This window comes from Streptomyces sp. NPDC016309 (assembly GCF_043077235.1).
Taxonomy (GTDB): domain Bacteria; phylum Actinomycetota; class Actinomycetes; order Streptomycetales; family Streptomycetaceae; genus Streptomyces.
The window spans coordinates 1-114,295 of the sequence record NZ_JBIBSG010000005.1 but is presented as its reverse complement, the minus strand read 5'-3'; the positions used below and the strand labels follow the sequence as shown (position 1 = coordinate 114,295).

The window sequence follows — 114,295 nt, the reverse complement described above, 5'->3', positions numbered from 1 at the left end:
GGGCGGGAGCTGCCGCTGCCGTCCTCCGGCAGCAAGCAGGTGATCAGCAGGGAGGCCGCCGACACGACCACGGCCATGCTGCGCAGCGTCATCGACGGCGGCACCGGCACCGCCGCGCAGGCGGCCGGGCGGCCGGCCGCGGGCAAGACCGGGACGGCGGAGGACGACAAGGCCGCCTGGTTCGCCGGCTACACCCCGGACCTGGCGACGGTGGTCACCGTGATGGGCCAGGACCCGGACACCGGGGCGCAGAAGCCGCTGTACGGGGCGCTGGGGCTGGAACGGATGAACGGGGGCGGGGCGCCCGCGGAGATCTGGGGCCAGTACACGCGGGCGGCACTGGAGGGCAGTCCGGTACGGGACTTCGACCTGGTCCTGGCCAAGGGCGCGGACGAGGAACCGGAGGAGGAGCCCTGGTCCTCGGAGCCGGGCGACCCCGAGGAGGTACGGGACGCGAACGGCCGGGAGGCGGGCCGGGGCCGGGAGGAGGAGGACGGGTACGACGGGTACGAGGGGTACGAGGGCCCCGGCGCGCCGGGCGGCGACCGGGGCGCGGCGCGGGGCACCGGCGGGCCGGGCCCCGCGCGGAGCGGCGCGGCGGTGAGCACCGGCCCGGCACCCGGCACGAACGCCGCCGCCGTGGACCCGGCCCCCGCCCCGGTCACCCCCGCCGGTCCCCCGGGCGGTCCGGGCGCCGCACCCCCCGCCCGCTGAGCCCCCGGGCCCGGCGGGCACCGGGGCACCGGTTCCGCGCCGGCCCGGGACGGCCATGCGCCCGGGGCCGCCCGGGAAGGGCTTGCGGACATGACCTAGTGCCCCGACGTCGCCTTCAGGCCCACGACGGCGACGAGCAGCAGGCAGACGAAGAAGATCCGCGCGGCGGTGACCGGCTCGCCCAGCACCACCATGCCGACGACCGCCGCGCCGGCCGCGCCGATGCCGACCCAGACGCCGTAGGCGGTGCCGATCGGCAGCGTTCTGGCGGCCTGGGACAGCAGGGCCATGCTGGCCACGATGGCGGCGCCGGTGAGCAGGCTGGGCCACAGCCGGGTGAATCCGTCGGTGAACTTCATTCCGATCGACCAGCCCACCTCGAGCAGGCCGGCGACGATCAGCAGGACCCATGCCATGACGGCACCTCCGGGACGCGAAGACGTACGGACAACGGGGTGCGTCGTCCTTGCGTGACCCGGTACGGCGCGTCTCGTCGGGGGTCCCTCCATGCTGGCACAGCGCATGCACAAAGGCCTGGTGACGTCCGCCACCAGGCCTTTTCCGCACGCGCGTGTCGAACGCCGCCCTACAGGTACAGGCCGGTCGAGTCCTCCGAGCCCCCGAAACGGTCCGCCGCGACCGCGTGCAGGTCGCGTTCCCTCATCAGTACGTACGCCACGCCCCGCACCTCGACCTCGGCACGGTCCTCGGGGTCGTACAGCACCCGGTCGCCGGTCTCCACGGTCCGTACGTTCTGTCCGACCGCGACGACCTCGGCCCAGGCGAGCCGGCGGCCGACGGCGGCGGTCGCGGGGATCAGGATGCCGCCGCCCGAACGCCTCTCGCCCTCGGGCGTGTCGGTGCGGACCAGCACCCGGTCGTGCAGCATCCGGATGGGCAGCTTGTCGTGGGTGTTCTCGCTCACGCCACGAACCTACCTGCCCGGCCCCGTCCCGCACGCCGGTGGGTCACGACTCGCGTCAGCCCTTGCGCCTGCGGGCGGACAGGGCGAGCAGCCCGACCACACCGACGGCGAGCAGCGCCACCGGTACGACCCGTTCCAGCCGGGGCGCGCCGTCCTCCGAGACGAACCGTCCCTTCACATCGGTGACGACGCGGTTGACGGTGACGAAGGCGCGTCCGGCGGTCTGGTCGACCGTCGACGCCACCCTGGCCTTCGCGTCCCCGATGATCGTCTTCGGGTGCATGCGCACGCCGATCTCGTCGAGAGTGACGGCGAGCTGCTCGCGTCGGCGGACGATGTCCGCCTCGATCTGCGCAGGGGTCCTGGCTTCCGACACCGCGCTGCCTCCGTAGGTCCGGCCGAATCCGTGGTGGACAGTCTGTCAGCTCGGGACCCGGATGACTGTCGCAGACCCCCATTAGGCTCTGAACGCGTACGAGCATCCCCTCTCCCGAGGAGCCAGAAGCCATGAGCGAGCGACTCCAGCCCGGCGACACCGCCCCCGCCTTCACCCTGCCCGACGCGGACGGCAAGGACGTGTCGCTCGCGGACTACCGCGGCCGCAAGGTCATCGTCTACTTCTACCCGGCCGCGCTGACGCCCGGCTGCACCAAGCAGGCGTGCGACTTCACCGACAACCTCGACGTGCTCGCGGCCGCGGGCTACGACGTGATCGGCGTCTCGCCGGACAAGCCGGAGAAGCTGGCGAAGTTCCGGGAGAAGGAGGACCTGCGGGTCACGCTGGTCGGCGACCCGTCGAAGGAGACGCTGGCCGCGTACGGCGCCTTCGGCGAGAAGAAGCTGTACGGCAAGACGGTCACGGGCGTCATCCGCTCGACGGTCGTCGTCGCCGAGGACGGCACGGTGGAGCGCGCGCTGTACAACGTGAAGGCGACCGGCCATGTCGCCAAGATCATCAAGGACCTGGGCATCTGATCGGGCGCCCGGTCCGCCCTTTGGGCCCGCCCGTCGTCGTGTGACCGAAGTCCCATTCCCGTCCCCCGGGACTTCGGTTTGCGAACGCTATGCCCGAGCAGGTGTCCCCCTTGGATTCTCCCCACCCGAAGTCCAGGAAAGGACCCCTGCCCATGGCGGCCACGGCCGATCCAGCGGCGGTCAGGCGCCACCGCACCCTGTTCCGCACGATCCAGCAGCGGAAGAACCCGAAGCTCCGTCGGTGCGACATCACCGTCACCGACCAGGCGGCGGTGAAGCGGGCCGTGAAGGCGGCCTCACTGGGCAACGCCATGGAGTGGTTCGACTTCGGCATCTACAGCTATCTGGCCGTCACCATCGGCCATGTCTTCTTCCCGCCCGGGAACGGCACGGCGCAGTTGCTGTCGTCCTTCGCGACCTTCGCCGTCGCCTTCCTGATCCGGCCGCTGGGCGGCATGGTGTTCGGTCCCATGGGCGACCGGATCGGCCGCAAGAGGGTCCTCGCGCTGACGATGATCCTGATGGCGGTCGGTACGTTCGCGATCGGCCTGATCCCCTCGTACGCGTCGATCGGCTTCTGGGCGCCGGTGCTGCTGATCCTGTTCCGGCTGGTCCAGGGGTTCTCCACGGGCGGTGAGTACGGCGGTGCCTCGACCTTCATCGCCGAGTACGCCCCGGACAAGCGGCGCGGTTTCTTCGGCAGCTTCCTGGAGTTCGGCACGCTGGCCGGGTACGTCGGGGCGGCGGGTCTGGTCACGGTGCTGACGGCGGTCCTGGGCGACGCGTCCATGGAGGCCTGGGGCTGGCGGATCCCGTTCCTGGTGGCCGGCCCGCTCGGGCTGGTGGGGCTGTACCTGCGGCTGAGGCTGGACGAGACCCCGGCCTTCCAGAAGCTGGAGTCGGAGAGCGCCTCGGCGTCCGAGGCGGCCGATCCGGTGGAGACCTCGGTGAAGGGCGACCTCGCCACGATCTTCCGCGACCACTGGCCGACGCTGATCCTGTGCGTGGCACTGGTGGGCGCGTACAACGTCACCGACTACATGCTGCTGTCGTACATGCCGACGTACCTCTCCGACGAGCTCGGCTACGGCGCGACGCACGGTCTGCTGATCCTGCTGGCCGTGATGGCGTTCCTGATGCTGATCATCACCCAGGTGGGCCGCCTCAGTGACCGCTTCGGGCGCAAGCCGCTGCTGATGGCGGGCATGCTGGGCTTCCTGCTGCTGTCGGCCCCGGCCTTCCTGCTGATCGGCCTCGGCGGCGTCGTCGCCATCACGGCGGGGATGCTGATGCTCGGTCTGTCGCTGGTCTGCCTGCTGGGCACCATGTCGGCGGCGCTCCCGGCGCTGTTCCCCACCCAGGTGCGCTACGGCTCCCTGTCGGTGGGCTACAACCTGTCCGCCTCCCTGTTCGGCGGCACCACCCCGCTGGTCATCACGGCCCTCATCAGCCTCACCGGCAGCACCCTGATGCCGGCGTACTACGCGATGGCGGCGGCCCTGGTCGGTGTCGTGGCGGTGGCCTGCATGAAGGAGACGGCCCGTCAGCCCCTCGCCGGTTCCCCGCCGTCGGTCTGCACCAAGGAGGAGGCGGCCGCACTCGTCCAGTCCCGCGCCCCGGAGCCGCGGTTCTGACGGTGGCGCCGAGCGGCGGCGGGCCGCCCACTACGATGGTGGCGCGCACGCGGCCGTGGTGGAACTGGCAGTCACGCTGGGTTTAGGTCCCAGTGGGGTAACACCCGTGAGGGTTCGAGTCCCTCCGGCCGCACGTACGGCGAAGGGCCGCCTCCCGGTGGGGGGGCGGCCCTTCGGTGCGTCCGCGGGCCGCGGGCCCGGCCGGCGCGGGCTGCTCAGCCGACGAGTTCGCGGATCACCGGGACCAGGGCGCGGAAGGCCTGTCCGCGGTGGCTGATGGCGTTCTTCTCCTCGGCGGTCAGCTCGGCGCACGTACGGCTGTCGCCGTCGGGCTGGAGGACCGGGTCGTAGCCGAAGCCGCCGGTGCCGGCCGGAGCGCGGCGGAGGGTGCCGCCGAGGCGGCCCTCGACGACGCGCTGGGTGCCGTCGGGGAGGGCCAGGGCGGCGGCGCAGGCGAAGTGGGCGCCGCGGTGGGCGTCGTCGATGTCCGAGAGCTGGGCCAGCAGGAGCCGGAGGTTGGCCTCGTCGTCGCCATGCCGGCCCGACCAGCGGGCCGAGAAGATGCCGGGGGCGCCGCCGAGGACGTCGACGCACAGGCCGGAGTCGTCGGCGATGGCGGGCAGGCCGGTGGCGCGGGCGAGGGTGTGGGCCTTGAGGAGGGCGTTCTCGGCGAAGGTGACGCCGGTTTCCTTGACGTCGGGGACCTCCGGGTAGGCGTCCGCGCCGACGAGTTCGTGGTGCAGTCCTGCGTCGGCGAGGATCGCGTGCAGTTCGGTGATCTTCCCGGCGTTGCGGGTGGCGAGGATCAGGCGGGTCATGTCCCCAGTATCTACGGGGTGCAGATCTTGCCGATCTCGGTGGCGGCGTCGGTGACGGGGGTGATGTCGGGGGTGGCGTCGCCGTTGTTGACGGCGGTGCGGACGCTGTCGACGCCCCTGCCGAGGTCGTCGACGGCCTTGGAGAGGTCGGCGTTGTCGGTCTTGTCCTTGAGGCCGTCGAGTTCCTTGTCGATCTTGTCGAGGGACTCGTTGAGCCGGGTGGGGTCGTCGGCGGCGGACGAGACGGCACGGCCCAGTTCGTCGACGCTGGTGGCGATGGAGTCGGCGGCCTGGACGCAGTCCATGGCCTTGTCCAGCGCGCCGCAGCCGGCCGCTCCGGTGACGGCGAGGAGCGCGGTGGCGGCGGCGAGAGCGGCGGTACGGCGACGTCGCATGGAACGGGTCCTCCCCAGGGGCTGCGGACGGGCGTACGGTTCGGCCCGTACGCCCGTACCGGTAGGGACGCCGGCGGGGCGTCCGCGGTTGCTACAGGGTGATGCCGAGGGCGTCGCGCTGGAGGGCGGCGAGGTCGGCGCAGCCTCCGGTGGCGAGGTCGAGGAGCGCGTTGAGCTCCTTGCGGTCGAAGGGCTCGGCCTCGGCGGTGCCCTGGACCTCGACGAAGCGGCCGTCACCGGTGCAGACGACGTTCATGTCGGTCTCGGCGCGGACGTCCTCCTCGTAGCGGAGGTCCAGCAGGGGGGTGCCGTCGACGATGCCGACGGAGATGGCGGCGACGGTGCCGGTGAGGGGCTTGCGGCCGGCCTTGACGAGCTTCTTGCCCTGCGCCCAGGCGACGGCGTCGGCGAGGGCGACGTACGCGCCGGTGATGGCGGCGGTGCGGGTGCCGCCGTCGGCCTGGAGGACGTCGCAGTCGAGGACGATGGTGTTCTCGCCGAGGGCCTTGTAGTCGATGACGGCCCGCAGGGAGCGGCCGATGAGCCGGCTGATCTCGTGCGTGCGGCCGCCGATCCTGCCGCGCACGGACTCGCGGTCGCCGCGGGTGTTGGTGGAGCGCGGGAGCATCGAGTACTCGGCGGTGACCCATCCTTCGCCGCTGCCCTTGCGCCAGCGGGGGACGCCCTCGGTGACCGAGGCGGTGCAGAAGACCTTGGTGTCGCCGAAGGAGATGAGGACGGAGCCCTCGGCGTGCTTGCTCCATCCGCGTTCGATGGTGACCGGGCGGAGCTGTTCGGGGGTGCGGCCGTCGATTCGAGACATGGGGTCGAGCCTAGCCGCCGACGTGCGAGGGGCCCGTTCCGGTACCGGAACGGGCCCCTCACGGGTGAGCGGTCGGCTCACATCATGTCTTCGATCTCGGCGGCGATCGGGTCGGCGTCGGTGCCGATGACGACCTGGATCGCGGAGCCCATCTTGACGACGCCGTGGGCGCCGGCGGCCTTCAGCGCGGCCTCGTCGACCAGGGCGGGGTCGGCGACCTCGGTGCGCAGGCGGGTGATGCAGCCCTCGACCTCTTCGATGTTGTCGATGCCACCGAGCCCGGCGACGATCTTCTCAGCCTTGCTGGCCATGTCTTTCTCCCTGCGTCCAAGAGCCGTTTCGGAGCACTGAGCGCTGCTCGGCCCACCTAGGTCTTTCGTCACGGTAACGCACGGTTGGCCCATCTTCGCGGGCGCATTACCCGGTTGTACCGAAGGATGACGATCACCAGCGCCTACGATATCGCAACTGGTCTACACCAGTCTTCAGGAGGACGCCGATGAGCGCCGAGAGCGCGGCCGGATCGCGGTCCGCACCGAAGCCGAAACGGTGGGCCGGTGCCTTCCAGGGGCTCCAGAAGATGGGCCGCAGCCTCCAGCTCCCCATCGCCGTGCTGCCCGCGGCCGGCATCCTCAACCGGCTCGGCCAGCCGGACGTGTTCGGCGCGGACGGGCTCGGCTGGAACGACGTCGCCAGGGTGATGGCCGGCGCGGGCGGGGCCCTTCTCGACGCCGACCTGGGTCTTCCGCTGCTCTTCTGCGTGGGCGTCGCGATCGGGATGGCCAAGAAGGCGGACGGCTCCACCGCGCTCGCCGCCGTCACCGGCTTCCTGGTCTACCGGGGCGTGCTGCGCGCCTTTCCCAAGGACTGCCCGGCGGACACCACGGACGTCAACGGCGGCTGCCTGGCCTCGGACGACACCTTCGTGGCGTACACGTACCAGAACCCGGGCGTCTTCGGCGGCATCGTCATGGGCCTGCTCACGGCGTACGTCTGGCAGCGGTACCACCGGACGAAGCTGGTCGACTGGCTGGGCTTCTTCAACGGCCGCCGGCTCGTGCCGATCCTCATGTCGTTCCTCGCGATCGCGTTCGCGGTGGTGTGCCTCTTCGTGTGGCCGCCGGTCGGTGACGCCCTGGAGAGCTTCAGCGACTGGCTGGTGGGGCTGAGCTCCTGGGGCGCCGGCATCTTCGGCGTGGCCAACCGCGCGCTGCTGGTCATCGGACTGCACCAGTTCCTGAACGTGCCCGTGTGGTTCCAGTTCGGCTCGTACACCAAGCCGGACGGAACGGTGGTGCACGGCGACATCAGCATGTTCCTGGCGGGCGACCCCGACGCGGGCCAGTTCACCACCGGCTTCTTCCCGATCATGATGTTCGCGCTGCCGGCCGCCGCGCTGGCCATCACCCACTGCGCCAAGCCGCACCGGCGCAAGGAGGTCGGCGGCCTGATGCTCTCGGTGGCCCTCACCTCGTTCGTCACGGGCATCACCGAGCCGATCGAGTACTCCTTCCTCTTCATCGCCCCGCTGCTGTATGTGGTCCACGCCCTGCTGACGGGTGTGTCGATGGCCGTGACCTGGGCCTTCGGCGTGAAGGACGGCTTCAGTTTCTCGGCGGGCCTGATCGACTACGTGATCAACTGGGGGCTGGCGACCAAACCGTGGCTGATCATTCCCATCGGTCTCGCTTTCGCCGTCGTCTATTACGCGATCTTCCGTTTCGCGATCACCACGTTCGACCTGAAGACCCCGGGCCGGGAGCCCGAGGACGCGGAGACGGACGTCACCAAGCCGTAGCCACCGGACGCGCGAAGGGCCCCGGACCAGCTCTGGTCCGGGGCCCTTTCGGCGTTATCAAATCGCAAGTTCCTTATCTAACCCTCACCGTGCTACAACAGGTCTACACCAGTTAATGGTGTAGACCACGCGGCGTCGCGCCGCGTTTTCCGAGACGCCGCCGTCCCCCGTGAACCATGTCCCCGGGCGGCGCCTTGCCCACCTGGAGGAACTTGATGTCCACCGCCACCGCCCCCGCGGCGGAGAAGAAGAAGGGCGCCGGCGTGATGGCCGTCATGCAGCGCATCGGCCGCAGCCTCATGCTGCCGGTCGCCGTGCTGCCGGCCGCCGCGCTCCTGGTGCGATTCGGTCAGCCCGACATGCTGGGCCGGGAGTCCTTCCCGACCTTCATCACCAAGATCGCAGGCTACATGGCCGCCGGTGGCGGGGCCCTGCTCGACAACATGGCGCTGCTCTTCGCCGTCGGCATCGCGATCGGCTTCGCGAAGAAGTCGGACGGCTCCACCGCGCTGGCCGCGGTGGTCGGTTACCTCGTCTTCAAGAGCGTGCTGGGCACCTTCACGGACAGCAGCCTGCCGAAGAAGCAGGCCATCGTCGACGGCAAGATCGTCATGGTCGAACAGGCGGTCGACGCCAAGGTGCTCGGCGGTGTGGTCATGGGCATCATCGTGGCGCTGCTCTACCAGCGCTTCTACCGCACCAAGCTGCCGGACTGGGCGGGCTTCTTCGGCGGCCGCCGTCTCGTCCCGATCCTGTCCGCCTTCGCGGGTCTGCTCGCCGGCATCGTGTTCGGCCTGATCTGGCCGTGGCTCGGCGCGGGTCTGCACTGGTTCGGCGAGAGCCTGGTCGGCTCCGGCGCCGTCGGTGCGGGTGTCTTCGGTGTCGCCAACCGCGCCCTGATCCCGGTCGGCATGCACCACCTGCTGAACTCCTTCCCGTGGCTCCAGGCCGGTGAGTACAACGGCAAGACCGGCGACATCGCCCGCTTCCTCGCCGGCGACCCGACCGCCGGACAGTTCATGACCGGCTTCTTCCCGATCATGATGTTCGCCCTCCCCGCGGCCTGCCTCGCGATCGTGCACTGCGCCCGCCCCGAGCGCCGCAAGGTCGTCGGCGGCATGATGTTCTCGCTCGCGCTGACCTCCTTCGTCACCGGTGTCACCGAGCCGATCGAGTTCACCTTCATGTTCATCGCCCCGGTGCTGTACGCCCTCCACGCGGTGCTGACCGGTGTCTCCATGGCACTGACCTGGGCGCTCGGCATGAAGGACGGCTTCGGCTTCTCCGCCGGCGCGATCGACTTCTTCCTCAACCTGGGCATCGCGTCCAACCCGTGGGGCCTGGCCTTGGTGGGCCTGTGCTTCGCGGCGGTCTACTACGTGGTCTTCCGCTTCGCGATCACCAGGTTCAACCTCCCGACGCCGGGCCGTGAGTCCGACGAGGAGCTCGCCGAGCTCCAGAAGGCCGAGGCCAAGTAAGCACGCCGAAGGCCCCCGGAACCACTCGGTTCCGGGGGCCTTCCGCATGCCGTCACACCTCGTAGACCGCGCCCGCGTACGCCAGCTCCGACGGGCCGTCGTAGACCGCCCGCGCGTCCGCCAGGTTGCGCTCGCCGTCCGTCCACGGCGGGATGTGCGTGAGGACCAGCCGGCCCGCCCCGGCCCGGGCGGCGTGCGCCCCCGCCTCCCTGCCGTTCAGGTGCAGTCCGGGGATGTCCTCCTTGCCGTACGTGAACGACGCCTCGCACAGGAACAGGTCGGCCCCCGCGGCGAGCGTGTCCAGCTCCTCGCAGACACCCGTGTCGCCCGAGTACACGAGGGACTTCCCGCCGTGCTCCACCCGGATCCCGTAGGCCTCCACGGGGTGGCACACCTTCTCCGTCCGCACCCGGAACGGGCCGAGGTCGAACGAGCCGGTCTTCAGCGTGTGGAAGTCGAACACCTCGCTCATCGACGTGTCGGACGGGGTGTCCGCGTACGCCGTCGTCAGGCGCTGCTCCGCGCCGTCCGGCGCGTACACGGGGATGGCGGGGCAGCGGCCGCCCTCATGGCGGTAGTAGCGCGCGACGAAGTACCCGCACATGTCGATGCAGTGATCGGCGTGCAGGTGGCTGAGGAAGATCGCGTCGAGGTCGTACAGACCGATGTGGCGCTGCAACTCGCCCAGGGCGCCGTTGCCCATGTCGAGGAGCAGCCGGAAGCCGTCGGCCTCTACGAGGTAGCTCGAACAGGCCGATTCCGCGGACGGGAACGACCCCGAGCAGCCGACGACGGTGAGCTTCATGGAGCGTGAACCTCCGAGGACGGGAGCCGGGCAGGCGCTGACAGGGGAGGTCGTGCGGTTTACCGAGCGTAAGGCGCGGCGCGCCGGGTCGCTCCTCCGCAGTGGCCCCTTGTGGTCGAACTCACCCGCGCTGTCACCGGTTCGGGCGGGTAGCGTCCGTTCCATGGACACGTCCTGGTGGCTGGCGCTCGGCGCCGTCGTGGTGCTCGCGCTGGTGGCGGCGGTGTCCGACGCGACCGGTCGGCGGCGCCGGCGTCGCCGTCCGGGAGGCCGTACCCGCCCGCCGGGCCGGCCCGGCGCGCGCGGGGCGCGGCCCCGGCCGGGCGAGATCTGGTGGGCGGACGTCCCCTACGAGGACGGCCCCGGCTCCAAGGACCGCCCCTGTCTGGTGCTGACGGTACGCGGCGGTACGGCGCTGGTCGCGAAGATCACCAGCCGCTACCGGGACGACCGGCCGGGCGTGATCGCGCTGCGGCCGGGCGCGGTGGGCGACGCGCGGGGGCGGCCGAGCTTCCTGGAGACGGACGAGCTGCGGGACGTGCCGCTGGCGGGGTTCCGGCGGCGCGCGAGTGACGTGGACCCGCTGGTGTGGGACCGCGTGCGGCACCTGGCCACCTGACGGTCCGCAACCCCGTGCCCCCACCGGGGCCGCCCCCGCGGCGGCGCCGCCCCGGTTCCGCGGCGCCCGGGGGGTCAGGCCCAGAGCTGGCCGTGGAGGGTCTCGATGGCCGCTTCCGTGGTCGGGGCCGTGTAGACGCCCGTCGACAGGTACTTCCAGCCCCCGTCCGCGACGACGAACACGATGTCCGCGCTCTCGCCCGCCTTGACCGCCTTCTTCCCGACCCCGATCGCCGCGTGCAGCGCCGCACCCGTCGAGACGCCCGCGAAGATGCCCTCCTGCTGGAGGAGTTCCCGGGTGCGGGTGACCGCGTCGGCCGAGCCGACCGAGAAGCGGGTGGTGAGCACGGAGGCGTCGTACAGCTCGGGGACGAAGCCCTCGTCGAGGTTGCGCAGCCCGTACACGAGGTCGTCGTACCGCGGCTCGGCGGCGACGATCTTCACGTCCGGCTTGTGCTCCCGGAGGAAGCGGCCGACGCCCATCAGGGTGCCGGTGGTGCCGAGGCCCGCCACGAAGTGCGTGACGGACGGCAGGTCGGCCAGGATCTCGGGGCCCGTGGTGGCGTAGTGGGCGCCCGCGTTGTCGGGGTTGCCGTACTGGTAGAGCATCACCCAGTCGGGGTGCTCGGCGGCGAGTTCCTTCGCCACCCGTACCGCCGTGTTGGAGCCGCCCGCCGCGGGGGACGAGATGATCTCGGCGCCCCACATGGCGAGCAGGTCACGCCGCTCCTGGGAGGTGTTCTCGGGCATCACGCACACGATGCGGTAGCCCTTGAGGCGGGCCGCCATCGCGAGCGAGATGCCCGTGTTGCCGCTGGTCGGTTCGAGGATGGTGCAGCCGGGCGTGAGCCGGCCGTCCTTCTCCGCCTGCTCGATCATGTGCAGGGCGGGGCGGTCCTTGACCGAGCCGGTCGGGTTGCGGTCCTCCAGCTTGGCCCAGATGCGCACGTCCTCCGAGGGGGACAGGCGCGGCAGGCGGACGAGCGGGGTGTTGCCGACCGCGGCGAGGGGCGAGTCGTAGCGCATCAGCGCATGCCGCCGGCCACGGCCGGGAGGATCGTGACGTTGTCGCCGTCCGACAGCTTGGTGTTGATGCCCTCGAGGAAGCGGACGTCCTCGTCGTTCAGGTAGACGTTCACGAAGCGGCGCAGCTCGCCGCCCTCGACGATGCGCTCCTGGATGCCGGCGTACCGGCTCTCGAGGTCGGCGAAGAGGTCGGCGAGGGTGTCCCCGCTGCCCTCGACGGCCTTGGCGCCACCGGTGTGGGTACGGAGGATGGTCGGGATGCGGACCTCGATGGCCATGGCGTGGGCTCCTGTCGAATGGCGTCGGATGGCGTCGGACGGCTGGTCGGGCTCTGAAGTCTGGGCGACGGCCCGGTCGGCCGGGAGGCTGGTGCGGGACGTGCTGCGTGCGCGCACGGGGACGGCCGCGCGGTGGTGCGGGTGGTGCCGGTACAGCCGGGTGGTGCGCGCTCCGCGCGGCGCCGTACGGCTCAGACGGCGGGGGCGCGGCGCGGACAGATGGCGCTGGCGAGACGGCACAGATCGACGTGCAGCCGCGCCACGAGCAGCACGGTGCCCGGCGTCTGTTCGCTCACGTCGAGGGAAACCATGCGGTCATCGTATCGATTCCCGGTCCGGCATTCGGAGTGTGATATCGCATGGTGGACGTTTTGCGACCATCATGCGAGACCGGAGGTCAGTAGGCCTCGACGACCTGGACCTCTTCCTCCGTGATCTCGCCGTCCACGATGCGGTACGACCGGAACTGGAACGGTCCGGCGCCGTCCGCGTCGGCGGTCGAGACGAGCACGTAGTGGGCCTCGGGCTCGTTGGCGTAGGACACGTCCGTGCGGGACGGGTAGGCCTCGGTCGCGGTGTGCGAGTGGTAGATGACCACCGGCTCCTCGTCGCGGTCGTCCATCTCGCGGTACAGCTTGAGCAGGTCACCCGAGTCGAACTCGTAGAACGTGGGCGAGCGGGCGGCGTTGAGCATCGGGACGAAGCGCTCCGGGCGTCCGGAGCCGGCCGGGCCCGCGACGACGCCGCACGCCTCGTCCGGGTGGTCCTCGCGCGCGTGCGCGACGATCTGGTCGTACAGGGCCCGTGTGATGGTCAGCATGGGCATCAGGATAAGCAGAGGGAACAAGCGAACGGGCCCGTTCGTACCAACATCCGGTACGAACGGGCCCACATGCTGAGAGCGGAGCCGATCAGCGGCGCTTGAAGGCGGCGTTCTCGGGGTTCCGGTTCTTCAGGACCAGGAAGGAGACGCCCAGCAGCAGGGCCCACAGCGGGGCGCAGTACAGGGAGACCCGCGCGCCCTCGTCGATGCCCATCATCACGATGACCATGCCGATGAACAGCAGGGCGAACCAGCTCGTGAAGGGGGCGCCGGGGGCCTTGAACTCCGATTCCGGAAGCTCGCCGCGGCCGACGGCCGCCCGGTAGCGGATCTGGCAGACCAGGATCATGATCCAGGCCCACATGCCGGAGATGGTCGCGAAGGAGACGACGTACTCGAAGGCCTTGCCGGGGGCGACGTAGTTGATCCAGACGCCGACCAGCATCAGCGCCGCCGAGAAGGTGGTGCCGACCAGCGGGGTGCCGGACTTCGTCAGCTTGGTGAAGACCTTCGGGCCCTGGCCGTTGAGCGCGAGGTCACGCAGCATGCGGCCGGTGGAGTACATGCCCGAGTTGCAGGAGGACAGGGCGGCGGTGAGCACCACGAAGTTGACGATCGCGGCGCCGATGCCGAGGCCCATCTGCTCGAAGGCCGCGACGAAGGGCGAGACGCCCGGCTCGAAGTGCGTCCACGGCACGACCGACAGGATCATGATGAGCGCGCCGACGTAGAAGACGGCGATGCGCCACGGGACGGTGTTGATGGCCTTCGGCAGCGTGACCTTCGGGTCCTTGGACTCGCCGGCGGTGACGCCGACCAGCTCGACCGCGAGGAAGGCGAACATCACGATCTGGAGGGTCATCAGCGTGCCGCCGATGCCCTTGGGGAAGAAGCCGCCCTCGGACCAGAGCATGGTCACGGACGCGGTGTCGGCGGCGTCGGAGAAGCCGATGGTGAGGATGCCGGCGCAGATCAGGATCATGCCGATGATGGCGGTGACCTTGATCATCGAGAACCAGAACTCCAGCTCGCCGAAGAGCTTCACGGAGATGAGGTTCGCGCCGTACAGGATGATCGTGAAGACGAGGGCGGACACCCACTGCGGGATGTTCCACCAGTACGTCATATAGGTGGCCGCCGCGGTCACCTCGGTGATGCCGGTGACGACCCAGAAGAGCCAGTACGTCCAGCCGGTGACGAAGCCCATGAAGGGGCCGACGAACTCACGGGCGTACTCCGAGAAGGAGCCCGAGACGGGGCGGTACATGAGCAGCTCGCCCAGCGCCCGCATGATGAAGAAGATGACGAGGCCGGCGATGGCGTACGCGAGGATGAGGCTCGGTCCCGCCTTGGAGATGGCCTTGCCCGCGCCGAGGAAGAGCCCGGTGCCGATGGCTCCGCCGATCGCGATCATCTGGATCTGACGGGCTCCGAGGCCTCGCTGGTAGCCCTCGCCGGACGCGGACTCCGCGGCCTCACTGCCGTCGTGCTGCTTGTCGACCTGCACTGAGGTCATGGTTGGTGCGCCTTTCTCCACGCTGATCCGCGTCGCTCGCACTGGACTGCGCGTGACCGCGGATCAGGTCCTGATCCCCCCGGATATGGATGGAGTGCCACCGGCGGTCTGCCGGTCGAAGCGCACCCGGGAACAGGGGTGGCGTCCCCGGGCGGTCGTGAAGATTTATCACGGCCGCAACAGTGATCGACGAGCCGGATTGTGGCGCACCGCACAGGAAGAAGCGGACAAACGGAGGAAATGCCTACAAGGTGGGGCGGGCTGGTAATCCGATCGTTATGCGGATTTGAGCGTCCGCTGAGCGAACGGAGGTCACATGAGGGTCTCGACGAGCGTCTCCTGAAGGGCGCCCAGCCACAGGTACGCCATGACCATCGGCTTGCGCGGGTCGGAGTCGGGCAGCCGGTACAGCGCCTCGTTCTCGTCGTCGTCCCTGACCTCCAGCCGGGTGCCGATGGTCAGCCGCAGGTCGTTGAGCGCGCCCAGCCAGTGGCGGGCCTCCTCGCCCGTCAGCTCCAGGACCGCGCCGCCGCCGCCCGCCACGTCCAGCAGGTCCAGGCTGCGGACGACGGCGAGGGCGTCCTCCCGCTTGCGGGCGCGCAGGTCGTTCTCGGTGAAGCGGCGGAACTCGGCGGACGCGGCCCGCAGCTCCTCGTCGGCGTCCTCGTAGGCGTTCGGGAAGAGCCGGGCCAGCGCGGGGTCGGCCGGCGGCTCGGTGGGGCCGTCGCGGAACAGCTCGGCCAGCGGGTCCTCGCCCATGGGCGGCGCCTCGCCGGGGCCGATCAGCTCCAGGAGCTGGACGGCCAGGGAGCGGAGGATGGAGATCTCGACCTCGTCGAGCGGGACGGCCGCGCCGCCGCCGGGCAGCGCCTCGAAGTGGCCGCTCATCAGCCGCGGTCCTGGGAGAGGGTCGCCCACAGTCCGTAACCGTGCATCGCCTGCACGTCGCGTTCCATCTCCTCGCGGGTGCCGCTGGAGACCACGGCCCGGCCCTTGTGGTGGACGTCCAGCATCAGCTTGTGCGCCTTGTCCTTGGAGTAGCCGAAGTACGCCTGGAAGACGTAGGTGACGTAGCTCATGAGGTTGACCGGGTCGTTGTGGACGATCGTCACCCAGGGCACGTCGGGTTCGGTGACGGCGAAACCCTCTTCGGCCGCTTCGGTGCGTTCGATCTCTGCGGGAGCAACACTCACTCACCCAATGCTGCCACTCGGGGTGGGCAGCCGCACAAACGGGTCCTAGAAATCGTCAGAGTGACGAGTATTCGGGGGTAGCATCGTCCTATGAATGCTGCGGATCTTGGGCTGCCGGTGGACGTGCCGTCTACCGCGCTCTTCACCGACCAGTACGAGCTGACCATGCTCCAGGCGGCACTGCGGGGCGGCACCGCCGACCGGCGGTCGGTCTTCGAGGTGTTCACCCGCCGGCTGCCCGAGGGGCGGCGCTACGGCGTGGTGGCCGGCACCGGCCGGGTGCTGGACGCCGTGGAGAACTTCCGCTTCGACGCCGGTGTGCTCGGCTTCCTGCGGGAGCGCGGGATCGTCGACGAGCCCACCCTCGCCTGGCTCGCGGACTACCGCTTCGGCGGCGACGTCTGGGGCTACCCCGAGGGCGAGGTGTACTTCCCCGGCTCGCCGATCCTCCGCGTGGAGGGCTCCTTCGCGGAGTGCGTGCTGCTGGAGACCGTGATCCTGTCCATCCTCAACCACGACTCGGCCATCGCGGCCGCCGCCTCGCGGATGTCGGCCGCGGCCGGTGACCGGCGGCTGATCGAGATGGGCGCCCGGCGCACCCACGAGCTGTCCGCGGTCGCAGCCGCCCGCGCCGCGTACGTGGGCGGCTTCTCCTCCACCTCCGACCTGGCGGCGGGCTTCCGCTACGGCATCCCGACGGTCGGCACCTCCGCGCACGCGTTCACCCTGCTCCACGACACGGAGCGGGACGCCTTCCGCGCCCAGGTGGAGTCCCTGGGCCGCGGTACGACGCTGCTGGTCGACACCTACGACGTGGCCGAGGCGGTGCGCACCGCCGTGGAGATCGCCGGCCCCGAGCTGGGCGCGGTGCGCATCGACTCCGGGGACCTGCTGCTGGTGGCGCACCGGGTGCGCCAGCAGCTCGACGACCTGGGGGCCCACGACACCCGGATCGTGGTCACCTCCGACCTGGACGAGTACGCCATCGCGTCGCTGGCGGCGGCGCCGGTGGACGCGTACGGGGTGGGCACCCAGCTCGTGACCGGCAGCGGCCACCCGACCTGCTCCATGGTCTACAAGCTGGTCGCCCGTTCCGAGTCGGCGGACCCGAAGGCGCCGCTGCGGTCGGTGGCCAAGAAGTCGCTGGGCGGCAAGATGTCCGTCGGCGGCCGCAAATGGGCGGCGCGCCGGGTGGACGCGGACGGGGTGGCCGAGGCCGAGGTCATCGGCACCGGGCCGGTGCCGGCGGAGCTCGCGGACCGGCAGCTCCTGGTCGAGCTGGTCAAGGGCGGCGAGGTGGTGGCGCGCGAGCCGCTGGACGCGGCGCGCGAGCGGCACATGGCGGCGCTGGCGGGGCTGCCGATGTCGGCGATCCAGCTCTCCCGGGGCGAGGCCGTCATCCCCACGGAGTACCTCTGAGATCACCCGGAGCGTGCGGACGACCGGGCCCGGGCGGGTGGGACGCCCCCTCCCGCCGGACCGGAGGAGTCTCTAGGCTCGGTCCCATCCCCCGTGACCACCCGCTCGAACGGCCGGCCGACCGGTCCCCCACCGAAGGACTACCGTCATGCACCGCGCACTGATCGTCGTCGACGTCCAGAACGACTTCTGCGAGGGCGGCAGCCTCGCGGTGACGGGCGGCGCGGACGTCGCCGCCGCCATCACCGACCTGGTCGGCGAGGCCGCCGGAGCCGTCTATCAGCACGTGGTGGCCACCCGGGACCACCACGTCGACCCGGGGGACCACTTCTCCGACCGGCCCGACTTCGTGAACTCCTGGCCGAGGCACTGCGTGGCCGGAACGGAGGGGGTGGGCTTCCACCCGAACTTCGCGCCGGCGGTCGCGTCGGGCGCGATCGACGCGGTGTTCGACAAGGGGGCGTACGCGGCGGCGTACAGCGGCTTCGAGGGCACCGACGAGAACGACGTCCGGCTGGCCGACTGGCTGCGGGAGCGGGAGGTCACCGAGGTGGACGTGGTGGGCATCGCCACCGACCACTGCGTGCGCGCCACCGCGCTGGACGCGGCCCGGGCGGGCTTCCGCACCCAGGTGCTGCTGGACCTGACCGCCGGTGTCGCCGCGGAGACCACGGAGCGGGCCCTGAGGGACCTGCGGGCCGCGGGCGTCGAGCTGACCGGCAAGCCGGTCGTCTGAACCCCCGACGGCCCCCCGACGGCCCCGCGGCGGCCCCATGGAGGTCCTACGGCGTGCCTCCGGGCCACGAGGCGCCCGTGGGCGCGCCCCAGGCCCTCGGCCGCGGGAGCAGCGCGCGGATGGGGTGCCACAGCTCGGTGCGGGACTCCGGGACCGTGCGCCAGAGCAGGCCGTCGGGGTGGTGGAGCACCGCGGTGACCTCGTCCGGCGTGGGCGGGTGGGTGTTGCCCCGGAGGTAGACCGCGCGAAGGCCCAGGTTCCGCAGCCGGGTCAGGGCGCGGGCGCGGTTGGCCGCGTGGACCAGGACGCGGACCGTGGAGCCGTCGCCGACCGGGTTGGGCAGGCTGAGCGCGACCACGACCTTGCCGCCGGGCAACTTGGTGAAACCTCCACCGGGCATGCTGGACCACTCCCCCGTGAGATGGTGTGTCAATAAGAATGGGTCACCACGCACCTAAACAGAATCGGCCGCCGCCCGCTAGGGGGCGACGGCCGATCATGCTCTGACCTGCGACGACAGGGTTTACTTCGTCGAGGGGCCCACCTGGACCGTGATCGTCTGGCCGTTCTTCGGCTGCTTGACGATGGCGATCTTGGTGTTGGTGTCAGTTACCTTGACGCCCGCGCGCGGGTTCGAGTCGTAGTAGTAGACGCCCTTGCGGTCGTCGAACGCCGGGACACCGGCCTGCGAAGCGATCTTGGTCGCCACGCCCGCCTTGTGCAGCGTGATGCCGGTGGTCCGGTACAGGCTGAACGGCGAGTCGTAGGCCTGGATGCGGTTGCGGGTCAGCGTCCCGTCCGCCCACTTGGTGGGCGTGGCGTGGGCGTCGACCGGCAGGATCAGGCCCTGGCCGGGGTGGACGGCGGTGTTGTTGTCCTTCTGGGAGGTGTCCCACTGCCAGACCAGCAGACCGGTCTGGTACGGGTAGTGCTCCACCCAGCTGTCCATCGGCGCCGCGAAGCCGAAGTTGTACGGGCCGACCTTGAGGGTCTTGTCGTACGAGACGTACTGGCGGTTCTCGGCGATGTAGTACTGGTCGTACTCGTCGGTGAGCGAGTCACCGATCCGCGAGAAGCCCTTCGGCGTCCAGCCGTTGTCGTCGCCCTCGGCGTTGTCCGAGAACACCGGCGCGCCGTCGGCCGTCAGGGTGATGGCGTCGGCCGTAAAGCCCTTGCCGCCCGCGCCGCCGTCGGTCTGGTAGCGGAAGCGGAGGTCGAACTTCTTGCCCGCGTAGGCGTCGAGCGGGAACGCCAGCTTCTGCCAGGTGCCGGAGACACCGGTCAGCGACGGGGCGCCGCTGGCGTCGGCCGGGATGGCCTTGCCGTCGGCGGTACCGGCCAGGGCGGTCCACTGCTTGCCGCCGTCGGTGGAGACCTCGGCGTACAGGTAGTCGTAGTCCTGCTCGATGTCCCACCACCCGTCGAGCGTCAGCGCGGCCTTGGTCTTGCCGGTGAGGTCGACGGAGCGCGTGAGGGTGTTCTTGAGGTCGTCACCCATGTCGCTCCACCACTGCTTGGAGCCCTCGGCCGGCTTGACGACCGGGGTGGTGACCTTCTTCTTCGGCAGGTCGACGACGAGCGCCTGCGGGTTCTTGGTGTTGTACTCCGCGACGCCCAGCGTGTGCTTGGACTTCGTCGCCGCCTTGGCCTTCTCGTAGTTGAGCCAGCCGAGCTGGAGCTTGTCCCAGGCGGTCATGTCGCCGGGCAGGTCGCCGATCTCGTTCTTGCCGGTGCCGAGCCAGGAGCCGGAGGACATCAGGGACCAGAAGCCGGTCGAGTTCTCGGCGCCCGCCTTGCCCGAGGTGTCGTACAGGTCGGGCAGGCCCAGGTCGTGGCCGTACTCGTGGGCGAAGACACCGAGGCCGCCGTTCTCGGGCTGCATGGTGTAGTCGCCGACCCAGATGCCGGAGTCGCCGATCTGCGTGCCGCCGGCCTTGTTGTTCGCCGGGCCGGTCTTGCCGGCGTCGGTGCCGTAGGCGTACCAGCGGTGGGCCCACAGCGCGTCGGTGCCCTGTGCGCCGCCGCCCGCGGACTCGTCCTCACCGGCGTGGACGATCTGGAAGTGGTCGATGTAGCCGTCGGCCTCGTTGAAGTTGCCGTCGGCGTCGAAGTCGTAGCGGTCCCACTGGTCGTACTGGGCGAGCTGCGCCTTGATCTGGGCGTCGGTCTTGCCGGCCGCCTTCTGCTGCGCGGTCCACGCGGTCACACCGTCGCGGACGGCGTCCCACACGTTGGCGCAGTTGGTGTTGCCGCAGTAGTTCGAGCCGTAGCGGGCCTCGTTGTACTCGACCTTGACCCAGTCGGAGACCGCGCCGTCGACCGAGTAGCGGCCGGAGGAGGTCTTCTCGTAGTAGGTCTTCAGGGACTGCTTCTGCTGACCGGTCTTCTTGTCCTTGCCGGTGCCGAAGTACAGGTCCTGGAAGTGCTGCTGGTTGTAGTCCTTCTGCCAGGCCGTCGAGTTGTCCTTCGAACGGTCCGGCTCCGCTATCGCGTTGTGCAGCGGGCCGGCCGCGCCGCCGAACTTCGGCTTCAGCGTGTGGTCGTCGCCGTCGTCCGCGCGGTCGATCAGCGTCGTGTTGTCGACCTTGTCGCCGAACTCGACCAGGATCGTGAAGATCTTGTCGGTCTTCTCGCGGCCCAGCTCGACGTACTTCTTGTCGTCGAGCTTGACGACCTTGGAGGCACCCCTGCGCTCCACCTTGCGGTCGCCTGCCAGCACCTGCTCCAGCGCGGCCTCGCGCGCCTGGGCCTGCTGCTTGCTGAACGGGCCGTCGAGGTCGTGGTCGACCTTGGCGGCGTTGTCGCGCCCCGGAGCCCCGTGCGCACCCGGAGCCGGGTCATGACGCTCGATGCCCTCGGTGGGGCGGTTGTCGGCCTGGGCCGTGGTGAAGGCCGAGGCCGTAGCGGCGGTGGCGGCCAGCGCCACGATCACCGCGGACGCTCTGAACGCCCGTCGTCTGCTGGTCACTTAGATCTTGTCCTCCCCGCGCCCGCGCCCGCGGATGGGGGGTCGATGTGTTATCCGCGTGCGGTGTCGCGCCACAAGTGACGACATTCGACCGGAGAATGACGCGAAAAGACAGATCTTGACTTGCACAGGCCAAGTGCTCTATGTGAACAGCCCGACCCGCATTGCGAACAGCCGCCCCGCCGGGGCTCCGGCGGGGCGGCGGCGGGGAACCGGCCTGGTCACCCGCCCGACGGGCCCACCTCCACGGTCACCGACGAGCCGCCCGGCGACTGGCCCGCGAGGGCGATCCGGGTGCCGGTGTCCGTGGTCCGCACCCCGCCGAACCGGTTCTCGGCGTACCAGTACACCCCCTTGTGGTCATCGAAGACGGAGTTGCCCGCATGCGGGGGGATCCGCTGCGGTACGCCCTTCCTGTGCAGGGTGAAACCGGGCACCGGGTACCGGCTGAACGCCGCGTCGTACGGGGCGATCTTGTTGGACATGAGGGTGCCGTCGTCCCAGGTCATCGGCTGCGGGTGGGCGTCCACCGGCAGCAGCAGCCCCTCGCCGGGGTGGTCGGTGACGTTGTTGTCCCGCTGCGAGGTGTCCCACTGCCAGATCATCACCCCCGGCCGGTAGGCGTAGTGCTCCACCCAGTCGCCCCGCGGCTCGGGGAAGCCGAAGTGGTACGGGCCGGTCGCCAGCGTCCGGTCGTACGACACGTACTGCCGGTTCTCCACGACGTAGTACTGCGGGTAGTCGCCCGTGACCGACTCCCCCACCCGCGCGAACCCCCGCGCCGTCCAGCCCGCGGCGCCCTCCCCCTCCGCGTCGTCCGCGAACAGCGTCACGCCGTCCGCCCGCACGGTGACGTTGTCCGCCGCGAAGCCCTTGCCCGCCACCCCGCCGTCCGTCTTGTAGCGGAACCGGACGACGATCCGCTTGCCGGCGTACGCGTCCAGCGGGTACACCAGCCGGCGGTACCTCTCCGAGACGCCCGTCAGGGCCGGCTTGTCACCGCCGTCCCGGGTGATGGCCTCCCCGTCGGCCGTGCCGTCCACCGCCTTCCAGCTCTCCCCGCCGTCCGTGGAGACCTGGGTGTACAGGTGGTCGTAGTCCTTCTCGATGTCCCACCAGCCGTCGAGTTCCAGCGCGGCGGAGGAACGGCCCGTCAGGTCGACGGTCCGGGCCAGCGTGTGCGACAGGTTGTCGCCGTGGTCGCTCCACCACTGCCCCGCGCCCCCGGCCGGCCGCACCACCGGGGTGGTGACCCGCTTCGTCGGCAGCTCCACGACCAGCCCCTGCGGCAGGTCGGTGTTGTACGCCGACACGCCCAGCGTGTGCTCCGACGCGACCGCGGCCCGGGCCCGCTCGTAGTTCAGCCAGCCGAGCTGGAGCTTGTCCCAGGCGGTCATGTCCCCCGGCAGGTCGCCGATCGCCTCCTTGCCCGTGCCCAGCCACGAACCGGACGACATCAGCGACCAGAAGCCGACCGAGTTCTCCACGCCCGCCACGTTGTTGGTGTCGTACAGGTCCGGCAGGCCGAGGTCGTGCGCGTACTCGTGGGCGAAGACGCCCAGCCCGCCGTTCTCCGGCTGCATCGTGTAGTCGCCCACCCAGACACCGGTGTTCCCGATCGCCACGCCCCCCGCGCGGAACCCCGCCGGACCGGTGTCGCCGTCGTCCCGGCCGTAGGCGTACCCCCGGTGCGCCCACAGCGCGTCCGGCCCCTGGGCGCCGCCGCCCGCCGAGCCGTCCTCGCCCGCGTGCACGATCTGGAAGTGGTCGATGTAGCCGTCCGGCTCGTTGAAGTCGCCGTCGTTGTCGTGGTCCGTACGGTCCCACTCGTCGAACCGCGCCACCTGGGCCCTGATCTGCTCGTCCGTCCTGCCCCCGGCCCGCTGCCCGGCGACCCACGCGGCCACCCCGTCGTGGACCAGGTCCTCGGCGTTGGGGCAGTTGTTGCCGCCGCAGTAGTTCGAGCCGTACCGCGCCTCGTTGTACGCGACCCTCACCCAGTCCGAGACCTCGCCCTCCACCGAGTACCGGCCCGAGGAGGTCTTCTCGTAGTACGTCTTCAGCGACTCCACCCCCTCCCCCTCGCCGAAGTACAGCCGCCGGTAGTGCTCGCGGTCGTAGTCGGCGCGCCAGGCCGTGGAGTTGTCCCGCGTCCGGTCGGGCTCGGGGATCCGGTTGTGCAGCGGCCCCGGCGTGCCCCCGTACTTGATGACGGGCGGCTTCGGGCCGCCCGGCCCGTCCGGGTCGTACGTGGTGGTGTCGTCGATCTCGTCCCCGAACTCGACCAGGATGGTGAAGATCTTGTCCGTACGCTCCCGGCCCAGCTCGACGTACTTGCGGTCGGCGAGCTTGACCACCCGCGAACCGCCCCGGCGCTCCACCTCCGCCCGCCCGCTCAGCACCTGCTCCAGCGCCACCTGCCGCTGCTGCCGCTGGCGGGCGCTGAAGGGGCCGTCGATGACGTGCCCGTCGTGCTTCCCCTCGGCGGACCCGCGCGAGACGTCGTCGTCGACGGGGGCGGTGGTGGCCGGGACCGCCGCGGCCGCCGCGGCGGGCGGAGCCGCCCGGGCGTCCGGCGCGGTGGTGACGAAGGGCGCGGCCAGCGCGACGACGATGATCGACGCGGCTCCGATGTACCTCACTTACTGCGGTCCTCCCCTGCCGATCGCGACAACGGGCGCCGAATTCGGGCCATTTGGCATAGGCCGTGATTCTGTGCGCCCCCCATACACCGGTACCGTGGGTTAGGTCACGCTTACTACCGGTTCCTCTCGGGCATCCACCGTCGTAGAGTCAAAGAACAGTGCGACCGAGTTGCGTGACCCCCATCCGGTGCTCCACTGCTTCGAGGACGGAACCCGCCATGCCGCGTCCGACCGCCGCACAGCTCGCCTACGGTTCGGCCACCGTCGTCTTCGCGACCGTCGCCATGCTGCTCGTGTCCCGCACCACCACCGGACTGGGTGTCGCGCTGATCGGCGTCGCCGCCCTGGCGCTCGGCCTGCTGGTCGCGATGACCCTGCCGGCGTCCGCCGGCCGCCGCGCGGCCCCCGACGCCGCGCGACCGCCGGTCCCGGCCCGGCGCAGGGAGCACTCACTGCGTCGTTGACACGACGACGGTCTTGGCCGCCTTGTCGTGCAGGCCCTGTTTGTACGGCTTGTCGACGAGGATCAGGATCAGGAGCAACAACGGCCACAGACAGGCGCAGCAGATCAGCGCGGGCAGCCACAGCACCACCGCCCGGATCAGCGCGGCGTTCGTGTTCGGCACGCTGCCGTCGTTGAGCATCGCCACGCGCATGCCCATCAGCCGTTTGCCGATGGTCTGGCCGTGCCGCTTGCTCGTCATGAGGGTGTCGTAGGAGACGTACGCCACGATGGTGATGAGCTGGAACACCCACTGCGTGGTGTCGTTGGCCTGCCACACGTCCGCGACGTCCGCGTCGTCCCCCACCTTGGCGTAGAGGTCGAACGGGATGCCGAGGAGGGCGAGCGGTACGACGATGATCGCCCAGTCGATGAGCCGGGCCAGGACGCGCCTGCCCGAGTCGGCGAGCGGCGGCATCCCCGCCAGCGGATCCGCCCCGCCGTAGCCGTACGGACCGCCGCCGCCATAGGGGCCGCCGCCTCCGCCGTAAGGGCCACCCCCGCCGCCGTCGTACGGCCCGCCCGGACCGCCCTCGTACGGCCCGCCGCCGCCGTACGGTCCCTGCCCGCCGTACGGACCACCACCGCCCGGCGGAGGGGGCGGCGCGGGCGGCGGCTCGGCGCCCTCCTCGTGCGGCGGCCTCTTGCGGAACGGGTCGTCCTCGGGGGGCTGCTGACCGGGCGGCGGTGGTTCGTTGCTCATGGGGGCAGTGCACCCCGGCCGGCGGGGCCCCGCAAACGATCACCGGCCGTTCGGGCTACCGCCCGGCGACGAAGGTGTGGGCGGCCTTGTCGTGCCAGCACTGGCGCCAGGGGCGGTCGAACAGCGCCCACAGGACGTTGACCACCCCGACCACCAGGATCCCCAGCACCGAGTAGACCAGCCAGCGGCGCAGCGCAGCGCCGAACGCCGGGGGCTCGTGCGACTCGATGTCCCGCACGTCGAGGCCCATCAGCTTCTTGCCGAGCGTACGGCCCCACTTGGCGGTGGGCACCGCCTCGTACAGCGCGCCCAGCACCAGCAGGGCGGCCAGCGTGATGCCGAAGTACGTCGCGGTGGTGCCGTCCAGGAGCCAGACGGTGACCGTCTCACCGGACCGGCGGGCCTGCTCGATCTTGCCGTCGATGTGGTCGAGCGCCTTGGAGACGAACGGTACGGCGACGGCGCCGACGGCCGCCCCCAGCACCAGGGTGTCGATCAGCCGGGCCGCGAACCGCTTGCCCAGACCGGCCGGGCGGGCGGCCGCCTGGGCCTGCGCGGCCGCCAGGAACGGGTCGTCGACCGGGGGCTTCCAGGGCAGGACGGGCTGCTGCGACCGGGCCTCCGGCACGCCGGGCGCAGGTGCCTGGGCCTCGGCGCGGCCGGGCTGGGCGAGCTGGTGCACCTGCTGCGCCCAGGACGCGGCGCCGCCGCCGGGTCCGTGGGTGACCGGCGCGGCGGGCGCCGCGGGGGTGGCGGGCGTCGTCGGGGCCGGGGCCGGTGCCTGGGCCTGGGCAGGGGCAGGAGCGGGGGCGGCCGGCTGTGCGGGGGCCGGTCCCTGGGCGGGGGCGGCCGGCTGGGCGGGGAGCCGGGAGCCGCTCGGGGCGTCCGGCGTGAACGCCCGGATGGTCATCGTGCCGTCGGCGGGCTGCCCGGGCGCGGGCTGCGGGGCCTGCGGCTGGGGCTGGGGCTGCGGCTGGGGCTGCGGGGGCTTGACCGCCCGGATGGTGACGGTGCCCTCCGGGGCGGCCGCCTTCGCCGGCTCCGGTTCCACGTTCCGCACGCCGGGCAGGGCGCCGCCCGTCGGGTCGGGGGCCGGGCGGCGCGGGTCCTGGCCGGCCTCGGCGCCCCAGGAGACCCGGTGGTCACGGTCGCCCCCGAACCCGGTCTGGCGCGAGGCGTCCGCCTGCCACACGGACGCGGGCTCCGGCTCGGGCGGGGCGACCGGCTCCTCGTCGAAGAAGACCGGGCCGGTCTCCTCCACCGAGGACACCGAGGACACCGAGGACACCGAGGGCGTCGGTGCCGGCGCCGGGGACGGCCGGTCCGGCGGCGTGGGCAGCGCCTCGCCGTCCTGCGGGGCGGGGCGGCTCGTCCCCGGCACCCAGGCGCCACCGTTCCAGAACCGGATATATCCCGGGATGGACGGATCGGGGTAGTAGCCAGGCGTGGGGCTGCCGTCGCCGGTTGCCGGGGTTGGGGCGCTCATCACCGTGGTCCCGTATCTCCTCGAGGCCTCAATTCAAGGCACCACATCTACCAGACCGCCGAGCGGACCCGGACCGGTCCGTCCACAACGGCCACGATCAGGTCACACCTGTGTTACGGGAAACGAGGACGACCCCACCCCGGGAAGTCCCCCGCCGAAGTCGCGTAATGACGGACGGCGAAGCGCCTCTCATCCGGTACGGCCCCCTCCAGGGCCCGTACCGGAGAGAAGGGAACCGTCCCATGCGGCACACCGTCGTCGAACGCGAACTGGAGCTCACCCTCGTGCTGTCGCCCGAGCGCGGCGTCCCCGTCCCCGCCCGGCTGGCCTACCGCACGGACGACCCGTACGCCGTGCACATCACCTTCCACGTCGGCACCGACCACCCGGTGCACTGGACCTTCGCCCGCGAGCTGCTGGTCGAGGGCGTCTTCCGCCCGTGCGGCCACGGCGACGTGCGGATCCGGCCCACCACCCTGGACGGCCGGGCCGTCGTGCTGATCGCGCTGTCGTCGCCGGACGGGGACGCGCTGCTGGAGGCCCCCTCCCCGCAGGTGTCCGCCTGGCTGGAGCTGGCGCTGACGGTGGTGCCGCCCGGCTCGGAGTCGGAGCAGCTCGGCCTGGACGACGGACTGGCCGAGCTGCTCGCCTGACGGCCCGGTCAGCCGGTCACGTACGTGTGCGTGATGAATTCGATCGAGTGGCCGTCGGGGTCGTCGATGTACACACCGCGGCCCCCGTGGTGGTGGTTGATCCGCTGGGGTTCGCGGTGGTACGGGTCGGCCCAGTACGGCAGTTCGCGCTCCTGGATCCTCCCGAAGATCTGGTCGAACTCGTCCTCCGGGACGAGGAACGCGAGGTGCTGCGGGACGATCCGGGGCGCGTCGTCGTCGAGGTAGTCGAGGGTGACGCCGCCCTCCAGCGGGACGCTCGCGAACGGGCCGAAGGGCTTGGGCTCGGGCGCGTCGATCAGCTCCGTGAGGAAACGGGCGGCGGCGAACCGGTCGCGGCTGCGGACGATGGTGTAGTCAAGGCGTGCGGGCACGGCTCCTCCTTCATCGGTCCCTCCACGCTATGCGGGCGGCCGGGCCCGGACCATCGGACATCGGCCCTAGGTCCTGTCCGCGAAGTCTCGCCGGAGTCTCAGAAGACCTTGCCGGGGTTGAGGATGCCGAGCGGATCGAAGGTCGCCTTGATGCCCCTCTGCAACTCCAGTCCCACCGGGCCCAGTTCGCGGGCCAGCCACTCCTTCTTCAGTACGCCGACGCCGTGTTCGCCCGTGATGGTGCCGCCGAGCTCCAGGCCGAGGACCATGATCGCGTCGAACGACTCGCGGGCCCGGCGCGACTCGTCGGGGTCGTGGTGGTCGAAGCAGACGACGGGATGGGTGTTGCCGTCACCCGCGTGCGCGCAGACGCCGATCGTCAGGCCGTACGCGGAGGCGATGGCGGCCGTGCCGTCGAGCATCTCGGCGAGCCGGGAGCGCGGCACGCACACGTCGTCGATCATCGTCGCCGTGCTGACCGCCTCCAGCGCAGTCAGCGCCATCCGGCGGGCCTTCAGCAGCATCTCCGACTCGGCCGCGTCCTCGGCCGGGACGACCCCGGTGGCCCCGGCGGCGCTGCACAGCTCCCCCACGGCGGCGAGGTCGGCGGCCGGGTCGGGGGTGTCGAACGCGGCGAGCAGCAGCGCCTCGGTGGTCTCGGGCAGGCCCATCCGGCCGAGCCGGTTGACCGCCCGTACGGTGGTGCGGTCCATCAGCTCCAGCAACGACGGCGCGTGGCCCCGCTCCATGACCGCGCACACGGCGTCGCAGGCGGCCGCCGCCGACGGGAACTCGGCGGCCAGCACGAGCTGTCGCGGCGGCCGCGGGCGCAGCGCCAGGACGGCCCGTACGACGACGCCGAGGGTGCCCTCGGAGCCGACGAAGAGCCGGGTGAGGTCGTACCCGGCCACGCCCTTGGCCGTGCGGCGGCCGGTGGACAGCAGACGGCCGTCGGCGAGGACGACGTCCAGGCCGAGCACGTACTCCGCCGTCACCCCGTACTTGACGCAGCACAGGCCCCCGGACGCGGTGCCGATGTTCCCGCCGATGGTGCAGGTCTCCCAGCTCGACGGGTCCGGCGGGTAGTACAGCCCGTGCTCACCAACCGCGCGGGACAGCACGGCGTTGACCACGCCGGGCTCCACGACCGCGACGCGGTCGACCGGGTTGATCTCCAGGATCCGGTCCATCCTGGTCAGCGACAGCACGATGCAGCCGTCGGAGGCGTTCGCCGCGCCCGACAGGCCCGTGCGGGCGCCCTGCGGGACAACCGGCACCCGCAGCTCGGTCGCGGTGCGCATGACGTGCCGCACCTCGTCGACGGTGCCCGGCAGGGCGACCACCGCCGGGGTGCCGGCGTCGCAGAAGCTCGCCATGTCACGGGCGTAGGAGGTGGTGACGTCCGGGTCGGTGAGGACGGCCTCCGCCGGGAGGCCGGCCCGCAGGCGGGTCAGCAGCTCGTCCATGATCCCAGCCTGGCACCCGGGGCCATCGGTGTGAACCCGTCGGGGGTTCGGCGCGGGGTGCGCCGGGTGGCTCGCCGTACCGGCGGGGCGTTTGCCGCACAGTGACGGCATGACAACGGAACGGGTCCCGCGGATCGTCCTGGGTGTGGGCGCGGCCATGGTGCTGGCCGGCATGGTCGCCGTGCTCGTGCCGGTGGGCCTCGGCGGGGGTGCTCCGGCACCCGCGCCCGGCGCCGTCGCGCGGGCCGTGTCGGCGGCGCACGCCGGGGCACAGGCGTCGCTTCCCGAGCTGGCCGCGCTGATCGGCGATCGTGAGCGGTGGCTGCGCGCCCACCCGCGGGACGACGCCTCGTGGGCGGAGCTGGGCGCCGCGTACGTGGAGCGCGGGACGCGCAGCGGCGACACCGCCGCGTACGTACGGGCCGAGAGGGCGCTGGAGCGGTCCCTGGAGCTGCTGCCCGCGGCCCGGGGCAACACCGACGCGCAGCTCGGCATGGGCGCGCTCGCCAACGCCCGGGGCGACTTCCGGGCGGCGCGGAAGTGGGGCGAGGCGGTGCGCGACCGCGCCCCGAGGCGGTGGCAGGTGTACGCGGTTCTGATCGACGCGTACGGCGGGCTCGGCGACCAGGTGTCCGCGGGGCGGGCCATGGAGCGGCTGCGGGCGCTGCGGGCCGGGGCGCCGGCGCTGTCCCGGGCCTCGCTGGTGTACCGGGACAGGGGGTGGCGCGAGGACGCCGCCGCGCTGGCGCACGACGCGGTGGCGCTGGCCGCCACCCCGGCGGAGAAGGCCGCGTGCCTGGCGCGGCTGGGCGACCTGGCGTGGGAGCGGGGCGAGCCCGCCGAGGCCCTCACGTCCTACGGGCCGGCGCTGCGGCTGGTGCCCGGCCACGCCCCGTCGCTGGCCGGCCGGGCCCGGGCGCTGGCGGCGCTCGGGCGGACCGGCGAGGCGCTGCGGGACTACTCGGCCGCCCTGGAGGCGCTGCCGCTGCCGCAGTACGCCCTGGAGGCGGGCGAGTTGTACGAGTCGCTGGGGCTCGAAGGGGACGCCCGCACGCAGTACGAGGTGCTCCGGGCGCGGGCCACCGAGGCGGGCACCCACGGGGTCGACGGGACGCTGGTGCTGGCCCGGTACGAGGCCGACCACGGGGACCCGGACGCCGCCGTGGCGCGGCTGCGCGCCGCGTGGGCGAGGGGGCACCGGTCCGTGCACGTCGCCGACGCGCTCGGCTGGGCGCTGTACCGGGCGGGTGACGCCGAGGAGGCGCTGCCGTACGCCCGGCGGGCCACGGACCAGGGCCTGCGGAGCGCGCTGTTCGCGTACCACCGGGGGCGGATCGAACAGGAGCTGGGGAAGTGGGGGCCGGCGCGCCGACACATCGAGGAGGCGCTGCGGATCAACCCGTCCTTCTCGCCCCTGCTGGCGCCGAAGGCCCGCCGGGCGCTGGCCTCGCTGGGCGAACCGCCGGAGGGCGGCCCGCGGAACGTCCCCGGCGGCGCCGGCTCCCCGGCGCCCGACCGGTCGCCCGCCCGTGACCGCGCCCGCCCGTCGCCGTCGCCATCGCCGTCGCTGTCACCGTCGCCGTCGTCGTCGCGGGGCCGCTGAGGCGGGTTCGGGGCGACGAACGTGGACGCCCGCCGCGGTCGTCGGATCGACCCCGCACGGCTCCGCCCGGCCGTCCCGCGGCCGCGGGACGCGGGACGAGAAGGCCGCGGCCGGCCGCCCGGCCCCCCGTACCGGGCGGCCGGTGTTCCGGTGCGCGCGTGCGGCCCGGACGCGGACGCCCGGGCCGGGGGGTGCCGCCGGGCGCGGACCGCCCGGGCGGGGGTGTCAGAGGTTGCCGCGCTTGGCCTGCTCGCGCTCGATCGCCTCGAACAGCGCCTTGAAGTTGCCCTTGCCGAAGCCCATCGACCCGTGCCGCTCGATCATCTCGAAGAACACCGTCGGACGGTCCTGGACCGGCTTGGTGAAGATCTGCAGCAGGTAGCCGTCCTCGTCGCGGTCGACCAGGATCTTCAGCTCGCGCAGGGTCTCCACCGGCACGCGGGTCTCGCCGGCCCACTCGCCGAGGGTGTCGTAGTACGAGTCGGGGGTGTCGAGGAACTGGACGCCCGCGGCCCGCATCGTGCGGACGGTGTGCACGATGTCGTTCGTGGCGAGCGCGATGTGCTGGACGCCCGCGCCGCCGTAGAACTCGAGGTACTCGTCGATCTGCGACTTCTTCTTCGCGATCGCCGGCTCGTTGATCGGGAACTTCACCTTGAGCGTGCCGTCGGCGACGACCTTCGACATCAGCGCCGAGTACTCGGTCGCGATGTCGTCGCCCACGAACTCCTTCATGTTCGTGAAGCCCATGACCTTGTTGTAGAAGGCCACCCAGTCGTTCATCTTCCCGAGCTCGACGTTGCCCACGCAGTGGTCGATGGCCTGGAAGGTGCGCTTGGCCGGCGGCTCGACGACCGGGGACGCGGTGACGAAGCCGGGCAGGTAGGGGCCGTCGTAGCCGGAGCGGTCCACGAGGGTGTGGCGGGTCTTGCCGTACGTGGCGATCGCGGCGAGGACGACCGTGCCGTGCTCGTCCTTGATCTCGTACGGCTCGGTGAGGCCGGTGGCGCCCTGCTCGACGGCGTACGCGTACGCCTTGCGGGCGTCCGGCACCTCGATGGCGAGGTCGATGACGCCGTCGCCGTGCTCGGCGACGTGGTCGGCGAGGAAGCGGCCCCAGTCGGTGGACGCCTTGATGACGGAGGTGAACACGAAGCGCGCGGCGCCGTTCGTCAGGACGTAACTGGCGGTCTCGCGGCTGCCGTTCTCCGGTCCGGAGTAGGCGACCAGCTTCATGCCGAAGGCCGTGGAGTAGAAGTGGGCGGCCTGCTTGGCGTTGCCGACGGCGAAGACGACCGCGTCCATTCCCTTCACCGGGAAGGGGTCGGCCTGCCGGGCGGTGTCGGGCGTGTGCTGGATGGTCTCAGTCATGGCGGCAGGCTCTCTCCGTTTGGCAAGGTGCGCAATAGTTGTGATGGACGCTGGTCATTTTGACCAGCGGGTGGGCAGGATGAGCGGACGTTCTGTACAGGGTGACCATTCGGGAGCGGCTGTGGCGATCGATCATCTGGACGGCAGGCTCATCGCCCTGCTGGCGAAGGAGCCGCGGATAGGCGTGCTGGAGGCTTCGCGCAGGCTGGGCGTGGCACGCGGCACGGTGCAGGCCCGGCTGGACCGGCTCCAGTCGAACGGAGTCATCCGGGGCTTCGGCCCGGAGGTGGACCCGGCGGCGCTGGGGTACCCGGTGACCGCCTTCGCGACCCTGGAGATCAAACAGGGGCAAGGGGCCGATGTGCGGGAGCACCTGGCCGGGGTCCCCGAGGTGCTGGAGCTGCACACCACGACCGGCCACGGGGACATGCTGTGCCGGCTGGTGGCCCGGTCGAACGCGGATCTCCAGCGGGTGATCGACCGGGTCGTCGGTTTCGACGGCATCGTGCGGGCCTCGACGGCGATCGTCATGGAGAACCCCGTGCCCCTGCGGATCATCCCACTGGTGGAGCAGGCCGCGTCGGAGGAGTGAGCCGCATGCGTGCCAAGAAGTCTGTGCAAAGAAGTCCTTGCACAGACTTCTTTGCAACTCTAGGCTGAGGGCATGCCCGAGCCCGAGAAGAACGACCAAGGGGCCCGCCCGGTCCGGCAGTTGGACCCACGCTCGCTGCGCGGACTGGCCCACCCCCTGCGGATCCGGTTGCTGGCCGCCCTCCGCCACCACGGCCCCGCCACCGCCTCCCAACTGGCCGACCGGCTGGGCGAGTCGAGCGGCGCCACCAGCTACCACCTCCGCCAGCTCGCCTCCTACGGCTTCACCGAGGACGCGCCCGAGCGCGGCAAGGGGCGCGAGCGCTGGTGGCAGGCCGTGCACCAGGGCACGGCCTGGGACTCCTCGCTGTTCGACGACGAGGACCCGCAGACGCGCGGGGCGGTCAACGTCCTGCTGCACGAGATCGCCACCCTCCACGGCCAGGAACTGTCGACGTGGATCGGCACCATGCGCGACTGGCCCGCCGAGTGGGTCAGGAACGCCGACCTCAGCGACTTCACCCTGCGCCTCGGCCCCCGGCAGCTCCACGACCTCGGCGAGGAACTGCACGCGGTGATCGACCGCTACCGCGCGGCGGCACCCGACGCCGACGCCACCCAGGTCCGCGTCCACCTGCACGCCTTCCCCCAGCAGAACGACTGAAGGGACCGACCACCGCCATGCACCCCGACATACACCTGCGGATGCACGAGCTGCGCGCCGCCGCCCTGCGGGACGCCGCTCCCCCGCGCCCGGCCCGCCGGCGCCCGCTGCGGGCCCAACTGGGCTGGATGCTGGTCGAACTGGGCCTCCGCCTGGTCACCCCGCCGGCCCGCACCGCCCGTATGGCATGAGCGGCCGGAGCCGGCGTCCGCTGGCCACCGTGCTGGCCGCCAACGCCATATCCATCAGCGGCAACGCACTGACCCTCATCGGCGTCCCGTGGTTCGCGCTCCAGACCACCGGGAGCCCCGGCAAGGCGGGGCTCGTCGCCTTCTGCGCCACCCTGCCCGTCGTCGTCTCGGCCCTCGTCGGCGGACCGGTCATCGACCGGATCGGCCGCCGGCGTGTCAGCATCGCCTCGGACCTCGTCTGCGGCCTCGCGCTCGCCGCCATCCCGCTCCTGCACCGCGCCGGGCGGCTCGACTTCTGGGTGCTGTGCGCCCTGATGGCCGTCACCGGCCTGTTCCACGCGCCCGGCGAGACGGCGCGGCACGTCCTGGTCCCCGACCTCGCCGGGCGGGCCGGGACCACGCTCGCCCGGGCGGCCAGTCTCTTCGACGCGGTGTCGCGCGGCGCCCGGATGACCGGCGCCGCCCTCGCGGGCGTGCTGATCGCCCTGGTCGGGGCGGAGACGGTGCTGCTGCTGGACGCCGCGACCTTCGGGCTCTCCGCGCTGCTGGTCTCCGCCGGCCTGCGCGGGGTGGCCGCCGCGGAGCCGCGCCGGGACGCCGAGCCCGTCTCGCCGGCGCGGTACCGGGCGGAGCTGCGCGAGGGGTACGCCTTCGTGATCGGCTCCCGGCTGCTGCTGGGCATCACCCTGATGGTGATGGTCACCAACGGCCTGAGCCAGAGCTGGAGCGCGGTGCTCCTGCCGGTGCACGCCCAGCGGAACCTGGGCGGGGCGGCCGCGATCGGCCTGCTCATGGCGGTGTGGGGTGGGTGCGCGCTGCTGGGCGCCCTGCTCTACGCGATGGTGGGGCACCGCTGCCGGCGCCGGACGGTGTTCACGCTGGCGTTCCTGGTCAGCGGGGCGCCGCCGTTCCTCATGGCGGCGGCGACGGACGGCGTGTGGCCGCTGGTGGTGACCGCGGCCGCCGGCGGGCTGGGCTCCGGGACGCTCAACCCGATCCTGACGACGGTGATGTACGAGCGGGTCCCGGACGCGCTGCGCAGCCGGGTGGCCGGGGTGACGACCGCCGGGGCGCTGATGGCCATGCCGCTGGGCGCGGTCGGGGCGGGCTACCTGGTGGAGCGGGCGGGGCTGGTACCGACGCTGCTGACGGTCGGCGGGCTGTACTTCCTGACCACGCTGACCCCGGCGCTCTTCCCGAGCTGGCGGGAGATGGACGCCCCGGGGCCGGTCAGCAGCTCGGGACCTTCCCGCCCCGCTCCAGGGCGCGCAGCGACGACACCGCGTCCTTGAGCGTGGTGACGGGGACGAGCCGCAGCCCCTCGGGCTTCTCGGCCTGGGCGTCCGCGCACTCGTCCTTCGGTACGAGGAAGACGGTCGCCCCGTCGCGGTGCGCGGCCTGCGTCTTGAGGGACACCCCGCCGACGGCGCCGACCGTGCCGTCGGCGGCGACCGTGCCCGTACCGGCGATCGTGCGGCCGCCGGTGAGGTCGCCGCCCGAGCCGTCGCCCTCGATCTTGTCGACGATCCCCAGCGCGAAGAACAGCCCGGCGCTGGGGCCGCCGACGTCGGCGAGCTCCAGGTCGACCTTCACCTGCTCGGGGCTCTTGCCGAGGTAGCCGAGGGCGGCCCGGACGGCGCTGTTCTGGGACTCGCGCATCTGGCCGATGTTGCGCTTCTCGATCTCGGCGTCGGACTTGCCCGGCGGGTAGACCGAGTCGCGCGGCAGGACGGCCCGGTCGCCGCGGAACCAGCTTTCCACGACGTCCCCGAGGTCGACGTCGGCACGCGGCCCGGTGGCCACGATGGTCGTCATGCGCAGCTCGCCCGTGGTCGGGCGGACGGGCACGCCGGAGACGGTGATGACCTGCCGGCCCTTGTGCTCCCCCAGGACGTCGCTGGTCGACCCCGGCTGCGCCAGGGTGAAGGGCAGCGGCGCGGCCCCTGCGACCACGAGCAGGGCGACGACGGGCAGGGCGCACAGGGCGAGGGCGCGGGGGCGCGTGAGACTGGAGAGCACGGTGCCAATCTATCGGCCGCCCCGCGGCCGCCGGCCGGCGGCGGGCATGCGGCGGACCCGCGTCAGCGGAGGGCGTCGGCGACCTCGCGGGCGGCGTCGACCACCCGGGGGCCCACCCGCTCCGGCACGGCGTCCGCCAGCATGACCACCCCGACGCTGCCCTCGATGCCGGTCACCCCGACCAGCGGGGCCGCCGCGCCGCTGGCGCCCGCCTCCAGTTCGCCGTGCGTGAGCGTGTAGCCCGGCTCGTTCAGGGCGCCCTGCCGGGCGGCGAGTATCGCGCGGCCGGCCGCGCCCCGGTCCAGCGGGTGGCGGAACCCGGCCCGGTAGGCCACGTGGTAGTCCGTCCAGGTCGGCTCGACGACCGCGACGGCGAGCGCCTCCGCCCCGTCGACCAGCGTCAGATGGGCGGTGGCGCCGATGTCCTCGGCCAGCGATCGCAGCGCGGGCAGCGCGGCCTCGCGCACCAGCGGGTGCACCTGACGGCCCAGCCGGAGCACCCCGAGGCCCACCCGGGCGCGGCCGCCCAGGTCACGGCGTACCAGGGCGTGCTGTTCGAGCGTGGCGAGCAGGCGGTAGACGACGGTGCGGTTGACGCCGAGCTTGGTGGACAGCTCGGTGACGGTCAGCCCGTGGTCGGTGTCGGCGAGCAGCTTGAGGACGCGCAGTCCCCGGTCGAGCGTCTGGGAGGTTTCCGCGGTCACGACGCCCTCTCCTTCGGAGTGAGTGACGGCGGACACTCTCAAAGGCGGACGCGGCACCGGTCCCATCGGCGACGCACGGAGAGGCCGCCGGCAGGCCATGGCACACCGGCTGCGCTCCGCGGCGGCGCTGCCACGGGGCGTTTGCATTGCGATTGCCGGGGACAGTAGCGAGGGACTCCGCTCAGCGGAAGCCCTCGTCCAGAATCCGGGCGAAAGCGTTTTCGGTACGCAGTCTTCGCCCCGGTATGTGCCGATGGGCCGACGCCCGCCGCCCCGGGCTCAGCGCATGCGGGTGGCCCACTCCTGGACCTTCTTGATGCGCTCCCGGATCTGCCCCGCCGTCGCCTCCGCGCTCGGCGGCCCGCCGCACACCCGGCGCAGCTCGGTGTGGATGACGCCGTGCGGCTTGCCGCTCTGGTGGACGTAGGCGCCGACCATCGTGTTGAGCTGCTTGCGCAGCTCCAGCAGCTCCTTGTGCGACACCACCGGACGCCGTTCGGCCGGCAGTTCCAGCAGGTCGGCCTCATCGGCCGGCTTCTGCCGGCTGTGCGCGATCTGCCGTGCCTGCCGCTTGCGCAGCAGGAGCTGCACCTGGTCGGGCTCCAGCAGGCCGGGGATGCCGAGGTAGTCCTGCTCCTCCTCGCTGCCGGGGTGGGCCTGCATGCCGAACTCGGCGCCGTCGTAGAGGACCCGGTCGAAGACGGCGTCGGACTCCAGCGCCTCGAAGGGCAGCGTGTCCTGCTCGCCGGTGTCCTCGTCCTGCTCCTTGTTCGCCTCGTCCATCTCCTTCTCGGACTCGGCGTAGGGGTCCTCCTCGCCCTCCTTCCTGGGCTTGTCGAGGGCGTGGTCGCGCTCGACCTCCATCTCGTTGGCGAAGGTCAGGAGGTTGGGGATGGTGGGGAGGAACACCGACGCGGTCTCGCCGCGCCTGCGGGACCGTACGAAACGGCCCACGGCCTGCGCGAAGAACAGCGGCGTGGAGATGGTCGTCGCGTAGACGCCGACGGCCAGGCGCGGGACGTCGACGCCTTCCGACACCATGCGGACGGCGACCATCCAGCGGTCGTGGCTCTCACTGAACTCGTCGATCCGCTTGGACGCCCCCGCGTCGTCGGACAGCACGACGGTCGCCTTGGTGCCGGTGATCTCGCGGATCAGTTTGGCGTACGCGCGCGCCGAGTCCTGGTCGGAGGCGATGACCAGGCCGCCCGCGTCGGGGATGCCCTTCCTGACCTCGGTGAGCCGCTGGTCGGCGGCGCGCAGCACGTTGGGCATCCAGTCGCCGCGCGGGTCGAGCGCGGTGCGCCAGGCCTGCGAGATCGCGTCCTTGGTCATCGGCTCGCCGAGCTTGGCCGCGACCTCGTCACCGGCCTTGGTGCGCCAGCGCATGTTGCCGCTGTAGCTGAGGAAGATCACCGGGCGGACGACGCCGTCGCCGAGCGCGTTGCCGTATCCGTACGTGTAGTCGGCGGACGACCGCCGGATGCCGTCGTTGCCCTCCTCGTACGTGACGAACGGGATGGGGTTGGTGTCGGACCGGAAGGGCGTACCGGTGAGGGCGAGGCGCCGCGTGGCGGGCTCGAACGCCTCCAGGCACGCCTCGCCCCACGACTTGGAGTCACCGGCGTGGTGGATCTCGTCGAGGATGACCAGCGTCTTGCGCTGCTCGCTGCGGTTGCGGTGCAGCATGGGCCGGACGCCGACACCGGCGTAGGTGACCGCGACCCCGTGGTACTCCTTGCTCAGCGGCCCGGCGCTGTAGTCCGGGTCCAGCTTGATCCCTATCCGCGCGGCGGCCGCCGCCCACTGCTTCTTCAGGTGCTCGGTCGGCGCGACCACGGTGACCTGCTGCACGACGTGGTGGTGCAGCAGCCAGGACGCGAGCGTGAGCGCGAAGGTGGTCTTGCCGGCGCCGGGCGTCGCGACGGCCAGGAAGTCACGCGGCTGCTCCTGGACGTACTTCTCCATCGCGGCCTGCTGCCAGGCACGGAGCTTGTTCGCGGTACCCCAGGGGGCGCGGCCGGGGAAGGCGGGTGAGAGGTGATGGGAGGCGGTAGTGGTCACGGTCTCCGACTCGGTCTCTCGGCGGTACGTACGACAACCGGGCCACCCTACCGGTGGCCCGGCGCCGTCCCCGCCGGGACGGCGCCGTGACCTCGCCGAGTGCGACGCGGCTCACACCGCCGCGGGCCCGGCCGGCCCGGCGTCACCGCGCGGGGTGGCAGGCTTGCCGAGCCGCGTCGCCACCCACGCCCCCACCAGCGCCACCAGGGCCATCGGCAGGAACACCGCCGCGAAGGCCGCCGGGTGCGAGCCGCCGCCCGTCGTCGCGTGGCCGGCCGGGGAGCCGCCGCCCAGGGCCGCGAAGGCGGCGCCGCCCACGGTGAGCAGCACCGCGTTGGAGAGCCCGTCCGAGATCTGGAGGGCCGCCGAGTTGGCGCCCGCCTCCTCCGGCGCCGACAGCTTCAGCAGCAGCACGCTGGTCGAGGCGATGACCAGCCCCATGCCGAGGCAGCCGAACCCCCAGGCGACGCCCACGGTCCACACCGGTACGGAGGCGATCAGCACGCTCGGGGCGGTCGCGACGGCCGCCGCGACCAGCAGCATCCCCAGCACCATCAGCCGCTCGCGGTACGGCTCCGCCCGGGGCCGCGACTGGATGTACGAGCCCAGCGCCCAGGTCGCGCCGCCCACCGCCAGGGACAGCCCCGCCAGGGTGGGGCTCAGGCCCCGTTCGCTGACCAGCATCAGCGGCACGAACGATTCGGCGGAGATGAACGCCCCCGCCGCCAGCCCCCGCAGCAGCACCACCGACGGCAGGCCGCGCGCGGCCCGGTGGATGCCGCGCGGCAGCAGCCTGCGCGCGGACGGCACGAGCAGCGCGGCTCCGGCCGCCGCCGGCGCGAGCGACAGCCACCGGAGGTCCTGGCCCGCGTACTGGAGCAGTCCGGCGCCCAGGGAGATGCCGAGCGCCGACCGGACGCGCCGCCCGTCGAACGGCACCGCCGTCGCCTCCGCGCCCGCCGGTCCGGACGCCGTCCGCCGTATCGCCGGCAGGGCGAGCGCCAGCGGCAGGACGATCAGCACCGGGATGCCGGTGAACACCCACCGCCAGCCCAGCCGTTCGGTGACCGTGCCGGCGGCGAGCGGCCCGACGATCGAGGGGACGACCCACCCGGCGGCGAACGCCGCCATGATGGCCGGCCGCAGCCGTTCCTCGTACGCCCGGCTGACGACCACGTACAGCGCGACGATCACCATCCCGCCGCCCAGTCCCTGCACGGCCCGCCCGAGGATGAACAGCCACATGGCCGTGGCCGTCCCCGAGGTCAGCAGCCCGGCCGCGAAGGCGCCGATGCCGGTGGCGAGCGGCGCGAGCGGTCCCGCGCGGTCGCACCACTGCCCGGACAGCACCATGGCGAACAGGCTGGTGGTGAAGTACGCGGAGAAGGCGAACGCGTACAGCGGGACGCCGTGCAGTTCCCGTGCGGCGACCGGCATCGCCGTACCGACGGCGGTCGCCTCGAAGGCGATGAGCATCACCACCGAGACGATGCCGACGCTCAGCGCGCGGTGGTCCCGGCCGAGGACACCGCCGGGCCGGTGCCCCCCGGCGGTGGGGGTGCCTGTGCGGAGGCGTTCCGAAGCGGTCATCCCCTCACCGTAAGAGGCGTGGGACACGGTGGCGCCTGTCGGGGGCGGGGAACGTCCCGTCCGCCGGCCCTCCGTCCATGAACGGCGTGTGGCAGTCCTGTTGCGGCCGCCCCGCCGTCCTTCCCGACGGGGCGGCCGCCGCCCTACGGTCGTACCTGAGCACCTCACGACCGTGTGCCCGAGAGGCTGAGGGGCCGGACTGCAACTCCGGTGACGCGGGTTCGAATCCCGCCACGGTCTCCAGCGCCAGGGCCTGTCTTCCGGATCAGGCCGGATCAGGCCGGATCAGGGAGGAGCCACTGCGGAGCAGTGGCGACCGACGACAACGCGGCAGACGCGCGTGCCAAATCACGCGAGCCCGGCAAGATCCGGAAGACAGGCCCTGAGGGCGCGGTCCCCGTCCACCGGGGCCGCGCCCTTCGCGCGTGCGTGACCGGGCGCCCCGGTTACGGCGCGGCGACCGCCGCCTGGGGGCGGATGGGCAGGCGGTTGACGGGGCGGCCGGTGGCGGAGCGGACGGCGGAGGCCACGGCGGCGGGCGAGGTGACCACCGGCACCGCGCTGGCGGCCTTGGCGCCGAACGGGGCGACGACGTCCCGTTCCTCGACGAGCTTGACGATGCGGATGTCCGGGGCGTCCAGGGACGTCGGCAGGGCGTAGCCGGTGAGGTCGGGGTGGCGGACCAGGCCGCGGGCGGTGCGGAGGTTCTCGGTGAGGGCGGCGCCGACGCCCTGGGTGACGCCCGCCTCGATGCGGGTGGCGAGCTGGGCCGGGTTCAGCACCCGGCCCACGTCCTGGGCGACGGCCATCTCCACCACCCGGACCGAGCCGAGTTCGATGTCGACGTCCACCACCGCGCGCACGGCGCAGAAGGCGAGGCCGACGAAGGCGTCGCCCTGGCCGGCGTCGTCGAGGGGCTCGGTGGGATGGGGACGGCACTGGGCGGTGGCCCAGAGCTCCTTGCCCTCCAGCGCCTCCATGACGGTGGTCGACAGGACGCCGTCGTAGGAGGTGATCTTGCCGTCGGTGATCTGGAGCAGCTCGGTGGACATGCCGAACTTGTGGGCCAGCGGCTGGAGGAGCTGGGTGCGCACCATCTTGGCCGCCCGCTCCACCGCACCGCCCGACACCCAGGTGTGGCGGCCGTGGGTGGCGGGGCCGGCGGGGGGCTGGTCGGTGTCGACGGGGGCGACGTGGACCTCGTCGATACCGAGGGTGTCCTGCACGATCTGGCGGGCCAGGGTGGTGAAGCCCTGACCGGTCTCGACGGCCGCGCAGATGACGGTGGCGACGCCGTCGTGGACCTTGACCGTGGCGGTGGAGACCTCGTCGGTGCCCTCCGCCCCGAGCATGTGGACCATGCCCAGCGCGTAGCCGACGCCCCGGCGGACGGCTCCGGGCTCGCCGGCGCCCTCGGGGCCGCCGGGGAGGAGCCAGTCGTCCTCCGGGCCGTCCTTGGGAAGGGCGGGGAGCGGGAAGTCGCGGACGGCCTGGAGGAGTTCGGCCACCGGGGCCGGGCAGGTGACCGTCTGGCCGGTGGGGAGGATGTCGCCGGTGGCGAGCGCATTGCGCAGCCGCAGTTCGGCGGGGTCCAGGCCCAGGCGTCCGGCGAGCTTGTCCATCTGGGCCTCGTAGGCGGCGCACACCTGCATCGCGCCCTCGCCGCGCACATGGCCGGAGGGCGGGTTGTTGGTGCGTACGGCCCAGCCCTCGACGAAGGCGTGCGGAACGACGTAGGGGCCGCAGGCGAAGGCGACGGCGGCGGCCAGCGATTCGGAGGAGGACTCGGCGTAGGCGCCGGCGTCCAGCAGGATCTGCGCCTCGACCTTGACCAGGCGGCCCTCGGCGTCCGCGTGGTGGCGGTAGCGCAGCAGGGTGGGGTGGCGGTGCGGGTGGCCGAGGAAGGACTCCTCGCGGGTGGCGGCCAGTTTGACGGGGCAGCCGGTGCGGAGGGCGAGGAGGCCGAGCGGGATCTGGAAGCCGGGGTCCTCGCGGTCGCCGGTGGCGCCCGGGACACCGGTGACGACCACCTTGACCTGGTCCGGGCGGAGTCCGAAGCAGGCGGCGGCGAGGTCGCGGTCGGTGTGCGGGTCGGTGGAGGCGGTGTAGATGTCCACGCCGCCGTCCGGGCGGGGCACGGCCAGTCCGGCCTCGGCCCCGATCGGCGCGGGGTCCTGGCGGCCGATGCGGTAGAGGCCCTCCACGATGACCTCGCCCGTGGCGTCCGGGTCGCCGTAGCGCAGCGGGATGTGGCGGATCAGGTTGCCGTCGGGGTGGAGGGGCGGGGCGGCGAACGCCTTCTCGGGGTCGGTGACCGGGTCGAGGACCTCGTACTCGACGGCGATGGCGGCGGCGGCGAGGCGGGCGGTGTCCGGGTGGTCGGCGGCGACGGCGGCGATGGCCTCGCCGTGGTGGCGCACCAGGTCGGAGGCGAAGACGGGCCGGTCGGCGACGGTGCGGCCGTAGGTGGCGTCGCCGGGGACGTCGGCGTGGGTCACCACGACCCGGACGCCCGGCATCTCGGCGGCGGCCGTCGTGTCGATCGAGACCACGCGCGCGTGCGCGTGCGGGGAGCGGAGGACGGCCGCCCACAGCAGGCCCTCGGCCCACAGGTCGGAGGCGTAGGGGAAGGTGCCCTCGGTCTTGGCGCGGGCGTCGGCGGGCGGAAGGGACGCGCCCAGGCCGTGGGCCGGCGTCTCCTGCTGGGGCCCCTGGGGGGCGTCGACCGCCGGGATGGCGGTGGCCGCGTCGTTGCTCACGCCGTGCCTCCGTCGTGCGGGTGGGGGATCTGGTGCGGGATACGGGCCTGCGCGCCGCCCCCGGGTCCGTCGGCGCCCGGGGCGGGGCCGGGCGTCTCGGCCGCGGCGGCCGCGGCGGCGGTGCGTTCGTCGACGACCTGCCGTACGGCGTCGAGGACGCCCCGGTAGCCCGTGCAGCGGCAGAGGTTGCCGCAGAGCGCCTGGCGGGTCTCCAGCTCGGTCGGGGCGTGGTTGCCCTCGAGGAGGTCGTGCACGGTCATGGCCATGCCGGGGATGCAGAAGCCGCACTGGACGGCTCCGCAGCCGGCGAGGGCGCGCTGTACGTCGGAGGGCTCGCCGTCGGTGGCGAGTCCCTCGACCGTGCGGACCTCGCTGCCGGCCGCGGTGGCCGCCGGGACCAGGCAGGAGGCGACGAGCCGGCCGTCGACCTGGACGTTGCAGGCGCCGCACTCCCCCTGCGAGCAGCCGTCCTTGGCGCCCGCGAGGCCGAGCCGCTCGCGCAGCACGTAGAGCAGGGACTCGCCGATCCACGCCTCGGTGACGGGGCGGTCGCTGCCGTTGACGCGCAGCACGTACGAGACGTGCGGGTGCTCCTCGCTGCCCGTGACCTGGGTGGGGGCCGGTGCGGCGTCCCGCTGCGACTCGTGGCCGGCCGCCTCGTGGTGGGGCTCCCGGTGGACCTCGGTGCCGCTCTCCGGGTGGGCCTCCCGGGGGGCTCCGGCGTCGGCGTCCGGGTCGTGGGCCGGGGCGTGCGGGTCGGGCGCCCGGTCGTGGTGCGGGTCCGGGTGCGGCTCGTCGGCCGGGGCGTGGTGCGGGTCGTGGGCCGGGGCGTGGTGCGGGTCCGGGTGCGGCTCGTCGGCCGGGGCGTGGTGCGGGTCGTGGGCCGGGGCGTGGTGCGGGTCGTGGGCCGGAACGGGTTCGGGGTGCGCCGCGGGGTCCGCGGCGGCCGGGGCGCCGCCCTGGGCGGTCTCCGGGGCCCGCGGGGCCGGTTCCCCGGCGCCGTGCGGCTCCGGCGTCGCCCACGGGGCGGCGGCGCCGCCCGGGAGGGTGGCCGGCGGGTTGCCGCCGGTCCACTGCGAGGCGAGCGCCGAGGTGGTGAACTCGCCCGACTCGTCCGGGATGTCCCCCTGGGCGACCGGGATGGTCCACTGTCCGGTCAGCTCCGTGGGCGCGGGCGCCGGGTAGCTCCACTGGGACGTCGCGTTCGGGTCGTGCGGCGCCCAAGCCTCCGGCGGCACGTAGCCGTGGCCGGGGGCCTCCAGCGGGGCGCCGGACGCCATGTCCGGCGGGAGCTGCACGAAGGCGGTCGCGTCGCTGTCGTACTCGCCCTGGGGCGTCGGCTGCCAGCCGCCCCGCCCCTGCCGGTCGTCGTTCTCGTCGGTGGTCACGACAGCGCCCTCCCCAGTGCCCGTCGGGCCAGTGCGGCGACCGTGCGCCGCAGATGCAGTACGGCGGGCGGCAACTGCTCCTCGCCCGGCGGGTCCGGGATGCAGGCGGCCGCCACGTACTCGCCGAACGCCGTGAGGGCCTCCGGAGCGAGGCCCCGGTCGCCGTCCCAGTCGATCAGCGACGCGATCCAGCGCTCCGCCTCCAGCGGCCGCAGCGGCATCGGGGCGATCGCCCCGATCGCGCAGCGCACCCCGCGCCGCGCCGGGTCCAGGACGACCGCGACGGACGCGGTGGCGCGCCCGGGGCCGGTCCGGCCGGTGGCCTTCAGGAACACCTGGGGGGCGTGCAGGAGGGGTACGCGGACGAAACCGATCAGCTCGGCGGGGCCGAGCAGTTCCCGGCCCGCCAGCAGGTGCGTGACCGGGACCTCGCGCGTGCCGCCGGGGCCCGCGACGACCAGGTCCGCCTCCAGGGCGGCCAGGACGGGCAGCGAGTCGCCGGTGGGCGCGGCGGTGACGATGTTGCCGCCCAGGGTGCCCGCGTTGCGGATCTGGGGCGGGCCGGCCGCGCGGGCGGCGGCGGCGAGGGCGGGGATGAGGGCCGCGAAGTCCGGGCGGCCCATGCGCGCGTGGGTGAGGCCGGCGCCCAGCAGGGCGTGGCCGTCCTGGTACTGCCAGCCCCGGATCTCGTTGATGCGGCCGAGGCCGACGAGGCCGGCGGGCCGCAACTGGCCCTTGTTCACGGCGGCCATCAAGTCCGTACCGCCCGCCACGGGCACGGCGGCGGGCATGGCGCTGAGCGCCGCCACGGCCTCGCCGAGCGTGGCCGGCAGCGTCACGGACTGCGCCGCCTGCGGTGCGTGCGTGGTCAACCCAGCTGCCCCTTCCCGGTGTCCCGGCTGTCCCGGCTGTCCCGCCTGTGTTGCCGTACCGTACGTGCTCACAGCCCCGACGTGGCAACTCTGGCACATCTTCCGGGCCGCTCGACGCGAGGGTCCGCGACGCACGCATCCGCCCCGGACATCCCGTGACCTGCGAGATGGACCGGTTTGCCACGCCATTGGCGGCAGGCACGGATTGCCACTTCTCGGCGACCTTGTACGACTTTTGCCGGGCGGGCCTTACGGTCCCAGGTGCCGGACGCGGACGGGTGCGGCTTCCGGCCGCCCTCACACGTTCGGGGGCGCTCCCTCGATCGGGCGTCCGACCACCCCGGGGCGCTTCTGCCACGGCAGGGGGCCGCCGGGCGGGCGGTAGCCGACGCCGAGCGCGTCGAGGCGGCGGTAGTGGACGGTCATCCGGCGGGCGAAGTCCGCGAAGTCGCGTGCGGCGGGGTCGGCCGGGAGGCGGGTGGACCAGGCGACCTCGGCGAAGGCGGCGAGGCGCGGGAAGACCTGGTAGTCGACGCGGGCGCGGGAGTCCAGCACCTCGGACCAGACGTTGGCCTGGGTGCCGATGACGTGCGCGGCGGCTTCGGGGGACAGCCCGGGCGGTACGGGTTCGAAGCGGTAGACGTCCTCCAGGGTGCGTACGTAGCCGATGGGCACCGGCTCGTCGGGGCCCTCGTCCTGGCGGTGGTCCAGGTAGACGTGCTGTTCGGGGCACATCACGACGTCGTGGCCCGCCTCGGCGGCGGCGATCCCGCCGGCGTACCCGCGCCAGGACGACACGGCGGCGCCGGGCGCCAGGCCCAACGATGTCGTCTCGCCTCCGGCCGCTCGTACCCCCTCTCGACGTTCCTCGTCGCACGGTCGTTCGTTCCTCACTCCCTCCTCCTCGTCGCTTTCGACAGGGGCGCGCCCTTCGGCTCGACTCCCGCCCTCCAGGATCTCGTCCCACCCGATCAGGCGGCGGCCCCGGTCGGCCAGCCAGCGGTCGAAGTGGCGGACGAACCAGGCCTGGAGCCCGTCCTCGTCCGCCAGCCCGAGTTCGGCGATCCGGGCCTGTGCGGCCGGGGAGGCCCGCCACTGGTCCTTGGGGCACTCGTCCCCGCCGAGGTGGACGAAGGGCGACGGGAACAGCTCCAGGACCTCCTCCAGGACGTCCTCGTAGAAGCGGAGGGTGTGGTCGGTGGGGGCGAGGACGTTGCGGTTGACGCCCCAGGTGTCCCAGACGGGGAGGGCGGCGGGGCCGGTGACGTCGGTGTTGCCGAGCTCCGGGTAGGCGGCGATGGCGGCCTGCGAGTGGCCGGGGACGTCGATCTCGGGAACGACGCTCACGTGCCGGTCGGCGGCGTACACGACGATCTCCCGGATGTCGTCCTGGGTGTAGTGGCCGCCGTGCGGCGTGTCGTCCCAGAGCGCGGAGGCGCGGTGCCCCCGCTTCGTGCGCGCCCGCCAGGCGCCCACCTCGGTGAGGCGGGGGTACTTCCTGATCTCCAGGCGCCAGCCCTGGTCGTCGGTGAGGTGGAGGTGCAGCACGTTCAGCTTGTGGGCGGCGAGCAGGTCGACGTACCGGAGGACGTCGTCCTTGGGGAGGAAGTGGCGGGCCACGTCCAGCATGAGGCCGCGCCAGGGGAAGCGGGGCGCGTCCTCGACGACGACCGTGGGGACGGCCCATTCCCGGCCGGGCGGCCCGACAGGAGCCCGGCGGTGTGCGTCGGGGCCCAGGAGCTGGCGGTAGGTCTGGGCGCCCCGGAACACACCCGCGGCGCTGCCGCCGCTGATGCGCTGGGCGTACCCGTCGATGACGATGCGGTAGCCCTCGGGCGCCAGTTCGGGGTCGATGCTCAGCACGATGCGGTTGTCGGCGTCGTCGCCGTCCGGGAACGGCAGCCCGGTGGCGGCCCCGACAGTGGCCCGGAACCACCGTGCGACGCCTTCCGTGCCCGGCCGGGCGTCCAGCATCGTCTCGTCGTCGATGGGGTCGTACCCGGCGGGCGGCACCCACCGGAAGAGGGACGGGGCGGGGATCAGGTCCATGGGGTCCATCGGGTCGTCAGTCCTTGACCGCGCCGCCGAGCCCGGACACCAGGCGGCGCTGTACGAGTACGAAGAAGACCAGCACCGGGATGGTCATCACGGTCGACGCGGCCATGATGCCGCCCCAGTCGTTCTCGTCGGGCTTGAAGAAGACGAGCAGCGCCATGGGCAGGGTCGACCGTGAGGTGTCGCTGATGATGAACGACTTCGCGAACAGGAAGTCGTTCCAGGTGGAGATGAAGGAGAAGACGCTCGTCGCGACGAGCCCCGGGAGCACCAGCGGGAACAGGATCCGCCACAGGAACCGGGAGCGGCTCGCGCCGTCGATGTACGCGGCCTCCTCCAGGGCCTCGGGGACCGCCTTGACGAAACCGCGCAGCATCCAGATCGCGAAGGGCAGGGAGAACGCGAGGTGCGGCAGGATCAGCGAGCCGAGGGAGTTGAGCTGGCCGAGGTCCCGCATGAGGAAGAACAGCGGGATGGTCAGCGCCTCGACCGGCACCATCTGCGCGATCAGGAACATCACCAGCAGGGTGGTGCGGAAGCGGAAGCGGAAGCGCGTGACCGCCGTCGCCGCGAGGAAGGCGATGAGCGCGGAGGCGAGGACCACGGTGCCGGCGACCAGCAGGCTGTTGAGGAAGTAGCGGCCGAAGTCCTGCTGGGCGAAGACGCGGCGGAAGGAGTCCAGGGACGGTTCGAGGGTCCAGGGCCGGGGGTGCGCCGACTGGATCTCGCCCGCCGGTTTGAAGGCGGAGAGGACCATCCAGTACAGGGGGAAGGCGACCGCGGCCGCCACCAGGAGGGCGCTGGCCTCGGCGGCGAGGCGCCACGGCCGGCGCGCCGGCGTCACAGTTCCTCTCCCCCGCGTCGTACGAGACGGAGGTGGACCAGGGTGACGGCGAGCAGGATCAGCAGCATGACGACGCCGATCGCCGAGCCCAGTCCGTACTGGGAGGACGCGAAGGCCTTCTGGTACGCGTAGACGTTCAGGACGAGGTTCTGGCCGGCGATGCCGCCGCCGCCCGTCATCACGTAGATCTGGGTGAACACCTTGAAGTCCCAGATCACCGACTGGATGGTGACGACGAGGAGGATGGGCCGCAGCATCGGGGCGGTGACCGAGCGCCAGGTCCGCCACGAGGAGGCGCCGTCGAGCGCCGCGGCCTCCAGGACCTCGGCCGGGACGGCCCTGATACCGGCGTAGACGGTGACCATCACGAACGGGAACGAGCACCAGACGATCTCGCCCAGGACGAGCGCGAAGGCGCTGTAGCGGCCGTACGTCCAGGAGAAGTCGCCCAGTCCGAGCACCCTGTTGACGGGGCCGAGGTCCGGGTCGAAGAGGAACACCCAGACGGTGGACCCCGTGACGGCGGGTGTCGCCCACGCGCCGAGCGCGGCGAGCATCAGCGCGAGGCGGGGGACGGCCCGCACCCGGGTGAGGAGGACGGCCAGGGCGCACCCGACGGCCAGGGTGGCGACGACGCACACGGCGGCGAACAGCACGGTGGCGAGGAGGACCTGCCGGAACTGCGGGTCGCGGACGAGGGTGCCGTAGTTGTCCAGGCCCCGGAAACCGGTGGGCCGGCCGCCGCTGACCTGCGCCTGGGTGTACTCCAGCAGGGAGATGAGGCCGAGTTGCTGGAGCGGGAACAGCAGCAGGGCGCCCAGGACGGCGAGCGCGGGCGCGAGGTACAGCCACGGGGTCCAGGCCTCGTGGCGCCGGCCGCGGCGCGGCGCCGGTGCACCGGGCGCGCCGGGCGCACCGCCCAGGGGCGCGCGGGTGCCCGGTGCGCGGGTGCCGCGCACGGGCCGGGTGCCGGCGGCGTGGTGCGTCATGGCCGGCCCGCCGCGGCGAACGCCGCGTTCATCTTCGCGGCCGCGTCGCGGGAGGCCGCCGCCACGTCCTTGCGGCCGCTGATGACCTCCTGGAACATCGTCGGCAGGACCAGCGAGGCGTCGATCTCGCCCCAGGCGGGGGACGCGGGGACGAACCTGGTCCCGGCGGACAGTGTGTCGGTGAACGGCTTGACGAACGGCCGCTTCCTCGCCGCCTCCGCCCGCACGTCGGTGAAGGTCGGCAGGAACCCCATGGCGTCGAACAGTTCGCGCTGCGCCCGCTTGCCCGCCAGCGTCTTCACCAGGTCCACGGCGAGGGTGCGGTGCGAACTGCCGCGCAGGACGCCGAGGTTGTTGCCGCCCGCAAAGGCCGGGGCGATGGATCCGGGTGTCGCCCCGGGCAGCGGGACGACCGCGTACCGGCCCTTCACGGCGCCCGCCTCCACCGCCGCACGGCTGAAGTCGCCGCCGATCGCCATGGCCGCCTTGCCCGAGGCGAAGGCCGTGACGGTCGCGTTGCCGCCCATGGAGGCGCAGGTGGCGGCCGGGCAGTTGTCGTCGCCGAACAGGGAGGTGTAGTCGGTGATGCCCTTGCGGGCGGCCGCGCCGTCGACGGTGGCGGTGTAGCCGCCGTCGCGCTCCGTGGCGAGGTCGCCGCCGGCCGCCCAGAGGAACGGCAGCGCGCCGTAGGTGTACGCGCCGCCGACGGCGATCCCGTACAGCCCGGGTTTCTCCTGGCGTATCCGCTTCGCGGTCGCGATCAGTTCGGTCTGCGTCCTGGGCGGGGTGAGGCCCAGTTCGCCGAACACGTCGGTGCGGTAGTACAGGGCCCGTACGCCGACGAACAGCGGGGCGCCGTACACCTTGCCGTCCACCGTGACGGAGGCCCGTGCGGTGGGGTCGGTGTCCCCGGCCTCGTCCCACGCGCCGAACTCGGCGCCGATGTCGGCGAGTCCGCCGTCCCGGACGTGGCCGGCGGTGTCGGTGTTGCCGTACTCCATGACGTCCGGGGCGCTGGCCGGGTCGTTGAAGGCGGCCCTGACGCGCTGTGCGCGGGTGTCGACGGGGATGTACTCGACGCGTACGCCGACCCCGGGGTGCCGTTTCTCGAACGCGGCGACGGCCCGGTCGACGACCCGTTCCTTGGGCCCGTTGGCGACCTCCTGGAAGAGCCAGACGCGCAGCGTGCCGGTGGTGGCGTCCTCCGTGGCCGTGGTGTCGGAGGTCCGCGGGGCGCAGGCGGCGGCCAGGAGGACGGCGGCGACGGGGGCGACGAGCCGGGCGAACAGGCGGAACGACGGGCGGGCGGACGGCCGGGCAGGAAGCTTCAAGGCGGATCCCCTCCGATCGCGTTGCAACATACGCAACGGGCGTTTCACGCTGCACAACATAGAGGAGACTAGAGCCGGCCCGCGACGCCCACAAGAGGTCTCGACCACACCGCGATCACATGACGAAGGCCCCCGGGGCGCGTACGTGTGTACGCGTCCCGGGGGCCTCTGCCCGGCGGGTCCGGAAGGTTACTTCTTGTCCTTGCCGCCCTTGTCCTTGTCGCCACCGGCGCCCATGGACTCGTAGATCTCCTTGCACATCGGGCAGACCGGGTACTTCTTCGGGTCGCGGCCCGGCACCCAGACCTTCCCGCACAGCGCCACCACGGGAGTGCCGTCGAGGGCACTCGCCATGATCTTGTCCTTCTGGACGTAGTGGGCGTAGCGCTCGTGGTCGCCGTCGCCGTGCGACACCTGTGGCGTCGGCTCTACGAGGGTCCCCGTACCTGCCCCGCGCTCGGGCTCAAGAGTGCTCATGAGCTCCAAGGGTACTCACGCCGGAGCCGTCCCGGGAGCGAGGCCCCGCGGGCCCGCCGCCCCGGAAGCGCGGCCGCGGTGTGAAGCCCGTCACCCGGCGGGCGCTGCGCGTCCGGTCCGGGCGGGTGGCCGAAACCCGCCGTACCGCCCCGTCTGCCCCGGAGGCTCAGTTCAGCGAGGGATCGTCCGGATACGTGGCGATCATGGCGAGCTCGCCGCGCTGGCGCCGCAGCACCTCGCGCCACAGGCTCTCGGGACGCGGCGACGAGACGTCCCCCGGTTCGGAGTCCACGACGAACCAGGCGCCCTCGGCGAGCTCGTCCTCGAGCTGGCCCGGCCCCCACCCCGCGTACCCGGCGAAGATCCGCAGGCTGCCCAGCGCGGCGGCGAGGAGTTCCGGCGGGGTCTCCAGGTCCACGAGCCCGATCGCCCCGTACACCCGCCGCCAGCCCAGGGGGCCCTCGTCACCTGGGATCACGGCGATCCCGAGGGCGGCGTCGAGGGAGACGGGGCCGCCCTGGAACACCACGCCCGGTTCACCCGTCAGTGGCGCCCAGCCCTCCAGGACGTCACCGACACCGACCGGCGTCGGGCGGTTGAGGACCACGCCAAGGGAGCCCTCGTCGTCGTGGTCGAGCAGCAGCACCACCGCGCGGTCGAAGTTCGGGTCCGCCAGCGCGGGGGTGGCGACGAGCAGCCGTCCGGTGAGCGAGGACACCTCGGTCATGCCAGACATGATCCCGCATCCCGGCCGTCCGTGGGGGGTCGGCGGCCGGACGGGCGCCACGGCCCCGCGCCCCGGGCGCCCCGGGAGCGCTCTGGCCGAAAGCGGACGGTAACCGTCCGCAAGGGCCGGGGAACGGAGGGTGCTGTGCCGAATTCATTACATCTGAGTGGCGTCCACGGGCTACCAAGAAGGCCACTCCGCCCCCTTACCCTTTTCCCTGGCCCCCTGCCCGACCTCCCACCGGAACGCGAGATTCATGACCGGCACAGACGATGTACTGCTTGTCCACGGCGGAACCCCGCTGGAGGGCGAGATCCGCGTCCGCGGCGCGAAGAACCTCGTGCCCAAGGCGATGGTCGCAGCCCTGCTCGGCAGCGGGCCGAGCCGGCTGCGCAATGTGCCCGACATCCGTGACGTCCGCGTCGTGCGCGGGCTGCTCCAGCTTCACGGCGTGACCGTCCGCCCCGGCGAGGAGCCGGGCGAACTGGTCCTGGACCCGACGCACGTCGAGTCCGCCAACGTGGCCGACATCGACGCCCACGCCGGCTCGTCGCGCATCCCCATCCTGTTCTGCGGCCCGCTGCTGCACCGCCTCGGCCACGCCTTCATCCCGGGCCTGGGCGGCTGCGACATCGGCGGCCGGCCGATCGACTTCCACTTCGACGTGCTGCGCCAGTTCGGCGCGACGATCGAGAAGCGCGCCGACGGCCAGTACCTGGAGGCCCCGCAGCGGCTGCGCGGCACGAAGATCCGGCTGCCGTACCCCTCGGTCGGCTCGACCGAGCAGGTGCTGCTGACGGCCGTGCTGGCGGAGGGCGTCACGGAGCTGTCCAACGCGGCGGTGGAGCCGGAGATCGAGGACCTGATCTGCGTGCTCCAGAAGATGGGCGCGATCATCTCCATGGACACCGACCGGACCATCCGGATCACCGGTGTCGACAAGCTCGGCGGCTACACCCACCGCGCCCTCCCGGACCGCCTGGAGGCGGCCTCCTGGGCGAGCGCGGCGCTGGCGACCGAGGGCAACATCTACGTGCGCGGCGCGCAGCAGCGCTCGATGATGACGTTCCTGAACACCTACCGGAAGGTGGGCGGTGCCTTCGAGATCGACGACGAGGGCATCCGCTTCTGGCACCCCGGCGGCGCGCTGAACGCGATCGCCCTGGAGACCGACGTGCACCCCGGTTTCCAGACGGACTGGCAGCAGCCCCTGGTGGTGGCGCTCACGCAGGCGGCGGGCCTGTCCATCGTCCACGAGACGGTGTACGAGTCGCGGCTGGGCTTCACCTCCGCGCTGAACCAGATGGGCGCGCACATCCAGCTCTACCGGGAGTGCCTGGGCGGCTCGGACTGCCGCTTCGGCCAGCGCAACTTCCTGCACTCGGCGGTCGTCTCGGGCCCGACGAAGCTCCAGGGCGCCGATCTGGTCATCCCCGACCTGCGCGGCGGCTTCTCGTACCTGATCGCGGCCCTGGCGGCGCAGGGCACCTCGCGGGTGCACGGCATCGACCTGATCAACCGCGGCTACGAGAACTTCATGGAGAAGCTCGTGGAACTCGGCGCGAAGGTCGAACTCCCGGGCAGCGCGATCGTCTGACGCCCCGTGAGCCACTCCGACGGCCCCTCGCCCCGTGCGAGGGGCCGTCGGCCGTTCCGGGCCCCGCACAGCCCCTCACAGGCCCCGCACCGGGCGAGTGAGCCGAAGGGGCGCGGCGGGCGCCGAAAGGGCGGAGGCCCCCGAGAAACGGGGCGAGTGAGCCGAAGGGGCGCGGCGGGTGTCGAAAGGGAGAACGCGCGGAGGCCCCCGAGGAACGAGGGGGTCGAGCACGATCGACCGTCGACACACGCTTGAGCGCCCCGGAGGCGAACCGAGCCGGGAGAAAAACCGAGCACGATCGACCGTCGACACCCGCTTGAGCGCCCCGGAGGCGAACCGAGCCCAAAAAAAGGGCGAGCGCCCCGGAGGCGAACCGAGCCCAAAAAACGAAGGGCGGCCACCCCTCCGGGGGGTGGCCGCCCTTCTCAACGCGCCAGGGGGGCTTACTTGCCCTTGGCGGCTTCCTTGAGCTTGGAGCCCGCGGAGACCTTCACGCTGTAGCCGGCCGGGATGTTGATCGGGTCGCCGGTCTGCGGGTTACGAGCGGTGCGAGCGGCACGGTGGGTGCGCTCGAAGGTCAGGAAGCCGGGGATGGTGACCTTCTCGTCGCCCTTGGCGACGACCTCACCGACGGTCTCGGCGAGCGCGGCCAGCACGGCGTCGGCGTCCTTGCGGGTCACCTCGGCGCGGTCGGCCAGGGCGGCCACCAGCTCACTGCGGTTCATGTTGTACTCCCGTGTTCTTCTTGCTGTTGAGGCGTGCCACGCGGCGAAGCCGCATATTGGGCACAGCGAAGCCGATGCTGCCAGGGCCCTCGGACAGTCCCCGGACCCGGGTCTGCTGTCAGACCCTCGCGCCCGAATACGCATCCTGCCCCCACCAGCGGCGGGAAAGCCAATCCGGCACCCTCCGGAGTCACACGAAAAGCGCCACGGGCCCGCCGTGGTGACGTTCGGTCGACTCCTCCGAGACTCTCCGAGACTTCCCGGGGCCGAACCGCCACCCTAAAGGCGGTTTTACGGCCCCGGGACACGCGACGCGCCGGAGGTCAGACGGACGTGGGCGCCGTCACACCGGCGCCGGCGGCCTTGGCGGCGTCGCGCACCGCGCCCGCGACGGCGCCCGCGACCTTGTCGTTGAAGACGGACGGGATGATGTAGTTCGGGTTCAGCTCGTCCTCGGTGACGACGTCCGCGAGGGCGGCGGCCGCCGCGAGCATCATGTCCGTGTTGACCGTGCGCGACTGTGCGTCGAGCAGGCCGCGGAACACGCCCGGGAAGACCAGGACGTTGTTGATCTGGTTGGGGAAGTCGGACCGTCCGGTGGCCACAACTGCCGCCGTCTGGCGGGCGATTGCAGGCTCGACCTCGGGGTCCGGGTTCGCGAGCGCGAACACGATGGCGCCGTCCGCCATGGCCGCCACGTCGTCGCCGGACAGGACGTTCGGGGCGGAGACGCCGATGAAGACGTCGGCGTCGCGCACGGCCTCCTTGAGGGTGCCGGTGACGCCCTCGGGGTTGGTGTTGTCGGCGATCCAGCGCAGCGGCGACTCGGGGTCGGCGGAGACGAGGTCCTCGCGGCCCGCGTGCACCACGCCGTGGATGTCGGCGACGACGGCGTGCTTGACGCCCGCCGCGATGAGCAGCTTGAGGATGGCCGTGCCGGCCGCTCCGGCGCCGGACATGACGACCCGCACGTCCCCCATGGCCTTGCCCACCACGCGCAGGGCGTTGGTGAGGGCGGCCAGGACGACGATCGCGGTGCCGTGCTGGTCGTCGTGGAAGACGGGGATGTCGAGGGCCTCGCGCAGCCGTGCCTCGATCTCGAAGCAGCGGGGCGCGGAGATGTCCTCCAGGTTGATGCCGGCGAAGCCGGGGGCGATGGCCTTGACGATCTCGACGATGGCGTCGGAGTCCTGGGTGTCCAGGCAGATGGGCCAGGCGTCGATGCCGGCGAACCGCTTGAACAGGGCCGCCTTGCCCTCCATGACCGGCAGCGCGGCCTTGGGGCCGATGTTGCCGAGGCCCAGCACGGCGGAGCCGTCCGTCACGACTGCGACGGAGTTGCGCTTGATGGTGAGACGGCGGGCGTCCTCGGGGTTCTCGGCGATCGCCATGCAGACGCGGGCCACGCCGGGGGTGTAGATCATGGAGAGGTCGTCACGGTTGCGGATGGGGTGCTTGGACGCCATCTCGATCTTGCCGCCGAGGTGCATCAGGAACGTACGGTCGGAGACCTTGCCGAGGACGACGCCCTCGATGCCGCGCAGCTTCCCGACGATCTCGTCGGCGTGGGAGGTGGAGCTGGCGGCGATGGTGACGTCGATCCGCAGTTTCTCGTGGCCGGAGGCGGTCACGTCGAGGCCGGTGACCGAGCCGCCCGAGGATTCCACAACCGTGGTGAGCTGGGAGACCGCTGTTCCGCTCGCGGGCACCTCCAGCCGGACCGTCATCGAGTACGAGACGCTGGGCGCCGTTGCCATGGCCGTGTTCCTCTGCTTTCCCTGGTTCGTTGCCGCGCCGCGCCGGCGGTGACCGGGCGGAGCCCTCCGATGGTCGCACCTACCTGCGAGTAGCAGGTAATAGCGGTCGTTTCGGTCGTACAGCTTTCGGAAACTGTTTTCCACCATACGAGAGATCAGGGTGCCGGCGGAAGTCCTGGCGGACGAAACGACAGCAGGTCCGTGCCATCGGACGATGACACGGACCTGCTGTGTACGACTTGAGTGGCACCGACCCGCCATGCTCGCCTCGCGGCAAGTGGTCGCTCGTAGCGACGAAGGTTGGGCCCGGGGGCTTGGATCGAGCCGGTGCCACACCCAGGCTAACAAACCGCCCCGGTAAGTGATTCCCCCCGCGCCGATCCGTTCCCCGACCGGCCCCGCGACGGTTCCGGTCCGGTCCCGCTCCGAGGGCCCGGGCTCAGTCCCGGAGCAGGTCCGGGACGCCCTCCGCGTCCGGGTCGTCCCGGCGCCCCGAGACCACCGTCAACTGCTGGGTCGCACGGGTGAGGGCCACGTACAGCACCCGCAGCCCGGCCGGGGACTCGTCGGCGATCTCGGCGGGCGAGACGACCACCGTCGCGTCGTACTCCAGGCCCTTCGCCTCCAGGCTGCCCAGGGCCACCACCCGGTCGCCCAGGTCCGCCAGCCAGCGCGCCGCCTGCTCGCGCCGGTTCATCGCCACCACGACGCCCACCGTGCCGTCCACGCGGTCCAGCAGCCGCCGCGCCTCCTCGCGCGCCACCTCGGCGAGGTCCCCGCCCGCCACGGCCACGAAGCGGGGCTCCACGCCCGTGGAGCGCACCGCCCGGGGCGCCTCCATGCCCGGCATGGCCAGGGCCAGCACCTTGGCGGCGAGCTCCGCGATCTCGGCCGGGTTCCGGTAGTTCACGGTCAGCTCGAAGCGCCGGCGCGGCCGGCTGCCCAGCGCCTCGTCCCGTGCCTCGGCCGCCTCGTCCGGCACCGACCAGGACGACTGGGCCGGGTCGCCCACCACCGTCCAGGTGGCGTGCCGCCCGCGCCGGCCGACCATCCGCCACTGCATGGGCGTGAGGTCCTGCGCCTCGTCCACGATGACGTGGGCGTACTCGGTGCGCTCCTGCGCCAGCCGCTCCGCCCGCTCCCACTGCGACTCCTCGCGCACCGGCATCAGCTCCTCCAGCCCGGTGAGCTGGTCCAGCGGGTCGAGCTCCCGCTTCCTGCGCGGGCGCGCCGGGGCACCCAGCAGCGTCTGGAGCTCGTCCAGCAGCGCCACGTCGTGCACGGAGTACCCGTCGCGCCGCAGCGAGCGGGCCAGGCGCCGCACCTCGCCCTGGTTGAGCACCCGGCGCGCCCAGCGGCCCAGCCGCTTCTCGTCGGCCATCGCCTCCAGGACGCGCCGGGGCGTGAGCTCGGGCCACCAGGCGTCCAGGAACGCGAGGAAGCTGTCCTCGGTGGTCACGTCCTCGTCGAAGGAGGAGCGCAGTTCGGCGGCCAGCTCCGGGTCGCCCGGGTGCCGGGAGCCCGCGCCCGTCTTGACGTACAGGGCGTCCAGCAGCAGTTTGCGGGCCCGGGGGCGCAGCAGGTTGACCGGCGCGGTGCCGCCGAGCGCGGCGTGCCGGATCCGGGTGAGCTCCTCGCCCTCCAGCTCCAGGCGCCGGCCGAAGGCCACCACCCGCAGCCGCTCGGGCGCGTCGCCCAGTTCGAGGGCGCCCCGCACGGCCTTGCGCAGCACCGCCCGCATCCGGGAGGAACCCTTGACGCGGGCGACCGCCGGCTCGTCGTACACCGTGGCCTCCACCCCGTCGACCAGGCTGCCGACCGCGCGGATCGCCACCTGGCCCTCCTCGCCCAGCGACGGCAGGACGCCCTCGGTGTAGGCGACCAGCAGCGGGGTGGGCGAGACGATGAGGATGCCGCCCGCGTATCTGCGCCGGTCCTGGTAGAGCAGGTAGGCGGCGCGGTGCAGCGCGACGGCGGTCTTCCCGGTGCCGGGGCCGCCCTCGACGTACGTCACGGAGGCGGCGGGGGCCCGGATGACCAGGTCCTGCTCCGCCTGGATGGACGAGACGATGTCGCGCATGGTGTGGCTGCGGGCCTGGCCGAGCGCGGCCATCAGGGCGCCGTCGCCGAGCACGGCCAGCTCCTCGCCGCCGAGCCGGGCCTTCAGCTCCGGGCGCATCAGGTCGTCCTCGACGCCGAGGACCTTGCGGCCCCGGGAGCGGATGACCCGGCGGCGCACCACCCGTCCCGGTTCCACGGGCGTGGAGCGGTAGAAGGGGGCGGCGGCCGGGGCGCGCCAGTCGATCACGAGCGGCGCGTAGTCGGAGTCGAGGACGCCGATGCGGCCGATGTGGAGGGTCTCGCCGATGTCGGCGGTGCCGTCCGGCCGTACGGCGTCGTCGGCGGGCTCGACGGAGGTGTACGCGCCGTCGGGGCCCTTCTTGCCGTCCTTGCCGTACAGCAGGTCGATCCGGCCGAAGAGGAAGTCCTCGTACTCGTTGTTGAGCCGGTTGAGGTGGATACCGGCCCGGAACACCTGGGCGTCGCGCTCGGCGAGCGCGCCGGGCGTGCCGACCTGACCCCTCTTGGCGGCGTCGTTCATCAGGAACTCCGCCTCGTGGATCTTCTCCTCGAGGCGGCGGTACACCTGGTCCAGGTGGTCCTGTTCGATCCCGAGCTCGCGGTCCCGGATCGTATCGACACCACGGTCGGCTTCCTGCGCGGCCACCGAGGCCCCCTTCTGACGTGCTGGGCAGCCGTCGAGCGTACGCCACAGGAGGGGCATATGTCAGGCGGTGGCCGCGGGGACCTCCACCAGGCGCTCTCCGTCGAAGGTGCGGACCTCGAAGTGGTCGATGTCGTTCCGGTCCATGGCGGCGCCGCCGTGCACGTACAGCGGGTTCTTGCCCGTCTCATGGGTGCTGCCCGGGATGCCGTACCCCCACTTGGGCACGGCCCACGACGTGACGACCTCCTCCTCGCCGGTCTTGGAGACGGCGATCAGGTTGCACTTGAGCGGACCCTTGACGTTCTTCAGCTCCAGGACCGTGTGGGTGCCCCAGGCCTTCTTCTCCATGCCGACGGTGGCGCTGACCTTGGTGCCGGCGTCGGTGTGCTGGACCTTCTCGTCCATGTGGTGGAAGAAGGCGTCCTCGGCGGGGCTCGTCGGGTGCGGGTCGATCGCCTGGTTGGTCCGGTTGGTCTCCCCGCCGCCGGAGGAGGTGGCGACGAACGCCGCCGCGGGACCGGCGATGATCAGCGCGGCAGCCGCCGCGACCAGGAAACGGCTGCGGCGGCGGCGCTGGGCGCGTTTGACGGCCACCTCGTCGACGAGGCGGTCGAGCATCGGCGCCGGTGGTCCGCCGGGGGCGCCGCGGGCGCCGGGCCGCTCCGGCATCGGGAGGACGACCGGCCGCTCCGCGGGGCCGGGGGCCTCGGCGAGCATGGCCAGCATCGGTTCCATCCCGGAGAACTCCTCCAGGTGGTGGGCGCACAGGTCGCAGCCCGCCAGATGCGCCTCGAAGGCGGTGGCTTCGGCGTCGTCCAGAATGCCGAGCACATACGCGCCGACTGCGTCGTGCACCGACTCGTTCCCCTGTGGAGCGTGGTGCGACGTCATGCCGAGATCCCCCTCTCCTCCAGCGCGAGCTTCATCGAACGCAGTGCGTAGAACACGCGGGACCGGACGGTCCCGCTGGGTATGCCGAGGATCTCGGCCGCCTCGTTGACCGTACGCCCCTTGAAATATGTCTCGACCAAGACTTCCCGGTGGGCCGGGGTCAAATCGTCGAGCGCATCAGAGAGCGTCATCAGCCACAACGCCTTGTCGATCTCGTCCTCCGCGGGCATGACCTCGAGCGGCGACGGATCGACCTCCTGCGGCCGGGCCTGCCGGCTGCGGTGGCCGTCGATGACGATACGCCGGGCGACCGTCACCAGCCAGGGTCGGACAGAGCCGGTCGCCCGATTGAGCTGACCGGCGTTCTTCCAGGCACGGATGAGCGTCTCTTGTACGACGTCCTCGGCGCGCTGGCGGTCGCCGGCGACGAGGCGCAGTACATAGGCGAGCAGGGGCCCGGCGTGTTCACGGTAGAGAGCACGCATCAACTCTTCGTCCGGGACGTCCGGTTGGGTGCGTGCGGGCACCGCTCGATGCCGGGCACGATGCGTCCCCCGACGGTCATCGGCCACGGCGGCATCCTTGCGCACCTGGAACCTCCCGGTCGAGACCTTGATCTGACTCGCTGTCCCCCATCACTACGTGGGGGGCGGGGGGGTTTGCTCAACGCGCGGAGATTTTTTTCCAGGAAGTTTCACAACTGGCCGTGTGTGCGCGCACGGTGGCGCGCCACACGCTCCCGGTTGCCGCACGTCGCACTGGAACACCAGCGGCGCCGGCGCCCGCGCGATGTGTCGAGATACACACGGCGGCAGGCCTCTCCCTCGCACTGGCGCAGCCGCGCGCGGGTCGCCGGGTCGGTCAGGAGGTCGACCGCGTCCCGGGCGACGGCCGCGAGGAGGGCCCGGCAACCGGGCGGCACGGCCAGCGCCCGGACGAGGCGGCCCCCCTCGCCGGGCACGGCCCGGGGCGCCGGAGGCGGGGCGGCGGCGAGGGCGTTGAGGCGGTCGAGGCGGGAACCGGGGTGCCCGCCCCGGCCGTCGAGCTCGTCCCGGACCAACCGGTCGATGTCCCGGGCCAGTTCGGCGAACCGTTCCGCCCAGTGCTCGTCCACCCCGTCGAGCGGCGTCCCGGCCGGTACGAGTCCGGCGGTGACGAGCCAGTGCGCGAGCCGCCCGGGGTCGGACGGCGGCTCGGCCATGAGGTCCAGGCAGAGCCGCCCGGAGTGGAACCGCCATGCCACCATGCGCCCCAGAGTGCCCGCCCGGGACGGCGACCGGTACCCCGCCTGCGCGGCGGGCGGGCGACATGGGCCGTATCGCGGCGGGCGGGCGACACGGACCGTACGGCGGCGCCGGCGCGACCCCGCCCTCGGTGAGCCCCCGCTGATTCCTACCCGTCGGCGTACTTGGCGTCCGCGCCCGGGTCCAGGGCCAGCCGGTAGCCCCGCTTGACGACCGTCTGGATGAGCTTGGGGGCGCCCAGTGCCGAGCGGAGGCGGGCCATCGCGGTCTCCACGGCGTGCTCGTCGCGGCCCGCCCCGGGCAGGGCGCGCAGCAGGTCGGCGCGGGAGACGACCCAGCCGGGGCGGCGGGCCAGCGAGTGGAGCAGGGACATGCCGGCCGGAGGCACCGGGCGCAGGTCCCCGTCGACCAGAACGGCGTGGCCCCGGATCTCGATGCGGCGCCCGGCGACCGGAAGGGTGCGTGCCCGCGCGGGCAGCTCCTGGCACAGCAGTTGCACCAGGGGGCCCAGGCGGAAGCGGGCCGGCTGGACGGTGTCGATGCCGTGGGCCTGGAGCGGCAGGGCGGTGACCGGCCCGACGCAGGCGGCCAGCACGTCGTGGCGCAGCGCGTCCAGCAGTTCGGGCAGCAGGCCCCGGTCCTGGGCACGGGCCAGCATCGACGCGCCGGCCGGGGCGCTGGTGAACGTCACCGCGTCCAGCGACCGGGCCACGGTCGCGTCGACGAGCCGGTCCAGGGGGGCCAGGTCCTCGGGCGGCATCCACCGGTAGACGGGGACGACCACGACCTCGGCGCCCGCGTCGCGCAGCGCCTCGACGAAGCCGGGCAGCGGCTCGCCGTGCAACTGGAGCGCGATGCGGCGCCCGGTGACGTCCTGTTCCAGCAGCCGGTCCAGTACCTCGGCCATGGAGTCCGAGGCGGGCGACCACTCCTCGGTCAGTCCGGCCGCCCGTACCGCGCCCTTGACCTTGGGGCCGCGGGCGAGGACCTGCGCGCCGCGCAGTCTGTCGAGGAGCTCCTCGCCGTACCCCCAGCCGTCGGCCGCCTCCAGCCAGCCCCGGAAGCCGATCGCGGTCGTGGCGACCACGATGTCCGGGGCCCGGCCGATGAGGGCCTTGGTGGCGTCGAGGAGCTCGGCGTCGTCGGCGAGCGGCACGATCCGCAGGGCCGGGGCGTGCGCGACCGCCGCGCCCCGGCGCTCCAGCAGCGCGCCCAGTTCGTCCGCGCGGCGGGCCGCGGTGACACCGACGGTGAACCCGGCCAGCGGGCCGTGGGAACCATGCTCTTGCTCGTGCATGACACCAGAGACTGGCAAGGATCCGTGTCGGTCTCGGTTCACCGGGGTTTCTCCCCCGTTACGTACGGCGTGGTGGAGTGCCACCTCCGTCACACCTCGGAGTAGCTGAGCTGCCGCTTGGCGGGGGCCTCCACCGGGCGGCGAAGGTATACCGCCCAGGTGACGGTGAGGCACGCGGCGTAGAAGAGGAGGAAGGCGACGAAGGCGGCGGTGCCGGTGCCTGCGGTCTGGAAGGACTGCCGGAAGGCCAGGTTGATGGCGAGCCCGCCGATGGCGCCGACGGCGCCGATCAGCCCGATCGCGGCGCCGGACAGCCGCCGCCCGTACGCCTCGGCCTCCTCGCCCTCCAGCCCGGAGGCGTACGCCTTGGCCTGGAAGATGGCGGGGATCATCTTGAACGTGGAGCCGTTGCCGAGCCCGCTGAGGATGAACAGGGCGATGAAGCCGACGAGGAACACGGTGAGCGACTCGATGACGGAGGCGTAGACGACCACACCCGTGGCGGCGGCCATGGCGATGAAGGTCCCCAGGGTGATCCGGGCGCCGCCGTGCCGGTCGGCGAGGGAGCCGCCGAGCGGGCGGATCAGGGAGCCGAGCAGCGGCCCGATGAAGGTGAGGGACGCGGCCTGGAGCGGCGTACGCCCGAACTGGGTCTGGAGCACCAGGCCGAAGGCGAAGCTGTAGCCGATGAACGAGCCGAAGGTGCCGATGTAGAGGAACGCCATGATCCAGGTGTGGGCGTCCCTGACGGCCTCCCTGACGGCGCCGGTGTCGTTCTTCACGGGCGCCAGGTTGTCCATGTACAGCGCTGCGCACACGGCGGCGACCACGATCAGCGGAAGGTAGATCCCGAGCACGACCCGGGGCTGGGCCGCGCCGGCCGTTCCGATGACGAGCAGGCCGGTGAGCTGGACGACGGGGACGCCGATGTTGCCGCCGCCCGCGTTGAGGCCGAGGGCCCAGCCCTTCTTGTGGAGCGGGAAGAAGGCGTTGATGTTCGTCATCGACGAGGCGAAGTTGCCGCCGCCGACCCCGGTGAGCGCGGCGACCAGCAGGAAGGTGGTGTACGACGTGCCCGGCTCCATCACGGCGTACGCGGCGCCGGTCGGCAGCAGGAGCATCAGCGCGCTGAAGATGGTCCAGTTGCGGCCGCCGAAGCGGGCGACGGCGAAGGTGTACGGGACGCGGATGACGGCCCCGACGAGCGTCGCCACCGCGATGAGGGAGAACTTGCCGGCCGGGTCGATGCCGTACTCCGGGCCCATGAACAGCACCATCACGGACCACAGCGACCAGATGGAGAAGCCGATGTGCTCGGAGAGCACCGAGAAGAGCAGGTTGCGCTTGGCGATCCGCTCCCCCGTCTCCCGCCAGAAGGTCTCGTCCTCGGGTTCCCACCGCTCGATCCACCGGCCGCCCATCGGGTACCTCCGCTGCTTCAGGTCCGTCGTTCCCGTCAGGACCCGACGTTAGGGAGGATGCGTTTCAGCCCGGTCATGTGAGGTGACCGGGCTGAAACCTTGCTCTCACCCGGCGCGCGGGCGGACTGTGAGCGCCGGGCGGGCGCCGATACTTTCCGGAGACTCCCCTAGGCGCGTGCCTTCTTCTTGGCACCGTTCGGCCAGAGCCGGGGCTTGCGCTTGGCGGCGACGTCCTCCAGCCAGCCCACGGCCATGATCATCAGGCCGATCAGCGGGAACACCACGATCAGCATGAGCACGGTGTACGCGCTCTCGATGTAGCCGGAGTAGGTGGGCCAGACGCCCGGGATCTGGAACAGCAGGTCGATGACCGGGATGGTGGCCATGATCAGCAGGTTGTGCCAGAGGTAGATGGTCACGGCCCGGTTGTTCGCCAGGGTCACCAGGGTGTCCCAGCCGGCGAGCTTGCCCGGCAGTTCCTTCCAGGACGGCGAGTACTGGAGCAGGATCACGCAGAAGCCGAACGACCAGGTGGCCTGGGCCAGCGGGATGTCGTTGAGGTCCCAGCCGTCCGGGCCCAGGTGGCCGGACGCCCACCACAGACCGAAGGCCATGATCAGCGCGGACACGGAGACCGAGACGTACCTCGGGACCTTCTGGAACAGGCCCTCGTTGTGCGCGAAGCCCAGCACCCAGCAGGAGCCGTAGCAGGCGAAGTCGGTGATCGCGTTGCCGGTCTCGCCGGGGATCTTGATCAGGCCGGAGCCGACGATCGCGGTGAGGCCGAGCGGCGCGAGCAGCGTCACCCACGGCAGCTTGCGGAACGCCCGCAGCAGCAGCGGCGAGGCGATCACGAACCACAGGTAGGCGCGGATGTACCAGAGCGGTCCCGCGGCCTGGACGGCCCAGGTGTCCTCCAGCAGACCGGCCTTGTCACCGCTGTGCCAGGGGTACGGCGGGGCGCCGATCGGGAAGACGTAGGTGGCCAGCTTGGCGAACCACCACAGGCCTTCTTCCTTCAGCGGCTTCCAGCCGAAGTAGAACATGATCGGTACGACGGTGAGCGAGAACGCCCACATGGGCGGCAGCAGCCGCCGGATACGTCCGCGGATCACGCCCCAGGCGGGCCGCGACAGCGAGCGCGCCATCAGCGAGCCGGCGAGCGCGAACATCACGCCCATGGAGGGGAAGAGGACGGTCAGCCAGGCCCAGCCGAAGATGTGGTAGACGATCACGCGGACCAGCGCGACGGCGCGCAGCAGGTCCAGGTAGCGGTCACGGCCGGGCCGCGCGGCCGCCGGGGCGGGGCCGCCCGCCACGGGCGCCTTGTGCTTGGCGCGCGGGACGCCGTCGGTCGTCTCCGGGACGGTCATCGTGCCGGTGCCGGCGAGGGCGGCGGCGCCGTGGGCGTCGGTCCCGTCGGCGGCCGGGGCGCCGGGCCCGTGGGCCGGGGCCGGGGCGCCGAAGGGGTCGCCGGGGCCGTCGCCGAAGACGTCGTCGTACGCCGTCGGGGCGGGGCCGTGGGCGTCGGGGCCGGGCTGCCGGGGGACGTCGCCGAACGGGTCGGTGGCGAACGGGTCGGTGGCGAAGGCACCGTCACCGAACGGGTCGGCGCCGGGCCGGCCGGACCCGCCGCCTGAGGCGGCCGGGGTGCCAAACCACTCGGAACCGTCACCGGTCGGGCGGCTCGTGGGGGTCGTCATGCGACAGGACTCCGATCGTCACCGCTGCGCCGCTGGCTCGGTATGGAGCCGGGCGCCTCCACCACACCGGTCCGGCGCAGCTTCTGCCAGCGCAGCCGGCCGCCGGTGAGAGCGGTGATCCAGGACTGGAGCAGCACCACGTACATGAGCTGCCGGTACAGGAGCTGCTGGAGAGGCAGCGAGATGAGGTGGACCATGCGCTCGCGGTCGAGCCGGAAGGCGTACGCGGCGCACACGGCCTGGATGGCGAGGACGCCGAGCCAGGCGACGACGGTCTGCCCGGTGGGGCCGAAGATCAGCCCGTAGAGCAGGAAGACGTCGATGAGCGGGGCCAGCAGCGGGAACAGCACCATGAACAGCGACACCAGCGGCAGGCCCACGCGGCCGAAGCGGCCGGACGGACCGCTCTCGATCAGCGCGCGGCGGTGCTTCCAGATGGCCTGCATCGTGCCGTAGGACCAGCGGTAGCGCTGGGACCAGAGCTGCTGGACGGACTCCGGCGCCTCGGTCCAGGCGCGGGCCTTCTCGGCGTAGACCACGCGCCAGCCGTCGCGGTGCATGGCCATGGTGATGTCGGTGTCCTCGGCGAGGGTGTCCTCGCTCATGCCGCCGACCCGGTCCAGGGCCTCGCGGCGGAAGGCGCCGACCGCGCCCGGGATGGTGGGCATGCAGCCGAGCAGGTCGTACATGCGGCGGTCGAGGTTGAAGCCCATCACGTACTCGATGTGCTGCCAGGCCCCGATGAGCGAGTCGCGGTTGCCGACCTTGGCGTTGCCCGCGACGGCGCCGACGCGCGGGTCGCCGAAGGGCTGCACCAGCTCGCGGACGGTGGACGGTTCGAAGACCGTGTCGCCGTCCATCATCACGATGATGTCGTACCGCGCGTGCCGGATGCCGTTGTTGAGCGCCTCGGGCTTGCCCGAGTTGACCTGCCGCACCACCCGGACGTTGGGCAGCCACATGTTCTCGACGATGTCGGCTGTCCCGTCCGAGGAGCCGTCGTCGATGACGATGACCTCGATGGGATGGTCGCTGGCCATCAGCGAGCGCACCGTGTTCTCGATGCACTCCTTCTCGTTGTACGCCGGGACCAGCACCGTCACCGGCTCGGTGACGGGCGCGCCCCAGCGGAAGCCGCGCCTGCGCACCTTGCGGGCGTGCGCGAACGACAGCACGAGCATCAGGCCGAAGCGGGCGATGACCAGCACGCCGATGATGGCGAGGCCGCCGACCAGCACCGAGGTGGTGCTCTCGGAGACGGCGACGGCGGTGACCCAGGCCCTGCCCTTCCACAGCTCGAAGCCGGTGACGGGGGTGTGGGCGCTGGGGGCGCCGAGCGCCTCGGTGAGCACGGTGAACTCGTACCCGCGCTTCTGCATCTGCGGCAGGAAGCGGTCGAGGGCCTCGACGGTCTGGGAGCGGTCACCGCCGGAGTCGTGCATCAGCACGATGGAGCCCTGGGTGCCCTTGGGCGTGGCGCGCTTGATGATCGCGTCGGCGCCCGGTCGCTTCCAGTCCTCGGAGTCGGTGTTGTTGAAGGCGGTGATGTAGCCGCGGGTGCCGATGTACTGGGTGACCGGCCAGGACTCGTTGTCCAGGGCGTCGGAGAACGAGGAGTACGGCGGGCGGAACAGCGAGGTGCGCACCCCGGCGGCGCCGGCGATGGCGAGCTGGTTCTGAGACAGCTCCCAGTCGATGCGGTTCTTGGTCTGGAACGACAGGTCGGGGTGGTTGAAGGTGTGCAGGCCGACCTCGTGGCCCTCCTTCACCATCCGCTCGACCAGGTCGGGGTAGCGCGAGGCCATGGTGCCGGTGACGAAGAAGACGCCGTGCGCGTCGTACTCCTTGAGCTTGTCCAGCACGCGCGGCGTCCAGACCGGGTCCGGGCCGTCGTCGAAGGTCAGGACGAGCTTCTTGTCGGGCACGCTCAGCGCCTTGGGGGCGTTGGCGTCGCGGGCGTCGATGACCGGGCCGCCCTTGAGGATGTCCTCGGGCACCTGGTCGTAGGCGACCGGGGGGCGGACGCGGTGGTCGGCGAGGATCTCGCTGTGGACGTAGCCGCGCAGCATGAGCATGGCGAGGAGCGCGACCAGGAAGAGGGAAGGCAGCAGATAGCGCATGGGCAGCCTGCGCCGGCGGACACGCCTCTGCTTCTGGGCGCGCCGCCTGCCGGGGGAAGTCATTTACTGTGCGCCTTCCGCGGCCATCTGCTGGCCGCCGCTCTCTCCGACCGGCGGGTCGGTGGGTTCTTCCGTCGGGGTCGTCGGGGTGTCCGTGGGATCCGGGTCCGGCGTCTGGGGCGGGGTCACGGGAGGCGGCTGCTCGACGGAGCCACCGTCGGTGGGCCGGGGCGGGGTGGGATCGATGTCCGGCTTGCCGGCGTCCGTGCCGCCGCCGGGCCTCTTGCTCGGCGTGGTGCCCGGATCCGACGACGTGCCGGGGCGGGGGGTGGCGGGAACGCCCTGGGAACCGCCGTCGGCGGGCTGCGGGATGACCGCGCCCGTGGAGTCGGTGGGCGCCGGGGCGCCGGGGACGGCGCCGGGGGTGGCGCCGCGGGGCGCGTCGCTGGTGGTGGGCGCGGGGACGACCTGGGTGGTGTCGGTCTTCTTCTCGTCGGCGGGGCCGGGTATGAGGAGCCAGGGCGCGGAGGAGTTGCCGCCGATGACGGACACGACGAGCGTGATGGCGTAGACCGCGCAGGCGGTCGCGAGGACCCAGCCGAGCCGGCGGAACTTCTTGCTGCGGCGGCCGCTCTCGTCGACGAACACGGGCCCGTCGGAGGGCTCCTGGTCCGTCGGCGACGAAGCGGCGGAGGATATGGACGCGGTCGCGCCCGCGGCCGCGGCGACCGTCACGGCGGGCAGCTCGACGGTCAGCGGCGCGGAGTCCCCGGCGTCCGGGCCGGGCCCGTCGGCCCGGTGGGCGAGGGTCTCGTCCCGGTAGGCGAGGGTCTCGTCCGGGTAGGGGGCGGTGTCATAGCCGTGGTCGTGGTGACCGGACTGGTGGAACGGGCCGTCCGCCGCGTACCCGGCGGGATCGGGCGCGTAACCGGTGCCGTCCTGCGCGTGGCCGGGACCGGCGGGCCGGTAGCCGTGGGCCTCGGGCTGGAGCGCGGCGCCACCGCCGCGGCTGCCGAAGGCGTCGAATTCGCTGAGACTGTCGAGCTGGACCGTGCTGTCCTGTGGCTCGTTCTGGTGCCCGTTCCAGGCACTTTCTCGCCAGTTGTCCACTTTTGTACGCACATCCCCCACTGAACGGACCAAGGGTGCGCGTACGGACCACCTGGGTACGGCACCGGACCGGGCCCCCACCCTGCCGGAGCGACCCCACCACACTGCACCCGGACCATGAATGTAGCGCACGCGTGTGACAACAGGCCTTATGGTTCATTGATTCGGGCACATGTGCGTCAAATCACCCTCCGGAAGCCACGCTCCGGCCGGTTTCGTCAGCCACCCCTCACGCTCCGCGAGCTCGGCCGCCGCCGCCCGCAACGCCTCGACGCCCGGATGCTTCAGCCCCTTGCGCCAGACCAGCGACACCGGTGACAGCGGCACGGGGTCGACCAGGGGCCGCAGGACGCTCCCGGGCACGGCCGGGAAGTCCACGGCGGCCAGGACGGGGGTGCGAGTTTTGGCCATGACCCGGCGGAACTCCTCGAACCCGATCGCCACCGGCGCCGGCGCGGCCACCCGGATCCCGCGCCCGGCGAACAGCCGCTCGGCCAGATCGGTCCACTCCCCGGTGGCGGGGTTGCCGGCGCCCGCGTACACGGCCTCCCGCGCGAGCGCGTCCAGCTCCACCACAGGCCGGCCCGCCAGCCGGTGGCCCTCCGGCAGCAGCACGGCCATCGGCTCGTACCGTACGGGCTGCGCCGACAGCCGGGCGCGGACGGCGGGCGCCAGTCCCGCGAACCGCCCGAAGGACACATCGAGCCGCCCGGCCAGGATCTCGGCGGCCGCACCGGTCAGCCCGCTCTGGTAGCGGGCCATCAGCTCGCAGTCGGGCACCAGCTCCCGGGCCCGCGCCAGCACCCGGCCGCTGATCATGCCGTCGGTGTTGAGGTCCACGAGCAGCGGCCGCGCCGGGTCGGCGAAGGCGGCGGCCAGCTCGTCGTGGGCCGCCAGCACGCCCTGCGCGTACGGCAGCAGCCGCTCCCCGTCCGCCGTGAGCGCCACCTGCCGGGTGGTCCGGACGAACAGCTCGGTGCCCAGCTCCCGCTCCAGGCGCCGGATGTCCCGGCTGAGCGCCTGCTGCGCCACGTAGAGCCGGGCGGCGGCGCGCGTGAAGTGCAGTTCGCCGGCGACGGCCACGAAGGCGCGGAGGAGCCGGGGTTCTATGTCATGGGCCACGCGGCGAAATTTACAACGCGAGTGCGTCAATGGGGTCTCGTCAGGTGTTGGACCCCGGCAGCGGTGCCCGGCGAGGGTGGGGCCATGCCGCAGACGAAGAACGCGCCCCTGCTCGCCCTCACCTCCGAGTCCCTCGTCCTCACCCCGCGCTACCGCGAGCCCCGCCACGAGGAGCCCCGCCACCAGGACCCCCGCCATGAGGAGCCGCGCGCCCCGCGGCGCCGCGCCCCCGAGTCCCGGCACGGACCGCGGGGAGCGCTCGCCGCCTATCGCCGCCTCTTCGCGACGCGGGGCGCCCGGGCCTTCACCGCCGGGAACCTCGTGGCCCGGCTCCCCATGGGGATGTTCAGCGTCAGCGCGGTCATCATGATCGCCGGCGCGTACGGCTCGTACGCCCTCGCCGGTGCCGTCACCGCCGCCGGGCTGGGCGCCACCGCGCTGGTGGCGCCGTTCACGGCACGGCTGGTCGACCGGTACGGGCAGGCGCGGGTGGCCGTGCCCGCCACCGTGGTGGCCGTCCTGGGGTCGCTGGCCCTGCTGCTGTGCGTGCACCACCACGCGCCCGCGTGGACCCTGTTCGCCGCGTACGCCGCGACCGCCACGACGCCCAACACCGGGGGCATGTCCCGCGCCCGCTGGGCCCACCTGTACCGCGACGACCCCGCCGCCGTGCACACCGCCAACGCCTTCGAACAGGCCGTCGACGAACTGTGCTTCATGCTGGGCCCGGTGCTCGCCGCGTTCCTGTGCGCCGCGCTGTTCCCGGAGGCCGGCACCCTGACCGGCGCCGTCCTGCTGCTCACCGGTGTGCTGGTGTTCGCGGCGCAGCGGGCCACAGAGCCCCCGGTCTCGCCCCGGGCCGGCCGGGCGCGCACCCCGCTCCGGAACCCCGGCATGCCCGCGCTGCTCGCGGTGTTCCTGGCGACGGGCGCGGTCTTCGGCTCGCTGGAGGTCGTCACCCTGGCGTACGTGGACGGCCCGGCGGCCGGTCCGCTGCTGGCGCTCCAGGCGGCCGGGTCGTGCGTGGCCGGCCTGGTGTACGGGTCGGTGCGGCCCGCCCGCCGGGTGGGCGTCCGGCTGCTGGGCTGCCTCGCCGCGATGACCGCCCTGATGGCGCTGCCGCTGCTCGCGGCGACGGCCGCCACCGGTTCGCTCCTGGCCCTGGCGGCCGCCCTGCTCCCGGCCGGGATGGCGACCGCGCCGACCATGGTGACGGGCATGACGCTGGTCCAGCGGCTGACGCCGGTGGCGCAGCTCAACGAGGGCATGACGCTCGCCGTCACCGCCCTGCTCGGCGGCATCGCGGTGGGGTCGGCGACCGGCGGCTGGACGGTCGAGCACGCGGGCGCCGCGACCGGCTACGCCGTACCGGTCACCGCGGCGGCACTCGCCCTGGCCCTGGCGGCGGCGAGCATGACGAAGGCCCGGCTGCCGTGAGGGCTGCCGGGCCTTGCGTCCACATGGGGTGACGGGTCCGGGGGCATGCCCCCGGAGGTACCGCTCGTGGAGATGGCGGGAATCGAACCCGCGTCCAACGGTGCAGAATCAGGGCTTCTCCGTGTGCAGTCCGCTGCGATTTTCTCGGCCCCGGAGATCACGCGGACAAGTCTCCGACGGGCTCAGTCACTGTTTGATTTCCCTCTACACCCCGTGACCGGGCCTAGAGGTTTAGTTCCCTAGCTGATGCCAGGATCCGGGTCGGGAACAGCCCCGGGCTGACACTTCGCAAGCTCGCTACTTAGGCAGCGAGGGCGAAGGAATCGCGCTTGGTGTTGGCGATTATTTTTTGCGACATATGGTTTACGAGATCATTGCCGCTTCCTCGACACGCTTCCCCTGCTTCGACATCCGCTGTCGAAACCGATCATCCCCATGTTGATTTTTCAAACCGTGCCCCCGAGGGGGCTCGCCCCCGCTGTGAGGGGCAGGTGCCATCGTACGTGACCAACGCCCGACGGTGCCAGCCTATTCCGGGTGACCGGGGCGGGCGGGCGGCGCGGCGGACGGGTGTCAGGCCCGTTCCCGGCGCTTCACCGCCGAGATGACCCGCTCCGCCTCACGGCGGTCCTGCTTCTCCCGGAGCGTCTGCCGCTTGTCGTACTCCTTCTTACCCTTCGCCAGGGCGATCTCGACCTTGGCCCGGCCGTCCTTGAAGTACAGCGACAGGGGCACGATGGTGTGGCCCGTCTCCTGGGACTTGGACTCCAGCTTGTCGATCTCGTGCCGGTGCATGAGCAGCTTCCGCTTGCGCCGGGCGCTGTGGTTGGTCCACGTGCCCTGCGCGTACTCCGGTACGTGCACGTTGTGCAGCCAGGCCTCGTTGCCGTCGATCTGGACGAACCCGTCCACCAGGGAGGCCCGCCCCTGGCGCAGCGACTTCACCTCGGTGCCGGTCAGCACCAGCCCGCACTCGTAGGTGTCGATGATGGTGTAGTCGTGCCGCGCCTTCTTGTTCTGCGCGATCAGCTTGCGCCCGGTGTTCTTTTCCTTTGCCATAGTGCGGCCATTTTCGCACTACGAGTGGCCCCCGAGGCCACTCAATACCGTGCGGGCCCGCTCCTCGGCGCGCTCGTCGGCCACCAGGTCGGGGGTGATGCCCCGGCCGTCGACGCTGTGACCGGCGGGGGTGCGGTAGTGGCCCACGGTCAGCTCGGCGACCGACCCGTCGGGCAGCCGGCTCGGCATCTGGACCGACCCCTTGCCGAACGTCCTGCTACCGACGGTGACCGCCCTGCCCCGGTCCTTGAGGGCCCCGGCGAGCAGCTCGGCGGCGCTCATGGTGCCGCCGTCCACCAGCGCCACCAGGGGCCGGCCGGTGTCGCCGCCGGGCTGGGCGTGCAGCGCCCGCTCGCTGCCGTGCACGTCGTACGTGGCGACCAGGCCGCCGTCCAGGAACGCGGACGCCGCCGTGACGGCCTCGGTGACCAGCCCGCCGCCGTTGCCGCGCAGGTCCAGCAGCACCCCGGCGTGCGCGGGGGCGCGCCGGACGGCGTCCCGCACCCGCTCCCCCGTGCCCCGGGTGAACGCCGCCACCCGGATCCGCAGCGCGCCGCCGGCCAGCCGCTGGACGGTCACGTCCTCGGTGGCGAGCCGGGTCCGCCGCAGTGTCTCGCTCCACGCGCGCGTGCCGCGCCCCATGCCCACGGTGACCGCCGAGCCGGGCGGGGCCCCCTCCCCGCGCAGCAGGGCGACGACCTCGGCGGCGGAGCGGCCGTCCACGGGCCGGCCGTCGACCGTGCGGATCCGGTCGCCGGCCCGGAGGCCCGCCCGGTCCGCCGGCCCACCGCCGAGGACGCGGGCCACCTCGATGCGGCCGTCGGCGGTGCGGCGGGCGGCCAGGCCCACGCCCGTGTACCGCCCGTCCAGGGCCTGTTCGAACTCCTCGTACTCGCGCCGGTCGTAGACGGCGCCCCAGCGGTCGCCGCTGCGGCTGACGACCTCACGGGCCGCCTTGGCGCCGGACTTGCCGTCGGCCACGGCGGCTTCGGCGGCGCGGGCCAGTTCCCGCTGGTCCACCGCGCCCCGCCCGGCACCGGGGCCCGGGGCGGCGGCCCGGGCGGCGGGCCGCTCCGGCGGCCCGGCGCCGTCCCGGGGAAGGCAGTTGGTCACCGCGGCGGCGACCAGGACGGAGGCGAAGACGAAGGTCAGGGCCGCCCCGCGGCGGCGAACGCCACGGGGCCGGGTACAGAACTCGGGGCCCAACATGTCGCCCACTCTAGGACAAACGAAAGGCGCCGTACGGTGGTTGACCGTACGGCGCCAAGGGCGATCGTCACACTTTCAGGTACTTGCGCAACGCGATGGCAGCGGCAAGGGAGGGCATCAGCAGGCCGATCACCACGACGAGCGGCAGCACCGTCACCACCGCGTCCCAGCCGATGAAGTTCACCAGCGGCATGCTCTCGGCGAGGTTGAGCCCGGCGTCGATCATGAAGTAGCGGCCGACCAGCAGCATTCCGCAGGCCACCACACCGCCCAGCAGGCCCGCCACGGCGGCCTCCATGATGAACGGCATCTGGATGTAGAAGCTCGACGCCCCGACCAGCCGCATGATGCCGGTCTCCCGCCGCCGGCTGAACGCCGACACCCGCACGGTGTTGACGATCAGCATCAGCGCGATGACGAGCATCAGCGCCATGACGCACAGCGCGGCGACGTTCATCCCGCGCATCATCTGGAAGAGGTTCTCCAGCGTCTGGCGCTGGTCCTGCACGGAGTGCACACCGGCCCGTCCCGCGAACGCGGTCGCCACGACCTTGTACTTCTCCGGGTCCTTCAGCTTGACCCGGTACGACTCCTGCATCTGGTCGGGCGTGATGATGCTGGCGATGGCGGTGTCGCCGTACTGCTCCTTGTAGTGCTTGTACGCCTCGTCGGCCGACTCGTGGTGGACCTTCTCCACGATGGTGTCGAGCTTCTTGAGGTCGGCCTCGATCTCCTTCTTCTGCTGGGCGGTGACCGCGCCCTTGTTGCACGTGCCGCCCGCCGCGGCGTCGTTCTTGTTGCAGAGGTAGATGGTGACGTTGACCTTGTCGTACCAGAAGTCCTTCATCACGCTGACCTGCTCGCGCATGAGCAGCGCACCGCCGAAGAGGGCGAGTGACAGAGCCACGGAGACGATGACGGCGAAGGTCATCGTGAGATTGCGACGGAGGCCGACACCGATCTCCGACAGTACGAACTGGGCGCGCATCGCGTGCGTTCAGCCTTTCTTGCTGCGGGGTGCTGCGGGTGCTGCTGCTCAGTGCTGGTAGCCGTAGACGCCGCGCGCCTGGTCGCGTACGAGACGGCCCTTCTCCAGCTCGATGACCCGCTTGCGCATCTGGTCGACGATGTTCTGGTCGTGCGTCGCCATGATGACGGTGGTGCCGGTGCGGTTGATCCGGTCCAGCAGCTTCATGATGCCGACGGAGGTCTGGGGGTCCAGGTTGCCCGTCGGTTCGTCGGCGATCAGCAGCATCGGGCGGTTGACGAACGCGCGGGCGATGGCCACCCGCTGCTGCTCACCGCCGGACAGCTCGCCGGGCATCCGGTCCTCCTTGCCGCCGAGGCCGACGAGGTCGAGGACCTGGGGAACCGCCTTGCGGATCTCGCCGCGCGGCTTGCCGATGACCTCCTGCGCGAACGCCACGTTCTGCGCGACGGTCTTGTTGGGCAGCAGGCGGAAGTCCTGGAAGACGGTGCCGAGCTGGCGGCGCATGTGCGGCACCTTCCAGTTGGACAGCCGGGCGAGGTCCTTGCCCAGAACGTGCACCGTGCCGTGGCTGGCGCGCTCCTCGCGCAGGACCAGCCGCAGGAAGGTGGACTTTCCGGAGCCGGAGGACCCCACCAGGAAGACGAACTCGCCCTTCTCGATCTCAAGGGAGACGTCCCTCAGCGCGGGGCGGTTCTGCTTCGGGTAGGTCTTGGAGACGTTGTCGAATCGGATCACGGGTGCACCACGGTCGGCAGGGAGTAGGTGTGCGTGACCATACGCGACTGGGCCTGTCACGTGCAGTCGCCGTCCTGCCTTGCGCCATTTGTCCGGGTGGGGTAGAAGCTCGAACCGGGGGGAATCCGGCGGGGCGCGCCTAAACTCTCCGGAGCTGGCACAGTGGTAGGGGGAACGGATGCGTTTCCCTGAGCGTTGTGCGGAGAGAACCGTAGAACCGTGTGCGGTCCGCGTCGGTGCACGGTCCGCGTCTGCGGCTCCGCCGCGCGGGAGGAGGAGAGCGCATGACCTATGACCGATTGGTGTGCGCCAACTGCGCGGCCCCCGTCAACGAGGGCCGGTGCCCCGTGTGCCGGGCGAACCGGGAGCGCCTCCAGCAGGAGGGTCCGTTCGGCGGACTGAACCCGGTGGCCCTGCTGACGCTCCTGCTGATCCTGGTCGCGGCGCTGGCCCTGCTGGCCCACCAGACCGTGTAGCCCACCGGACCGCGCAGCCCCCGCCGCGCCGTCCCGCTGCCCGCACGCTCCGGTTCTCCCCGCGATCCGCCGTACGCCCCCCGTACGCGCCGTACGCACGGGAAGGGCCCGGGCGGCCGATCCCGGCCCGCCCGGGCCCTTCCGTCGTTCCGCTGCCCTTAGGCGACCGTGCGGCCACCGCCGACGAGGCGCGGCAGCATCCGGAAGCCGATGCCGCCGGCGATCATCGTCGCGGCACCGATGAGCAGGAACGAGGTCTCGGCGGCGCCGGTCTCGGCGAGCTCCTCCTTGGCCTCGCCCTGCTCGACCGGCTTGGAGCCGGCCGAGTCGGTGTCGGTGTTGTCCGCGCACTCGGCGCCGTCGAGGTCGACGGTGCAGGTGCCGGCGTCGCCGCCGCCGGTGGTGGCGGAGCCGGACGTGGCGGAGCCGCCCGTGGTCCCGCCCTGGTCGCCGCCGCCGGTGGTGCCGCCGTTGCCGCCGGTGCCGCCGGAGGTGCCGCCGTTACCGCCGGTCGTGCCGCCGTTGCCGCCGGTGGCACCGTTGTTGCCGCCGGAGGTGCCGCCGTTGCCGCCGGAGGTGCCGTTGCCGCCGTTGCCGCCGTTGCCGCCACCGGTGGTGCCGGGGTCGCCGGTGGTGGCGCCCGTGGTGCCCGGGTCGCCGGTCGTGGCGCCCGTGGTGCCCGGGTCGCCGGTCGTGGCGCCCGTGGTACCGGGGTCGCCCGTGGTGGCGCCCGTGGTGCCCGGGTCGCCCGTGGTGGCGCCCGTGGTGCCCGGGTCGCCGGTCGTGGCACCCGTGGTGCCCGGGTCGCCGGTGGTGGCACCCGTGGTGCCCGGGTCGCCCGTGGTGGCGCCGGTCGTGCCCGGGTCGCCGGTCGTGGCACCCGTGGTGCCCGGGTCGCCGGACGTGCCGCCGTTGTCGACACCGCCCGGGTCGCCGTCGTTGATGCCGAGGCCGGCCTCCACGCCGCCCTCGTTCACCTCGGCGTTGACGCCGATACCGGCGACGTTGACGTCGATGCCGACCGCCGAGGCGGCGCCCGCCGCGGTCAGGGACGCTCCGGCCGCGATCACCGCACCGGCTGCGATCCGCGCCACGCGGACCCGCGTCTTCTTGGTCATCTGGCTGCTACCCCCAGTAGCTCATTCATCAGTGGAGCAGCGCTCGGGGCAGCGGACGCTGGGGGATCCTGCTCAGTCGCCCCCGATCACACACGCCCCAGTCATGCGCATGCCGCGCGTCAGCTTTCCCAGTTTTCGTACAAGCGTCAAGGCGGTTGCGCGTGCGATGCCCGGAATGATCACACTTGCCAGGGGTGCAACGATGCAACTGTGACGTAAAAGGCGAACTCTCGCCGGTGGCTGCCCAGTTTCCTTGTCGACAAAGCGAGTTCGGGTATGGCAGGGAGCTTGCGCCAGCGAATCGGCGCCCCACGCGAGCGGCGCCGGACCCCCCGCCGAGCGGGTGGTCCGGCGCCGCAGGGCCCGGTGGGGTCGCGGAGTTACTTGTCCTGCTGCTTGCGCCAGCGGATGCCGGCCTCCAGGAAGCCGTCGATCTCGCCGTCCAGCACCGCCTGCGGGTTGCCGACCTCGAACTCGGTCCGGAGGTCCTTCACCATCTGGTAGGGGTGCAGGACGTACGAACGCATCTGGTTGCCCCAGGAGTTGCCGCCGTCGCCCTTGAGGGCGTCCATCTTGGCCTGCTCCTCCTGGCGGCGGCGCTCCAGCAGCTTGGCCTGGAGCACGTTCATGGCGCTGGCCTTGTTCTGGATCTGCGAGCGCTCGTTCTGGCAGGAGACCACGATGCCCGTCGGAAGGTGCGTGATGCGCACCGCCGAGTCGGTGGTGTTGACGCCCTGGCCGCCGGGGCCCGAGGCGCGGTAGACGTCCACGCGCAGCTCGGACTCGTCGATCTCGACGTGGTCGGACGACTCGACGACCGGGAGCACCTCGACGCCGGCGAAGGACGTCTGGCGGCGGCCCTGGTTGTCGAACGGGGAGATGCGGACCAGGCGGTGCGTGCCCTGCTCGACGGAGAGCGTGCCGTAGGCGTACGGCGCCTTGACGACGAAGGTGGTCGACTTGATGCCGGCCTCTTCCGCGTACGACGTCTCGTAGACCTCCGTGGAGTACCCGTGGCGCTCGGCCCAGCGCAGGTACATGCGCTGGAGGCGCTCGGCGAAGTCGGAGGCGTCGACGCCACCGGCCTCCGCGCGGATGTTGACCAGCGCCTCGCGCTCGTCGTACTCGCCGGAGAGAAGGGTGCGGACCTCCATCTCGTCGAGCGCCTTGCGGACGGAGACCAGCTCCGCCTCGGCCTCGGCGAGGGTGTCCGAGTCGTCCATCTCCTCGGCGAGCTCGAAGAGGACCGCGAGGTCGTCGATGCGACCGCGCAGCGCCTCGGCCTTGCGGACCTCGGCCTGGAGGTGCGAAAGCTTGCTCGTGATCTTCTGCGCCGCCTCCGGGTCGTCCCACAGGGACGGGGCCGCGGCCTGCTCCTCGAGCACGGCGATGTCTGCCCTCAGCCTGTCCAGGTCAAGGACGGCCTCGATCGACCCCATGGTCGAGGAGAGGGACTTCAGCTCTTCGGATACATCGACGACTGCCACGACACCAGCGTAACGGCTGCGTGCGACAGCCCGGGCCCCCAGGCGGGCCCGGGGCCGGCCTAGGGCTGCGAGGGCGCCGACCGCTGGGAGTCCTGGGGCGGGGTGCCGGGGTCGTCGTCGCTGGTCGCCACGTACCCGCCGACCCCGGCGGCGGCCACCAGGGCGAGGGCGGCTATACCGAGCGTGAGGCGGCGCTTGCGGACGGCCGCCGACTTGTGGCGGGCGGATCCGGGGCGGCGGCCGCCGGCCGGGCGGGGGGCGCGGGCGGTGCCGTGGGGGCCGCCGGAGAGCTCGTCCGGGGCCGGCACGCGCATCGAGGTGTGGGTGTCCCGGTTGGAGTCGGTGGCGGAACCCGGGACCAGCGGCACGGCGGCCCGGCGGGGGGCGTTGGGGAGCGTCGGGTACGGGTCGTCCTCGTAGCCGTCGGCGGCGGGCTCGGTGTCCGGCTCGTCCACGTCGAGCGGCGGCATGCCCGCGACGAGCGGCAGGAGGTCGTGCAGCCGGGCGGCCAGCTCGGAGGCGCGCAGCCGGGACGCCGGGGCCTTGGCGAGGCACTGGACGATGAGCTGCCACAGCTCGTCCGGGATCCCGGGGAGCGGGACGACGGTCTCGGTGACATGGCGGCGCAGGACGGCGCCGGGGTGGCCGCCGCCGAAGGGTGTGAAGCCGGCCAGCAGCTCGTAGAGCACGGTCGCCAGCGCGTAGATGTCGACGGCCGCGCGGGGCGGGAGGCCCTCGACGATCTCGGGGGCCACGTAGTCGGGCGTGCCGATGACGCGGGTGGACTTGGTGCGGCCGGGGGTGTCGATCAGCTTGGCCACGCCGAAGTCGGTGAGCAGCGCGGGGTGGGCGCCGCCGGGGCCGAGCGGGCCCTCCATGTCGAGCAGGATGTTCTCCGGCTTGACGTCGCGGTGGACGATGCCGGCCGCGTGCGCGGCGGCCAGGCCCTCGGCGACGTCCGCGACGATGGAGACGGCCGCCGCGGGCGCCAGCCGGCGCTCGCGGTCCAGCCGGGTGCGCAGGTCGGTGCCCCGGACGAGGTCCATGACGAGGGCGAGGTCGTTGCCGTCGACCACCAGGTCGCGGACGGCGACCACGCGCGCGTGGTCCAGCCCGAGCAGGGCGGTGCGCTCCTGGACGAAGCGTCCGACGAGTTCCTGGTCGGAGGCCAGGTCCTCACGCAACAGCTTGATGGCGACGGGGCCCTCCGGGCCCTCGCCGAGCCACACCGTTCCGGCACTGCCCCGCCCCAGGATCTGGTGGGCGGTGTACCGGCTGCCGATCTTCCGTGCCAAGACTGCTCCCTCAGCGGCTGGCGTTCCCGACCAAGTTACGCGGGCCCGGCCGCCGGTATTCACCTCCGGGGGGAAATCACCCCCCGGAAGTCGACAAATCGGCAGAGTTACTGCCCGGAGGGCGTGGTGCCGGTGGAGCCGGAGCCGCTGCTGAGCCCCGAGATCCAGTCGGACACGGCCGAGACGCCGTCGCTGATGGCCTGCCAGTAGCCCTTGCCGTCGGCGATCCAGTCCTGGAGGGGGGTCAGCTCCCAGATGAGCCAGCCCGCCACGATGAACAGGAGGATCGTGAACAGGCAGCCCTTGAGGCAGCCCAGGCCCGGGATGCGCATCGGGTTGGCGCTGCGCTGCCGGGGCGGCCGCGGCTCGCGGGGCGGGCGCGGGGCCGGCTGCTGGGGCTGCTGCGGCTGGTGGTGCTGCGGCGGGTGCGGCTGGTGGTGCTGGGGCGCGTACTGCTGCGGCGGGGGCGGCGGGGGCGCGTACTGCCTGCGCTGCGGCGGCTGCTGCGGGCGCTGGTGCTGCGGCGGGTACTGCTGGGGCTGCGGGCGCTGCTGGTGCTGCGGCGGCTGCTGCGGGGGCGCCTGGCGCTGCGGGCGGCGGCGCAGGGGGTCCTGGCTCGGGTCGAGGTACTGGACCTGGGTCTGCTCGTTGCGGTCCCGGGCGGCGCGGAGCTGGCTCTGCCACGGGTGCGGCTCCTCCGGCTGCGGCGAGCCGTCGGAGCGCGGGGGCACGGGCGGCATGACCGCGGTGGGGTCGGCGGCACCGTGGCCGCCCTGTCCGGCGGCTCCGCCGGTGGGCAGCACGCTGGTGGGGGCGCCCGGGTCGTACTGGCCGGCGCCGCTCGGCAGGACCTGGGTCGGGTCGGCGGCCCCGGGGGTCTCGGGGACGGACGCCGGCGCCGGGTCGGGGGCGAGCAGCGCGCCCACGCCGTCGGCCGCCTCGATCTGGGCGGGCGTGGCGTGCACGCCGATACCGGCGGCGACGGTACGCAGTCCGCGCGCCAGGTTCTCGGCGCTGGGCCGGCGCTCCGGGGCCTTGCTGAGGCAGCGCTCGATGACGGTCCACAGGGGGCCGGGGACAGTGGAGGGCCGGCGGGGCTCCTCGCTGAGGTGGCGGTGCAGCACCTCGAGCGCGGTGCCGCCGGCGAACGGCGGGCGGCCGGTGACCAGCTCGTAGAGCAGGATGCCGGCGCCGTAGACGTCCACGGCGGAGGTCTGCGGGCGGCCTTCGGCCGACTCGGGCGCCACGTACGCGGGCGTGCCGACGAATTCGTGCGTACGGGTGAGGCCGGGGCTGTCCGCGAGGCGCGCGATGCCGAAGTCGGTGAGCATCGGGTGCATCTGGCCGTCCCGCTCGGCGAGCAGCACGTTGGCGGGCTTCAGGTCGCGGTGGACCACCCCGTCGGCGTGGCTGGCGGCGAGGGCGTCGGCGATCTGGGCCGTGAGGAGCGAGGCGGCGACCGGGCTGAGGGGGCCGTTCTCGCGGAGGTAGCGGTGCAGGTCCGGGCCGTCGACCAGGTCCATGACGAGGGCGAGGAGGTCGCCCTCCACGACGAGGTCGCGGGTGCGCACGATGTTCGGGTGGGTGAGGCGGAGCAGGACGGAGCGCTCCCGGAGGAACCGCATCACCACGTCCGCGTCGTTCGCGAGCTCCTCCTTGAGGACCTTGATCGCGACGGTCTCGCCGGGCTGGCCGGCCACGGCCGCCTCGGCGCCCGCGGTCTCACGCTGGCGGGCTCGCCAGACGGTGCCCGTGGCGCCGCGCCCGAGCGGCTCCTCGAGCAGGTACTTGCTGCCTACCGGCCGCACGTCATGCGCTCCCTGCGATCGTGGTCCTTGCCTGCCCGGGCCGCCCGCTGGGGCCCGCCCGGGTGTCCGACCCACTGTAGTGCCGGACGGTGGCACACCGGCGGGTCGTCTTCCGGTCCGGTTCGACCCTGCAAGACGCGGGCGAACGGGACACGGTTGCCAGGGTGACACGACTCGCACCGGCCCACACGATCGCAAGACGCACGCAAGCAGGCCTTTTCGTGATCGCCTCCGATCGGTCAAGATCATTTCTTGCCGGTCCGGCGCCGCGCTGTCGGTCCCAGGTGGGAGGATGCCTCCAGCACGGCGCATCGCGGGGTCGGGAGCCCCGTGGTCCGTGCCGACCTGACCGGACGACGCGTCCGTGGCGGGTGGGGGGAGATCGAGACGGGCCATTCCCTCCCCTGCCGGGCGCGCCGCGCAGAAGGGACCGCTGACGGCGATGCAGATCCGGCTGACCGTCCTCGCGGCGCCGACCGGCGGCCAGGCCGCGGGGCGCGCCTGTGACGTGCTTGTCACCGCCCCGGCCGGGACCGCGCTGGCCGCCGTCGCCTCCGGGCTGGCCGCCGCCGTGTCGGGCACCGACCCCTCCGGCACGGTGGTGCTGTACGCGGGCGGGGAGCGGCTGGACGCGCAGCGCCGCGTCCTGGGCGAACCGCCCCTGGTGGACGGCGCGGTGCTGTCCCTCCAGGTGCCGGGCGAGGACCACGCGCCCCTGGACGGCGCGGCCGCGCGGCTGCACGTGGTGGCCGGCCCGGACGCGGGCGGGGTCCACCTGTTGCATCCGGGACGGATCAGTATCGGCCGTTCCGCGGACGCCGACGTCCCGCTGGACGACCCGGACGTGTCCCGCCTGCACTGCGCGGTGACCGTCACGGACGGCGGCCGGGTGACGGTCGCGGACCTGGGCTCCACCAACGGCACGACCCTGGACGGCTCCGAGGTCGGCTCCCGCCCGGTCCGCCTGTCGCCGGGGGCGCTGCTGCGGCTGGGTGAGTCGTCGCTGCGGCTGACGGCGGGGCCGCCCCCGGCTGACGGGACCCCGCTGCCCACCGCTCCCGACGGCGAGGGCCACCTCCGGGTGTCCCCCGCGGGCGCGGCGCCCTGGGTGGCGGAGGACGGGCCGGCGGCCTCGTCCGGCGACCGGCCGGTGCCGCGCCAGGCGTCCCGCCCGGCCCCGGGCGGAGCCGGACCGTCGGGCCCGGGCGGTGCCGTGGCCGTCGGCGGCCCGGTGACGGCCGGCCCGCGCGGCGGGGCCGGCGCCCCCGGCGCGGACGGCACCCGGCAGGCCACGCCCCCGCGCGGCACCCCCGTGGGCGGCGCCCATACGGGCCCGGGCACTCCCGGCGCCCATACGGAGCCCGGCACTCCCGGCGCCCACGGCACCCCGGCGGGATCCGCCACCCCGGGCGCCCCCGCCCTCCCCGGGTCGCCCGCCGACACCGCCGTACCGCCGCGCAGGCGGGGCATAGGCGCCTGGGCGCGGCGGCTGGCGGGCGGGCGCGCCGACGGGCAGACCGGGGCGCCGGGCGGGCAGGGCCCCACGGCCCTCGCGCGCGGCACCGGCCAGGAGACCTGGCCCGACCCCGCCGCCGTGCTGCTCACCGCGCTCGGGCCCGGGCCGCGCCTGTGGGAGCGGGGCCCCGGTCACCCGGAGGCGCTGGTCGTGCGGCTGGGCACCACCGACCGGGCCGAGCTGGCCGCCGTGCCGGTCACGGTGGGCCTGCACGAGGCCGGTTCGCTCGGCCTCGCCGGGCCCCGGCCGCGGCTGCTGGGCCTGACCCGTTCCGTCGTCGCGCAGCTCGCCGCGCTGCACCCGCCCACCGACCTGGAGATCGTGCTGATCAGCGGGGCGGGCCGCAAGCGCGAGTGGAGCTGGCTCGGCTGGCTGCCGCACGTGCGCCCGGCCCACGGCCAGGACTGCCGGCTGCTCCTCGCGTACGACCGGGAGCAGGCCGACGCCCGGACGGCCGAGCTCACCCGGCGGCTGGACGACGGGCCGCTCGGGCCCGGCTGGGCGAGCGCCGACCGCGCGTCCGTCGCCGAGGCCGCCCGGCGGCACCGCGCGGAGGACGGGAGGTGCACGGTGGTGATCGTGGACGGTGACCCCGGTTCCGCCGCGCTGCGCGAGACGACCGCGCGGCTGGCCGGGGCGGGGCCGGCCGCCGGTATCCACCTCGTCTGCCTGGCCGAGACCCCGGCGGCCTCACCCGTGTCCCCGGTCATGGAGACGTACGAGACGGCGTGCGCCGCGTCGCCGGCGTTCCGCGAGTGCGGGGCCGCCGCGCTGCTGTCCGGTGACGTGGCGACCGCGCTGCGCCTGATGCGCACGGCCGGCGGGCAGCCCGCCGGTCACGGCACGGTCGGCACCCTGGACGCGGTCTCCCCCGCCTGGGCCGAGCGGTTCGCGCGGGCCCTCGCCCCGCTGCGGGCGACGCCCGCGGCGCACCCCGGCGCCGCCGCCGGTGCCCTCCCGGCCGGCCGCGCCACCGCCCTGCCGCTGCCCCCCTCGGCCCGGCTGCTGGACGAGCTGGGGCTGGCCCGGGCGACCCCCGCGTCCCTGATGGCCCGCTGGGCCTCGGCGCCGGACGGCACCGCCGTGCTGGGCACCGGCCCGCGCGGGCCCCTGGCCGTGGACCTCACCACGGAGGGCCCGCACCTGCTGGTCGAGGGCCCCGCGGGCAGCGGCCGCACCGAACTGCTCCGGTCGATCGCCGCGTCGCTGGCGGCCTCGTCCCGCCCCGACCGGATGGGGCTGCTCCTCGTCGACGGGGCGGGGGGCGAGCGCGGCGAAGGGCTCGCGCCCTGCACCGAGCTGCCGCACGCCACCGAGCACCTGGTGGCCTCCGACCCGGTGCGCATGCGGGAGTTCGCCCAGGCGCTCGGGGCGGAGCTCAAGCGCCGCGCCGAGCTGCTGGGCCGCCAGGAGTTCACCGAGTGGCACACCCAGCGGGAGGTCGCGGACCGCATGGTCGGTCCGCGCCGGCCCGTGGACCAGGGCCGGCCCGCCGGCCAGGGTGACGTGGACACCCCGCCGAGCGGAACGCTGCGGCTGCGCCCCGCGTCCCGTACCGCCGCGGACGAGGTCCCGCCCCCGCTGCCGCGCCTGGTCGTCCTGGTCGACGACTACGACGCCCTGGTCGCCCCCGCGCTCGGCAGCCCCGGGCGCCCGGCGGCCGGGTCGGTCGTGCGGGCGCTGGAGGCCGTGGCCCGGGACGGCCACCGGCTGGGCGTGCACCTGGTGGTGTCGTCCGGCCGCCCGGACCGCACCGCCGACACGGAGCCGGCCCGCCGGTCGAGGCTGCGGGTGGTGCTGGACGCCCCGGCCGCCGCCCCGGGGCCGGACGTCCCCGTTCCGGGGCGCGGCCGGCTGGGTCACCCGGACGGCCGGGTGACGCCCTTCCAGGGCGGCCGGGTCACCGGGCGCATTCCCCGTACGGCGACGCAGCGGCCCACCGTGGTGCCGCTGGAGTGGGAGCGGATGGGCGATCCGCCGACCCGCCGCCCGGTGCGGGAGCTGGGCAACGGACCGACGGACCTGGCCTTGCTGGCGAGCGCGCTGGAGCGGGCGGCCCGGTCGGTGGGCGCGGCCCCGCTGCCGCCGCTCGTCCCCGCCGTGCGCCCCTGAGGCCCCGGGCCCGACGCCCAGCGGTGTGATCGACGTCACAAGCGCATCACGATCACCCACTCGGCCCGCAAGGCGGTATTGCGACGCCCGTGCACCGGGCGTAGACCTGATCGCACGGGACGAGCACGGGCACAGGAGAGACGGGGCAGTGATGCGCAGAACTCTTCGTACACGCGGGGCCGTGACGGCGATGGCGGTGGCCGGCGCTCTGGCGCTGGCCGGCTGTGGGGGCGGGGACGGCGGGTCGGGCGGGTCCCGTCCCACCGAGGGCACGGGGCAGGAGGCCTCCCCCACGGTCGGGCTCCCCAAGCTGGACGGCCAGAAGGTCCAGGTTGTGGCCGTCTGGACCGGCCCGGAGCAGAAGGCCTTCACCAAGGTTCTCGACGAGTTCGAGAAGCGCACCGGCGCGACGGTCTCCTACGTCCCCACCCAGGACGCGATGCTCAACTACATCGGCACGAAGATCGCGGGTGGTTCCCCGCCGGACGTGGCCATGCTCCAGCAGGTCGGGGCGCTCAAGCAGGCCGTGGACCGCAAGTGGGCCAAGCCGCTGGGCGCCGCGGCCAAGGCGGAGCTGGCGAAGAACTTCTCCAAGGGCTGGCAGGACCTCGGCTCGGTGAACGGCACCCAGTACGGGGTGTACTTCAAGGCCGCCAACAAGTCGCTGGTCTGGTACAACACCGCCGTGTTCGACAACGCGGGCGCCTCGGAGCCGAAGACGTGGAAGGAGTTCCTGTCGACGGCCGAGACGATCTCCGCGTCCGGCGTGCCCCCGGTGTCGATCGGCGGTGCGGACGGCTGGACCCTCACCGACTGGTTCGAGAACATCTACCTCTCCCAGGCGGGGCCGGAGAAGTACGACCAACTGGCCAAGCACGAGATCAAGTGGACCGACCCGTCCGTCACCCGGGCCCTCACCACGCTCGCCGAGCTCTTCGGCAAGCCGAACCTGATCGCGGGCGGCGCGGACGGAGCACTCCAGACGGAGTTCCCCAAGTCGGTGACCCAGACCTTCACCGGCGGTGACCAGCCGAAGGCCGCCATGGTCTTCGAGGGCGACTTCGTGTCGATCAACATCGCCCAGACGAAGGCCGAGATCGGCAAGGACGCCAAGGTGTTCCCGTTCCCGGCGGTGGGCTCGGAGGCTCCCGTGGTGACCGGTGGTGACGTGGCGGTGGGGCTGACCTCCAAGCCCGCCACGCAGGCCCTGCTCACCTATCTGGCCTCCCCGGACGCCGCGAAGATCTGGGCGGCGGAGGGCGGGTTCCTCTCGCCCAACAAGGCCATGGACGTGGCGGCGTACCCGAACGACGTCCAGCGCGGCATCGCCAAGGCGCTGATCGCGGCCGGGGACGACTTCCGCTTCGACATGTCCGACCAGATGCCGCAGTCGTTCGGCGGCACGCCCGGCAAGGGCGAGTGGAAGGCGCTCCAGGACTTCCTGAAGAACCCGAAGGACATCGCGGCGATCCAGCAGCGGCTGGAGACCGACGCGGCCAAGGCGTTCAAGAGCTGACGCGGTGGCCGCGGCGACGGCGGGGGGCGCGGCGCGACCGGAGCCCCCCGCTCCCCCTGGGACGCGCAAGAGCGTGACCGGCACCCGCACACTCGTCGCGGCAGCGTTCCTGCTGCCCGCCCTGGTGCTGCTGGGCGCGCTCGTGGTCTACCCGATCGGGTACTCGGTCTACCGGTCGTTCTTCGACCAGTCCGGCAGTTCGTTCGCCGGGCTCGACAACTACGTCGAGATCTTCACCGACGACACCATCCTCACCGCCGTCAGGAACAACGCCATCTGGGTGGTGGTCGCGCCGACCGTCGCCACGGTGCTCGGCCTCATCTTCGCGGTCCTCACCGAACGGGTCCGCTGGGGTACGGCGTTCAAGCTGATCGTCTTCATGCCGATGGCGATCTCGATGCTCGCCGCGGGCATCATCTTCCGGCTGGTGTACGAGCAGGACCCCGACCGCGGCATCGCCAACGCCGTCTGGGTGGGCGTGCACGACACGTTCTCCGAGTCCGCCGGGTACCCGGGGGCGCGCCCGCTGCCGGTGCATCCGCTCCGGCCGGCGGGAGGAGGCGCGTTCATCACCAAGGAACCGGTGCGGGCGGGCACCCCGGTGGAGCTGCCGCTGGTGGGTGTGGCGCCCGCCAGGATGCCGGGTGACGCGCGGCCGGCGAAGGCGGCGGCACCGGAGGCCGGGAAGGTCACCGGCACCGCCTGGCTGGACTTCTCGCGGGGCGGCGGCGGCACGCCCAACACCGTCGACGCCAAGGAGCTGGGCCTGAAGGGCCTGAAGGTGGAGGCCGTCCGGGACGGCCGGGTCGTCGCCACGGCGACCGCCGGAGCCGACGGCTCGTTCTCGCTGCCCGAGGAGGCGGACGGCGCCCGCCTGCGGCTCCCGGAGAGCAACTTCCACGAGCCGTACAACGGCGTCGACTGGCTCGGCCCCGCCCTGGTCACACCGGCCATCATCGGCAGTTACGTGTGGATGTGGGCGGGCTTCGCGATGGTGTTGATCGCGGCGGGGCTGGCGGGGCTGCCGCGCGAGCTGCTGGAGGCGGCGCGCGTGGACGGTGCCAACGAGTGGCAGGTCTTCCGCCGGGTGACCGTTCCGCTGCTCGCACCGGTCCTGGCGGTCGTCCTGGTCACGCTGATGATCAACGTACTGAAGATCTTCGACCTGGTCTTCATCATCGCGCCCGGTTCGGTGCAGGACGACGCGAACGTCCTGGCGCTACAGCTCTACCGGTCCTCGTTCGGCACGGACGCCCACCTCGGTGTGGGCAGCGCCATCGCCGTACTCCTGCTGCTGCTGGTGATCCCCGTGATGCTCTTCAACATCCGGCGCATGCGAAGGGAGACGCGGCGATGAGCGGCACCGGTACGGTCGTGAAGGCGAAGCGGTCGCTCGGGGCGCGTCTGGCCGCCGGGGCCGGCGGTGGCGCCATGCGGGTCTTCCTCGTCGTGGTGGCGCTGTTCTGGCTGATGCCGACGATCGGACTGCTGGTGTCGTCGCTGCGCGATCCGGTCGACATCAACGCGAGCGGCTGGTGGCAGGTCTTCACCGCCCCGGCCCAGCTCACCACGTCCAACTACGCGAGCATCCTCCGCAACGACACCATCACGGACTCCCTCCTGGCCACCGTCCTGATCACGGTGCCCGCGACCGTCCTGGTCGTGGTGATCGGCTCGCTCGCCGGGTATGCCTTCGCGTGGATGGAGTTCCCGGGCCGCGACTGGTGGTTCCTGGGTGTGGTGGGGCTCCTGGTGGTGCCCGTGCAGGTGGCGCTCGTGCCCGTGTCGAAACTGTTCGGCGTGATCGGCATCTTCGAGACGACGCTCGGTGTGGTGCTCTTCCACGTCGCCTTCGGCCTGCCGTTCGCGATCTTCCTGCTGCGGAACTTCTTCGCGGAGATCCCCCGGGAGCTCCTGGAGGCCGCCAGGCTGGACGGGGCGGGCGAGATCGGGCTGTTCGTACGGGTGGTCATGCCGCTCGGCGGCCCGGCCATCGCCTCGCTCGGCATCTTCCAGTTCCTGTGGGTGTGGAACGACATGCTGATCGCGCTGATCTTCGCCAACTCCGAGTCGCCGCCGATCACGGTGGCGCTCCAGCAGCAGGTGCGGCAGTTCGGCAACAACATCGACGTGCTGGCGCCCGGCGCGTTCGTGTCCATGGTGATCCCGCTCGCCGTGTTCTTCGCCTTCCAGCGGCAGTTCGTCTCCGGGGTCATGGCGGGCGCGGTCAAGTGACCGCCGGGCGGGACGCGTCCGGGCGGGGCGACCGGACGCGTGCCGCTGCGGTACGGGTGAGCCACCGGGTCCCCCGTATGCCACGGCGGGCGTAACCCGGTCGGTTCATCCGACGTTCCCGGGCCATGCCCCGGTTCAGCGTCATCGTCCCCGCGTACAAGGTCCAGGCGTATCTGCACGAGTGCCTGGAGTCGGTGCTCTCCCAGTCCTTCGAGGACGTGGAGCTGATCGCCGTGGACGACTGCTCGCCCGACGGCTGCGGGGCGGTGATCGACGAGTTCGCCGCCCGGGACCGCCGGGTCGTCGCCGTCCACCTGCCCGAGAACGCCGGGCTGGGGCCCGCCCGCAACGCCGGGCTCGCCCGGGCGACGGGCGACTACGTCCTCTTCCTGGACGGTGACGACACCTTCGTACCGGGTGCCCTCCAGGCCGTCGCCGACCGCCTCAAGGAGACCGGCTCGCCCGACCTCCTGGTGTACGACTACGCCCGCGTCTACTGGTCGGGGGAGGCGGTGCGCCACGAGTTCCGCAGCCACCTCTCCGAGGCCGGCCCGGCGCCCTTCCCGCTGACCGAGCGGCCGGGGCTGCTGAAGGTGCTGATGGTGGTGTGGAACAAGGCGTACAAGCGGGAGTTCCTGGAGCGCGAGGGGTTCACCTTCCCGCCCGGGTTCTACGAGGACACCCCGTGGACGTACCCGGCGCTGATGGCCGCCGGGTCGATCGCGACCCTCGACCGGGTGTGCGTGCACTACCGCCAGCGCCGCACCGGTTCCATCCTGCGCACCACCAGCCCCCGGCACTTCGACCTGTTCGAGCAGTACGAGCGGGTCTTCGCGTTCATCGACGCCCGTCCCGAGCTGGCCCGCTGGCGGCCGGTGCTGTTCCGGCGCATGGCCGACCACTTCACCTCCGTCTTCTCCGCGCCCGGCCGCCTGCCGCGCGGCACCCGCGCCGACTTCTTCCGCCGCGCCCGCCGCCACTACCGCCGTTTCCGCACGCGCGGCGCCACCCCCAAGGCCACGACCCGGCTGCGGCACGCCCTGGTCCGGTTCGGCAGCCACCGCACCTACCGGGCGATCACGGCCGCCCGCGGGTACCTGAAGCGGGCCGTGCGGTGGGCCGCGTGGACCGCCCGGGCCGTGCGGGGCGCCCTGCTCCAGCTCCACTACCGGATCCAGCTCTGCCTGCCGGTGCGCGAGGACCGGGCGGTGTTCGCCGCGTACTGGAACCGGGGGTACGCGTGCAGCCCGGCCGCGATCGAGGAGCGGGTGCGGGAGCTGGCCCCCGGGGTGCGGACCGCCTGGGTGTGCGCGCCCGAGCACGCCCACACCGTGCCGCCCGCGACGCGCCGGCTGCGCCCGGGGTCGGCGGCGTACTGGACCGCGCTGGCCCGCTCCAAATACCTGGTCAACAACGTCAACTTCGACCGGCGGCTGGTCAAGCGGCGCGGCCAGCTCCTGATCCAGACCCAGCACGGCACCCCGCTCAAGCACATGGGCCTGGACCTCCAGTACCGGCCGGCGGCCGCGCGGGACACGGACTTCGCCCAGCTCCTGCGCAACATCGACAAGTGGGACGCCCTGGTGTCCGCCAACCGCCACTCCAGCCTGGTGTGGGAGCGGGTCTACCCGGCCGCGTACCGCGTGCTGGAGTTCGGCTCGCCGCGCAACGACGTCTTCCAGCGGGCGACCGCCACCGACGTGGCCCTGCTGCGCGAGTCGCTGCGCATCCCCGAGGGGCACACGGCGATCCTCTACGCCCCCACGCACCGCGACTACGTGCGCCCGCAGCCACGGCTGCTGGACCTGGAACGGCTGCTGCTGGCCCTCGGCCCCCGGTTCGTGATCCTGGCCCGCGCCCACCCCACCCACGGCGCTCCGCTCGCCACGGACGGCAACCCCCGCATCATCGACGTGTCCGGGCACGCCTGCGTGGAGAGCCTGTGCCTGGCGTCGGACGCGCTGCTGACGGACTACTCGTCGCTGATGTTCGACTACGCGGGCCTCGACCGGCCGATCGTGGTGCACACCGAGGACTGGGCGGCGTACGACGCGGCCCGCGGCACCTACTTCGACCTGCGGGCCTTCCCGCCGGGCGCGGTCGCCCGCACCGAGGACGAGCTGATCGACATCTTCGCCGGCGGCCACTGGCGCGGCTCGCGCTCCGCGCAGTTGCGGGCCGCGTTCCGGGCGCGCTTCTGTCCGTACGACGACGGGTACGCGGCCGAGCGGGTGGTGCGGCACCTGTTCCTGGGCGAGGACCCGGCGGCCCTGCCGCCCGTCGTCCCGCTGGACGAGCGCCGCCCCGCCCCGTCGATGGACGGGGCGGGTCAGGCCCTGTTCCCCACGCCGCGCTGAGCGCCGGCACGGGGTGCGACCCCGGGCGCTACGGGCCGACCAGGGCCTTGGCGGCCCGGCGGACCGGGCCCTGCCGCACGACGGGTCCCAGCAGCCGGCCCATCGCCCCGCCCGGCCGCCAGCGGAGCTGGAGCCGCCCCGCGTCCCGGCCCTCCGGCTCCACCATGACGCGGTGCCGCCCCGCTCCGGCCACCTCGAAGGGCGCGAAGTCCAGCGGGGCGAGCAGCACCCCGGTGTGGGCCGAGCGCCCGTCGGTGACCTCCAGGACGGGGTGCCGCACGCCCCGGAAGCCGTGCAGGGGCAGCGACGCGGCGGCCGGGTCGAGCCGGACGGCGCCCTCGAAGACGCCCCGCCCCGCGGGGTCCATCCGCAGCGGCACGGTCAGCCGCCGCCCGGCGGGCGAGACGTGCAGCCGCGCGGGCAGCGGGGCCAGCGGGAGGCGCCGCCCCGGGTCGTAGGTGCGTACCTCCAGGTCCACGGCGCCGCCGTCGGCGCGGGCGACCCGGGTGATCTCGTGCCGGAACCGGGCGAACCCGAACGGGCAGCCCGCCAGGTCCAGTTCCGTCAGGTCGAGGTCGTCCCGCCCGGCCCCGGTGCGCGGCAGGGCGCTCCCCCAGTAGGTGCGGCCGCGCCCGTCGGTGACCGTCTCGCGCGGCCCGACGGGGTGCGTCAGGCCCCGGGCGGCGAGCCGGGCCTCCTCGTACCGCCGCTCCCGCAGCAGGCCCAGCACGATCCGCTCGTCCCTGCGCATCCGGGCGAAGGCGGCGGCGGACAGTCCGTCCAGGTACGGCAGGACCTCCGCCGCGAACTCCTCGACCCAGCCGGGCTCGCGGTAGGGCAGGTCACCGGCGTACAGGCGCAGGTCGTGGGAGAGGAACTTGTGGTCCTTCTCCTCCCGTACCGCGTCCGGCACGCCCTGCCCGGCCAGGAAGTCGTCGATCAGCCGCGCGATGGTGACCCGGTCGCGGACGTTGGTGATCAGGTGGCGCCGGTTGGAAATGGTCGCGGCGTCGGCCGTCGCGTAGGGGGCGATGTACCAGCGGTAGACCGGTTCGGTGATGACGGTGAAGGCACGGGCCAGGGTGTAGGCGCGGGCGGAGAAGAGCTGGTCCTCGTAGTGCACGCCCTCGGGGAAGCGGAGGGCGTGCCGGTCCAGGAACTCCTTGCGGTACATCTTGTTGGTCGACAGCGGCTCGAACAGCAGCCGGGGCTCCTCCGCGATGCCCCGCACCGTGCGCCGCCGGGCGAACAGGTGGGCCATCCAGGGGGAGACGTCCCCGGTGTCGGTGCGCACCCGCTCGACCGCCCCCATCGCGAAGTCGGCGTCCTCGCCGGTGAGCGCGGCGAGGAGCAGTTCGCAGGCGCGCGGCGGGAGTTCGTCGTCGCTGTCGAGGAACATCAGGTGCGGGGCCCGGGCGGTCTCCAGGGCGCGGTTGCGGGGCGTGCCGCAGCCGCCGCTGTTGCGCTCCAGCCGCAGGACGCGGATGCGGTCGTCCTGGGCGGCCAGTTCGGCGGCGACCCGCGGGGTGGCGTCGGTGGAGTGGTCGTCGCTGATGACGATCTCGATGTCGCGGTGGGTCTGGGCGCGTACGGAGGCGACGGCGCGCGGCAGCCGTTCGGCGTCGTTGTGGACGATGACGGTGACGGTCACGTCGGGGGCGGCGGTCATCGGAGCGTGGCCTCCTCGGGGGTGGGGGCGGGGGTGCGCCGCTCCAGGGGCAGGACGGGCGGCAGGCTCTCCTCGCCCTCGCCGAGGAAGACGCGGCGGACGACCCGTTCGGCGGCCCGGCCGTCGTCGTACTCGCAGAACCGCAGCCGGAAGTCGTGGCGCTGCTTGGCCGCGGCCTCGTCGCACCAGGTGCCGTCGCGCAGGACCTCGGTGAGCTCGTCCTGGCCACGGGTGACGTGGCCGGGCGGTTCGGCGGTGATGTCGAAGTAGACGCCGCGGGTGGCGGTGTAGGTCTCCCAGTCGTCGGTGAGCAGGACGACGGGCCGGTCGAGGTTGGCGTAGTCGAACATGACCGACGAGTAGTCGGTGATGAGCCCGTCGGAGGCCAGGGCGAGTTCCTCGACGGGCTCGTAGCCGGTCACGTCGAGGACGCGGTCGTGGCGGGGGCCGGGGAGCCGGTCGTGGAAGTAGTGGCCGCGCACCAGCAGGACGGTGTCGTCGCCGAGGTCGTCGGCGAGGCGGGGCAGGTCGAGGCGGGGCGTCCAGCGGGTGCGGGGCTCGTGGTCGCGGTGGGTGGGCGCGTACAGCAGGGCGCGGCGGCCGGGTTCGATGCCGAGCCGGGCGCGGGCGGCGCGGACGTCGGCGGCGGTGGCCCGGTAGTGGACGTCGTTGCGGGGATAGCCGTAGTCGAGGGACCGGTAGCCGGCGGGGTAGGCCCGCTGCCAGATCTCGGTGGAGTGGCTGTTGGCCGAGAGGCTGTAGTCCCAGCGGTCCACGCGCTCCAGGAGGGCGTCGAGGTTGAGGCCCTGGGCGGCGGCGGGGTGGTCGCGCTGGTCGACGCCCATCCGCTTGAGCGGGGTGCCGTGGTGGGTCTGGAGGTGGACGGTGCCGGGGCGCTTCACGACGCCGTTGGGGAAGTTGACGTTGTTGACCAGGTACTTGGCGCGGGCGAGGACGTCCCAGTAGCGGGGGGTGCCGGGCAGGACGTGGTCGGTGCCGGGCGGCAGCAGCGGGACGCGGCCGGGTTCGACGATCCACACCTGGCGGATGTCGGGGGCCAGTTCGGCGAGTTCGGCGGCGATGGCGGCGGGGTTGCAGTGGACGCCGCGGCCCCAGTACGCGGAGAAGACGGCGAGGTCCTGGTCGATGCCGCGGCGCAGCCGGCGCTGGTAGCGGTGGCGGGCGCGGGCGGCGGCGAGCCGTTCGGCGCGGGTGGCCGCGGTGCCGGCGGCGGAGCGGCGCTTGTCGTTGGCGATGCGCAGCAGCCGGTAGCCGAGGTGGGCGCCGCGGCCGAGGAGCACGTGGCGGACGCCGTCGAGGCCGCCGGGGCGCTGGTGGCCCTCGGGGCGGAAGCGGGCGGTGTGGCGGGCGGCGTGCCGGAAGTAGTCGGCGAGCAGGGCGGGCGGCAGTTCGTCGCGCCGGGCGAGGGTGGCCAGGTAGTCGCCGACCATCCGGTCGTAGAGCCGGGCGCGCAGCGCGGGGGGCGCGGACGCGGCGTGGGCGAGCTGGTGGAGGCGTTCGTACTGGCCGAAGGCGGCGAAGTGCTGCTCGGGTCCGGCGGCGCGGCGCTGGGCGGGGCGGTCCTTGTGGCGGACGAGGCCGACGGTGGTGCAGGTGGTGATGCGGCGGGCGAGGAGGAGGACGGCGTAGGAGAGGTACAGCTCGTCGTGGCCCTCGGTGCCGGTCAGGTCGGGGTGTTCGGCCAGGAGCCGGGCGCTGATGAGGCGGTTGCCGAGGTGGGGGGCGACGTCCAGCAGCGCGGGCCGGTCGGCGAGCGTGGTGGGGCCGGTGCCGGCGAGGAGGTCGGTGGTGCCGCTGGGTACGGCGTCGTCCCACCAGTGGGCGTGGTGGTGGTCCATGAGCAGGACGTCCGGGGCGTCGCGGAGGGTGCCGAGGCGGGCGGTGAGGGCGGCGGCCGCACCGTCGGGGAGCCGGTCGGTGGCGGGGTGGAGGAACTGGAGGTACGCGCCGGTGGCGGCGTGGGCGGCGGCGGCCCGGGCGGTGGCGGCGGGCGCGTCGGGGGCGACCGGCACGACGGTGACGCGCGGGTCGCGCAGTTCGTGGACGGTGGCCAGGGCCCGTGCGGGGCCGTCGGTGTCGGGGACGGTGACGACGATGTCGAGGTCGGGCGGCGTCTGGGCGGTGACGCCGTCCAGGCAGGCGCGGAGCCGGCCGAGGGGCGCGTGGCCGGACACGATGACGCTGAGTGCGGGCATGGGCGTTCGGTCCTTCTGAAGTGGATCAGTTCCGTTGGCCGAGGAAGACCGTCACGAGGCCGGCCACCACGAGCAGCGAGCCGGCCCAGGTCCACACCGAGGTCCGCTCGTGCAGCAGCGTCGAGCCGGCGAGCACGATCAGCAGGTAGCCGAGGGCGTTGAAGGGGTACGCGATGGACAGCGGGACCCGGGCGAGGGTGGACATCCAGGCGACGGCGGAGATCGCGAAGACGGCGAGGCCCAGCATCACCCAGGGGGTGGTCGCGGCGCGTACGGCCAGGGAGCCGCCGGTCTTGCCGGTGGCGGTGGCGGCGGTCTCCATGCCGTGCTTGAGCATGATCTGGCCGGCGGCGGAGGAGAACACCGCGAACAGCAGCAGGGTGAAACCGGGCAGGGTCAACGTCCGCCTCTCACACGCCGACGCGGTCGGCCGCGGTGGTGTCGTCGGGGACGAACTGACGGTTGAGGATGTCCTGGACATCGATGTGCTCCCCAGCGATGATCGTCCGCGCCGCATGCGGGGTGAGCAGTGCGACGTACTGGTAGCCGAAGAGGGTGGGCCGCAGGCGGGTCAGCAGCCGGGAGGTCCCGCCGAGCGCCCGGGACAGCGGCCCGCGGCCGAGCACGGACCAGAAGGGCGCTCCGGTGGCGACGATGGACAGCACGTCGTACCCGGCGGCGCGCACGGTGCGGCGGAGGCTGGCGCGGCTGAAGAACCGCAGGTGGGTCTCGTCGAGGATGCCGCGCCGGTCGTAGTCGAAGATGCCGAGCGCGACGCGCAGCCGGGAGTACCAGTGGCCGAAGTTCGGTACGGACAGCAGGACGTGTCCGTCGGGGCGGAGCGCGCCGCGCAGTTCGGCGAGGAGGCGTTCGGGGCGCGAGAGGTGTTCGATCACGTCGCCGGCGACGACGTAGTCGTACCCCTCGCCGATGCCGTCGGGCAGGCCCTCCTCCAGGTCGGCGAGGAAGAAGCCGCCGGAGCACCTGTCCCGTACGCCCTCGACCTCGACGCGGTCGATGCCGGTGACGGTGTGGCCGAGGGCTTCGAGGTGTCCGGCGAACACGCCGCCGGAGCAGCCGACGTCGAGGACGCGGCCGGGCGGCAGGTCGCGCATCCGGTCCAGGATGACGGCGTGGGAGGAGCCGTCGCCCTCCTTGAAGGCGTACTCGACGGGCTTGGGGATCCACCCGCAGGTCCCGAAGCCCTTCTTCGCCAGCCGGTACTCCAGGACGTCCTTGACGACGTCCTTGGCGTAGCGCATGCCGTTGACGTAGCAGATCTCGTCGCCGTAGTAGGTGGGGATGGGGATCTCGCGGATGCGCATGCCGGCGTCGGCCATCTGGACGATGATCTGGGTGTCGAAGTCGAAGGCGTCGGTGTTGCGGTCGATGGGCAGCCGCCGCAGGGCGTCGACCTGGTAGGCCCGGTAGCCGGAGTGGAACTCGGTGAGGTCCGAGCCGAGGAGCCGGTTCTCGAAGCGGGTGAGGACGCGGTTGCCGAGCCATTTGTAGAACGGCATGCCGCCGCGGAGGGCGTCCCCGGGGCGCATCATGCGTGACCCGAAGACCGCCTCGCACTCGCCGCGTTCGAGGGGTTCGACCATCCGGGGCAGCAGTTCGGGGGCGTACTGCCCGTCGCCGTGCAGCAGGACGACGATGTCCAGTCCGCGCTCGGCGGCGAGCGCGTACCCGGCCTTCTGGTTGCCGCCGTAGCCGAGGTTCTTGGTGTGCCGCATGACGACGGTCGGCGGCATCCCGTCGAGCTGGGACCAGCGGCAGCCGGCGGTGAACGTCGCGTCGTGGCTGGCGTCGTCGAGGATGAGGATCTCGGCGATCCTGGGCCGGAAGTCGGCGGGGATCCGGTCGAGGGTCTTCTCCAGCGTCGCTTCCGCGTTGTACGCCACCACCAGGATCCCGATCCTGGGGCTGCTGCTTCGGCTGCTCTGGCCTTCCGTCACGGGCTTCTCCACTCTCGCGGGGGGTCGGGGGCAGGTCAGTCGGCGGGGTGCCGTGCGGGGCTCGCGGCCGGTGGGGCGGGCGCGGCGGCGGCCTGGCGGGCGGGTGGGAGCGGGGTCGTGGGTGCGGGCCGGGGGCGGGCGGCGAGGGCCGCGTGGAGCGCGGAGGCCACGCACACGGCGAGGACGGCCCAGCCCAGGGCGCCGAAGGCCATCTCGGTGTCCGTCCAGTGCACCGGGCGCTGCCCGGAGTAGACCGAGGCGGCGACGGAGCCGACGACGACCGCGTACGCCAGGCCCTGCCACAGGCCGACGACGAACAGCCCGGCCGCCGGCCACGCCAGGTACTGCACGCCCGAGGCGGTGCTCAGCAACAGCAGCAGTCCGAGGGTGACGGCGACGGCGAGCGGGGCGTCCGCCGGGCGCCGCCAGGCCAGCCAGACGCCGACGGCCATGATGGCGGCGACGATCAGGAAGTGGCCGTCGCCGCGCAGGAGCTGGACGTACGGCTCGGGCACGCCCGCCCAGCGGGCGAAGCGGACGATGCCCCAGAAGCTGAAGTTGCCGCCCGCGTACTCCAGCACCTTCGCCTTCAGCCCGCCCGGTACGGTCGCGATCACCGGCCCCCACACGGCGAGGAACAGGGCCCCGGCCGCGGCGGTGAACCGCAGCAGGACGGGGCGGCCCCCGGTGCGCCAGGCGGCGGCGAAGAGCAGCGGCACCGCGACGACGGGGATGAGCTTGACGCTGACGCACAGCGTCGCCGCGAGCCCGGCCGCCACCGGCCTGCTCCGGTCGACGAGCAGGTGGACGGCGGCGAACGCGAACATCACGGCGACCGAGTCGGTGTTGCCGTGGTAGCCGGAGGTGGCCACGAGCACCGGGCACAGCGCCGCGCCCAGGGCGCACAGCACCGCCGTGCGCAGCCGGGCGGCCCGCCGCCGTACGATCGCGAAGACCAGCAGCACGGTGATGAAGTCGGCCAGGCAGGCCGGGAAGCGGATCAGCGGCCGCCACGGCACCCCGTGCTGCGCCAGCCACTCCAGCCCCAGCAGCATCCAGCTCGCCAGCGGCGGGTGGTTGTAGACCGGCAGCCACGGCAGCGGCTCGGCGTAGATGCGCACCGGGTCCGTCCGGGCGATGGCCCGGGCGAAGCCCCAGAAGAACCGCACGTCGGCGGGCCCGCGCGTGTGCGCCGCGAGCGCCGTCTTCGCGACGAACGCGACTGCCGCGACGACGATGACGACGATCCGGGCTTTCCGTACGTCCCAGGACAGAGACGACATTCGGACGTTCATGGTGGCCGAACGTAGCAATACCGACCACACGTAGCGAAGCACCTATAAGCGTACTTAAGCCGCACGGAAGTTCACCGCATGGGTGTCGTGTGGGCGTTGTCGCGTCGGGGCGAATCGCCGAATCACACGTATGGCCCACGGGGGCACGTAATTCGTGGCGCTCAACTCTCGTTCACAACCTGCACCTTGTCCCCGTCAGCCCGAGGCAGACAGGCAGGCCAGTGAAGTGAAAGCTCTCGTACTCTCCGGAGGCGCCGGCACCCGGCTGCGCCCCATCACGCACACCTCCGCCAAGCAGCTCGTCCCCGTGGCCAACAAGCCGGTGCTCTTCTACGGGCTGGAGGCGATCGCCGCCGCCGGGATCCGCGAGGTCGGCATCATCGTCGCCCCCGACACCGCCGGCGAGATCCGGGCGGCCGTCGGCGACGGGTCGCGCTTCGGCCTCGCCGTCACGTACATCCCCCAGCACGCCCCGCTCGGCCTCGCGCACGCGGTGCTGATCGCCCGGGAATTCCTCGGGGACGACGACTTCGTCATGTACCTCGGGGACAACTTCGTCGTCGGCGGGATCACCGACCTGGTCGAGGAGTTCCGCGCCGCCCGCCCCGCCGCGCGGATCCTGCTCACCAAGGTCCCCGACCCCCGCGCCTTCGGCGTCGCCGAGCTCGACGTCGACGGGCGGGTGGCCCGGCTGGAGGAGAAGCCCCAGGACCCCCGCAGCGACCTGGCGCTCGTCGGGGTCTACCTCTTCACGCCCGCCGTGCACGAAGCGGTGCGCTCCATCGAGCCGTCCGCGCGCGGCGAGCTGGAGATCACCGACGCCATCCAGTGGCTCATCGACGAGCGGCGCACCGTCACCTCGACCATCGTCTCCGGCTACTGGAAGGACACCGGCAACGTGGCCGACATGCTGGAGGTCAACCGGTCCGTCCTGGAGCTGCTCACCCCGCTCAACGAGGGCACTGTCGACGCCGCCACCGAGATCATCGGCCGCGTCCGCATCGGCGGCGGCGCGACCGTGCGGGCCTCGCGGATCGTCGGCCCGGTCATCATCGGCGCGGGCACGGTCGTGGAGAACTCCTACATCGGCCCGTCCACGTCCATCGCGGAGGACTGCCGGGTCACGGACAGCGAGATCGAGTACTCCATCGTGCTCAGCGGCTCGTCCCTGCACGGCGTGGGGCGCGTCGAGGCGTCCCTGATCGGCCGTAACGTCGAGATCACTCCCGCCCCGCCCATCCCGGCCGCCCACCGCCTGGTGCTCGGCGATCACAGCAAGGTGCAGATCTCGGCATGAACAGCGCCCCCCGTGTCCTGGTGACCGGCGGAGCCGGCTTCATCGGCTCGACTTACGTCCGTACGCTGCTGGGGCCCTCGGGCCCCGCCGGCACGGAGGTCACCGTCCTCGACAAGCTCACCTACGCCGGCAACCCCGCGAACCTGGACGCGGTGCGCCGGCACCCCGGCTTCGCCTTCGTCCAGGGCGACGTCTGCGACCCGGTCCTGGTCGACAAGCTGGTCTCCGAACACGACCAGATCGTCCACTTCGCCGCCGAGTCGCACGTCGACCGCTCGATCGCGGGCGCCGACGCGTTCGTCCGGACCAATGTGCTCGGCACCCAGACCCTGCTGGACGCGGCCGTGCGGAACCGTATCGCCACGGTCGTCCACATCTCCACGGACGAGGTGTACGGGTCGGTCGACACCGGATCCTGGACCGAGGATGAGCCGCTGCGGCCCAACTCCCCGTACGCCGCGACCAAGGCGTCCGCCGACCTGCTCGCCCTGTCCCACCACCGCACCCACGGCCTGGACGTGCGGGTGACACGCTGCTCCAACAACTACGGCCCCCACCAGTTCCCCGAGAAGGTCGTCCCCCTGTTCATCACCCGGCTGCTGGACGGCGGCCGGGTGCCGCTGTACGGGGACGGCTCGCAGGTGCGGGACTGGCTGCACGTCGACGACCACGTGCGCGCGGTGGAACTGGTGCGCACCCGGGGCCGGGCGGGCGAGGTGTACAACATCGGCGGCGGCACTGAGCTGTCCAACCGGGAGCTCACCGACCTGCTGCTGGAGGCCCTGGGGGCGGACGATTCGCGGGTGGACCACGTCGAGGACCGCAAGGGTCACGACCGGCGCTACTCGGTGGACTGGACGAAGATCCGCGACGAGCTGGGCTACCGGCCCGGCAAGGACTTCGCGACCGGGCTTGCGGAGACGGTCGCCTGGTACCGGGACAACCGCTCCTGGTGGCAGCCCCTGCTGGACCGGGCGGCGCTGTGACCTGGGTGGTGACGGGCGCCGGCGGGATGCTGGCCCGGGACGTGCTGGCGTGCCTGGGGGACGGCGCGACCGGTCTGACCCGGCGGGACCTGGACGTCACCGACCGGGACGCGGTCCTGGCCGCGCTCCGGGGCCTCCGCCCCTCCGTCGTCGTGAACTGCGCCGCCTGGACGGCGGTGGACGACGCCGAGACGCGCGAGGCCGACGCCCTGGCGGTCAACGGCACGGCGGTGCGGCACCTCGCCGAGGCGTGCGCGGCGGTCGGCTCGGCCCTGGTGCACGTCTCCACGGACTACGTCTTCGACGGGCGGGCGCGCGTGCCGTACGCCGAGTCGGCCGTGCCCGGCCCCCGCACGGCGTACGGGCGCACCAAGCTGGCCGGTGAGCGGGCGGTCCTGGAGGTCCTGCCCGAGCGCGGGTACGTGGTGCGGACGGCGTGGCTGTACGGGGCGGGCGGGGGCGGCTTCGTCCGGGCGATGATCCGGGCGGAGGCGCACCGGGACGGGGTCGACGTGGTGGACGACCAGCGCGGGCAGCCGACCTGGAGCGCCGACGTGGCGCACCGGCTGGTCCGGCTGGTGGGGGCGCCCCCGGGGATCTACCACGCCACGAACGGCGGGGACGGCACCTGGTACGACCTGGCCCGGGAGACCTTCCGCCTGCTCGGCGCGGACCCCGCGCGCGTCCGGCCGGTCACCAGCGCCGCCCATCCCCGCCCGGCGCCCCGCCCCGCGTACAGCGTGCTGGGCCACGACCGCTGGCGCGAGGCCGGCCTGCCCGCGCCGCGCCCCTGGCGCGACGCCCTCGCCGAAGCCTTCCCGGCACTGCGCGCGGGCCGGTGAGCCGGTACGGCCGCCGGATCCGGGCGCAGGTGTCCTCCTCGTCCAGGGGGTACACGGGCAGGGCGGTTCCCTGACCAGAAGGCCGGACGGTAAAGGAGACACGATGTCCGACTCGTCGATGAGGGCCGTGGGCTGGGCCCGGTGCTTCCCCGTGTCGGGTGGCGTACGGGCAGGGCGGCACTGGGCACTTGAGCACATGGAGTCCCTGGGGTGGACGGAGGACGCCCCGGAGACGGTGGACGACGTCCTGCTCACGGTGTCGGAGCTGATCACCAACGCCCACGTCCACGCGCACAGTTCCGCCCAGCTCGTCCTGACCTGGGACAGCCGGTGCCTGCACGTCAGCGTCCACGACCACGACGGCAGGGGCGTGCCGGCGCCCCGCACGCCCGACACCACCTCGCCCGGCGGGCGCGGACTCGCGCTCGTGGACGCCCTGTCGGACCACTGGCACACCCACGCCCAGGAGGACGGCAAGACCATCACCGCGTGTTTCATCCCGGGCGGCGCCGCCGGTTGACGGTGCGGTGACCTTGCGCTGAACAGGAAAACGGCCCGCCTCCCGGAAAGGGGGGCGGGCCGTGGACCTTTGCAAAACGGGACGTCCGGCGTTCGCGGGACGTCCGGCGATTCAGCGGCGGAAGGCGTCCTTCGTGTTCTCCTTCGCCTGCCGAAGATCACCCTTGGACTGCTCGGCGCGGCCTTCGGCTTCCATGCGCTCGTTGCCGAGGGCACGCCCGAGGGTCTCCTTGACCTTGCCCTTGGCCTGCTCCGTCTTGGCCTGTGCCTTCTCGTCGGCTGCCATCGGAATCACACTCCCACACGGTCGACTACGGGATTGGTGTGGCGTATTGCCGGGACACCGCCGGGCAAACCCGGGAAGAAAATCGGATTCTCATCGTGTGATCTTCTTTATGCCGGGCACAAGCGGCTTCGGAGGTTGATAACCATGGTCCCGCTTCTTCTTGTTCTTCTTCTCGCCCTGATTCTTTTCGGCGCGGGTTTCGCCCTCAAGGTGCTCTGGTGGGTGGCGGCCATCGTGTTGGTCGTCTGGCTGGTCGGCTTCCTGGTCCGTCCGGCCGGTCACGGCGGCGCACGTGGCCGCTGGTACCGCTGGTAGGCCGTACGGCCACTGACACCCCGTCACACCCGGGAGCCGGGTACCGCCTCACCCGAGGCGGTACCCGGCTCCCGGCCGTTCAGCGGCGGGTCGACGGGACGCGCGGCGGCACCCCCGCGTCGTCCGCTCCGGGCGCGCGCAGACCCTCGTACCAGCGCCGGCAGGCCTCGTAGGACGGGAGCAGACCGGTCCGTTCGGCCTCGGCGAGCGTGGGGGCCGCGGCGTCCTTGGCCGACAGCAGGGGGGTGAGCCCGGCGGGCCAGGCGATGGCGAGGTCCGGGTCGAGGGGGTGGACGCCGTGCTCCCGCTCGGGGGCGTAGCCGCGCGAGCAAAGGTAGACGACCGTCGCGTCGTCGGTCAGCGCCATGAACGCGTGGCCGAGCCCCTCGGCCAGGTGGACCGCCCGGTGCTCGCGGTCGTCGAGGCGTACGGCCTCCCAGGCGCGGTAGGTGGGCGAGCCGGTGCGGAGGTCGACGACCACGTCGAGCACGGCGCCGCGCACGCACGTGACGTATTTGGCCTGGCCCGGCGGTACGTCGGCGAAGTGCACGCCGCGCAGGGTGCCCCGGGCGGAGACGGAGCAGTTCGCCTGGGCGAGCCCGAGCCCGTACCCCGCCGCCCCCTGGAGGTCGGGCGCCCGGAACCACTCGTGGAAGCTGCCACGCTCGTCCCGGAAGACCCGTGGCTCCATGACCCAGGCGCCGTCGATACCCAGTGCGCGCACGCTCACCCACCGTCCTTTCGTGTCGGTGGGCTCAACCGCGACGGGCGCCCGGCGTCACCGGAGCCGCGTCCGACCGGGTGACGTCGTCCGGTGCCGGCGCCCCTCCGCCCCCGGGGCCGTCACGCCGTCAGACCCTCATGCCCTCACGCCCGGAGCGCGGCGACCGCCGCCGCCGCCAGGTCGTCGAGGTACCCCTCCGGGAGCGGCGTGCGGACCACCACCAGGCGCCAGTAGAGCGGGCCGATGATCAGGTCGAGCGCGCGGGCGGGGTCGGCGCCCGCCGGGAGCTCGCCGCGCGCGACCGCGTCCCGGACGACGAGGGCGGCCACGCCCTGCTGGCCGTCGAGCAGGGCCGCCTTGACCGCGTCGGCGATCTCGGGGTGGCGGGCCGCCTCGACGAGGAGGTCCGGGATGACCTGGGAGGCGACCGGGTGGCGCAGCGCGTGGGCGCCGACCTCCAGCAGGGCGCGGACGTCCCCGTACAGCGAGCCGGTGGCGGGGGCCGGCAGGCCCTGGGCGGCGAAGGCGGTCAGCAGGTCGAGGACGAGCGACAGCTTGGACTTCCAGCGCCGGTAGACGGCGGTCTTGCCGACGCCCGCCCGCCGGGCGATGCCCTCGATGGACATACGGGCGAAGCCGACCGCGGCCAGTTCCTCGAACACGGCGGCGCGGATGGCTTCGGTGACGTCCTCCCGGAGCACGGCGGCTCCTGCGGGCTGCCGGCGGGGCGGGGGTGTGCTCATGCGGGGATCATAGCGCCACCCCCACGAGACGACGGGACGGTTGCGTTCCGACGTTGGACCGCCCTACCCTCGACGTAGCGACGAAACGGGTCCGTTCCGTCGCCGACCACCCCCCACTCGCCGAGGGAGACCGCCTTGTGAGTACCCAGACACTCGCACCCCCACCGGTGGACGACCACCCCGAGGACCTCCGCGCGCTCGCCCTCCGGCACGGGCTCACCGTCAGCGGGGCCCGCCCCTCCCTGCCCGAGTACACCCGGCAGCTCTGGTCGCGGCGCCACTTCATCACCGCCTTCGCCACGGCCCGCCTCACCGCGCAGTACAGCCAGGCCCGGCTGGGCCAGGTGTGGCAGGTGATGACCCCGCTGCTCAACGCGGCGGTCTACTACGTCATCTTCGGGGTGCTGATGAACACCCGGGCCGGCGTGCCCGACTTCGTCCCGTTCCTGGTCACGGGCGTGTTCATCTGGACCTTCACCTCCAGTTCGATCATGGCCGGGACGCGGGCGATCAGCGGCAACATCGGTCTCGTCCGGGCCCTGCACTTCCCGCGGGCGAGCCTGCCCGTCTCGCTCGCGCTGCAACAGCTCCAGCAGCTCGTCTTCTCGCTGTGCGCGCTGGTGCTCATCCTGTTCTGCGTCGGGGTCACCCCCGGCCGGTCCTGGCTGCTGGCCGTTCCGGCCCTGTTCCTCCAGTCCCTGTTCAACACGGGGGTGTCACTGGTGATGGCCCGGCTCGCCGCCCGTACGCCGGACGTCGCGCAGCTCATGCCGTTCCTGCTGCGCACCTGGATGTACGTGTCCGGCGTGATGTGGAGCGTCGACCACGTCCTGGCGAACAACCACCTGCCGCACGCGGTGCTGCTGGCTTTGGAGTGCAACCCGGCGGCGGTCTACATCGACCTGATGCGCTTCGCCCTCATCGACAGCTTCACCGCCGCCCAGCTCCCGCCGCACGTATGGGCCGTGGCGGCCGGCTGGGCGCTGGTCGCCGCCGTGGGCGGCTTCATCTGGTTCTGGCAGGCGGAGGAGACGTACGGCCGTGGCTGACACACACACCGGGCAGCGGGTTCCGACCGTCGTCGCCGACGGCGTGCACATCACCTACACCGTCCAGGGCGCCGGCGGGGCCGGCCGGGGCGGCGCGACGGCCGCGCTCGGCCGGCTCCTGTCCCGTACGCGCACGGCGGCGCCCGGCACCCGGACGGTCCATGCCGTCAAGGGCGTCAGCTTCGCCGCGTACAAGGGCGAGGCGATCGGGCTGATCGGCTCCAACGGATCGGGCAAGTCCACCCTGCTGAAGGCCGTCGCGGGACTGCTGCCCACCAGCGAGGGGCGGATCTACACCCGCGGCCAGCCCTCCCTCCTGGGGGTGAACGCCGCCCTGATGGGTGATCTGACGGGCGAGCGCAACGTCATCCTGGGCGGCCTCGCCATGGGGATGTCCCGCGAGCAGGTCCAGGAGCGGTACCAGGAGATCGTCGATTTCTCCGGCATCAACGAGAAGGGCGACTTCATCTCGCTGCCGATGCGGACGTACTCCTCCGGCATGGGCGCCCGGCTGCGGTTCTCCATCGCGGCCGCCAAGTCGCACGACGTCCTGCTGATCGACGAGGCGCTGGCCACCGGCGACGCGACCTTCCAGCGCCGCAGCCAGGAGCGCATCGCCGAGCTGCGCCGGGAGGCCGGGACGGTCTTCCTGGTCAGCCACAGCAACTCGGCCATCCGCCAGACGTGCGACCGTGCCCTGTGGCTGGAGGCCGGACGGCTGCTGATGGACGGCCCGGCGGGGGAGGTTGTTGACGCATATGAAGCACACACGAGGAAGAAATAGGTCATAGCGGGCTAAAGTGCCCAGCGATGACCATCTCCAGGATCAGCGCACGCCGCACGCCCATCTTCACGGACCGGTCCCCGGCTCTGCCGCTGGCCGCCGTGTGGGCCTTCACGCGCGCCGGGATGCTCGTGCTGCTGTGGCGCGACACCCTCGGCATCGGCGGGATCGGCCGCGAGGTCTACCTGCTGTACCGGCACTGGTACCAGCAGCTCTCGCAGGGCACGTTCCCGCCCGACGACGTCACCTGGCAGTACCCGCCCGGCGCCGGGCTGGTGTTCCTGGCTCCGGGACACGTCCCGGAGCTGACGTACTACCAGGCGTTCGTCGCCCTGACACTGCTCGCCGACGCCGTCGTCGCCTTCGCGCTCGCGCGGGCGGGGGCCGGCGGGGCCTGGCTGTGGGTGGGCGGCCTGCCGCTGCTCCTGCACCTGCCCCTGGCGCGGTACGACGTCCAGGTCACCGCCGTCGCGGTGCTCGGCCTGCTGGCCCTGCGGGGCGGTCACGCCCGGCTGGGCGGGGCGCTGGCCGGGCTCGGCGCCATGGTCAAGGTGTGGCCCCTGCTCACCCTGCTCGGCACGCCCCGCGGGCACCTCACCCGCCGGGCCTGGGTCTCGGCACTGGTGGCCGCGGGCGTGCTGTTCGGGGTCCTGGCGCTGGGCTTCACGCACACCCTGGACTTCGCCCGCCAGCAGGGCGGGCGGGGCGTGCAGATCGAGTCCGTCGGCGGCACCGCCCTGTCGCTGGCGACACTGGCGGGGTGGTGGCCCGGCCGGGTCCGCTACCGGTACGGGGCCTTCGAGCTGGCCGGGCCGTACGCCTCCAGCGCGGCGCACTTCGCGCTGGTGCTCACCGCGCTCGCCTTCTGCTGGCTGCTGCTGTGGCGGGTGCGGTCGTGGCAGTGGACCGTGGCGACCCCGGTGGACGCCGCGTTCACCGCGGTGCTGCTGTTCACCGTGACCAGCCGGGTGATCAGCCCGCAGTACATGGTGTGGCTGCTGGGTCTCGGCGCGGTCTGCCTGACCTGCCGGGACACCAGCCAGCGGACGGTGGCGCTGCTGATGCTGCCCGCGGCGGCGCTCAGCGCGCTCGCCTACCCCCTCCTGTACGACGAGGTCATCGCCGTCTCCCCGGTCGGGTGCGCGGTGGTGGCGCTGCGCAACGGGGTGCTGGTGGCCGCCGCGCTGCTGTCGTGCCGGCGGCTGTGGACGGAGACGGTGCCGGGGCCGCCCTCCCTCAAGGGCCTGTGACACGCACGGGGGCGCCCCGCCGGTGACCGGCGGGGCGCCCCTCGTCGTGGCCCGTCAGCTATGGGTGCGCAGCAGCGTCCGCATGGTCCGCATCGCGACCGACAGGTTGGCCAGGTCGAACGCGTCCGAGCCCTGGATCTCCTCCAGCGTGGTGCGCGCCCGGCCCAGGATGGCGGCGTTCCTCCGCTCCCAGGCCGTGAACCGCTCCTCCGGCGTGGAGGTGCCGTTCCCGGCCGACAGCACGTCGGCGGTGAGCGCGGCGTGCGCGGCGTACAGGTCCTCGCGGATGGAGGCACGGGCCATCGACTGCCAGCGGTCGGCCCGCGGGAGCTCGATGATCCGGTCCATCAGCTGGGTGATGGACAGCCGGTCCGCCAGGTCGTAGTAGACCTCGGCGACGGCCATCGGGTCCTTGCCCGTCCGGTCCGCGATCGCCACGATGTCGAGCGTCGGGAACGCGGACGAGAAGCCCGCCACCCGCAGCGCCAGCTCGTCGGGCACGCCCGCCGAGGTGAGCTCCTCGACGATCGACTCGTACCACTCCAGGTCGGCGCCGCGCAGCATCTGCGGCAGCTTCGCCCACACCTGCTCCACGCGCTCGGCGAAGAACTCGACGGTCTCGGCGAGCTTGACCGGCTGCGGCCGGTTGCCCAGCAGCCAGCGCGTGCCGCGCTCGACCAGGCGCCGCGAGTGCAGCCGGATGCGGGTCTGGACGTCGGCGGCGACCTTGTTGTCCAGCGCCTCGACGGCGTCCCACACCTCACCGAGGCCGAAGATCGCGCGGGCGGCGGTCTGCGCCCGGACGATCTCCTCGATCGACGCGCCCGTCTCCTCCCGCAGCCGGTGCAGGAAGGTCGAGCCACCGGTGTTGACGGTGTCGTTGACCAGCACCGTGGTGATGATCTCGCGGCGCAGCGCGTGGGCGTCGATCTGCTCGGCGAACTCGTCGCGCAGCTTCGTCGGGAAGTAGGCGTGCAGCAGCTCGCGCAGGTACGGGTCGTCCGGCAGGTCCGTGTGGATCAGCTCGTCCGCCACCGTGATCTTGGTGTACGCGAGGAGCACGGCCAGCTCGGGCTGGCTGAGTCCCTTGCCCGCGTTGAGCAGCTCGCGGATCTGGCGGTCGTTGGGCAGGAACTCCAGCGCCCGGTCCAGCCGGCCCTCACGGCCCAGCCGGCGCATGAACCGCTGGTGGGCGTGGAGGAGCGACGGGGACTGCTTGACCGCGTTGGCGAGGGCCACGTTCTGCGCGTAGTTGTTGCGCAGCACCAGCGTGCCGACCTCGTCGGTCATCTCGGCGAGGATCTTGTTGCGCTGCTTGACGGTCATGTCGCCGTCGGCGACCAGGCCGTTGAGCAGGATCTTGATGTTCACCTCGTGGTCGGAGGTGTCCACGCCCGCGCTGTTGTCGATGGCGTCGGTGTTGACCTTGCCGCCCTCGCCCCCGGGGCCGCCCCGGCGGGCGAACTCGATCCGGCCGAGCTGGGTCAGGCCCAGGTTGCCGCCCTCGCCGACGACCTTGACCCGCAGGTCCTCGCCGTTGACGCGGATGGCGTCGTTGGCCTTGTCGCCGACGTCGGCGTGCGACTCGGTGGTGGCCTTGACGTACGTACCGATGCCGCCGTTCCACAGCAGGTCGACCGGCGCCTTGAGGATCGCCTGCATCAGCTCGGCGGGGGTCAGCTTGGTGACCGTCCCCTCGATGCCGAGGGCCGTGCGCATGTGCGCGTTGACCGGGATCGACTTGGCCGTACGGGGGTGGATGCCGCCGCCCGCGGACAGCAGCTCCTTGTCGTAGTCGGCCCAGGAGCTGCGGGGCAGCTCGAACAGCCGGCGCCGCTCGGCGTACGAGACGGCCGCCTCGGGGGTGGGGTCGATGAAGATGTGCCGGTGGTCGAAGGCCGCGACCAGCCGGATGTGCTCGCTCAGCAGCATGCCGTTGCCGAACACGTCGCCCGACATGTCGCCGACGCCGACGACCGTGAAGTCCTCGGTCTGCGTGTTGTGGCCCAGCTCCCGGAAGTGCCGCTCGACCGACTCCCAGGCGCCGCGGGCCGTGATGCCCATGCCCTTGTGGTCGTAGCCGGCCGAGCCGCCGGAGGCGAAGGCGTCGCCCAGCCAGAAGCCGTAGGCGACGGCGACCTCGTTGGCGATGTCGGAGAAGGTCGCCGTGCCCTTGTCGGCGGCGACCACCAGGTACGTGTCGTCCTCGTCGTGCCGGACCACGTCGGCCGGCGGGACGACCTCGCCCGCCACCAGGTTGTCGGTGATGTCCAGCAGCGCCGAGATGAAGGTCCGGTAGCTGGCGATGCCCTCCGCCAGCCAGGCGTCACGGTCGACGGCCGGGTCCGGGAGCTGCTTGGCGACGAAGCCGCCCTTGGCGCCGACCGGCACGATGACGGTGTTCTTCACCATCTGCGCCTTGACCAGGCCGAGGATCTCGGTACGGAAGTCCTCGCGCCGGTCCGACCAGCGCAGGCCTCCTCGCGCGACCTTGCCGAAGCGGAGGTGGACGCCCTCGACGCGCGGCGAGTACACCCAGATCTCGAAGGCGGGGCGCGGCGCCGGCAGGTCGGGGATGGCCTGCGGATCGAACTTCATCGACACGTAGTCGTGCGGCGTGCCGTCGTCCTTCTTCTGGAAGAAGTTGGTGCGCAGCGTCGCCTTGATGACGGTGAGGAACGACCGGAGGATGCGGTCCTCGTCGAGCGAGGCGACCTGGTCCAGCGCCCCGTCCAGCTCCTCCAGCAGCCCGTCGGTCAGCTCGGTGCCGGCGCGCTGGCGCTCCGGCGACATCCGCGCCTCGAAGAGGGAGACCAGCAGACGGGTGGTGTGGACGTTGTGGCGGAGGGTGTCCTCCATGTAGTCCTGGCTGAACGTCGAGCCGGCCTGCCGCATGTACTTGGCGTACGCGCGCAGCACCATCGCCTGGCGCCAGCCCAGGCCCGCGCTCAGCACCAGCGCGTTGAACCCGTCGTTCTCGGCGCGGCCGGTCCAGGTGGCGGCGAACGCCTCCTGGAACCGCTCGCGCGCGTCGTCGGCGAGGTAGTCGCCGCCGGCACCGTGCGGCATGCGCAGCCCGAAGTCGTAGATCCACGCCTGGGTGCGGTCCGCGCAGCGCAGCTCGTACGGGCGCTCGTCGACGACCTCGACGCCCAGCCGGTTGAGCACCGGCAGGACGGCGGACAGGGAGATCTGGGCCCCGGTCTTGTAGATCTTGAAGCGGCGCTCGCCCGGACCCGAGCCGACCGGCTCGTACAGGGAGAGGGCGAAGTCCTTCTCGCCCCGGACGAGCTGCTCCAGGTGGGCGAGGTCGGCGACGGCGGAACGCGGGGTGTGGTCGGCCTTGTACCCCTCGGGGAAGGAGTTGCCGTACCTGCGCAGCAGCTCGGCGGCGCGCTCCTCGCCCATCTCGGCGTTGAGCGCCTCGCCGAAGCCGTCCTCCCAGGAGCGGGCGGCCTCGACCAGCCGGGCCTCGATGCGCTCGCTGTCGGCGTCGGTGAGCGGGGTCAGCTCGGTGCCCTGCGGGACACGGACGACGAAGTGGAGCCGGGAGAGGATCGACTCGGTGTTCCAGGCGGTGAAGTCGACGCTGGTACCGCCGAGCTCCTCCTTCAGGATGTCGATGATCCGCAGCCGGACGGTGGTGTTGAAGCGGTCCCGCGGCAGGTAGACCAGGGCGGAGTAGTAGCGCCCGTACTCGTCCTGGCGGAGGTAGAGCCGCAGCTTGCGCCGCTCCTGGAGGTACAGCACGCTCGTGGCGATCGACTCGAGCTGGTCGACCGGCGTCTGGAACAGCTCGTCCCGCGGGTAGGTCTCCAGGATCTGGAGCAGGTCGCGGCCGTCGTGGCTGTGGGGCGAGAAGCCGGCCGTCTCCAGGACCTCGGCCACCTTGCGGCGGATCACCGGCACGCGGCGGACGGACTCGGTGTAGGCGGCCGAGGAGAACAGGCCGAGGAAGCGCCGCTCACCGACGACGTTGCCGTCCTTGTCGAACTTCTTGACCCCGACGTAGTCGAGGTAGGACGGGCGGTGCACGGTGGAGCGGCTGTTGGCCTTGGTGAGGATGAGCAGCTTGTGCTCGCGGGCCTTGGCGCGGGCGTCGCGCGGCAGCCGGTTGAAGGAGGGCGAGACGGGGTGCGCCTCGTCGTCGCTGTGCTGGGGGTCGGAGCGGAGGATGCCGAGGCCGGTGCCGGGCACGGCGGCCAGCGCGTCGTCGCCGGTCAGCTCGTACTCGCGGTAGCCGAGGAAGGTGAAGTGATCCTCGGCGAGCCAGCGCAGCAGCTCGCGGGCCTCCTCCACCTCGGAGTCGCGGAGGTCGTCGGCGATCGGCTCGCGGGGGAGGTCCTCGGCGATGCGCAGCGCGGCGTCGCGCATCTTCTCCCAGTCCTCGACGGTCTCGCGGACGTCGGACAGGACGCGCATCAGGTCGGCGGTGATCTGCTTGAGGTCGGCGCGGTCGGTCTCGCGGTCGATCTCGACGTGGATCCAGGACTCGGTGAGGGTGTCGTGCAGATCGGTGCGGGTGCCGCCGTCGGGCAGCACCTCGATCAGCTTGCCGGCGATGTCACGGCGGACGACGACCTGGGGGTGGATCACCACGTGGATGCCGCGTCCCTGCCGGGACAGCTCGTTGGTGACGGAGTCGACCAGGAACGGCATGTCGTCCGTCACGACCTCGACGACGGAGTGGCTGCACATCCAGCCGTTCTCCTCGACCGTGGGGGTGTGCACACGGACGCTGGCGGTGCCCTGGGGACGGTTCTCGGCCAGCCGGTAGTGGGAAAGGGCCGCGCCGAAGACATCGACCGGGTCGCGGTCCGTGAGGTCCTCGGGAGCGGTGTGCAGGTAGTAGCGCTGGAGGTATCCGAGAACGACGTCCTCGTCCGGACGGTCCCCGTTCTCGGACCCAGTCTGGAGTTGCCCCCCGACCGGGCTGTGCTCAGCTACCCGGGCGGCCCGTTCGAGCAGCTCGGCCTTGGCTTCGTCCAGCTTGGTCTGCATGTCCTCTGGCTCCTGTCGCGCGCCGTTGCGTGACGTAGGTGAAAGAAGTGACACAACGCCACGACGCGGGGTATCCGGTCTGAGGCGACGTTATGCCGCGATGAGAGATGTCCGGGCCGTTATTGGCCAATTTTGGCGACCGGGCCGGATGGAACGGGTCAGCGATCGCCCGGGCACGGTGGCACTCCGGGCGCTGGCCGGGGGCTCCGCTGCCCCCATGGCGTATCGCGCTGATCACGGGTCCAGGCTATCGCTCCTGACCCCCGGCCCGTCATGAGCCGTATGTGTACAAAACCCGGCCATGAAGTTTGACACTCTGGACAGCGACACATGTCCTGGTGCCATACACCTCGCACCACCTCCCAGCAGAGGCAGGCAGTGATGACCGTGAAGATCCTGATCGTCACCGGCGACGCGGCGGAGTCCCTGGAGGTCCTCTACCCGTACCAGCGGCTGCGGGAGGAGGGGTACGAGGTCCACATCGCCGCGCCCGCCCGGAAACTTCTGCGCTTCGTCGTCCACGACTTCGAGCCGGGGTACGACACGTACACCGAGAAGCCGGGCTACACCTGGCCGGCCGACCTGGCCTTCTCGGAGGTCGAGCCCAGCCGGTACGCGGCCGTGGTGATCCCGGGCGGCCGGGCGCCGGAGTACCTCCGCAACGACCCCGAACTGCGCAAGATCCTCAAGTCCTTCTTCGACGCCGACAAGCCGGTCGCCCAGATCTGCCACGGCCCGCTGCTGACGGCCGCGGTCGGCGCCCTGGACGGCCGCCGCGTCACCGCCTACCCGGCGCTGGAGCTGGACATGCAGGCCGCGGGCGCCACCTTCCAGGACGCGGAGGCGGTCGTCGACGGCACGCTGGTCTCCTCCCGCGCCTGGCCCGACCATCCCACCTGGATGCGCGCCTTCCTGGAGGTCCTCAGGGCCAAGTCACCGGCCACCTGACAGGCCCGCCCGGTCCGGCGCCCGCTCGCACGGCCGGCGCGCTCGCACGGCCGGCGCGCTCTCCGCCCGCCCCGCTTCACGGCCGGCGCGGGCGGGCGCCCGGTCCGGCCGGGGTCACGCCGCCAGCTCCTCCGCGACCGCCACCGCCTCCGCCAGCGTGTCCACCACCGGCACGCCGACCACCTCCAGGCTGGCCCGGCTGTGCGAGCCGCCGGTGTACAGCACCGCCCGCGCGCCCACGTGGGCCGCCGCCACCGCGTCGTCCGCCGCGTCCCCGATCACCACGATCCGCTCCGGCGGCACGCCCTCCAGCGCCCTCAGGTGCCGCACCATGTGCTCCGCCTTGCCGGCCGTCGACCGGTCCGTCCGCCCGTCCACCCGGACGAACCGCTCCTCTATGCCGTGCCGTCGCACGATGGGCACCAGCAGCTCGTGCGGGGCCAGCGACAGCAGTGACTGGGTGGACCCCGCCGCCTGGCGCGCGGACAGCAGCTCGGCCGCCCCGTCCGCCAGCCCGCACACCTCGGCCCGCACCCAGTAGTGCCGGTGGAACGCCTCGTCCATCACGAGCCACTCCGCCTCGCTGGGCATCCGCCCCATCAACCGCTCGTAGAACAGCGGGACGGGGACGCAGTAGAGCTCGCGGTACCGCGCGAGGGTGATGGGCTCCAGGCCTATCTCCTCGAACGCCGCGTTCGTCGCCCCGATGACCGCGTCGATGTCATCGAGGAGTGTGCCGTTCCAGTCCCACACCAGGTGCGTGCCGCGCTTGCCCATGTCCAAAAAGGTACCGGCACGCTCCGACAACGGGCCCCCACCAGCGGGAAGCCGGTGCTCAGCCGATCAGCCCGGGGATCTCCTGCACCCCGAACCACAGCAGTTCGTGGTCCTCGGCCCCGTCCACGACGAACTGCGCGTCGTCGTCCCCGTGGTCCGCCGCGCCCAGCGCGTCGGCCGCCGCCGTCACGTCGTCCGCGGCCTCGTCACCGTCCGCGTGTACCGCGGCCGCCTTGGCCAGCGGCACCGCCCGCTCGATCCGCACCTCGCCGACCGACGAGGGGTCCAGCGCCCCATCCGGATCGGCGACCGCCGCTCCGTCCGGTACGTCGACGGCCACGACGACCCTGCGCCGGGCCGCGCCCGGATCGGCGGCCAGCAGCCGCAGCGACGCGGCGGCCGCCCGGCTCAGCGCCGCGTACTCCAGCTCCTCGATGTCGTCCGAGACGTACCACTCGCGCAGCCCGGGCGTCACGGCGTACGCGGTGAGGGGTCCGGGGCCCAGTTCTCCCGCCGAGTGCGCCTGTGCGAGACCGGGGAGGGTCAGGGGGACGTAGACGCGCATGGCAGGCCGCTTTCGTAGTCGACAGACGCCCTCAGGATACGTGCGCGGTACCCCTTCGGGCCCGGCGCCCACCGGCCCGCCCGGTCCACCGCACACCTCGCGTCACCCGGTGCCGCCCCGCCCGCACGGGCGGCCCCTCACCCGGATAGGTGATCCGCCCGGAACTTCGGCGCCCCCCGCGGCGGCCGTTGCGGGCGGCCCGCCCGCCCCCGTAGAAGATCACCAATGCAAGTTACCGCCCGGTAATCACCCGGGCCATGGAACGGGGGCGATCAGCATGAGCAGCACCGCAACCAGGACGACGTCCGGCCCGGCCCGCCGCCGGGACCGGCGCGGCCCCGGCACGACCCGGCCCGCCACACCCCGCCCGGCGACGGGCCCCACCACCCGCCGCACCACCGCGGACCGGTCCCCCGCGACCCGTACCGCCACGGACAGGTCCCCCGCGACCCGCACCGCCCCACCCCGGACCGCCCTGCCCCGCACGACCACGGTTCCGGCGCCCGCCCGCCGGCCGCTCCCGCCCCATGTGCTCTTCGCCGAGCGGCTGCTCGCCGTCCTCAGCGGTGAACGCCCCGTCCACTGGATGCTGGGCCAGACCGTCGGCCAGGCCTACGACCAGCTCGTCCGGCTCGCGCCCGCCACCCCGCTGCGGGCCCGTGGCGCCCGCCCCGTCGTCCGCCGCTGCGGGGGCTTCCCACTGCGCCCGGGCGTCGTCGAGGCGTTCGCCAGCATCGCGGCGGGCGAGCAGGTCCGGGCGATGGCGTTCCGCCTGGAGCGGGGCGACGACCGCAAATGGCGCTGCGCCGCCGTCGAGCTCGGCGGCGAGCACCGCTGACGCCACGGACGACGACGGGGCCGGGGGGGGGGCCCCCCCCCGGGGGGCCCCCCCCGCCCCCCCCCCCCGGGCCCCCCCCCGGGGGGGGGCCCCCGCCGGGCGGCCGGCGCCCCCCGGCGCCCTGGGCCCGGCCCCCCCG

100 protein-coding genes, 2 tRNA genes, 1 other RNA gene and 1 riboswitch (1 of these 104 cut by a window edge) are annotated in these 114,295 nt (G+C 72.7%); of the genes, 35 read left to right on the top strand and 68 right to left on the bottom strand.

Annotated features, from left to right (window positions below; genetic code table 11):
* Positions 1-714, top strand: the end of a protein-coding gene (locus ACF068_RS14025; protein ID WP_392274471.1) for a transglycosylase domain-containing protein. Its footprint begins 1,980 nt before the window's first position; only the last 714 of its 2,694 coding nucleotides appear in the window; the start codon falls outside the window, past its left edge; its stop codon occupies positions 712-714.
* Between the two features lie 95 nt (positions 715-809).
* Here ACF068_RS14025 and ACF068_RS14020 read toward each other — a convergent pair whose 3' ends face one another.
* The 3 genes from ACF068_RS14020 to ACF068_RS14010 form a co-directional block, all read right to left on the bottom strand.
* The gene (locus ACF068_RS14020; protein WP_392274470.1) at positions 810-1,130 is read right to left on the bottom strand and encodes a DMT family transporter; all 321 of its coding nucleotides are present in this window, start codon (positions 1,128-1,130) and stop codon (positions 810-812) included.
* A gap of 38 nt (positions 1,131-1,168) precedes the next feature.
* Positions 1,169-1,234: riboswitch (guanidine-III (ykkC-III) riboswitch) on the bottom strand.
* Between the two features lie 66 nt (positions 1,235-1,300).
* Positions 1,301-1,639, bottom strand: a complete 339-nt coding sequence (locus ACF068_RS14015; RefSeq protein WP_073750705.1) for a co-chaperone GroES — start codon at positions 1,637-1,639, stop codon at positions 1,301-1,303.
* A 55-nt stretch (positions 1,640-1,694) separates the two neighbouring features.
* Positions 1,695-2,015 carry a DUF3618 domain-containing protein gene (locus ACF068_RS14010; protein ID WP_392274469.1) on the bottom strand — a complete coding sequence of 107 codons (321 nt, stop codon included), beginning with the start codon at positions 2,013-2,015 and terminating at the stop codon, positions 1,695-1,697.
* 131 nt (positions 2,016-2,146) lie between these two features.
* Between ACF068_RS14010 and bcp the strand changes: the two genes are divergently transcribed.
* From bcp to ACF068_RS13995, 3 genes are all read left to right on the top strand, one after another.
* On the top strand, positions 2,147-2,614 hold the full coding sequence (gene bcp, locus ACF068_RS14005) for a thioredoxin-dependent thiol peroxidase (protein ID WP_392274468.1): 468 nt from the start codon (positions 2,147-2,149) through the stop codon (positions 2,612-2,614).
* Between the two features lie 152 nt (positions 2,615-2,766).
* Positions 2,767-4,248 carry a glycine betaine/L-proline transporter ProP gene (proP, locus tag ACF068_RS14000; RefSeq protein ID WP_392274467.1) on the top strand — a complete coding sequence of 494 codons (1,482 nt, stop codon included), beginning with the start codon at positions 2,767-2,769 and terminating at the stop codon, positions 4,246-4,248.
* A gap of 49 nt (positions 4,249-4,297) precedes the next feature.
* Positions 4,298-4,381 (top strand) — tRNA-Leu (locus ACF068_RS13995).
* Between the two features lie 82 nt (positions 4,382-4,463).
* Here ACF068_RS13995 and rdgB read toward each other — a convergent pair.
* From rdgB to ACF068_RS13975, 4 genes are all read right to left on the bottom strand, one after another.
* Positions 4,464-5,066: an RdgB/HAM1 family non-canonical purine NTP pyrophosphatase gene (rdgB, locus tag ACF068_RS13990; protein ID WP_392274466.1), complete on the bottom strand. Its 603-nt coding sequence runs from the start codon at positions 5,064-5,066 to the stop codon at positions 4,464-4,466.
* An 11-nt stretch (positions 5,067-5,077) separates the two neighbouring features.
* Positions 5,078-5,461: a hypothetical protein gene (locus ACF068_RS13985; RefSeq protein WP_392274465.1), complete on the bottom strand. Its 384-nt coding sequence runs from the start codon at positions 5,459-5,461 to the stop codon at positions 5,078-5,080.
* 91 nt (positions 5,462-5,552) lie between these two features.
* A complete protein-coding gene (gene rph / locus ACF068_RS13980) occupies positions 5,553-6,284 on the bottom strand; it encodes a ribonuclease PH (protein ID WP_392274464.1) in 732 nt (243 codons plus the stop codon).
* Between the two features lie 77 nt (positions 6,285-6,361).
* Positions 6,362-6,595, bottom strand: a complete 234-nt coding sequence (locus tag ACF068_RS13975) for a glucose PTS transporter subunit EIIB (protein WP_031076305.1) — start codon at positions 6,593-6,595, stop codon at positions 6,362-6,364.
* 188 nt (positions 6,596-6,783) lie between these two features.
* Between ACF068_RS13975 and ACF068_RS13970 the strand changes: the two genes are divergently transcribed.
* Together ACF068_RS13970 and ACF068_RS13965 are read left to right on the top strand one after the other, a co-directional pair.
* Positions 6,784-8,082: a PTS transporter subunit EIIC gene (locus tag ACF068_RS13970; RefSeq protein ID WP_392274463.1), complete on the top strand. Its 1,299-nt coding sequence runs from the start codon at positions 6,784-6,786 to the stop codon at positions 8,080-8,082.
* 215 nt (positions 8,083-8,297) lie between these two features.
* On the top strand, positions 8,298-9,560 hold the full coding sequence (locus ACF068_RS13965; protein WP_392274462.1) for a PTS transporter subunit EIIC: 1,263 nt from the start codon (positions 8,298-8,300) through the stop codon (positions 9,558-9,560).
* Positions 9,561-9,612: 52 nt separating this feature from the next.
* On the opposite strand, the gene ACF068_RS13960 is transcribed toward ACF068_RS13965, so the two are convergent.
* On the bottom strand, positions 9,613-10,365 hold the full coding sequence (locus ACF068_RS13960) for an MBL fold metallo-hydrolase (RefSeq protein ID WP_392274461.1): 753 nt from the start codon (positions 10,363-10,365) through the stop codon (positions 9,613-9,615).
* Positions 10,366-10,528: 163 nt separating this feature from the next.
* On the opposite strand from ACF068_RS13960, the gene ACF068_RS13955 reads away from it, so the two are divergent.
* Positions 10,529-10,984, top strand: a complete 456-nt coding sequence (locus ACF068_RS13955) for a type II toxin-antitoxin system PemK/MazF family toxin (RefSeq protein ID WP_392274460.1) — start codon at positions 10,529-10,531, stop codon at positions 10,982-10,984.
* 74 nt (positions 10,985-11,058) lie between these two features.
* On the opposite strand, the gene ACF068_RS13950 is transcribed toward ACF068_RS13955, so the two are convergent.
* From ACF068_RS13950 to clpS, 7 genes are all read right to left on the bottom strand, one after another.
* Complete coding sequence (locus ACF068_RS13950) at positions 11,059-12,009, bottom strand: PLP-dependent cysteine synthase family protein (protein ID WP_392274459.1); 951 nt, start codon at positions 12,007-12,009, stop codon at positions 11,059-11,061.
* Positions 12,009-12,287 carry a MoaD family protein gene (locus ACF068_RS13945; RefSeq protein ID WP_189554479.1) on the bottom strand — a complete coding sequence of 93 codons (279 nt, stop codon included), beginning with the start codon at positions 12,285-12,287 and terminating at the stop codon, positions 12,009-12,011. Before ACF068_RS13945 ends, ACF068_RS13950 begins: the two co-directional genes overlap by 1 nt.
* Positions 12,288-12,478: 191 nt before the next feature.
* Positions 12,479-12,598: a putative leader peptide gene (locus tag ACF068_RS13940; protein ID WP_392274458.1), complete on the bottom strand. Its 120-nt coding sequence runs from the start codon at positions 12,596-12,598 to the stop codon at positions 12,479-12,481.
* Between the two features lie 86 nt (positions 12,599-12,684).
* A complete protein-coding gene (locus ACF068_RS13935; RefSeq protein ID WP_392274457.1) occupies positions 12,685-13,107 on the bottom strand; it encodes a Mov34/MPN/PAD-1 family protein in 423 nt (140 codons plus the stop codon).
* A 91-nt stretch (positions 13,108-13,198) separates the two neighbouring features.
* Positions 13,199-14,626 carry an amino acid permease gene (locus tag ACF068_RS13930; RefSeq protein WP_392274456.1) on the bottom strand — a complete coding sequence of 476 codons (1,428 nt, stop codon included), beginning with the start codon at positions 14,624-14,626 and terminating at the stop codon, positions 13,199-13,201.
* 312 nt (positions 14,627-14,938) lie between these two features.
* Complete coding sequence (locus tag ACF068_RS13925) at positions 14,939-15,514, bottom strand: DUF2017 domain-containing protein (RefSeq protein WP_392274455.1); 576 nt, start codon at positions 15,512-15,514, stop codon at positions 14,939-14,941.
* Complete coding sequence (gene clpS, locus ACF068_RS13920; RefSeq protein ID WP_064072206.1) at positions 15,514-15,819, bottom strand: ATP-dependent Clp protease adapter ClpS; 306 nt, start codon at positions 15,817-15,819, stop codon at positions 15,514-15,516. Before clpS ends, ACF068_RS13925 begins: the two co-directional genes overlap by 1 nt.
* A 90-nt stretch (positions 15,820-15,909) precedes the next feature.
* Between clpS and ACF068_RS13915 the strand changes: the two genes are divergently transcribed.
* Together ACF068_RS13915 and ACF068_RS13910 are read left to right on the top strand one after the other, a co-directional pair.
* Positions 15,910-17,238 (top strand): nicotinate phosphoribosyltransferase, encoded by a 1,329-nt coding sequence (locus tag ACF068_RS13915; protein ID WP_392274454.1) that lies wholly within the window; start codon positions 15,910-15,912, stop codon positions 17,236-17,238.
* 148 nt (positions 17,239-17,386) lie between these two features.
* The gene (locus ACF068_RS13910) at positions 17,387-17,974 is read left to right on the top strand and encodes an isochorismatase family protein (protein ID WP_392274453.1); all 588 of its coding nucleotides are present in this window, start codon (positions 17,387-17,389) and stop codon (positions 17,972-17,974) included.
* 46 nt (positions 17,975-18,020) lie between these two features.
* On the opposite strand, the gene ACF068_RS13905 is transcribed toward ACF068_RS13910, so the two are convergent.
* The 3 genes from ACF068_RS13905 to ACF068_RS13895 form a co-directional block, all read right to left on the bottom strand.
* Positions 18,021-18,374 carry a hypothetical protein gene (locus tag ACF068_RS13905; protein ID WP_392274452.1) on the bottom strand — a complete coding sequence of 118 codons (354 nt, stop codon included), beginning with the start codon at positions 18,372-18,374 and terminating at the stop codon, positions 18,021-18,023.
* A 123-nt stretch (positions 18,375-18,497) separates the two neighbouring features.
* The gene (locus ACF068_RS13900) at positions 18,498-20,942 is read right to left on the bottom strand and encodes an immune inhibitor A domain-containing protein (protein WP_392274451.1); all 2,445 of its coding nucleotides are present in this window, start codon (positions 20,940-20,942) and stop codon (positions 18,498-18,500) included.
* A gap of 221 nt (positions 20,943-21,163) precedes the next feature.
* On the bottom strand, positions 21,164-23,545 hold the full coding sequence (locus ACF068_RS13895) for an immune inhibitor A domain-containing protein (RefSeq protein ID WP_392274863.1): 2,382 nt from the start codon (positions 23,543-23,545) through the stop codon (positions 21,164-21,166).
* A 260-nt stretch (positions 23,546-23,805) separates the two neighbouring features.
* On the opposite strand from ACF068_RS13895, the gene ACF068_RS13890 reads away from it, so the two are divergent.
* The gene (locus ACF068_RS13890) at positions 23,806-24,051 is read left to right on the top strand and encodes a hypothetical protein (RefSeq protein WP_392274450.1); all 246 of its coding nucleotides are present in this window, start codon (positions 23,806-23,808) and stop codon (positions 24,049-24,051) included.
* Here the strand turns inward: ACF068_RS13890 and ACF068_RS13885 are convergent.
* Together ACF068_RS13885 and ACF068_RS13880 are read right to left on the bottom strand one after the other, a co-directional pair.
* Positions 24,037-24,792, bottom strand: coding sequence for an RDD family protein (locus ACF068_RS13885; protein ID WP_392274449.1), 756 nt, complete (start codon positions 24,790-24,792; stop codon positions 24,037-24,039). The genes ACF068_RS13890 and ACF068_RS13885 overlap by 15 nt on opposite strands.
* Before the next feature lie 55 nt (positions 24,793-24,847).
* Complete coding sequence (locus ACF068_RS13880) at positions 24,848-26,278, bottom strand: RDD family protein (protein ID WP_392274448.1); 1,431 nt, start codon at positions 26,276-26,278, stop codon at positions 24,848-24,850.
* Positions 26,279-26,520: 242 nt separating this feature from the next.
* Here ACF068_RS13880 and ACF068_RS13875 point away from each other — a divergent pair, with 242 nt between their 5' ends.
* The gene (locus tag ACF068_RS13875; RefSeq protein WP_392274447.1) at positions 26,521-26,931 is read left to right on the top strand and encodes an SsgA family sporulation/cell division regulator; all 411 of its coding nucleotides are present in this window, start codon (positions 26,521-26,523) and stop codon (positions 26,929-26,931) included.
* A gap of 8 nt (positions 26,932-26,939) precedes the next feature.
* On the opposite strand, the gene ACF068_RS13870 is transcribed toward ACF068_RS13875, so the two are convergent.
* Both ACF068_RS13870 and ACF068_RS13865 read right to left on the bottom strand, forming a co-directional pair.
* A complete protein-coding gene (locus ACF068_RS13870) occupies positions 26,940-27,323 on the bottom strand; it encodes a VOC family protein (protein ID WP_392274446.1) in 384 nt (127 codons plus the stop codon).
* A gap of 98 nt (positions 27,324-27,421) precedes the next feature.
* A complete protein-coding gene (locus tag ACF068_RS13865; RefSeq protein WP_392274445.1) occupies positions 27,422-28,789 on the bottom strand; it encodes an FAD-binding oxidoreductase in 1,368 nt (455 codons plus the stop codon).
* Positions 28,790-28,898: 109 nt separating this feature from the next.
* Here ACF068_RS13865 and ACF068_RS13860 point away from each other — a divergent pair, with 109 nt between their 5' ends.
* The gene (locus ACF068_RS13860) at positions 28,899-30,392 is read left to right on the top strand and encodes a tetratricopeptide repeat protein (RefSeq protein ID WP_392274444.1); all 1,494 of its coding nucleotides are present in this window, start codon (positions 28,899-28,901) and stop codon (positions 30,390-30,392) included.
* Between the two features lie 225 nt (positions 30,393-30,617).
* On the opposite strand, the gene hppD is transcribed toward ACF068_RS13860, so the two are convergent.
* Positions 30,618-31,763: a 4-hydroxyphenylpyruvate dioxygenase gene (hppD, locus tag ACF068_RS13855; protein WP_392274443.1), complete on the bottom strand. Its 1,146-nt coding sequence runs from the start codon at positions 31,761-31,763 to the stop codon at positions 30,618-30,620.
* 121 nt (positions 31,764-31,884) lie between these two features.
* On the opposite strand from hppD, the gene ACF068_RS13850 reads away from it, so the two are divergent.
* From ACF068_RS13850 to ACF068_RS13835, 4 genes are all read left to right on the top strand, one after another.
* Positions 31,885-32,355, top strand: coding sequence for an Lrp/AsnC family transcriptional regulator (locus ACF068_RS13850; RefSeq protein ID WP_392274442.1), 471 nt, complete (start codon positions 31,885-31,887; stop codon positions 32,353-32,355).
* A gap of 72 nt (positions 32,356-32,427) precedes the next feature.
* The gene (locus tag ACF068_RS13845; RefSeq protein ID WP_392274441.1) at positions 32,428-33,018 is read left to right on the top strand and encodes an ArsR/SmtB family transcription factor; all 591 of its coding nucleotides are present in this window, start codon (positions 32,428-32,430) and stop codon (positions 33,016-33,018) included.
* Positions 33,019-33,035: 17 nt separating this feature from the next.
* Positions 33,036-33,209, top strand: a complete 174-nt coding sequence (locus ACF068_RS13840; protein WP_392274440.1) for a hypothetical protein — start codon at positions 33,036-33,038, stop codon at positions 33,207-33,209.
* On the top strand, positions 33,206-34,501 hold the full coding sequence (locus ACF068_RS13835; RefSeq protein WP_392274439.1) for an MFS transporter: 1,296 nt from the start codon (positions 33,206-33,208) through the stop codon (positions 34,499-34,501). Before ACF068_RS13840 ends, ACF068_RS13835 begins: the two co-directional genes overlap by 4 nt.
* Here the strand turns inward: ACF068_RS13835 and ACF068_RS13830 are convergent.
* The 4 genes from ACF068_RS13830 to ACF068_RS13815 all read right to left on the bottom strand — a co-directional run bounded on the left by ACF068_RS13830 (position 34,440) and on the right by ACF068_RS13815 (position 39,586).
* On the bottom strand, positions 34,440-35,228 hold the full coding sequence (locus ACF068_RS13830) for a PDZ domain-containing protein (protein WP_392274438.1): 789 nt from the start codon (positions 35,226-35,228) through the stop codon (positions 34,440-34,442). The genes ACF068_RS13835 and ACF068_RS13830 overlap by 62 nt on opposite strands.
* A 62-nt stretch (positions 35,229-35,290) precedes the next feature.
* The gene (locus ACF068_RS13825) at positions 35,291-35,932 is read right to left on the bottom strand and encodes an IclR family transcriptional regulator (protein ID WP_392274437.1); all 642 of its coding nucleotides are present in this window, start codon (positions 35,930-35,932) and stop codon (positions 35,291-35,293) included.
* A gap of 279 nt (positions 35,933-36,211) precedes the next feature.
* Positions 36,212-37,996, bottom strand: a complete 1,785-nt coding sequence (locus tag ACF068_RS13820) for a DEAD/DEAH box helicase (RefSeq protein WP_392274436.1) — start codon at positions 37,994-37,996, stop codon at positions 36,212-36,214.
* Positions 37,997-38,107: 111 nt separating this feature from the next.
* Complete coding sequence (locus ACF068_RS13815; RefSeq protein ID WP_392274435.1) at positions 38,108-39,586, bottom strand: MFS transporter; 1,479 nt, start codon at positions 39,584-39,586, stop codon at positions 38,108-38,110.
* 168 nt (positions 39,587-39,754) lie between these two features.
* On the opposite strand from ACF068_RS13815, the gene ACF068_RS13810 reads away from it, so the two are divergent.
* Positions 39,755-39,829, top strand: a tRNA-Cys gene (locus ACF068_RS13810).
* A 203-nt stretch (positions 39,830-40,032) separates the two neighbouring features.
* On the opposite strand, the gene ACF068_RS13805 is transcribed toward ACF068_RS13810, so the two are convergent.
* The 9 genes from ACF068_RS13805 to ACF068_RS13765 all read right to left on the bottom strand — a co-directional run bounded on the left by ACF068_RS13805 (position 40,033) and on the right by ACF068_RS13765 (position 51,028).
* Complete coding sequence (locus ACF068_RS13805; protein ID WP_392274434.1) at positions 40,033-42,345, bottom strand: xanthine dehydrogenase family protein molybdopterin-binding subunit; 2,313 nt, start codon at positions 42,343-42,345, stop codon at positions 40,033-40,035.
* Entirely contained in the window at positions 42,342-43,733 is a 1,392-nt protein-coding gene (locus ACF068_RS13800) for a 2Fe-2S iron-sulfur cluster-binding protein (protein ID WP_392274433.1), read from the bottom strand. The genes ACF068_RS13805 and ACF068_RS13800 overlap by 4 nt, the downstream gene beginning before the upstream one ends.
* Positions 43,730-44,605, bottom strand: a complete 876-nt coding sequence (locus ACF068_RS13795) for an FAD binding domain-containing protein (RefSeq protein ID WP_392274432.1) — start codon at positions 44,603-44,605, stop codon at positions 43,730-43,732. Before ACF068_RS13795 ends, ACF068_RS13800 begins: the two co-directional genes overlap by 4 nt.
* Positions 44,606-44,902: 297 nt before the next feature.
* On the bottom strand, positions 44,903-46,663 hold the full coding sequence (locus ACF068_RS13790) for a beta-N-acetylhexosaminidase (protein WP_392274431.1): 1,761 nt from the start codon (positions 46,661-46,663) through the stop codon (positions 44,903-44,905).
* Between the two features lie 7 nt (positions 46,664-46,670).
* A complete protein-coding gene (locus ACF068_RS13785) occupies positions 46,671-47,504 on the bottom strand; it encodes a carbohydrate ABC transporter permease (protein ID WP_392274430.1) in 834 nt (277 codons plus the stop codon).
* Complete coding sequence (locus tag ACF068_RS13780; protein WP_392274429.1) at positions 47,501-48,493, bottom strand: carbohydrate ABC transporter permease; 993 nt, start codon at positions 48,491-48,493, stop codon at positions 47,501-47,503. Before ACF068_RS13780 ends, ACF068_RS13785 begins: the two co-directional genes overlap by 4 nt.
* Entirely contained in the window at positions 48,490-49,824 is a 1,335-nt protein-coding gene (locus ACF068_RS13775; RefSeq protein ID WP_392274428.1) for an extracellular solute-binding protein, read from the bottom strand. The genes ACF068_RS13780 and ACF068_RS13775 overlap by 4 nt, the downstream gene beginning before the upstream one ends.
* Before the next feature lie 189 nt (positions 49,825-50,013).
* Positions 50,014-50,301 (bottom strand): DUF3039 domain-containing protein, encoded by a 288-nt coding sequence (locus ACF068_RS13770; protein ID WP_023588437.1) that lies wholly within the window; start codon positions 50,299-50,301, stop codon positions 50,014-50,016.
* 166 nt (positions 50,302-50,467) lie between these two features.
* Entirely contained in the window at positions 50,468-51,028 is a 561-nt protein-coding gene (locus tag ACF068_RS13765) for a YqgE/AlgH family protein (protein ID WP_392274427.1), read from the bottom strand.
* Between the two features lie 256 nt (positions 51,029-51,284).
* Between ACF068_RS13765 and murA the strand changes: the two genes are divergently transcribed.
* Entirely contained in the window at positions 51,285-52,625 is a 1,341-nt protein-coding gene (gene murA / locus ACF068_RS13760) for a UDP-N-acetylglucosamine 1-carboxyvinyltransferase (protein ID WP_336322887.1), read from the top strand.
* 443 nt (positions 52,626-53,068) lie between these two features.
* Here the strand turns inward: murA and ACF068_RS13755 are convergent, their stop codons facing one another.
* The 12 genes from ACF068_RS13755 to ACF068_RS13700 form a co-directional block, all read right to left on the bottom strand.
* A complete protein-coding gene (locus ACF068_RS13755; protein ID WP_017237029.1) occupies positions 53,069-53,350 on the bottom strand; it encodes an HU family DNA-binding protein in 282 nt (93 codons plus the stop codon).
* A 323-nt stretch (positions 53,351-53,673) separates the two neighbouring features.
* Positions 53,674-55,107 carry an NAD-dependent malic enzyme gene (locus ACF068_RS13750; protein WP_392274426.1) on the bottom strand — a complete coding sequence of 478 codons (1,434 nt, stop codon included), beginning with the start codon at positions 55,105-55,107 and terminating at the stop codon, positions 53,674-53,676.
* Between the two features lie 439 nt (positions 55,108-55,546).
* On the bottom strand, positions 55,547-57,835 hold the full coding sequence (locus ACF068_RS13745; protein WP_392274425.1) for a HelD family protein: 2,289 nt from the start codon (positions 57,833-57,835) through the stop codon (positions 55,547-55,549).
* A 60-nt stretch (positions 57,836-57,895) separates the two neighbouring features.
* On the bottom strand, positions 57,896-58,726 hold the full coding sequence (locus ACF068_RS13740) for an anti-sigma factor family protein (RefSeq protein WP_392274424.1): 831 nt from the start codon (positions 58,724-58,726) through the stop codon (positions 57,896-57,898).
* The gene (locus tag ACF068_RS13735) at positions 58,723-59,316 is read right to left on the bottom strand and encodes a sigma-70 family RNA polymerase sigma factor (protein WP_064072166.1); all 594 of its coding nucleotides are present in this window, start codon (positions 59,314-59,316) and stop codon (positions 58,723-58,725) included. The genes ACF068_RS13740 and ACF068_RS13735 overlap by 4 nt, the downstream gene beginning before the upstream one ends.
* A gap of 104 nt (positions 59,317-59,420) precedes the next feature.
* Entirely contained in the window at positions 59,421-59,972 is a 552-nt protein-coding gene (locus ACF068_RS13730; RefSeq protein WP_392274423.1) for a CGNR zinc finger domain-containing protein, read from the bottom strand.
* A 146-nt stretch (positions 59,973-60,118) separates the two neighbouring features.
* Positions 60,119-61,267 carry a uroporphyrinogen-III synthase gene (locus tag ACF068_RS13725; RefSeq protein ID WP_392274422.1) on the bottom strand — a complete coding sequence of 383 codons (1,149 nt, stop codon included), beginning with the start codon at positions 61,265-61,267 and terminating at the stop codon, positions 60,119-60,121.
* A gap of 89 nt (positions 61,268-61,356) precedes the next feature.
* The gene (locus ACF068_RS13720; RefSeq protein WP_392274421.1) at positions 61,357-62,688 is read right to left on the bottom strand and encodes a nitrate/nitrite transporter; all 1,332 of its coding nucleotides are present in this window, start codon (positions 62,686-62,688) and stop codon (positions 61,357-61,359) included.
* A 167-nt stretch (positions 62,689-62,855) separates the two neighbouring features.
* Positions 62,856-64,061: an acyltransferase gene (locus tag ACF068_RS13715; RefSeq protein ID WP_392274862.1), complete on the bottom strand. Its 1,206-nt coding sequence runs from the start codon at positions 64,059-64,061 to the stop codon at positions 62,856-62,858.
* A 326-nt stretch (positions 64,062-64,387) separates the two neighbouring features.
* Positions 64,388-66,511 (bottom strand): glycosyltransferase, encoded by a 2,124-nt coding sequence (locus ACF068_RS13710; RefSeq protein WP_392274861.1) that lies wholly within the window; start codon positions 66,509-66,511, stop codon positions 64,388-64,390.
* A gap of 63 nt (positions 66,512-66,574) precedes the next feature.
* The gene (locus ACF068_RS13705) at positions 66,575-67,621 is read right to left on the bottom strand and encodes a hypothetical protein (RefSeq protein ID WP_392274420.1); all 1,047 of its coding nucleotides are present in this window, start codon (positions 67,619-67,621) and stop codon (positions 66,575-66,577) included.
* A 156-nt stretch (positions 67,622-67,777) separates the two neighbouring features.
* Complete coding sequence (locus ACF068_RS13700; RefSeq protein WP_392274419.1) at positions 67,778-68,743, bottom strand: LysR family transcriptional regulator; 966 nt, start codon at positions 68,741-68,743, stop codon at positions 67,778-67,780.
* A gap of 84 nt (positions 68,744-68,827) precedes the next feature.
* Between ACF068_RS13700 and ACF068_RS13695 the strand changes: the two genes are divergently transcribed.
* A complete protein-coding gene (locus tag ACF068_RS13695; protein WP_392274418.1) occupies positions 68,828-70,180 on the top strand; it encodes an MFS transporter in 1,353 nt (450 codons plus the stop codon).
* Positions 70,181-70,244: 64 nt separating this feature from the next.
* Here the strand turns inward: ACF068_RS13695 and ssrA are convergent.
* The 5 genes from ssrA to ftsE all read right to left on the bottom strand — a co-directional run bounded on the left by ssrA (position 70,245) and on the right by ftsE (position 74,174).
* Positions 70,245-70,615, bottom strand: a transfer-messenger RNA (tmRNA) gene (gene ssrA / locus ACF068_RS13690).
* Positions 70,616-70,753: 138 nt separating this feature from the next.
* The gene (gene smpB / locus ACF068_RS13685; RefSeq protein ID WP_064072159.1) at positions 70,754-71,239 is read right to left on the bottom strand and encodes an SsrA-binding protein SmpB; all 486 of its coding nucleotides are present in this window, start codon (positions 71,237-71,239) and stop codon (positions 70,754-70,756) included.
* Positions 71,240-71,257: 18 nt separating this feature from the next.
* A complete protein-coding gene (locus ACF068_RS13680) occupies positions 71,258-72,448 on the bottom strand; it encodes a S41 family peptidase (protein WP_392274417.1) in 1,191 nt (396 codons plus the stop codon).
* Positions 72,449-72,515: 67 nt separating this feature from the next.
* A complete protein-coding gene (gene ftsX / locus ACF068_RS13675; protein ID WP_392274416.1) occupies positions 72,516-73,436 on the bottom strand; it encodes a permease-like cell division protein FtsX in 921 nt (306 codons plus the stop codon).
* A gap of 48 nt (positions 73,437-73,484) precedes the next feature.
* Positions 73,485-74,174, bottom strand: coding sequence for a cell division ATP-binding protein FtsE (gene ftsE / locus ACF068_RS13670; protein WP_064072157.1), 690 nt, complete (start codon positions 74,172-74,174; stop codon positions 73,485-73,487).
* A 284-nt stretch (positions 74,175-74,458) separates the two neighbouring features.
* Between ftsE and ACF068_RS13665 the strand changes: the two genes are divergently transcribed.
* Complete coding sequence (locus ACF068_RS13665; RefSeq protein WP_392274415.1) at positions 74,459-74,650, top strand: hypothetical protein; 192 nt, start codon at positions 74,459-74,461, stop codon at positions 74,648-74,650.
* Between the two features lie 158 nt (positions 74,651-74,808).
* On the opposite strand, the gene ACF068_RS13660 is transcribed toward ACF068_RS13665, so the two are convergent.
* From ACF068_RS13660 to ACF068_RS13645, 4 genes are all read right to left on the bottom strand, one after another.
* The gene (locus ACF068_RS13660) at positions 74,809-75,768 is read right to left on the bottom strand and encodes a hypothetical protein (RefSeq protein ID WP_392274414.1); all 960 of its coding nucleotides are present in this window, start codon (positions 75,766-75,768) and stop codon (positions 74,809-74,811) included.
* Positions 75,769-76,148: 380 nt separating this feature from the next.
* A complete protein-coding gene (gene prfB / locus ACF068_RS13655) occupies positions 76,149-77,255 on the bottom strand; it encodes a peptide chain release factor 2 (RefSeq protein WP_392274413.1) in 1,107 nt (368 codons plus the stop codon).
* A gap of 59 nt (positions 77,256-77,314) precedes the next feature.
* A complete protein-coding gene (locus ACF068_RS13650) occupies positions 77,315-78,550 on the bottom strand; it encodes a serine/threonine-protein kinase (RefSeq protein WP_392274412.1) in 1,236 nt (411 codons plus the stop codon).
* A 107-nt stretch (positions 78,551-78,657) separates the two neighbouring features.
* Positions 78,658-80,358 carry a protein kinase gene (locus ACF068_RS13645; RefSeq protein ID WP_392274411.1) on the bottom strand — a complete coding sequence of 567 codons (1,701 nt, stop codon included), beginning with the start codon at positions 80,356-80,358 and terminating at the stop codon, positions 78,658-78,660.
* A gap of 442 nt (positions 80,359-80,800) precedes the next feature.
* Between ACF068_RS13645 and ACF068_RS13640 the strand changes: the two genes are divergently transcribed.
* From ACF068_RS13640 to ACF068_RS13620, 5 genes are all read left to right on the top strand, one after another.
* Positions 80,801-83,986: an FHA domain-containing protein gene (locus tag ACF068_RS13640; RefSeq protein WP_392274410.1), complete on the top strand. Its 3,186-nt coding sequence runs from the start codon at positions 80,801-80,803 to the stop codon at positions 83,984-83,986.
* 151 nt (positions 83,987-84,137) lie between these two features.
* Positions 84,138-85,502 carry an ABC transporter substrate-binding protein gene (locus tag ACF068_RS13635; RefSeq protein ID WP_392274409.1) on the top strand — a complete coding sequence of 455 codons (1,365 nt, stop codon included), beginning with the start codon at positions 84,138-84,140 and terminating at the stop codon, positions 85,500-85,502.
* A gap of 4 nt (positions 85,503-85,506) precedes the next feature.
* Positions 85,507-86,859: a carbohydrate ABC transporter permease gene (locus tag ACF068_RS13630; RefSeq protein ID WP_392274408.1), complete on the top strand. Its 1,353-nt coding sequence runs from the start codon at positions 85,507-85,509 to the stop codon at positions 86,857-86,859.
* Positions 86,856-87,737 (top strand): carbohydrate ABC transporter permease, encoded by an 882-nt coding sequence (locus ACF068_RS13625; RefSeq protein WP_392274407.1) that lies wholly within the window; start codon positions 86,856-86,858, stop codon positions 87,735-87,737. Before ACF068_RS13630 ends, ACF068_RS13625 begins: the two co-directional genes overlap by 4 nt.
* Before the next feature lie 125 nt (positions 87,738-87,862).
* A complete protein-coding gene (locus tag ACF068_RS13620; RefSeq protein ID WP_392274406.1) occupies positions 87,863-90,094 on the top strand; it encodes a CDP-glycerol glycerophosphotransferase family protein in 2,232 nt (743 codons plus the stop codon).
* A gap of 28 nt (positions 90,095-90,122) precedes the next feature.
* Here ACF068_RS13620 and ACF068_RS13615 read toward each other — a convergent pair whose 3' ends face one another.
* The 5 genes from ACF068_RS13615 to ACF068_RS13595 are packed head-to-tail and all read right to left on the bottom strand — an operon-like array spanning position 90,123 to position 97,220.
* Positions 90,123-91,763 carry a glycosyltransferase family 2 protein gene (locus tag ACF068_RS13615; protein ID WP_392274405.1) on the bottom strand — a complete coding sequence of 547 codons (1,641 nt, stop codon included), beginning with the start codon at positions 91,761-91,763 and terminating at the stop codon, positions 90,123-90,125.
* A complete protein-coding gene (locus ACF068_RS13610) occupies positions 91,760-93,979 on the bottom strand; it encodes a CDP-glycerol glycerophosphotransferase family protein (protein ID WP_392274404.1) in 2,220 nt (739 codons plus the stop codon). Before ACF068_RS13610 ends, ACF068_RS13615 begins: the two co-directional genes overlap by 4 nt.
* Positions 93,980-94,004: 25 nt before the next feature.
* Positions 94,005-94,379 carry a hypothetical protein gene (locus ACF068_RS13605; RefSeq protein WP_392274403.1) on the bottom strand — a complete coding sequence of 125 codons (375 nt, stop codon included), beginning with the start codon at positions 94,377-94,379 and terminating at the stop codon, positions 94,005-94,007.
* Positions 94,380-94,389: 10 nt separating this feature from the next.
* Entirely contained in the window at positions 94,390-95,937 is a 1,548-nt protein-coding gene (locus ACF068_RS13600) for a methyltransferase domain-containing protein (RefSeq protein ID WP_392274402.1), read from the bottom strand.
* A gap of 35 nt (positions 95,938-95,972) precedes the next feature.
* A complete protein-coding gene (locus ACF068_RS13595) occupies positions 95,973-97,220 on the bottom strand; it encodes a hypothetical protein (protein WP_392274401.1) in 1,248 nt (415 codons plus the stop codon).
* 238 nt (positions 97,221-97,458) lie between these two features.
* Here ACF068_RS13595 and ACF068_RS13590 point away from each other — a divergent pair, with 238 nt between their 5' ends.
* The 4 genes from ACF068_RS13590 (at position 97,459) to ACF068_RS13575 (ending at position 100,877) form a co-directional block, all read left to right on the top strand.
* A complete protein-coding gene (locus ACF068_RS13590; protein WP_392274400.1) occupies positions 97,459-98,529 on the top strand; it encodes a glucose-1-phosphate thymidylyltransferase in 1,071 nt (356 codons plus the stop codon).
* Positions 98,526-99,515 carry a dTDP-glucose 4,6-dehydratase gene (gene rfbB / locus ACF068_RS13585; RefSeq protein ID WP_392274399.1) on the top strand — a complete coding sequence of 330 codons (990 nt, stop codon included), beginning with the start codon at positions 98,526-98,528 and terminating at the stop codon, positions 99,513-99,515. Before ACF068_RS13590 ends, rfbB begins: the two co-directional genes overlap by 4 nt.
* Positions 99,512-100,357, top strand: a complete 846-nt coding sequence (gene rfbD / locus ACF068_RS13580) for a dTDP-4-dehydrorhamnose reductase (RefSeq protein WP_392274398.1) — start codon at positions 99,512-99,514, stop codon at positions 100,355-100,357. The genes rfbB and rfbD overlap by 4 nt, the downstream gene beginning before the upstream one ends.
* A gap of 103 nt (positions 100,358-100,460) precedes the next feature.
* Positions 100,461-100,877, top strand: a complete 417-nt coding sequence (locus ACF068_RS13575; protein WP_392274397.1) for an ATP-binding protein — start codon at positions 100,461-100,463, stop codon at positions 100,875-100,877.
* 111 nt (positions 100,878-100,988) lie between these two features.
* Here the strand turns inward: ACF068_RS13575 and ACF068_RS13570 are convergent, their stop codons facing one another.
* The gene (locus ACF068_RS13570) at positions 100,989-101,162 is read right to left on the bottom strand and encodes a CsbD family protein (protein ID WP_392274396.1); all 174 of its coding nucleotides are present in this window, start codon (positions 101,160-101,162) and stop codon (positions 100,989-100,991) included.
* A 144-nt stretch (positions 101,163-101,306) separates the two neighbouring features.
* On the opposite strand from ACF068_RS13570, the gene ACF068_RS13565 reads away from it, so the two are divergent.
* Positions 101,307-101,477, top strand: a complete 171-nt coding sequence (locus ACF068_RS13565; protein WP_064072138.1) for a hypothetical protein — start codon at positions 101,307-101,309, stop codon at positions 101,475-101,477.
* A 79-nt stretch (positions 101,478-101,556) separates the two neighbouring features.
* On the opposite strand, the gene ACF068_RS13560 is transcribed toward ACF068_RS13565, so the two are convergent.
* Entirely contained in the window at positions 101,557-102,201 is a 645-nt protein-coding gene (locus tag ACF068_RS13560) for a dTDP-4-dehydrorhamnose 3,5-epimerase family protein (RefSeq protein ID WP_392274860.1), read from the bottom strand.
* Between the two features lie 143 nt (positions 102,202-102,344).
* Positions 102,345-102,944: a TetR/AcrR family transcriptional regulator gene (locus ACF068_RS13555; protein WP_392274395.1), complete on the bottom strand. Its 600-nt coding sequence runs from the start codon at positions 102,942-102,944 to the stop codon at positions 102,345-102,347.
* Between the two features lie 137 nt (positions 102,945-103,081).
* Here ACF068_RS13555 and ACF068_RS13550 point away from each other — a divergent pair, with 137 nt between their 5' ends.
* Genes ACF068_RS13550 through ACF068_RS13540 form a run of 3 tightly spaced genes read left to right on the top strand, consistent with a single transcriptional unit; the run spans position 103,082 to position 106,027 of the window.
* Positions 103,082-103,993, top strand: a complete 912-nt coding sequence (locus ACF068_RS13550; RefSeq protein WP_392274394.1) for an ABC transporter permease — start codon at positions 103,082-103,084, stop codon at positions 103,991-103,993.
* A complete protein-coding gene (locus ACF068_RS13545) occupies positions 103,986-104,777 on the top strand; it encodes an ABC transporter ATP-binding protein (protein WP_392274393.1) in 792 nt (263 codons plus the stop codon). Before ACF068_RS13550 ends, ACF068_RS13545 begins: the two co-directional genes overlap by 8 nt.
* Before the next feature lie 26 nt (positions 104,778-104,803).
* A complete protein-coding gene (locus ACF068_RS13540; RefSeq protein WP_392274392.1) occupies positions 104,804-106,027 on the top strand; it encodes a glycosyltransferase 87 family protein in 1,224 nt (407 codons plus the stop codon).
* Between the two features lie 54 nt (positions 106,028-106,081).
* On the opposite strand, the gene ACF068_RS13535 is transcribed toward ACF068_RS13540, so the two are convergent.
* On the bottom strand, positions 106,082-111,028 hold the full coding sequence (locus ACF068_RS13535; RefSeq protein ID WP_392274391.1) for an NAD-glutamate dehydrogenase: 4,947 nt from the start codon (positions 111,026-111,028) through the stop codon (positions 106,082-106,084).
* A gap of 381 nt (positions 111,029-111,409) precedes the next feature.
* Between ACF068_RS13535 and ACF068_RS13530 the strand changes: the two genes are divergently transcribed.
* The gene (locus tag ACF068_RS13530) at positions 111,410-111,976 is read left to right on the top strand and encodes a DJ-1/PfpI family protein (protein ID WP_392274390.1); all 567 of its coding nucleotides are present in this window, start codon (positions 111,410-111,412) and stop codon (positions 111,974-111,976) included.
* A 114-nt stretch (positions 111,977-112,090) separates the two neighbouring features.
* Here the strand turns inward: ACF068_RS13530 and ACF068_RS13525 are convergent, their stop codons facing one another.
* Together ACF068_RS13525 and ACF068_RS13520 are read right to left on the bottom strand one after the other, a co-directional pair.
* A complete protein-coding gene (locus ACF068_RS13525; RefSeq protein WP_392274389.1) occupies positions 112,091-112,753 on the bottom strand; it encodes an HAD family hydrolase in 663 nt (220 codons plus the stop codon).
* A 58-nt stretch (positions 112,754-112,811) separates the two neighbouring features.
* A complete protein-coding gene (locus ACF068_RS13520) occupies positions 112,812-113,318 on the bottom strand; it encodes a DUF6912 family protein (protein WP_392274388.1) in 507 nt (168 codons plus the stop codon).
* Positions 113,319-113,595: 277 nt separating this feature from the next.
* On the opposite strand from ACF068_RS13520, the gene ACF068_RS13515 reads away from it, so the two are divergent.
* Positions 113,596-114,156, top strand: a complete 561-nt coding sequence (locus ACF068_RS13515; RefSeq protein ID WP_392274387.1) for an Rv3235 family protein — start codon at positions 113,596-113,598, stop codon at positions 114,154-114,156.
* Positions 114,157-114,295 lie beyond the last annotated feature (139 nt).

Coding starts and splice junctions, on each gene's coding strand:
- ACF068_RS13710 (WP_392274861.1), bottom strand. CDS start 66,511: ATGCGCTATCTGCTGCCTTCCCTCTTCCTGGTCGCGCTCCTCGCCATG.
- ACF068_RS13750 (WP_392274426.1), bottom strand. CDS start 55,107: ATGGCAACGGCGCCCAGCGTCTCGTACTCGATGACGGTCCGGCTGGAG.
- ACF068_RS13915 (WP_392274454.1), top strand. CDS start 15,910: ATGAATGCTGCGGATCTTGGGCTGCCGGTGGACGTGCCGTCTACCGCG.
- ACF068_RS13535 (WP_392274391.1), bottom strand. CDS start 111,028: ATGCAGACCAAGCTGGACGAAGCCAAGGCCGAGCTGCTCGAACGGGCC.
- ACF068_RS13765 (WP_392274427.1), bottom strand. CDS start 51,028: ATGACCGAGGTGTCCTCGCTCACCGGACGGCTGCTCGTCGCCACCCCC.
- ACF068_RS13970 (WP_392274463.1), top strand. CDS start 6,784: ATGAGCGCCGAGAGCGCGGCCGGATCGCGGTCCGCACCGAAGCCGAAA.
- ACF068_RS13845 (WP_392274441.1), top strand. CDS start 32,428: ATGCCCGAGCCCGAGAAGAACGACCAAGGGGCCCGCCCGGTCCGGCAG.
- ACF068_RS13570 (WP_392274396.1), bottom strand. CDS start 101,162: ATGGCAGCCGACGAGAAGGCACAGGCCAAGACGGAGCAGGCCAAGGGC.
- ACF068_RS13555 (WP_392274395.1), bottom strand. CDS start 102,944: ATGAGCACACCCCCGCCCCGCCGGCAGCCCGCAGGAGCCGCCGTGCTC.
- ACF068_RS13770 (WP_023588437.1), bottom strand. CDS start 50,301: ATGAGCACTCTTGAGCCCGAGCGCGGGGCAGGTACGGGGACCCTCGTA.
- ACF068_RS13940 (WP_392274458.1), bottom strand. CDS start 12,598: ATGGTTTCCCTCGACGTGAGCGAACAGACGCCGGGCACCGTGCTGCTC.
- ACF068_RS13715 (WP_392274862.1), bottom strand. CDS start 64,061: ATGACCGTCCCGGAGACGACCGACGGCGTCCCGCGCGCCAAGCACAAG.
- ACF068_RS13985 (WP_392274465.1), bottom strand. CDS start 5,461: ATGCGACGTCGCCGTACCGCCGCTCTCGCCGCCGCCACCGCGCTCCTC.
- ACF068_RS13815 (WP_392274435.1), bottom strand. CDS start 39,586: ATGACCGCTTCGGAACGCCTCCGCACAGGCACCCCCACCGCCGGGGGG.
- ACF068_RS13875 (WP_392274447.1), top strand. CDS start 26,521: ATGCGGCACACCGTCGTCGAACGCGAACTGGAGCTCACCCTCGTGCTG.
- ACF068_RS13930 (WP_392274456.1), bottom strand. CDS start 14,626: ATGACCTCAGTGCAGGTCGACAAGCAGCACGACGGCAGTGAGGCCGCG.
- ACF068_RS13720 (WP_392274421.1), bottom strand. CDS start 62,688: ATGGGCGGCCGGTGGATCGAGCGGTGGGAACCCGAGGACGAGACCTTC.
- ACF068_RS13905 (WP_392274452.1), bottom strand. CDS start 18,374: ATGCCCGGTGGAGGTTTCACCAAGTTGCCCGGCGGCAAGGTCGTGGTC.
- ACF068_RS13610 (WP_392274404.1), bottom strand. CDS start 93,979: ATGCCCGCACTCAGCGTCATCGTGTCCGGCCACGCGCCCCTCGGCCGG.
- ACF068_RS13740 (WP_392274424.1), bottom strand. CDS start 58,726: ATGACGTCGCACCACGCTCCACAGGGGAACGAGTCGGTGCACGACGCA.
- ACF068_RS13540 (WP_392274392.1), top strand. CDS start 104,804: ATGACCATCTCCAGGATCAGCGCACGCCGCACGCCCATCTTCACGGAC.
- ftsX (WP_392274416.1), bottom strand. CDS start 73,436: ATGCGCGCCCAGTTCGTACTGTCGGAGATCGGTGTCGGCCTCCGTCGC.
- ACF068_RS13975 (WP_031076305.1), bottom strand. CDS start 6,595: ATGGCCAGCAAGGCTGAGAAGATCGTCGCCGGGCTCGGTGGCATCGAC.
- ACF068_RS13725 (WP_392274422.1), bottom strand. CDS start 61,267: ATGCACGAGCAAGAGCATGGTTCCCACGGCCCGCTGGCCGGGTTCACC.
- ACF068_RS13910 (WP_392274453.1), top strand. CDS start 17,387: ATGCACCGCGCACTGATCGTCGTCGACGTCCAGAACGACTTCTGCGAG.
- ACF068_RS13530 (WP_392274390.1), top strand. CDS start 111,410: ATGACCGTGAAGATCCTGATCGTCACCGGCGACGCGGCGGAGTCCCTG.
- rfbB (WP_392274399.1), top strand. CDS start 98,526: ATGAACAGCGCCCCCCGTGTCCTGGTGACCGGCGGAGCCGGCTTCATC.
- ACF068_RS13925 (WP_392274455.1), bottom strand. CDS start 15,514: ATGAGCGGCCACTTCGAGGCGCTGCCCGGCGGCGGCGCGGCCGTCCCG.
- ACF068_RS13960 (WP_392274461.1), bottom strand. CDS start 10,365: ATGAAGCTCACCGTCGTCGGCTGCTCGGGGTCGTTCCCGTCCGCGGAA.
- ACF068_RS13730 (WP_392274423.1), bottom strand. CDS start 59,972: ATGGTGGCATGGCGGTTCCACTCCGGGCGGCTCTGCCTGGACCTCATG.
- ACF068_RS13885 (WP_392274449.1), bottom strand. CDS start 24,792: ATGAGCAACGAACCACCGCCGCCCGGTCAGCAGCCCCCCGAGGACGAC.
- rdgB (WP_392274466.1), bottom strand. CDS start 5,066: ATGACCCGCCTGATCCTCGCCACCCGCAACGCCGGGAAGATCACCGAA.
- ACF068_RS13835 (WP_392274439.1), top strand. CDS start 33,206: ATGAGCGGCCGGAGCCGGCGTCCGCTGGCCACCGTGCTGGCCGCCAAC.
- ACF068_RS13615 (WP_392274405.1), bottom strand. CDS start 91,763: ATGACCGCCGCCCCCGACGTGACCGTCACCGTCATCGTCCACAACGAC.
- ACF068_RS13520 (WP_392274388.1), bottom strand. CDS start 113,318: ATGCGCGTCTACGTCCCCCTGACCCTCCCCGGTCTCGCACAGGCGCAC.
- ACF068_RS13945 (WP_189554479.1), bottom strand. CDS start 12,287: ATGGCCATCGAGGTCCGCATCCCGACCATCCTCCGTACCCACACCGGT.
- ACF068_RS13780 (WP_392274429.1), bottom strand. CDS start 48,493: ATGACGCACCACGCCGCCGGCACCCGGCCCGTGCGCGGCACCCGCGCA.
- murA (WP_336322887.1), top strand. CDS start 51,285: ATGACCGGCACAGACGATGTACTGCTTGTCCACGGCGGAACCCCGCTG.
- ACF068_RS13575 (WP_392274397.1), top strand. CDS start 100,461: ATGTCCGACTCGTCGATGAGGGCCGTGGGCTGGGCCCGGTGCTTCCCC.
- smpB (WP_064072159.1), bottom strand. CDS start 71,239: ATGGCAAAGGAAAAGAACACCGGGCGCAAGCTGATCGCGCAGAACAAG.
- ACF068_RS13625 (WP_392274407.1), top strand. CDS start 86,856: ATGAGCGGCACCGGTACGGTCGTGAAGGCGAAGCGGTCGCTCGGGGCG.
- bcp (WP_392274468.1), top strand. CDS start 2,147: ATGAGCGAGCGACTCCAGCCCGGCGACACCGCCCCCGCCTTCACCCTG.
- ACF068_RS13665 (WP_392274415.1), top strand. CDS start 74,459: ATGACCTATGACCGATTGGTGTGCGCCAACTGCGCGGCCCCCGTCAAC.
- ACF068_RS13515 (WP_392274387.1), top strand. CDS start 113,596: ATGAGCAGCACCGCAACCAGGACGACGTCCGGCCCGGCCCGCCGCCGG.
- ACF068_RS13840 (WP_392274440.1), top strand. CDS start 33,036: ATGCACCCCGACATACACCTGCGGATGCACGAGCTGCGCGCCGCCGCC.
- ACF068_RS13860 (WP_392274444.1), top strand. CDS start 28,899: ATGACAACGGAACGGGTCCCGCGGATCGTCCTGGGTGTGGGCGCGGCC.
- proP (WP_392274467.1), top strand. CDS start 2,767: ATGGCGGCCACGGCCGATCCAGCGGCGGTCAGGCGCCACCGCACCCTG.
- ACF068_RS13965 (WP_392274462.1), top strand. CDS start 8,298: ATGTCCACCGCCACCGCCCCCGCGGCGGAGAAGAAGAAGGGCGCCGGC.
- ACF068_RS13880 (WP_392274448.1), bottom strand. CDS start 26,278: ATGAGCGCCCCAACCCCGGCAACCGGCGACGGCAGCCCCACGCCTGGC.
- rph (WP_392274464.1), bottom strand. CDS start 6,284: ATGTCTCGAATCGACGGCCGCACCCCCGAACAGCTCCGCCCGGTCACC.
- ACF068_RS13695 (WP_392274418.1), top strand. CDS start 68,828: ATGCCGCAGACGAAGAACGCGCCCCTGCTCGCCCTCACCTCCGAGTCC.
- ACF068_RS13935 (WP_392274457.1), bottom strand. CDS start 13,107: ATGCTGACCATCACACGGGCCCTGTACGACCAGATCGTCGCGCACGCG.
- ACF068_RS13680 (WP_392274417.1), bottom strand. CDS start 72,448: ATGTTGGGCCCCGAGTTCTGTACCCGGCCCCGTGGCGTTCGCCGCCGC.
- ACF068_RS13660 (WP_392274414.1), bottom strand. CDS start 75,768: ATGACCAAGAAGACGCGGGTCCGCGTGGCGCGGATCGCAGCCGGTGCG.
- ACF068_RS13595 (WP_392274401.1), bottom strand. CDS start 97,220: ATGTCGTCTCTGTCCTGGGACGTACGGAAAGCCCGGATCGTCGTCATC.
- ACF068_RS13950 (WP_392274459.1), bottom strand. CDS start 12,009: ATGCGCTACGACTCGCCCCTCGCCGCGGTCGGCAACACCCCGCTCGTC.
- ACF068_RS13640 (WP_392274410.1), top strand. CDS start 80,801: ATGCAGATCCGGCTGACCGTCCTCGCGGCGCCGACCGGCGGCCAGGCC.
- ACF068_RS13865 (WP_392274445.1), bottom strand. CDS start 28,789: ATGGACGAGCTGCTGACCCGCCTGCGGGCCGGCCTCCCGGCGGAGGCC.
- ACF068_RS13635 (WP_392274409.1), top strand. CDS start 84,138: ATGCGCAGAACTCTTCGTACACGCGGGGCCGTGACGGCGATGGCGGTG.
- ACF068_RS14020 (WP_392274470.1), bottom strand. CDS start 1,130: ATGGCATGGGTCCTGCTGATCGTCGCCGGCCTGCTCGAGGTGGGCTGG.
- hppD (WP_392274443.1), bottom strand. CDS start 31,763: ATGACTGAGACCATCCAGCACACGCCCGACACCGCCCGGCAGGCCGAC.
- ACF068_RS13565 (WP_064072138.1), top strand. CDS start 101,307: ATGGTCCCGCTTCTTCTTGTTCTTCTTCTCGCCCTGATTCTTTTCGGC.
- ACF068_RS13890 (WP_392274450.1), top strand. CDS start 23,806: ATGCCGCGTCCGACCGCCGCACAGCTCGCCTACGGTTCGGCCACCGTC.
- ACF068_RS13525 (WP_392274389.1), bottom strand. CDS start 112,753: ATGGGCAAGCGCGGCACGCACCTGGTGTGGGACTGGAACGGCACACTC.
- ACF068_RS13955 (WP_392274460.1), top strand. CDS start 10,529: ATGGACACGTCCTGGTGGCTGGCGCTCGGCGCCGTCGTGGTGCTCGCG.
- ACF068_RS13790 (WP_392274431.1), bottom strand. CDS start 46,663: ATGGACCCCATGGACCTGATCCCCGCCCCGTCCCTCTTCCGGTGGGTG.
- ACF068_RS13755 (WP_017237029.1), bottom strand. CDS start 53,350: ATGAACCGCAGTGAGCTGGTGGCCGCCCTGGCCGACCGCGCCGAGGTG.
- ACF068_RS13620 (WP_392274406.1), top strand. CDS start 87,863: ATGCCCCGGTTCAGCGTCATCGTCCCCGCGTACAAGGTCCAGGCGTAT.